The organism is Rhizobium sp. OAE497, assembly GCF_040546565.1.
In the GTDB taxonomy this organism is placed as follows: Bacteria; Pseudomonadota; Alphaproteobacteria; order Rhizobiales; family Rhizobiaceae; genus Rhizobium.
This window is the reverse complement of the sequence record NZ_JBEPOA010000001.1, coordinates 3,025,001-3,139,036: the sequence shown is the minus strand read 5'-3', so window position 1 is coordinate 3,139,036 and position 114,036 is coordinate 3,025,001. Positions and strand designations below refer to the sequence as shown.

Sequence of the window (114,036 nt, the reverse complement as noted above, 5' to 3'; positions counted from 1 at the left end):
CATCCTGGTGCTCTATGGTCTAGCGATCGCGGCCGGCAATATTGTCGGCGGCCGGATTGCCAATCGCGATCCGGTGGCGGCGCTGACCTGGCTGTTCGTGGCGCAGGCTGCCGTGCTCCTGCTCTTCAGCTTCACGGCTGTGTCGCCCTGGCTGACGATCCCGACGCTTGCTGCCCTCGGCTTCCTGTCCTTCGCCAATGTTCCCGGCCTGCAGCTCTATGTCGTCCAGCTCGCCAAGCAGGTTCGCCCGGCCGCCGTCGACGTCGCTTCGGCCATGAACATCGCGGCCTTCAATCTCGGTATCGCCCTTGGTGCCTGGATCGGCGGTCTGGTCGTCGAGTCTCGCCTTGGCCTGCAGGCAACGCCGTGGGTCGGCGCGATCCTGGTTGCCGGTGCGTTGCTCCTGACGCTGCGGAGCGCCGCTCTCGATCGCCGCGAGGCGCAACCGGTTGCGGAGCCGCTGCGGAAGGCAGCGTGATCTGCGAGAAATGGAATGATGAGACGGGCGCTTCGGCGCCCGTTTTCGTTAGTCCTCGAGATCGGTCCTGAGGCGATCGATGATCGAGAGCGAGTGGCCAGCATAGGCGCTGATCCAGCGGTCGTAGATCTGCTTGATCGGCAGGCTATTGAGATGGTTCCAGCGCTCGCGGCCTTCTTTCTTGGCCATAACCAGATCGGCCTCTTCCAGAACCTTCAGGTGCTGCATCACGGTGCAGCGGTCCATTTCCGGAAAGCTCTCGCAGAGCATGCCCGTCGTACGCGGGCCATCCTTCAGCAGATCCAGGATCTCGCGGCGGCGATGATGGGCAAGGGCCTTGAAAACCGGGTCGTTTTGCGATTCGCTTGACATGTTATATTTTTATAACATAATGACTCCATTGGCAATGAGAGAGGAGTAAGTGTCATGTCCCTCGCAATTCGTGTCGGTGGCCGCGTTGGCCGCCCTGCGGCTGAGGTGTTCGATGCCGTCGTCAATCCCAAGAAGCTTTCGAGCTACTTCACGACGGTTGGTGGAGCGAGCGCGCCGCTGGTGAAGGGTACGACGGTGACCTGGTGGAAGGATGCGCCCGTCGAGGTCATCGATCTCGTGCAGGACGAGCTGATCGTGTTGCGCTGGGACGGCGGCACCGATGCCGACAATGTCCGCTACAAGACGACCGTCGAAATGAAGTTCGATGCGCTCGACGATGGCGGCACGATGGTGACGATTTCCGAGAACGGCTGGCGGGAGGACGATCCAGGCCGGCGCGGCACCTATCTCAACTGTGAAGGCTGGAGCAACATGCTCTGCTGCATGAAGGCCTTCGTCGAATACGGTATCAACCTGCGCGACGGCATGTTCCTCAGCGAGATGCGAGGCGTGCCGGCCGAAGCCCCGGATTATGAGAAGCTGTCATGAGCGAGCTTTTGTATGGAGGCGTGGATGTCGCCATGAAGGTACCGACGCATCAATATGCCGAGGTGCTGGATTTCTACCGCGATGTCGTGAAGCTGAAGGAGATCGGCAATGACGGCACGCGCGGCTTCGAGCTCGGGCCGATCCGGCTCTGGATCGACGAGGCGCCTGGAATGAGCCAGGCCGAAGTCTGGCTGGAGCTTTTCACGCCGGATTTCGACAAGGCTGCCGATCACCTGCAGCGGTCCGGCATCCGGCGGTGCGACGCGATCGAGCCGCTCGGCGAGAGCTTCCGTGGCGGCTGGATCCTCAACCCCGCGAACATCGTTCACATGGTTCGCGAGGAGAGCACCTGGGAGCCGCCGGCTGCCTGACGGGCGACTATTCGGCGGCCGGTGGCATGAGCCCGCGGGCGGGTGCAGGCAGCGCCTTCGCGCCGCCGGCAATCACGCCGCCCGGTGACGGTCTCCAGCGCGAACGGCGAACGGCAACCGTATTGGCTGCCGTTCGCGTCTTTCCGGCATAGGCCGATGGCTTCTGGAACATCCGGTTGAACAGGGCGCCCATGGCGGCCAGCGGATAGGCGCGGCCGGGCATCGCCTCCGGCATCTCGCTATAGAGCCGCTGGATCATCTTGCGCCGCACGATCGCCGGATGCGCGTGGATTTCCTCGCTCTCGCGCCGTTCCTTCACCGCAACGATCGAGACGGTAAAGACCGAGCGGTTCTGATCGACGCGCTCGATGCGGCCTGCGACATCGAAGCCCGGGAAGGGCGAGAACAGCAGCAGGTCGCCGATGCGGCTGCCGGCGGTCATCCGCTTCTGCTGCAGGCTGATCTCGGCCTGCGTCAGCGACAGCGTATCGACGGTGCAGGGGAACGCCTGGCCGTTGCAGGTCATCGCCGTCTTGCGGCCGAGCGGGAAGCGGATGGCATCCAGCGGCTCGCGCGGCAGCTCGATGCAGACGAGCATCGAGACGAAGGCATAGACCATGACCACCATGCCCCACGCGACGCTGAAGCTGTCCAGGCCGCTGTAATTGCTGAGCAGCGGGCCGTTCAGCATACCGGTGAAGGTCAGGATGATGATCAGCGCGAAGGTGGTGGCGATCGGATAGAGGATATCGACACGGGTACGGTCCTCGCCCTTGGCGGTCACCTTGAAAGGCCGCCCGAAGGGATGGGCGATCGCGTGGCATATGGCGATGGTGATCGGGATCGCTGAGACCATCTGCGAGACCTCGGTGAACAGCGGCAGGCTGCGCCAGCCGGAGACCCAGGCGTGGAAGGTCCACATGGCGCCGACCATCGGCAGCGCGTAAAGGAAGAAGGCTTCGGGTTCCATCAGGATGGCGGGCAGGCCGAGGAAGTAGAAGAGGATCGGCGCCGCCATCAAGAGCAGCATGAATGGCCGGCAGAACCAGAAGAGCAGGCCGTGGAAATAATGCAGCCGTTGCATCGCCGTGTAGCCGCGGCCGAAGAACGGGCCGTCGCGCAGCAGCGCCACTTGAATGGTGCCGAGGCACCAGCGGCAGCGCTGGGTGATGTAGCCGGAAAGGCTTTCCGCCGAGAGCCCGACGCTGAGGCGCTCGTTCAGCCAGCGGGTTCGCAGGCCCTTCTGCATCAGGCGGTAGGTGAGGTGGATGTCCTCGGTCACCGTCTCCTCCGGCATGCCGCCGATCAGCTCCAGCGCATCGCGGCGCACGACGCAGGAGGTGCCGACGCAGAAGGCCGCACCCCAGCCGTCCTTCGACGGCTGCATGACGTCGAAGAAGATACGCTGGTCATCGACCCAGGCCTTGGATGCCAGGAGGTTATGCTGCACCGGATCGGCATTGTAATAGAATTGCGGAGTCTGGATCAGGCCGATTTCGGGATCGACGAACTGGCCGATGATGCGTTTCAGGATGGCGCGCTGTGGCGCAAAGTCGGCATCGAGGATCAGGATGAAGGGGGCGTCGGTGATCTGCTTCGACCAGCGGATGGCATTGTTGATATTGCCGCCCTTGGCGCCCTTGTTGTCGTCGCGCGTCAGATAGCGGACACCGAGCTCGGCGCAGTAATCGCGCAGCCACTGGCGGCGGCCGTCGTCGAGAATCCAGATGGTGAAGTTGCCGTAGTCGATCGCCTTGGCGGCGAGGATCGTGCGCTCCAGAATGGTGACGTCCTCATTATAAGTGCAGATGAAGATATCGACGGCCGGCGGCTTTTCCATTGCCGAGATCATCGCCTCGCTGGCGTCGGCAGCACCGGTATGATCGGTGCGGCGGAAGAAGAAGACGATCGACAGCAGCGTATAGAGGATGACGACCGCCTCGAAGGCGAGGTAGATGCGTGGCCAGAGCGCATAGGCGCTCCAGTCGAAATCCGGCAGCGTCGTCGTCACGCGGAAATAGACGTAGTTTGCCAGCATCAGGATCAGGATGGTGCCGAAGAGCACGCGGTCCTTGCCCTTGCGGCTGTCGAGCAGCAGGGCACAGCAGAGGATCAGCGCCAGCGTGATCAGTGAGAACAGGATGGCATCCGAAAGCGTGACTACTTCTGGGGACATGGCTTTTCCTCGTTCTTTGCCGCAAAGGAATCTGCACTGAAGGGATTGATGCCGAGCGCCGCGAGCACGGCCCATCCTGTCGCCCCGACATGGGGCAGTCGGTAGTATTTGAAGTCGCCGGGCTCGGAATTCGGCCCGACCTGCAGCCCGGTCGTCAGCTGTTCGTCCACGGTGGCGTAGATCAGTTTCTCCGGCGAGATCTGCGTCGATATCGTCTGGAACAGCGGTTCGGCCTTCTGCGGTTCGCCGACCACCTGATAGACGAGGGCGGCCTGCGCCGTTCCCTCGAGCCAGATGCCGTCGCGGTCGTTGTTGAAGTCGAAGCCGCCGGGGACGCCGTGATTGGCTTCTGTCCACTCGAGCACCTGCGGCGCCTTGGCTTTGAAGTCCTCGACGGCGATCAGCGGCCAGAGTTCGGCGTCGAGACCGGACATGTTGACGTTGGGTGCATTGCTGTCAGGAACGCTGCCGATATAAAAGCGGCCCTCCGCCTTGTTCCACATGGCGTCGAGGAAGTCCTTGGCGCTCTCGCCGTCATGTTCCCAGTCGCCGGCCTCGTCGATCGTCGCCAGCCAGTGGTCGGCGGCATAGATGTCGAGATTGTGCTCCGTCGATTTCCAGGTCATGCGGTCGGGCGTCGGCTCGTGGCCGAAGAAGCCGCCGAAATAGCCGGGGTTCTTGGGGTCGGCGGTCGAGCGGTGGATGAAGTCCATGATCTTGCGGGCACCGTCGAGATAGGCGGTCTGGCCGGTCTCTGAATAGGCGGCGAGCAGGCCGAGCGCGCCCCAGGCGATGCTGCCGGTGGCGCTGCCGACCTGATAGCCGTCCTCGATCCAGGAATTGCTGGCCGTGCTCCAGTAGCCGGGAAGCAGCATGCCTTCCTTGCCGGGGATCACCGGTCCGGAGCGGTAGGCGTTGCGCAGCCGTCCGTCATGGTAGTGGCGGTCGGTCTCCAGCGCCAGAACCAGCGCATCGGCGACGCGCTTGGCTTCCCTGGCGCGGCCGCAGCCATAAAGCGCCATCATCGCCAGTGCGTTGTCATAGGTGAAGCCGGTATTGTCGAGCGCCGGGTGCAGTTTCGATCCGCCATTGGCGGGTTCGAAGCTGCGGAACACGAAGGCCTGTTCGGGTTCGCCGGTCATCAGCGCGGCAAGGCCATCGCAGAGGGTGCAGGCGAGTTCGGCGCGTTTGGCGTCTGCCATGGCCGCAGTGCTGAAGGCAGGTGCCGCGATAGCGAGCACCGCCGCAATCATGAGTGTACGCAAAACCATATCCAGGTCTTCCCTGTTATCGCGGTCGATAAAGTGAAGCGAAAGTGCTCAGTTATTGCTGGAGGCTCGCCAATCTGTGGCCCTTGTCAAAAAGCGCCGACGCGGAGAGCAGGCCGTCCGCCGCTGCCAATTTGTCGACGGCCATTTTCGAGTAGCGGGTAAGGCGCGCGACGACGGTCTCTCCAAGCGAGACAATCACGTCCTCACCGACATGGCATCCAAAGAACTTGTCGTTGTTGGGCTGTCCGGCAGCGGTCAGTTCGACGGGATCGTCGTCGACCTTGACGAGGACATAGACCTCGTCGCCTTCGGCCTTCGGGAACTTGGCGAAGTAGCGGTTCTGCTGGCCGCTGTCGAAATAGCGGACGATCTTGTAGACATGCCCGCTTTTCTTGACGCCGAGCGAGCGGAAATTGACCATGGCGGGCGTGCCGATATCCAGCGAGGAGACATCCCGGCTGCGATAGACGGCAGCGGCAAATGCCTCGTTGCAATCGAGAGACTTGGCGACCGCCTGGCCCTGCATGACGAAATCGCCGAAGGAGGCGTCGACGCTGACGACCTGGCCGTGATGATCGGCGACGACTTCGGCCGCACCCGACTTGCCGAGCCGGCCTTCCTCGCGGTTGATCAGCTTTTCGACCTGCGCCTTGCGCTCGGTCATCTGGTTGATCTCGATATTGTCCTCGGCGATATCGCCGGCGAGCTTGGTGCGCTGCATCTCCAGCGTCAGCAGGTTGGCGGCGACCGTGCCCCCAGTGTAGATGTCACGGCTGACGAGCGACTGGACGATCTCGTTGCGCTTCAGCTCGCCACGGGCGGCATCGAGCTCCCCCTGGGCGGCATTGCGCTTCTGGCGCTGTGGCTCGACGCTGGCCTCGGAGGTCAGCCCCTTCTTCAGCATTGTGGTGGCGCGCTGCAGCAGCGCATCCTGCTCGGCGAGCCGCGCTTCGTAAATCTCGACATTCGACTGGGCGTTGCCGATCACGGCGCCGAGCTCGCTCAGGACGCCGTCCTTCACGTCGGCGATCTGCGCCTTGACCTTGCTCAGCTGGTCGTTGCGCTCGGCGACGACATTGATCGTGTTGTTGAGCTTCTCCGTCAGGTCGAGCTTCTCGAGCCGGAGGCCGGTCAGCGATGTCTGGTCCTGGTTCGGATTGGAAACGGTGGCGGTGACATCGCCGAGATTGACCACCTGGCCGACCTGCAGGTCGATCTTGTCGACGCGGCCATAGATCGGTGAGGCGATCATCTGCACAGGGGCGTTGATCACAGCTTTCGGCGAGACGACGAAGAACTGGTTTGGCACCATCGACATGCCGATGGTGAAGAGCAGCAAGAACGCGAACAAATACCCTGCAATCCGCGAAGCGGACAGTATTCGTACGTCTTTTGGATGAATGTTTATTGGTGTGGCCTTCATATTCTTCAATCCTGAACTGACAAATCATAGATCGAAATTGAAGGGCACTTCCCCCGTCGTTTTTTTATTTAGTTGTTAATGAAAAAGTACCATCCGACCTCCAGCAAGGCAACTGCTTCTCAAGTGCAAAATTTTGCAGGACAGTGTTGTGACAAAGATGGTCTCCAAGTTAAGAATATGAAAAGAAACGAATTAATCGGCTTTATTTCCGGCATAGAAAATTTTCGTGACTGTAGGAATTGACCGTTTGAAAGCATCCGGCGGTAACTGCCAGACCTCCAGATGCAACTGCCGAATGCCTTCTGCGGCCCGCCGGGGCAGCGGCTTTTACTGAGTTTTTCACTCCGATTTTAGCACCGGCTACATCTCCTGAGCGAAATGCGGGCCATGCCCCGCGACCGAACGAAGCATTTGCATCTCCTGAATGTGACAGAGACTTCGCTTGCCTGCTGCGGCGTGAGTGCTAGTTTCCGGAATCATATCGATTAGATTCCAGGAGAATGTGTGATGCAGCTTGGCATGGTTGGTTTGGGCCGTATGGGCAGCTACATGGTCCAGCGCTTGATGCGGGATGGCCATGAATGCGTGGTCTATGATGCGAAAGCGGAAAGCGTTGCCGACCTTACGGGCAAGGGCGCCGTCGGCAGCAGCTCGCTCGAAGAATTCGTTTCGAAGCTGTCGCGGCCGCGTGCCATCTGGCTGATGCTGCCTGCCGCTATCACCGACAAGGTGATCGCCCAGCTCGTGCCGCTGCTGCACGACGACGACATCATCATCGACGGCGGCAATTCCTATTACCACGACGATATCCGCCGCGGCGCCGAGCTGATCACCAAGGGTATCCATTATGTCGATGTCGGCACCAGCGGTGGGGTGTTCGGCCTCGAGCGCGGCTATTGCCTGATGATCGGTGGCGAGAAGGGTATCGTCCAGTCGCTGTCGCCGATCTTCGCTTCGCTGGCACCTGGGGTTGGCGACGTGAAGCCGTCGGAAAACCGTACCGCAGCCGAGCACAGCACGGCCGAGCAGGGCTACCTGCATTGCGGCCCGCATGGCGCCGGCCACTTCGTCAAGATGGTCCATAACGGCATCGAATACGGCCTGATGGCCGCCTATGCCGAAGGCTTCAACATCCTGAAGAACGCCAATATCGGCGCTGCCACCCATGAGGCGGATGCCGAAACCGCGCCGCTCGCCCATCCGGAATATTACCGCTACGACTTCAATCTGCAGGACGTCGCGGAAGTCTGGCGCCGCGGCAGCGTCATCACCTCCTGGCTGCTCGATCTGACGTCGGATGCGCTGCATGCCGATCCGGCGCTCGCCAAATATGCCGGCCGCGTCTCGGATTCCGGCGAAGGCCGCTGGACGATCATGGCGGCGATCGACGAAAGCGTGCCGACGCCGGTGCTGAGCGCCGCGCTTTACGGCCGCTTCTCCTCGCGCGATCAGGACGAGTTCGCCAACAAGGTGCTCTCGGCGATGCGCGCCGGCTTCGGCGGTCACGTCGAAAAGCCGAAGGGCTGATAGGCCCATACTCTCGTTTAAGAGCCCGCGCTTTCCAGGCGCGGGCTTTTTCGTGCCCATTGCCTAAAGCATTGCACACGATATGGTTGACATCAGTCATACCGGAGGGCGTCGGGTGTTTGGTTCAAGGTTCGTCAGACTGCTGTTTTGGCTCGCGCTTCTGACGCTCGGGCCAATCGCCACTCAGGCCCAAAGCCCCGCGCAGCCGCCAGCCGCCACCACCCCTATGCCGCCGGACAAGGTGCGGCAGATGATGGAGCTGATGCAGGCGCCCGAAGTGCAGAACTGGATGGCGTCACAGATGAAGACGGCACCGGCGGGCACGGCTGCGGCAGACGACGGGCAGATGTCGGTTCTCTCGGGCCTGCTCGGCCATGCGCGCCGCCATGTCGAGATGGTCTCGCATGCGGCGATGGAGCTGCCGGCGGAAATCGAAACGGCCGATGGCATCGTCGATCGCGAGGTCGAGCCGGCCGGCGCCGGTTGGGTCGTCGTCGAGGTGCTCACGCTGCTTCTCGCCGGTACGCTTGCCGAACTGCTGTTCCGGGCGGTGACGCCGCGGCCGCGGGTGCGCCGGGCCGATACGGAAGAACCGGCGGCGCTGCATCATGCGGGCGCCAATATTTTCTACCGGGTCATTCCGGCGATCGTCTTTGCCATCGCAACGATGATCCCGCTGCTCGCCTTCAACTGGCCGCCGGTCAGCCAGTCGATGGCGATCGCCGTTGCCGTCGCGCTGATCGCGGCGCGGTTCACCATCTCGATCGGCCGTATGCTGGTCGTCTTGGTGACGCTGGCGCGGGCCGATGGCGAGCGGGATGTCTCGCGGGCGAAGGCGCTGTTCTGGTTCCGCCGCGCTGCCGTGTTCGGCATCTATTTCGCCTTCGGCTGGGCCGTCATTCAGGTGATGGAGCCGCTCGGCTTCTCGCCGGGCTCGCGCTATTTCGTCGCCTATATCCTCGGCATCGGCCTGTTCCTGATCGCGGTCGAAGCGGTCTGGTCGCGCCCGTCCGATGGATCCCGCCACAGCACGGCGGTGGCATGGGCTCTGACGATCTATTTCCTGGCGCTCTGGGTTCTCTGGGTAACCGGGTTCAATTGGCTGCTCTGGCTCGGCATCTACGCGTTGCTGCTGCCGAAGGTGCTTTCAGTTGCGACCGCTGCCGTGCGCGCGCTGCACCAGGCCGAGGCCGGGTTCCTTGCCAATCGCCGCATCGCCACCGTGCTGCTCGATCGCGGCGTGCGTGCGTTGATCATTGCCGCGGCGGCGATCTGGATCGGCAAGGTCATGGGCGTCGGCGCCGATACGATGGCGGCCGGCGAAACGATGACCGATCGCATCGCCCGCGGCGTCATCGGCGGCATCGTCGTGCTGCTCGCTGCCGATCTGCTTTGGCATTTGGTCAAGGCGTATATCGACGGCAAACTTCTCGATCAGCCGCTGGACGGCGCTGCATCGGATGAGGAGAAGGCCAGACGCGCACGTCTGCAGACGCTACTGCCGATCTTCCGCAACATCATCGCGGTCGTCATTGCCGTCATCGCCATCCTGATGGTGCTGTCGGGGCTTGGTATCGAGATCGCGCCGTTGATTGCCGGTGCCGGTGTCGTCGGCGTCGCCGTCGGCTTCGGGGCGCAGACGATCGTCAAGGATGTCATCAGCGGCATGTTCTATCTGTGGGACGATGCCTTCCGCGTCGGCGAATATATCGAGAGCGGCAGCCACAAGGGCGTCGTCGAGGCCTTCAGCCTGCGCTCGGTGAAGCTGCGCCATCATCGCGGGCCGCTGACCACCGTGCCCTTCGGCGAACTCGGCGCCGTCAAGAACCTCAACCGCGATTGGACGATCGACAAGATCAGCCTGAACGTCACCTATGACACCGACCTGGTGAAGGCCAAGAAGGTGATCAAGCAAATCGGCCAGTCGCTGCTCGAAAACCCGGAATTCGGGCCGCATATCATCGAGACCCTGAAGATGAAGGGCGTCGAGCAGTTCGGCGAGTTCGCGATCGAAATCCGGCTTTCGATGATGACGAAGCCCGGCGAACAGTTCGTCATCCGCCGCAATGCGCTGGCGATGATCCGCAACGCCTTCAAGGAAAACGGCATCGAATTCGCCGTTCCGACCGTGCAGGTGGCGGGCGAGGGGCGCGATCCGGAAGCGATGGCCGCCGCCGCACGCTATGCGGCGCAGGCCCGCGCCGGAGGCGAGCCGGCTGCCTGAGCGGCCGCCGGGGTGCGACGGAATGTTACAAAAACGCAATGCCGCCTTGCGTTTGGCGGCGCTAATTTTGCCCCAATTCAAGCCGATGAGGCGCGCTCGGCGGCGGTTGGGTAGAGCTTGCGGGGGCTGATAGAGCTTGCCTGCAGCATATGCTAGTGCTTTGCCGAACGATTCACGCCACGCTGGCGATCGGCAGGGGTAACATGGCGAGTCAGAACAGTCTGGAAGAGATGGAAAGCGAAGAGGCCGGTGGGTTTCGCGGCTTTCTCCGGCGATATCGCACGCAGCTCGTGGCAGCCGCGACGCTGATCCTGTTCTGCATGGTCGGCTATGCCATCATGCAGCTTACGGATGAAGTTCGCTATGACGACGTCGTCGAAGCGCTTGCCGATACCCGTGTCAGCTCGATCCTTCTCGCGCTTCTCTTCACCGGTCTCAGCTTCTTCGCGCTGATCTTCTATGATTTGAACGCCATCGACTATATCGGCAAGAAGCTGCCCTTTCCGCATGTGGCGCTAACGGCCTTCAGCGCCTATGCGGTCGGTAATACTGCCGGTTTCGGCGCGCTCAGCGGCGGCGCGATCCGTTATCGCGCCTATTCGCGCCTCGGCCTGACGCCCGAAGATATCGGCCGCGTCATCGCCTTCGTGACGCTCTCCTTCGGTCTCGGTCTTGCCAGCGTCGCGGCAATCGCGCTGATGATCATCGCCGATGAAATCGGACCGCTGATCAATACCAATGCGCTGCTCTTGCGGATTATCGCCGGTGCGATCCTGGCGGGGCTTGGTTTCGTCGTCTATCTCGGCCGCGATGGCCGGGCCGTCAATCTTGGCCCGATCGCTGTCCGCCTGCCGGATTCGCGCACCTGGTCGCGCCAGTTCCTCGTCACCGCATTCGATATCGCGGCGTCGGCGACCGTTCTCTACGTTCTCCTGCCGCAGACGGCGATCAGCTGGCCGGTGTTTCTGGCGGTCTATGCGATCGCCGTCGGTCTCGGCGTTCTCAGCCACGTTCCGGCCGGTCTCGGCGTTTTCGAAACCGTCATTATTGCCTCGCTCGGCAGCGCGGTGAATATCGATGCGGTTCTCGGTTCGCTGGTTCTCTACCGCCTGATCTATCATGTGCTGCCGCTGCTGATCGCGGTGCTTGCGGTATCGCTGACCGAGCTTCGCCGCTTCGTCGATCATCCGGCCGCATCGAGCATCCGTCGCATCGGCGGACGCCTGACGCCGCAGCTGTTGTCGGCCTTTGCGCTGATCCTCGGCGTCATGTTGATCTTCTCGAGCGTCACGCCGACGCCAGACGAAAACCTCGAATTCCTGGCCAACTACCTGCCGCTGCCGATCGTCGAAGGCGCGCATTTCCTGTCGAGCCTGTTCGGCCTGGCGCTCGTTGTCGCCGCCCGCGGTCTTGGCCAGCGTCTCGACGGCGCCTGGCTGGTCTCGGTGGTCTCGGCCGTGCTGGCGCTGGCGCTGTCGCTCCTGAAGGCGATCGCGCTGGTCGAGGCGATCTTCCTGGCGATCCTGATCTTCAGCCTGTTCGTCAGCCGCCGGCTCTTCACCCGCCATGCCTCGCTTCTCAACCAGACGCTGACGGCGGCCTGGCTGATGGCGATTGCCGTCATCTGTGTCGGCGCGGTCGTCATCCTGCTGTTCGTCTATCGCGACGTCGAGTACAGCAACGAGCTCTGGTGGCAATTCGAATTCGCCGCCGAAGCGCCGCGCGGCCTGCGCGCCGTGCTCGGCATCACCATCATCTCCTCGGCGATCGCGATCTTCAGCCTGCTGCGCCCGGCGACCTTCCGCCCGGAACCGGCAACCGAGGAGGCGCTGCAGCGCGCCGTCGATATCGTCAAGGCGCAGGATTACGCCGACGCCAATCTCGTTCGCATGGCCGACAAGAGCATCATGTTCTCCGAGAAGGGCGATGCTTTCATCATGTATGGCCGCCAGGGCCGCTCCTGGATCGCGCTGTTCGGACCGATTGGCAATCAGGAGGCCGCTCCCGAACTCGTCTGGAGCTTTGTGGAGGCAGCGCGCGTCGCAGGTTGCCGCGCGGTGTTCTACCAGATCTCTCCGGGGCTGCTCTCGCACTGCGCCGATGCGGGCCTGCGCGCCTTCAAGCTCGGCGAGCTCGCCGTTGCCGATCTCGGCGCCTTCGAGATGAAAGGCGGCAAGTGGGCGAACCTTCGCCAGACGGCAAGCCGCGCCCAGCGCGATGGCCTGAGCTTCGAGGTCGTTCCCGCCGACGGCGTACCGGCCATTCTCGGTGATCTCTCGGTGGTCTCCAGCTCCTGGCTCGAAGACCACAATGCCAAGGAGAAGGGCTTCTCTCTCGGCGCTTTCGAGCCCGACTATGTCAATTCGCAGCCGGTCGGCGTGTTGAAGAAGGACGGCAAGATCGTTGCCTTCGCCAATATCCTCGTTACCGAAACCAAGTCCGAGGGCACGATCGACCTGATGCGCTTCTCGCCGGAAGCGCCGAAGGGCTCGATGGACTTCCTCTTCGTACAGATCATGGAATATCTCAGAGCCGAGGGCTACAAGCACTTCAACCTCGGCATGGCACCGCTTTCGGGCATGTCGAAGCGCGAAACGGCCCCGGTCTGGGACCGTATTGGCAGCACCGTCTTCGAGCACGGCGAGCGCTTCTACAATTTCAAAGGCCTTCGGGCATTCAAATCAAAGTTTCATCCGCACTGGCAACCGCGCTATCTTGCGGTTTCAGGAGGGGGCAATCCGATGATCGCGTTGATGGACGCGACCTTTCTCATCGGGGGCGGATTGAAGGGAGTCGTCAGGAAATGATCAGAAAATATCTCCTCGCAGCTGCTTGCGCCACGGCGCTGGCATTCCCGGCATTTGCCGCGGATGAAACCAACCAGGATTTCGAGACCGGCCTCATTCCGTCGCCGCACATCTTCCTGCCGAAGGGCGATGTGAAGGGTGCCGTGATGCTGATTTCGGACGGCGCAGGCTGGGGCGACAACGAAAAGGCCGAGGCGGACAAGCTGGTGGATGCCGGCGCTGTCGTGATCGGCGTCGATTTCACCGCCTATATCGATGCGCTGCGCAAATACGATGTCAGCGACAACGATGGCTGCATCTATCTCGTCTCGGATATCGAGTCGCTCAGCCAGCAAGTTCAACGCGCTGCCGGCAACAGCGCCTATCATCTGCCTATCATTGCCGGTATCGGCGAGGGCGGAGCATTGGCGCTGGCGATTGCCGCGCAGACCCCGGATGCGACGATCGGCCAGACGCTGGCGATCGATCCGGTTGCCGGTATCCCGCTGACCCAGCAGCTTTGCACCCCGGCCAGCAAGAAGACGGTCGGCGACCGGATGATCTATGGTCTCTCCGACGGCAGTCTGCCGGATCCGATCATCGCCGCCTTCACATCGGCAGCGCCGAAGGACGGCCGCGAGCATGTGGAGGAGCTGAAGAAGATTCATCCGAAGATCGATATCCGCGATGCGGACGACGATGCGCAGACGACGCTCTCGGATACGCTGGACCAGCTGATGGACGAAGCCGGAAGCTCCGACAATCCGCTCGGCCTGCCGCTTTCGGTTCTCGACGCCAAGCCGGCGATGGACACGATGGCGGTCATCTATTCCGGTGACGGCGGCTGGCGCGATATCGACAAGGAAGTCGGCAGCAAGCTGCAGAAGGAAGGCATCCCGGTCGTCGGTATCGACTCGCTGCATTACTTCTGGTCGGAGCGGAAGCCGCAGGAGACGGCCGACGATCTCGGCAAGATCATCGACCTCTACCGCAAGCAGTGGAACGTCAAGCATGTGCTGCTGATCGGCTATTCCTTCGGCGCCGACGTGGTGCCTGCCACCTACAAGCTGCTGAAGCCGGCCGAGAAATCCTCGATCGTGCAGATCTCGCTGCTGTCGCTTTCGCATGAGGTCGATTACGTGATCTCGGTCATGGGCTGGCTCGGCCAGAAGACCGAGGGCGCCGGTGGCGACCCCGTTGCCGATCTCAAGGATGTCGATCCGAAGCTCGTGCAGTGCATCTACGGCAATGATGATGACGACGAGGTGGCCTGCCCCGATCTGAAGGACAGCGGTGCCTCCGTGGTCGAGCTGCCGGGCGACCATCACTTCGATGAGAACTACGACCTGCTGACCAAGACGATCGTCGATGCGCTGAAGTCGCGTCTCAACGATTAACGCATCAGCTTCTCTTCACTCCAGCCGAGGGCGGCGATCTCGCCGCCCCGGAAGCGGGCATCGTCATCGACGATGAATTCATCGAGCTGCGGTGGCTTGACGCTGGAGCCCGCCAGCATGGCGTGGACCTGGCCCCTGTGATGGGTCTGGTGCTGGAAGAGATGGCTCAGCACATCGTCTGCCCGCTCCTCCTGAATGCGCCCTGTCCGGTGGAGCTGCACAGTGGCGGCCAAGGCGTCCTGCGTCAGTTTTTCGCAGAGGATGACGAGGCGCCCGTCGACCTTGCGCTGTTCCGCAATCAGCGCTTCCAGCGCCGTGAACGGCTCTTCCACTTCCCAGGCCTTCGGCCCGAGCGTTCCGCCTTCCAGCGCATCGACATAGAACCAGTCGACCGTGAGGATATGGTTCATGGTCATCCGGATCGACGGGAAGAAGCTGGTGCGATGCGCCTCGAATTCACCAGGCTGCAGCAGCAGGCAGGCATTGCTCAGCCGCAGATTGGCGAGCGCATTGTTATAGGCAAGCTTGCGGAACACCCTGCAGGGGTCGAAACCGGTCATGGCATGTCCTCCTCTTCTGGCTGGATCATGCGCCGCGCCGCCGTCAGCCGTGTCTATGCAGCTCGGAATGGCTCTTCAGCACCCGGCCGCCATCCTCCTGTTCGATCAGGTAGGCCGGCTCCTCCGGGCTCGCCTTCCTCTTGATGACGGCGCCTTCGATCGTGCGCTCGACGTCATCGGTAAAGCTCTGCCTGATCTTTCCTGTTCCCGTGCCCTTGCCCCATTTCCATTCGACGCTCGCGCCGGTCCGGTATTTCTGCATGGCGATCTCCTTTCGGAGTGGCAATGCGCAAGGCGGTGCGGGGTTCCCTCAGATGTCGCGATCGAGATCGCCGTCGCGCCAGACAACGTGTCGTGTCGTTGCCGGCAGATGCTCGATCTCATCCGCGATGAAATAGGGAGGAATGTCGAGAGCCTTCAGCGCTTCCTTGGTCGCAGGCACCCACTTGAATTCGAGAATGTTTTTGCCGTCTTCCAGCTGATGGATGATGTCATGGGGACGGAACGGGAAGCTTTCGGGGACCTCCATCAGGTAATAGAAGCCCAGCTCGTGCCAGTCGCGCTTTTCATAATGGAAGAAGTTTTCGACGATCCAGAGAAGGCGCCCAACCTCGACCGAGACGCCGAGCTCCTCGACCATCTCGCGCTTCAAGGTCTCCTCGGACGTCTCGCCGATCTCGGCGCGGCCGCCTGGAAAGGTCCAAAACGGCTCGTGGACGGCACGATGAACCAGCACATGTCCCTCGCGAAAGGCGAGCCCGGCAATGCGATAGTTGAAACGCCCGGCAGGTCCATTCAGCCGGATCATCGTTCTCTTGGGCATGGTGCTCTCACTCGTCGCCCTGGAAGAGGCGGAATTGCGCCGCTTCGAGATCCTTCGGCGGCTGCATGCCAAGGTGCTTCCAGGCCGTCGCGGTCAGGACGCGGCCGCGCGGGGTGCGCTGGATGAAGCCCTGCTGGATCATGTAGGGCTCGATAATGTCCTCGATCGCATCGCGCGGCTCGGAGAGACCGGCGGCGATGGTTTCGATGCCGACCGGGCCACCGCCGAAATTGACGGCGATCATGTTCAGATAGCGCTTGTCGAGCTGGTCGAGGCCGACATTGTCGACGAGCAGGCGGGTGAGCGCCTCATCGGCGATCTCGCGGGTCACAGCTTCGGCTTTGGCGACTTCGGCGAAATCGCGCACGCGGCGCAGCAGGCGGCCGGCGATGCGCGGCGTACCGCGGGCGCGGCGGGCGATTTCGCGGGCGCCCTCATCGGTCATCGGCAGGTTCATCAGCCGCGCGCCGCGGCGCACGATCAGTTCCAGTTCCTCGACCGTATAAAAGGAGAGGCGGACCGGAATGCCGAAGCGATCGCGCAGCGGCGTCGTCAACAGGCCGAGACGGGTTGTGGCGGCAACCAGCGTGAATTTCGACAGGTCGATCTTTACCGAGCGGGCGGCGGGGCCTTCGCCGATGATCAGGTCGAGCTGGAAGTCCTCCATCGCCGGATACAGGATTTCCTCGACGGCCGGGTTGAGGCGGTGGATTTCGTCGATGAAGAGCACGTCACGCTCTTCGAGATTGGTGAGCAGCGCCGCAAGATCGCCGGCCTTGGCGATTACCGGGCCGGAGGTCGAGCGGAAGTTGACGCCGAGCTCCTTCGCCATGATCTGCGCCAGCGTCGTCTTGCCGAGGCCGGGCGGGCCGACGAAGAGCACGTGATCCAGCGCCTCGCCACGGTTCTTGGCGGCCTCGATGAAGATCTTCAGATTGGCGCGTGCTTCCGCCTGGCCGGTAAACTCGTCCAGCGACTGCGGGCGCAGCGTCACATCCAGGTCTTCGCCCCGCTTCTCCGGCGATATCAGGCGGGTTTCTTCACTCATGCAAGTAGTTCCATTCCGGGGACGCGCGATGCGGCCTTTTTATCGAAGGTCTTGATCGATTCACAGCCCGCTGCGAGAGAGCGGGCGGCAATGAGGGCATCGGCAAGGTCGGCATTCTCGCTCGCAACCAGCCGGAGCGCCTTGACGACGAGTTCATGGTGCTCGACGACGAGGCCGCGGGTCTGCAGCAGCTTGCGAATGGCAAGGACCGCATCCTGCTTCTGAAAGCCAAGTCTGGCGCGGAGCGCCCAATCCAATTCGAGCACCGCGACCAGCGGCAGGAAGCCTTCGAAATCCCGGCCCATGCCTTCGGCGAAGCGCAGGGCGGCGCGCCTCTGTTGCTCGTCGTCATTGGTTAAAAGCCGGATGACGATATTGGTGTCGAGGCCGATCTTCTTCATGCGGCGACGTCGGAGCTGTCGGTGTCTTTGGTGTCGGCCGCGTTGGTTCCCGCGGCCTCCAGGACGGAAGCGTCGATCTCGTCCAGCGTGGCCGCACCATTCGGGGGCGATCCCAGCAGGCCTGCGAGATCCTTGAAATCGACGTTCTTCGGCGTGATAATCACTTCACCGTCGACGACGCTGTAGATGAGCTGGTCGCCGGGCCGCAGATCAAGCGCTTCCCGCATCTCCTTCGGGATCGTCACTTGCCCTTTCGCCGATATCGTCGCTTCCCAAACGGTCATCGTCCACTCCCATTCAAGTCGTCAGACAATACTCGAATTTTCCGCCAATATCAAAATCGTCGGAATTCATCGTGACAATTCCTTCAACCCCAACCGGATCAGCTTGGCGCTATCGGCGCCTTCCCCCGCGGTCTTCATCGCAGCGGCAACGGCATTTGCCGCCTGATCGCGCGAGTAGCCGAGATTGGTGAGCGCCGAGACGGCGTCTGCAACCGGGGCGGAGGCGACGCCTTCGCCGATTTCCTGCTTGAGGCCCATGTTGATCGCCTCGCCGGCATAGGCGGGTGCCTTGTTCTTGAGCTCGGTGACGATGCGGACGGCCACCTTGGGCCCGACGCCCTGGGCGCGGGAGACGGCGGTCTTGTCCTGCAAGGCAATAGCGTTCGCGAGCTCGGCCGGCGTCAGGGTCGAAAGCACGGCCAGCGCGACCTTGGCGCCGACGCCCTGGACGCTCTGCAGCAGGTTGAACCACTCGCGCTCGAGCACGCTCATGAAGCCGAAGAGCTTCAGCTGGTCCTCGCGCACATAGGTCTCGATGAAGAGCACGCAGGCCTCGCCGACCGAGCCCAACTTCGAGAGCGTGCGGCCGGAGCAATAGGCGACGTAGCAGACGCCGTGCACATCGACGAGCACATAGTCGTCGCCGATTTCCTCAACAGTGCCTTTCAGCTTTCCGATCATGATACGTCCGTCAGGGGTGGGTTTCGGGAGAGATGAGGTCGAGCGCCGGGAAGTAAGAGCGATAGCGCGCACCGTCACGCGTCAGCAGCCGGTGGCGGCCCCATTCCGCATGGGCTCCGACCAGAAAATCAGGAAGGGTTCGATCCCGCTGCCCTCCGGCATCGCGATAGCGCCGATGCGCCTTGCCCGCGCGAAACGCCGCCTCGAAGGGCAGTTCCTGCCGCACGAGGCCCAGCCAGGACAGCGCCCTCAACAGCTTCTCTTCCGCTGCGGACGTCGCGGCTAGCTCGGCCCATACGACAGGGGTCAGTATCAGCGGGCCTTCACCGGCGCATTGCTTGAGCGCTTTGATCGACCAGGGTCTGAGGGCGGTCTGCGGTCCGAGAACATCGATCAGGACGTTGGTGTCAATGACGGTCGAGATCGTCACGCGGCCCCCTGATCCATTCCATATACTCGTCGGTGGTCATGCCTTCGAGATCAAGAGTGCCTTCGACATCGGCGGCCCACTCATCGAAGCCGCGCGCATCCGGCTCACTTCCCTTGACCTTGACGAGCGTGGCGGCATTGTCGCCGGCGATGAATTCGACCTCCGAGCCTGGGCTGATGCCCAGGTGGTCGCGAATGTCTTTCGGGATGGTCACCTGACCTTTTTCCGTCACGCGCATGGTAATACCTCTCAGGTAATACCTAGAGGCGGATGCGGAACAAGTCAAGAACAAATCATCCCGCCAGCGCCGCCATGCGCATCCGGGTGCCGCCGCGGTTGTGGGCGTGGCAGATGGCGATGGCGAGTGCGTCGGCGGCGTCGTTGCCCTTGAATTCCACCTTCGGCATCAGGATCTTCAGCATCATGTGGATCTGCTGCTTCTCGCCGTGGCCGACGCCGATGACGGCTTTCTTCACCGCGTTCGGGGCGTATTCGGCGACGGGCAGGCCGGCGCGGGCGGGGACCAGCATGGCGATGCCGCGGGCCTGGCCGAGCTTCAGCGTGGCGACGGCGTCCTTGTTGACGAAGGTCTGTTCGACGGCGGCTTCGTCCGGCTTGTAGCTGTGGACGATTTCGGCGAGCCCGTCATGCAGCTGGCAGAGGCGCGACGCGAGGTCCATGTCGCCATCAGAGGTCACAGTGCCGGAGGCGACGAAGCGCAGCGAATTGCCCAGCGTGTCGATAACACCCCATCCCGTGCGGCGCAGGCCGGGATCGATGCCGATGATGCGAATCGTGTTTTGCATGGCTCACCATATTGCAGTTGCAAAATATCTGCCATCGATATGTGAACAAAACAAAAACATCTGAGGTTTTGCGTGGCGCTGTTTACTGCGAATTAAATCAGTTGTCTGAAATCTAATCCATCAAATGTGAGAGGGGCCGCTTTTTCGGAAGGTCAAGGCCCCCGATGTTCTGTTTTCGGTCAAGCCAGCTGCGAAAAGCCAGGCAAACCGCTCCGGAAGGGTTCTAGTTCATGGCGCAGAGATTTCAGTCTCTTTCCTTTAAAGTTATCGCGACATTCATTCTGCTCACGGCGCTTGCCGTCAGCACCATCAGCGTGCTCGGCTATTTTGCCAGCAGCCGCATTTCCGACGATCAGGCGCTGAAGGCGAAGGAGAGCGTGCTCATCTTCCGCGGCGACATGCTGCAGGATCAGTTGGAGCAGCTCGAAAATCAGGCGAATTCGATTGCGCGCATCGAGGCGCTGCAGATGTCGATCACCAGCCTGAAGAGCGGCTGGAAGACAATCGAGAAGTCCTCGGGCGATGCCCGCGCCGAGCTGAAGAAGGTCTTCATCACCAACAACCCGAACCCGGCCGACCAGCGCGAGAAGCTGCTGAAGCCGGAAGGGCCGAGCGGGTTCTACTATTCGAACCATGAGAAGACGCAGGGCGAAGTGGCCCGCGACCTCGAAAACACCGCCTTCAGCGATCTACTGATCACCGACATGGATGGCTCCGTTCTTTATTCCTACAAGAAGGACGATAATTTCGCCGAAAACCTGAAGGCTGACGCCTGGAAGGCAACCGGCGCAGGTCTCGCCTATGCGAAGGCCGTTGAGAATACCGCCAAGGCAACCGACGATTCCGCGCCGACGGCTTTCTCCGGCCTGCGGGTCGATGGTGGCAAGTCGGCGATCTTCTATGCCGTGCCGATCGTCAAGCTCGGCCAGGCCAAGGGCATCATCCTCTTCAAAGTGCGGGACGATGTCGTCTCCAGTATCCTGTCGAAGGGCATCGTTTCCGGCAGCACCGCGCAGGCCGCGATCATCTCGTCGGATGGTTCCGCGATCGGTCTCAATGCCGAGGGTAAGCTCGCGACACTTGATACCGCCGCCTTCACCTTCATTCCGGATGCGCTTGCCAACAGCCAGGGCATGACGGTCGATGATTTCGCCCGCAGCGACGGCACGGCACGCGCCTATGTCCGCGGTATCGATTATCACGGCGATCGGTTCCTGGTGGTCGAGAGCGTCCGCCTCAGCGAGCTGAATGCCGGCTCGATCGAGATTGCCACGCTGCTGACGATGATCGGCCTCGGCGCGCTCGTCGTCATGGCGATCGCTACCGGTTTGATCACCAAGCTGCTGTTCTCGCCGCTCGCCCGTCTCGCCGGCAATACCCGCGACGTCGCCGACGGCAAGCTCGATACCGAAATCGGCAGCCAGAACCGTCATGACGAGATAGGCACGATGGCCAAGGCGCTGGCGCGCTTCAAGCAGTCGCTGCTCGACAGCCGCGAGCTCGAAGCCGCAAGTGCGGAGACCCGTACGCGCGCCGAACGCGAGCGTCAGGAAAACCTGGCGCTGCGCGAGGCCGAAGCAAAGACGCTGCAGGATGTCGTCCAGGCGCTCGACGAAGGCCTTCACAATCTCGCCAGCGGCAATCTCGCCTACCAGATCGACACGCGCTTCCCGGGCGAACTCGAAGGCCTGCGCGTGAATTTCAACGAGGCGCTCGCGACGCTCAGCGAAACGATGACGGCGATCGGCGGAAACTCGATGGCCGTCCGCTCCGGCTCGGAAGAGATGCGCAACGGCGCCGACGATCTTGCCGGCCGCACCGAGCGTCAGGCTGCCTCGATCACCGAGACCGCCAATGCGATCGACGCGATCACCCAATCGGTCCGCATCCAGATCGAGCGTGCCGAACAGGCCGAGCGGATCGCCCGCGACGCCAAGAAGGAAACCTCGGGCTCCAGCGACATCATGCGCGAGACGATCGCGGCGATGGAAGCCATCCAGGCCTCATCGCGCCAGATCAACTCGATCATCTCTGTGATCGACGAGATCGCCTTCCAGACCAACCTCTTGGCGCTGAACGCCGGTGTCGAGGCTGCGCGCGCGGGTGAATCCGGCAAGGGCTTTGCCGTCGTCGCCATGGAAGTGCGCGAACTGGCCCAGCGCTCGTCGAGCGCCGCCAAGGAAATCGCCAGCCTGTTGCAGAAGTCGACGCATGAGGTCGAAAGCGGCGTGTCGCTGGTCGAGCGGGCGGGCGTCGCGCTCACCGGCATCGGCAGCCATGTCGAGGCGATCAACGGCCAGATCCACGAGATCATGGAATCGACCCGCGAAGAGGCCGATACGCTGCGCCAGATCAACAGCGCGGTGGCCGAACTGGATTCAATGACGCAGCAGAATGCGGCGATGGTCGAGGAAAGCACGGCGGCGATCCATCGCCTCGCCAGCGAAGCGCTGGAGATGGACCGTCAGCTCGGCAACTTCACGCTGCCGCAGGGCCATCACCACCAGAGCGCGGAAGTGCATGTGCTCCGGCATCGCCGGGCTTCGTAACGCTCTCGAAGGGTAAGGCGACTCCAGCCATCAAGTTCGGTCTGGAGTCGCTTGAAACAGCGGCCTCATCAGAGGCTCAGGTCCAGACCGAGCTTCCTGCTCAGCAGGAAGGCAGCGAGCCCCACGCCCAATACCGCTACCGCGAAGAGTGCAGCCATCATGCCGCCCGATCGCAGCAGCGCTCGCCTGTCGCCCTTCTCCGCTCGGTCATAATGCCATTTGATGGCGAAGAACATCGCTATTCCCAGGGCAAGAACCTTGAATGTAACGAAGACTACCGGAACCCAATCCATACTAAAAACTCTTATGTGTATCAGTTGCGCTCCTTATGATCCCATATCGGGCAAGCGCCTATTTCCGATTATGCAAAGCAGATATGTAATAGTAGGTGGTGCTTACTTGGGCTGATCCGCGTTTCACGGAGTGACCGCTTGGGGCCGATAGCAGACCCATCGCCCCATCATCGAACGGCAATGCGCGGTGCTGCCTAATAGCTCTTCGGCGGGCGGTTGACAAGAAATCAGCTGATGCGCAACCTCTGTGCGTTCCTCTCTTCGAGATTCTTATGCGATCGATTATCGTCAAATGTCTTGTTTTCACCGTAGCGATTCTTGCAACAGACCTCCCAGCCCAAGCTTTCGATTCCGATTACGATAGCGATGATCTTCGCTTCGTACACCGTTTCGTTCCCTCCGAGGATTTTCATCTTGGTATGACGAAGTTTGAAGTGGAGAGCCTAATCGCGAAGAACTTCAAGGAATGGAAGCGCGACGCCGTCCGTATCCCGTTGGACCCCGCTCAACCCGTAGACAAAGTTCCAGATGACCAAGCACAAAGCTTCGAAGGAGCTGTTTTCTTGGACAGATCTTACGCAGCGGGTGGATACGACAATTCCGAAAGTTACAGCCTGTATTTCACATCACCGGCAACTGGAGGAAAACTCTATGCCCTCCGAAGATCGACGCAATTTAAAGGCGACCTTATTCCGAACATCCGGAAGTGGAAGCGCACTATCCTCAAATACTGGGGAGAGCCGGAGGTTCTGGGAAAGGAAACCAGAAATATTCGCCTGATGCGCTATCACTTCGACGCCTCCGGCTCACTGGGATGGAATGCGACCGAGCAATGTGAGCGCGACGTAGTGGCTTACTCAAAAATGAAAGAGAACAACGTTAGAGAGCTCAGACGCCTCTCCGAGAGATTGGCGGCAGATCAATGTCAGGGTTATGCAGAGGCGGAGGCGAAGCCAGTCGACGAGGACCGCCTCAATAGATCTTCTGTGATGTATCTACGCGTGGACTATCAAATCGAAGATTTGATTCATCGGGCTGGGGGCGGCGTCAGCTCACGATCGACCGACTTCGACAACGATGCTTTCGGCGTGGTTCAGTAAATCCTGGATAGCAGATCGCCAATCGAGGCAGGCGACGCTCTGAACGCCGCTGATCGCGACTATACACCGATCCATCATCCGCAGGAGGAACCGGGTTGCCAATCGTTTATTCCGCAGAAGCAGATGCAATTCTCTCGGCAGGCGCGTGGCTGGGACCCGAGCACCACAACTGGGCCCTGACCAAGGAGCAGGCTATCACTGCTGTTGGCCAGCTTCGTGACGCAAACTACATCATTCTAGGCGGTGACGTCCTAAATGGGCCAGAAAAGTATTACAGCCACGCCTACGCCAACTGGTCCTATGATCCTTCGTCTCCGCCGTCCGCCGCCGATCTGTCATCCAGTGCATGCAAGGCATCTTCTTACATAAGCGACTATCCAGTCGAGGACGCCTATTTCGTGCTTGTGCCAACGAGCACGAACTCCTTGGCTCGATAGCGATGCCCCACCGTCCCATCATCGACTGCAATGGGCCGCCAGCAGACATGTGGGACCCTGATCTTGCTGACACCTCAGCGTCCTTGCTGACCAAGCAACCAATCCTTTTTCTTTGCCGCGGGGTTTGGATGCGGCGGCTTTACCACCTACATAGCCGGTAACCCCACATTCCCGACCGGCAGGTTTTCATGATTCCCTTTTCCATCCTCGACCTCTCGCCCGTTCCAGAAGGCACGACCGTCAGCCAATCTCTCGCCGGTTCTGCGCGGATGGCGCAGAAGGCGGAGGAATATGGCTACAAGCGCTTCTGGCTTGCCGAGCATCACGGCATGCCCGGTATCGCCAGCGCTGCGACGGCGGTGGTGATCGGCCATGTCGGCGCGGCGACGAAGACGATCCGCATCGGTTCGGGTGGCATCATGCTGCCGAACCATTCGCCGCTCGTCATTGCCGAGCAGTTTGGCACGCTGGCAGCGCTTTTCCCCGGCCGCGTCGATCTCGGCCTTGGCCGCGCGCCGGGCACGGATATGCGCACCGCGCAGGCGCTGCGGCGCAATCTCGATGCCGGTGCCCAGAACTTCCCGCATGATGTCGTCGAGCTGCAGCAGCTGCTCGGCGAGCCGGTCGAGAACCAGGCAATCCTCGCCGTTCCGGGCAACCGGAGCCATGTGCCGATCTGGCTGCTCGGTTCCAGCCTCTACAGCGCGCAGCTCGCCGCCATGCTCGGTCTGCCCTATGCCTTCGCATCGCATTTCGCGCCGGATTCGCTCCTCGATGCGATCGATATCTATCGCAGCAAGTTCCAGCCGTCGGCCGTGCTCGATCAGCCTTATGTGATGGCGGGCGTCATGGGCTCGGTGGCCCCGACAGACGAAGAGGCGGAGTATCACTTCACTTCGGCGCAGCAGCAGTTCGTCAATCTCCGGCGCAATGTGCGCGGCCAATTCCCGAAGCCGGTGAAGGATATGGAGAGCTTCTGGTCGCCGATGGAGAAGCTCAATGTCGAGCACACGCTGCGCTACGCCGTCGTCGGCTCGCCGCAGACGGCGGAGGCGAAGCTCAAGGAATTCCTGAAGGAAACCGAGGCCGACGAGCTGATCATCTCCATGCCGATCCACGATATCGAGGCCAGGCTGAAATCGGTCGAGCTCTTCGCCGGCCTCGGCAGCTTCATGAGCGCGGCCGCCTAGTCGCCAATCGACTCGCCGGGATAGACGCCCCAGAGGGATGTCTGCTCGAGGAAGCCGGAAAGATCCTGGTGCGGCAGATCGATGGTGCACCAGCTTCCGTCGCAGCTCTTGATATGAACGAGGACGCGGGCCATCAGCTCGGCGGAGACCGCCGCGTTTTCGCGCGCCGCCTTGTGCAGGCTGGCCGGCTGTTTCAGCCACGGACCGATGACGGCGGTCCGGCGTGACGACAGCAGCGCGCGGTGCATCCAGCCGGAGATGCCGTCGCCATCGCGCACTTGGCGCCAGTTGTCGTATTCGGCGGTGATCTCCAGCGGCAGCCCCGATTTCACGTAGATCCACTTGGTGCCGTAATCGAGCGATGGGCCGATGCGCATGCGCGCGTTGCCGGTCTTGAGGGAGACGAAGCGGGGAACCGGCAGGCCGGTCTCCCGGCCTTTCGCTGCGGTGTCGGGGATGGCGGATGCTTCGCTGGCCATCAGCGGCGCAAAGAGGCCGAAGGCGAGGGCTAGAAGCCGGCTTGTGCGGCCGAGACGCAAGGGGATGCCCACGTCAGTTGCACTTGCTGACCTGCTTCAGCGCGGCGGTGATGCCGTCGAGGGAGTAGGTGTAGCTGGTATCCGTGCCGCGGCTGGACGTCGCCTCGAGAACCATTTCGCTGCCGCCGCGCATGGCGCGGATCATCTCGGGCTCACGGTCCTCATGCTGCATCCAGGCGGCGTTCTCGCGGGTGAACATCCAGAAGGTATGGTCGCCGATGCGGACCTTGACGCGGGAACTGTCCTTCAGCTCGTAGCCCATGCGGGCCTGCGGCTCGAACTGGCCCGAAGCGCCGGGGCCGACCATGAAGAAGTTGTTGCCATGATTGACGTTTGCGGGTGTCTGCCCGGTCGGCACCGTCAGGAGGTAACAGACGGTCTGGCCGTTGGCCTTGTAGGAATAGACGCCCCAATCGTTGAAGCGCTTGACCATCGAAGGCTGCGCTTGCGCGGCGAAGGCGCCGAGCAACGAAAAGGAGAGAACGAGAGCAAGTTTCTTCATGGCATTTCCCCGCCGATGGTGTGAAGGACGCTGGCCTGAGACAGACCGGCTGGAGGCAGGGGCATTGAAGGGTGGCAGCGTTACCGCTTCCTTAAAAACAGGCGGCGGTTCACGGAGCTGTGAACCGCTTTGATCCAGATGGCGCCAGTCATCAGAGCAGCGCGGCAATCGGCGCCGCGCAGTTTCGCTTCAGCACGGCGTCGATCGACAGCGCTCCGGCGCCCGATATCGCCAGCACGAACATGCCGCCGGCGATGGCGAAGTCCTTCTCGAAATGCAGGAGTTCGTTCTGGCTGGCGAAATCCGTGTGGAAGAGCAGGGCCGTCAGCAGGCAGAAGATGCCGAGCGCTGCGGCACCCAGCCGCGTCGCCAGCCCGGCTGCGACCGAGAAGCCGGCCGCAAGCTGCAGCAGGATGACGCCGATGGCGACGGGCAGTTCGAGACCGAGCCTGGCGAAGGCCTGGGCGGTGGCGTTGAAATTCAGCGCCAGTGTCGCGCCCTCGTGCAGAAAGATCGCGGAGAGCAGCAGGCGTCCGGCAAGCAGTACCGTATTGGCGCCACCGGATCGGGTGAGGGAGTGTTCCATGATCATCTCCTTGGTTGAGCAGGGCGAGCGGCAGTGCCGCCCGCCCCGGGACAATCGCCGTCAGTTGCCGCCCCGTGCGGCGATCGCCTCTTGTAGGTCTTCGAGCTCCTCGCAGCCGGCCGGGCAAAGCTGCTTCAGCGATGCGAGCTGTTCGTTCGCCTTGTCCGGTTTGCCGGTCTGCAGGTAGAGCTCGCCGAGATATTCGTGTGCCGCCTTGTGATCCGGCTGCAGTTCGAGCGCCTTGGTATAGTAGGTCAGCGAAGTGTCGTAATCGCCGGTCATGCGCAGCGTGTAGCCGAGCAGATTGTAGACGTCGGCCTGCTGGTTATCCTCGGCGAGGCCGCGTAGTTCGGTGAGTGCCGCCTGATAGTCCTTGGCGGCGATCTTGGCGCGGACGGAAGTGAGATCCGGGCCATCGCCGGTCTCCATGTTGTCGACCGCATAGGCGGGCATTGCCGTCAGCGCCGACATGGCGGAACCGGCTGCGGAGAGGGCGCAGAAGCCCATGACGCCGAGAACGGCGTAGCTGGTGAACGAGCGTTTCATGAGTGTAATCTCCTCAGGCGTCAGGCCTGGCTTGTCGGTGTGAAGGCATAGGCGTTTCCGTCCTTGACGAAGCTGCCGGAGCCGGGGAAGGGGAAGTGCGAGCCGCAGATGGCGATCTTGTCGGCGATGACGCGATCGATCAGCTTGCGGCGGCTGGTGATGGCAAGCGGCCCGTCCTGATCGTAGCTGCCCTGCCATTCCGGATGCGGGGCGAGCAGTGCAGGGACGTACATGATGTCGGCCGAGACCAGCAGCTGGCTGTTTCCCGAATTGACCAGATAGGTCGAATGTCCGGGCGTATGGCCAGGCGCCGAAACCAGCTCGATGCCGGGAGCGACCTGTGCGCCGTCCTCGACCAGTTTCCAGTTCTTCCATTTCGGGAAGACTTCGGCGATCCGCTTTCCGGCGCCCTTGCGTCCCTCGGGAAGCTTGTCGACCCGGCCGGGATCGGTCCACCAGTTGTATTCGGCGGAATGAACCACGAGCTCGGCATTCGGGAAAACAGGTGCGTTCGATCCCTTTTCCATCAGGCCCCAGACGTGGTCAGGATGGAAATGCGAGATCATCACGGTGTCGATCTTGCGGTAGTCGATGCCTGCGGCCGCCATGTTGCCGGGCAGGTGGGTGGCGTTTGCCTGCCACTGGCCGACGCCGGAACCGGCATCCATCATGATCAGCCGTCCGCCGACCTTCAGCACCACCACTGTCAGCGGGATCGGCATGAAATCGGTCGGTAGATGGGCGGCGGCCAGCGCCTGTTTGGTCTCGTCGATCGAGACGTCCTTGATGAAGGCGGGATCGTGCGGCTTGCGCCAGATGCCGTCATAGATGGCGGTCACTTCGATATCGCCGACCTTATAGCGATAGAAGCCGGTAGCCGGTTCGTCCGCCGATGCGGCGAAGGCCGGGGGTACGAATTCGAGCTTGGATGCGAGGCCGAATGCGGCTGCCGCGGCGGCCGAACCGAGCAGCGTACGGCGTGACATTTCGAACATGGGATGCCTCCTCTGGCTTGTCCGTTGTCTCAGCGGGATCGGGATAGGTTCGACGTCCCCGCTGCAGAACTAGACCGGAGTGGCCATGGGCTTATTCCCTGAGGTCAGGAATTTTATCATCAAGCCATTGAAAGAAATCAGCTATTTTTATCGCGGCGGAAATTGCGCGAAAAAATGCGGGCGGGAAGGAATAAAACGGGGCCTTCATCGATCTAGTCGATAAAGGGTCGCGTTGCCTGCAGGGCGGCCTGAGGATTAGAGTCGGCTGGGCTGCAGCCGCAGGGGACGTGATGACCCAAGTCAGTATTGCCTATCCCATGCCATTGGATGACCAGTTGGCCGAAGCCGTTCTGCGGTGGCGGCGCCGGTCGCGCTCGCTGGCCGGGCTTGCCGGCCGGCTGTTTGTCGAGGCTGCCTCTGTCCTCGTCGGCTATATGGAGATGGCCCGCGATCAGGTGCGCGCCCGGGCTGCCCAGCCGCTGCAGGCCGACCAGACGCTGCGCTTCCAGCAGAGCATCCTGCCGCATATGGACGCCGCCTATAATTTCGCCCGTTTCCTCAGCCGCGATCAGGATGCGGCACAGGATATCGTTCAGGATGCGTTCCTGCGGGCCTATCGCAGTTTTGAGACATATCGGGGCGGCGATCCCAGGGCCTGGGTGTTTTCGATCGTCCGCAACTGCCATCTCGCCTGGCAGCAGCAGGGTCGGCGCAAGGCGCGTTTCGAGACGCCGCTCGATGGCGATGCCGGAAGCGAAGGCCCGGCACATGAAATCGCTGCCGATGACGATACGGCGGAGACGGCGATGATCCGCGAGAGCGAGTCATCGCGCGTGCGCCACGTGATCGCCATGCTGCCGGAAGCGATGCGCGAGATCCTGGTGCTGCGGGAGCTGGAAGAGCTTTCCTACAAGCAGATCGCAGAGGTTATTGATGTGCCGATCGGCACCGTCATGTCGCGCATCGCCCGCGCGCGGGGCGAATTCGGCGAAGCCTGGGATGCGTTCGAAAATGGCGGGGCAGGGGCATGAGCGATACGCCGAAACAGGGCTGCGACCAGTGGGGACCGGTGCTGCATGCCTTCATCGATGGCGAGCTTGATCTGGTGCGCGCAGCGGAACTGGAGGCTCATCTTGCGGGGTGCCCGGATTGCCGGGCGGAGATGGAAAGGGTGCGTGGGGTGCGGCAACTGATCGGGCGGGATGGCGTGCGCTTCAAGATGCCGGAAGAGGTGCGCGCGCAGGTGCTGACGGCGCTTTCGCGGGAGCAGGCCGCTGTCCTTCCGGCGCGATGGCGCGTCGAGACGGCATCGCCCTGGGGCCGTTTCTTCCGCTTCGTGCGCGACTGGAGCTTCGTGCCGTCGCTGGCGGCATTGGCCGCGAGCGCCATGCTGTTCGTCAACGCACCGGCGCCAGAACTCGGCATTCAGGACCAGCTGCTCGCCAGCCATGTCCAGTCGATGCTGGCGGATCACCTCGTTGATGTGCAGACCTCGAACCAGCATACAGTCAAGCCCTGGTTTAATGGCCGCATCGATTTCTCGCCGCCGGTCAATGATCTCGCCAAGGATGGTTTCCCGCTGGTCGGCGGGCGTGTCGATTATATCGGCGGCCGGGTGGTAGCGGCGCTCGTCTACCGGCGCAATGGCCATGTCATCAACCTGTTCATCTGGCCGCAGACATCAGGGCGCGAGGCGGCGAGCGAACACGACGGCTACAACATGGCCGAATGGGCGGCCAACGGGCTGGTCTTCTGGGCGGTGTCGGATGTCGCCGCTGGTGATCTTGCCGCTTTCCGCGAAAGCTTCATCCGGGCAGCAGCCGGGACATAACCCACAACGAAAAAGGCGGGCAAAAGCCCGCCTTTGAAAGGCGTTCCGGAAGATGCGGTCAAGCCGAAAGCTTGGCCAGCACTTCTTCGGAGACTTCGAAGTTCGAGTAGACGTTCTGGACGTCGTCGTCGTCTTCGAGATTGTCGATCATCTTGATCAGCGACTGCGCCTTTTCCTCATCAACAGGCACGTTGTTCTGGGCGCGCCAGACGGCCTTGACGGTTTCGGCTTCGCCGAGCGTCGCTTCGAGCGCCTTGGCGACTTCGCCGAGGCTTTCGAAACCGGTCGTGATGTAGTGGCCCTCTTCGTCGGTCTCGACGTCGTCGGCACCGGCTTCGATCGCTGCTTCCATCACCTTGTCGGCATCGCCTGCCGAGAGCTTGTAGGTGATTTCGCCGACGTGATCGAAGGAGAAGGACACCGAGCCGGTTTCGCCGAGTGCGCCGCCGGCCTTGGTGAAGATCGAGCGGACATTCGAGGCGGTGCGGTTGCGGTTGTCGGTCAGCGCTTCGACGATGACGGCGGTGCCGCCCGGGCCGTAGCCTTCGTAGCGGATCTGCTCGTAGTTCTCGCCGTCGCTGCCGGCTGCCTTCTTGATGGCACGGTCGATATTGTCTTTCGGCATCGACTGGGCCTTGGCGTTCTGGATTGCCAGGCGCAGGCTCGCGTTCATCGCCGGGTCGGGCAGACCGGCCTTGGCGGCAACGGTGATTTCGCGCGCCAGCTTGGAGAACATTTTCGACCGCACGGCGTCCTGACGGCCCTTGCGATGCATGATGTTTTTAAACTGTGAATGGCCAGCCATGGCACCCCTGTTCACGTCTCATTGTTCGGAATGGGCCGCCTTATAAGAGCGAAACGGGCCGTATTCAAGCGGAAAGCAGCTTTCGGGCCTGCTGCACAGGCTGTGCAAATCATCGGAACAAAGCCGGTGGACCTGACGTTTTGAGCGGGAAACGCAAACGGAAAGGAATGGCCATGGCAAGCTTCAGCGAAGCCCGCGAACATCCGGCACAGCAGCTCTGGGAGCAGGTGAACGGCATTCACGCCGGGATGCTCGGCGTCGACGGTGCCGACATGCATATGCAGCCGATGGCGCCGCATGCCGATCCGAAGACCAACACGATCTGGTTCTACACCAAATCCGATGCCGACATCGCCCGCGCCATCAAGTCCGGCGCCCGCGCGCATTTCTGCGTGGTCGGCAAGGATCACGACTACCATGCGTGCCTTGCGGGCAAGATCGAGGTCAAGGCCGATCCCGGCAAGGTGGAGGAATACTGGAATTCCATCGTCGCCGCCTGGTACGAGAACGGCAAGAAGGACCCGAAGCTGACGATGCTCGCCATGCATGTCGACGACGCGGAAATCTGGGTCTCCACCGGCAGCAAGCTGAAATTCGGCTGGGAGATCGCCAAGGCCAATCTGGACGATGACAAGATGCCGGATGTGGGGATCAAGCGGCATTTGCAGTTCGCTTGACGTCTCGTAAGCGTTCTACCGTGCGGCCCCCTCATCCCCGGCACAACAAGTTGCGCCTGAAACCTTCGGGCACCTTCTCCCCGCTGGGGAGAAGGGAGGTCGCATTGGTTGCCTCAAACTCGAGCTTCCCCTCTCCCCTCGGGGAGAGGGCAGGGTGAGGGGGATCCGGGCTCAAACTGCGCCTAGGTGCGAACCCACCCACCTCTACTGCACATCCTTCATCACATAAATCTGCGGCTTCCGCGGCAGCGTCCTGAGCGACACCGTCAGCGTATCGTTCTGCGCATAGACGATCTCGAATTCCTTGCCGATCATCGACAGGAAGCGCTCGACCGGCGGCCCGCGGCGGTGCATCGGGAGCACGATCGAGGAGCGCAGCCGCTTGATCACCCGGCTCATGCTGTCAGGGCCCATCGTCAGTCCGCCATCAACAGGCACCATGACGATGTCGAGGCGGCCGATCTCGGTGTAATGGGCGTCCGTCAGTTCGTAATGCAGGTGGCCGAGATGGCCGATGCAGAGGCCGGCGATCTCGAAGATGAAGATCGAATTGCCGTCCTGCTGCGATCCGCCGAGGCCGTAGCTGAAGCGGATATCGGTGGTGACGTTGCGGATATAGGCGTCGCCGACGACCAGATCGACCTTGGCCTTTTCGCCGGGCACATCGCTCCAGCCGTGCAGCACATGCTTGATCGCCGGATCCGGCGTCAGCGTGTAATGCGTCTGGTGCGCCTTGTTCATGGTGACGACATCAGGGGTCACCGAGGGCTGGTAGATGCCGTTGTAATCGGTGGCGATGACGATGCCGCCGGGCGTGTCGATCTCGAAGGTGGAGTGGCCGAGGAAGGTGAAGGTGACGTCTTCGCCTTCGGAGACGGCCGGGACGATGGGCGCGCCAGGTGAGAAGCTTGCGAACTGCGCCTTCGGAATTCCCTGCGCGATCGCCTGGCACTGGCTGACATTCTTACGCTGTTCCTGGGAGCTTGCTGTCTGCGGCAAAGCGAGCGAGGCAAGGCATGCGATCGCGAGGACAAGACATTGCGGCTTCATGCCACCCCTCCGGCGCTTTCACGGGTAGCCGGAAGGATGCGGCAAGGCGCCGCAGGGGTCCAGATGTGGGGTGCTCACGTTTGCGTGTTGGGGTGGTCGCCGAAGCCTACCGCCAAAACTCCGGAATCGTCTCCGCCAGCCGCGGTCCCAGCCGCAGCGGCGCAATCTTTTCCGCCAGCCCGGTGCTGTCCGAAATCTCCACACCAACCCCACAGATCGTTGCCGGCCCTGTCGCCGCCTCCATCCGGCCCTTCGGCATCTTGGAAATGAACCGGTTGAGCGGCTCTTCCTTGTCCATGCCGAGCGAGGAGTCGTAGTCGCCGCACATTCCGGCATCCGACATGTAGGCGGTGCCGCCGTTCAGGATTTGGTGGTCGGCGGTGGGCACGTGTGTGTGCGTGCCGACGACGAAGCTGGCGCGGCCATCGACGAAATGGCCGAAGCACTGTTTTTCGCTGGTCGCCTCGGCATGGAAATCGAAGATGATCGCGTCGGCCTGTTCCTTCAGCGGGCATGCGGAAAGGATTGCCTCGGCCGACTTGAAGGGGTCGTCAAGCTCGGGATGCATGAAGACGCGGCCCATGATGTTGGCGACGAGCACGCGGGCGCCGTTGCGGGCGTAGAAGAGGCCGGAGCCGCGGCCCGGCGTTCCCTGCGGATAGTTGGCCGGGCGCAGGAACTGATCGTGGCGGCCGGCGAAGGCGACCGCATCCTTCTGGTCCCAGACGTGGTTGCCGGTGGTAACGACATCGGCGCCGGCATTGATCGTCTCGAGGAAGATGTCTTCGGTGATGCCGAAGCCGCCGGCGGCGTTTTCGCCGTTGACGACGACGAAGTCGAGTTTCAGGTCGGAAACCAGCCCCGGCAGGCGGTCCCAAACCGCCGTGCGTCCCGTCTTGCCGACCATGTCACCCAGAAAAAGAAGCCGCATTTCTATCCGATCCAAGAAGCAAAAAAGCGAAGGCCGCTTTCTGTCAGGATGGCATCCAGGCTTATGTCATGCGGCTCGTCGGGCACATGTGCCACTTCCTGGCAGTCGAATGCAATGCCGATCAGCCTTGGTTTGCGGCCTTTTTGCCGCAAAAGGCTAATGGCTCGGTCATAATAACCGGCGCCATAGCCGATCCGGTGGCCGCGGGCATCGAAAGCCGAGAGCGGCACGAGCAGGATATCGGGGTCGAGAACCGGTGCATCCGGGCCGGGACCCGAGGTGCCGAAGCCGGTGGCAATCAGTGGCGCATCGCGCAGCAATTCGCGGAAGACGATGGTCTGCTTGTCGAGGATGGCCGGCACGCAGAGCCGGGCGCCGCGCGCCTGAAAGCGTGCCATCAGCGGGCGGATATCGGCTTCCGAGCGGATCGGCAGGAAGCCGGAAATGATCGTGCCGGGATCGAAGGCGACGGCCTCGCCGGCGTGATCGGCCATGGCGAGCGCCTTTTCGATGCGCATTTCCGGCGGGATGGCGTCGCGAAGCGAAAGCCGCTCGGCCCGCATGTCGGCCTTCAGCTGTTTGGACATGGTTTGCATGCGCCGACCATAGACCGGCTGCGGATCAATGCAAATGCGCGAAAGCGGCGTCGGCTGTGCCGATCGGGCTAGATGACGATGCTTGAGGGGATGGCGGAGGCTGCCGTCGGCATCGGCATTGCCTGTGTTGCGTCCGCGCCGGTCTTGCCGTTGCGCAGCTCGTCCATCGCCTTGTTGAGGATCTGGCGGACTTCGCGCAGAAGCGACTGCAGCTTTTCCAGCGTCGAACGGTCTTCGTCAGACAGGCCGGTGGCCTGCTGCTCGCCATCGGCGGCAGTGTCCTGATAGGCCTTGCGGGCCTGCGCGGTGTCGACGGGCTCGGTCTCGGCGGTCGCCGGATCGGCCTCCGCAGACGCAGCATCCGCCGATGACGGCGTGGCGGCTGTTCCTGCCGTGCTTGCTTCGGTGGAGGCAGCGGTGACTGCGCCGGGTGTGACGCCCGCACCGGCGACGGCGGAGGCGAATTGCGCTGCGGCGGATGCGATCTTCTGCGACAGCTGCGCGGCAAGCCGGGCGGTCGCCTCAGGCGAGAGGCCGCCGCTCTTCAGCATTTCCACCTGCTGCTGGAGTTCCGCGAGCTTGCGGGCGGCGCGTTCCTTGGCGAGGTCGGCGGAGGATTTCTTGTCCTGCTGCAGGGCGTTGAGCGCCTCGTCGGCGCGCTGAAGCATTCTGAGCTGCGGATCGCTGCTCGATGTTCCCGATGCCGCAAGCGATTGCGGCGTGCTGCGCAGAATGTTCAGCGCATTCGACTGTGCGATCTGCATCATATCCCCCGATACTATGAGGGGATTTCTGCAACTTCAGGCTTGCGCGGGCCTTGGCACTAATCGCCGGGCGAGCGTCTTTACGGTTTCGGCAAAAAGCGGAAGGCCTCCCGGCTTCCAGCCGAGGCCTTCGAGCTTGGCGGTCTCCATGCGGTTGAGGCATGCCTTGTCTGCCGCCGGTGGCAGTGCGTGGGGACAGCCGGTTTCTGCCTGTATCCGGGCAAGGATGTCGCGCGTATCGACGGTGATGTCGGAGACATTGAAGACCGCGCCCGATATCCGCGATGCCTCGATCTCGAGCATCAGCCGCACGGCAGCGCCGAGATCGCGGCCGTGGACCTCGGTTCCCGCCCGCGCCGGAAGCGACCTGCCGTCGAGATAGTCGTCGATCAGTCCGCTCCACTTGTTGGGCAGGAGATCGCCATAGACGCCGGTTGCCCTCAGACTCACCGCGGCAAAGCCGGGGCCGGCGAGATGGGCAAGTGCGCGTTCGCAATCGAGCTTGACCTCGCCATAGAGCGTATCGGGTTTCGGCAGCAGGTCTTCGGTCTGCAGGGAAGAGGTGGCGGCATCGCCATAGACCGCCCGGCTGGAAATGAAGATGCAGCGGCGGGTGCCGGCGCGCCTGGCGGCCTCGAAGAGTTTTACCGTGCCGTCGAGATTGAGGCGCTTGAAACCTTTGGGGTCATCGCCTTCGCCGCCGCGATATTTGCCGGGCACATGGCTGAAAGCGGCGTGGACGAAGAAATAGGCGTCGTCGAAGGCTTCGATATGGTCCGTATCAGGATCGAGCGAGAGCGGCGCGAAATCGACGGGGCGGGAAAACAGCCGCGGCAGCGGCGCGTGGCGTCCGCCGATGATGACATGGTATCCGGCATTGAGCAGTTCCTCGACGATATAGCGTCCGACGAGACCCGTGCCGCCCGATACCAATACCTTCATGCCACCTCCGGGTTGTTCATGGCCGCCAGATCCGGCAGCGCCTTGCCGGCATGGAGTTCGTGCCAGAGATCGATCAGCGGCTGCAATTGCGCTGCCTTTGGATGATCGGCCTCCCACGGTTTCTCATATTGGTAATGCAGCACCGAAATGCTGTTCCAGTCCCAAAGCGCGGGCATGGTGAACCATACATATTGTAGCATGTTGAAATAGACGGGCAGGCCGTGCCAATCCGGGAAGAACTGCTGCAGGAAGGTCTGGTCGGTGCGCGGCCAGAAGGCATCGGGTGCGTCGAGCGCCTGCAGCATACGGGCGAAGGTCTCCTTCGAAGGGGTGGCGACGAAGACGCCGGAGTTCATCCGGTGAAAATCGGCAAGCGATTCATAGACATTGGGGGCGGCGGAGAATTCGGGATAGGAGAAGAGGCGATCGATATTGCGCAGCACGACGGCGTCGGCGTCGATGAAGACTACGCGGTCGTACTCGGTGAGCTCCCATAGGCGCAACTTGCAGAAATTGTCGAGCGGCGTGTGGAAATCGGGCTTGCGGCCCTTGGTGAAGGGGGCGGTGGTGTGGACGTTGCCGCGGGCGTGGCGCTGGTTGAAAGCGTTCGAGAGAGGGAGGTGCGCGACTTCGATCAGGCGGCAGCCCTTGTCCAGGAATGGGGCGAGATCGGCGCGGGGGACGGCGCCGGTATGGAGGATGGCGAGGTCGGCTTTCGTCCCGGTTTGGCGCAGCGAGTTGATGAGGGCAGTGGCGCCCTTGGCGTAGTCGGGGTTGGTGACGAGGGTGATGTAGGCGTGACGCGCGGGTTGGGTCATGAGGTCGACGCCTTGCGAGGATGCTCGACTGCTACTGTGGCTGCAGGGCAAACGAAAGAGACGGTGTGCCGTGTGGCCCCCTCAACCGGCCCTTCGGGCCACCTTCTCCCCGCGGGGGAGAAGGGAACACCGCAGCTTGCGCCGACGCCCCCTCTCCCCCGCGGGGAGAGGGCAGGGTGAGGGGGCTCCGGGCCCCGCCGGGCGTTCTGTAGGTGTAGGGTGAGGCCGCGCAGCACAAGCGTCTCCGTCACGACACTGACTTCAACCGTTTGCCCTCGGGATCATGATTGATCGTCGCGGCAATATCCTTCGTCCAGGCCGACACCGCGGGTACCCGGGAGCGGTCGACGCGGTAGGCGAATTTCCTGGCGACGTCGACGATCTCGGTCAGCAATCCGGCCTCGAGCGTGATCGGGTCGAGGCCGAGCGCGCGGAATTTCTCGTTTTTCACGATCAGCTCGTTCTCCGGCGCTTCCTTGCGCGGGTTCGGCAGCCGGATGATTTCGGAGCCGCTCATCCTGGCGATCATCTCGGCGAGGTCGCGTACGCGATGGGTTTCGGTCATCTGGTTGAAGATCTCGACGCGGGAGCCGCGGGCCGGCGGGTTCTTCAGGGCGAGCTCGATGCAGCGGACGGAATCCTGGATGTGGATGAAGGCGCGGGTCTGGCCGCCGGTGCCGTGGACGGTGAGGGGATAGCCGATTGCCGCCTGGATCAGGAAGCGGTTCAGCACCGTGCCGTAGTCGCCGTCATAGTCGAAGCGGTTGATCAGCTGCGGGTGGCGGCGGGTCTGTTCGGTGTGGGTTCCCCAGACGATGCCCTGGTGCAGGTCGGTGATCCGCAGTGCATCGTTCTTGGCGTAGAACTGGAAGAGCAGCTGATCCAGGCACTTGGTCATGTGATAGATCGAGCCGGGATTGGACGGGTAGAGGATTTCCTGGCTCGCCGTCTCGCCCGCCGCGGTCTCGATGCCCACCGTGAGATATCCCTCGGGAATTGCCGCACCGACCGTCGAATAGCCGTAGACACCCATCGTGCCCAGATGGACCAGATGCGCGTCGAGCTGCAGCTCGACGAGGGCATTCAACAGGTTATGGGTGGCGCTGACATTGTTGTTGACGGTGTAGTTCTTGTGGCGATCGCTCTTCATCGAATAGGGCGCGGCGCGCTGTTCGGCGAAATGGATGATGGCGTCAGGGCGGTTTTCGCCGAGCCATTTCTTCAGGAGCTCATAGTCTTTCGAGAGGTCGATGAGATTGAAATGGATGCGCCGGCCGGTCTCGGCATGCCAGATGCGGGTGCGTTCCTGAATGGAGTCCATCGGCGTCAGCGATTGCACGCCGAGTTCGGTGTCGATCCATCGCCGCGAGAGGTTGTCGAGGATGTGGATGTCGTGGCCTGCGTCGGAGAGATGCAGCGAGGTGGGCCAGCCAATGAATCCGTCTCCGCCCATCACTGCAATTTTCATCGCATTGCCTCCTGCGTGCTCATCCACTATCGGGAATACTTAGAGATTATGACGATTGTTCAATGCCTCCGGCCGCTGCTGCGGCCGCGGCAAAGAGGCATGACCATTTGGAGACGATGATGGCGGAAGACGGTTTTCTGATTGCCGGGGCGCTGACGGAGGAGGGCCATCGGCTCACCCAGCGCGTCTATTACGAGGACACCGATTTCTCCGGCCTCGTCTATCACGCCCGCTACCTGCATTTCCTCGAGCGTGGCCGTACCGACTACCTGCGCTGCCTCGGCGTCGAGCAGCGCGAGCTGATCACTGCGGATGAGGAAGGGCTGGTCTTCGTCGTCCACCGCATGGAAATCGACTTCAAGACGCCGGCGCGGATGGACGATATCCTGACCATCGTGACGCGGACCGAAAAGGCCGGCGGCGCGAAGATGGTTCTGTCGCAGGAAATCCGCCGCGGCGAAACGCCGCTGATCGCCGCCAAGGTCATCATCGCCGTCATCAACGCCAAGGGCCGCCCGCGCCGTCTGCCGGAGGCATTGGCGAAGCAGATGCTGATCGAGACGGAATAGCCGTAAAGCAGGGCATTCCGGCAGCTCAAAAGCCGGAATTGCGCCCTTGCAAAAACATGAGTTTCATGTGAAGGAATTGCCGCGCTGCAGGAAATGCGCGGTGCTCCGCCGCCGGAACCGTTGAATCAGGTTAAAACCGGCTAGAAAAACATCAGCTTCAATAAGCTTGCCGCCGCACTCTGACACTAACGAACTATTAACCATAATAGTGTCTTACTCTGAAAGTCAGAGTTTGTGCGGTGCACGCCTTCCTTTGACCAAATTTGACGGCAAGGAAGGCGGAAGAAAAGCTTCGAGCTTGACCAGGGCTTAAGGCGGCGGTCGCCAGACATTTCTTGCGAGATCACTTTTTGTGCCGCCCGGTCAAGCGCCGGGCGTTTGGATTCGGGGATTTTGGATCAATGGAACAAGCAGGATTGGCAGCAGCAACGGCCGACGTCAGCCTCTGGTCGCTGTTCATGCAGGCAGGCATCGTCGTAAAACTGGTCATGCTCGGGCTGCTGGCAGCCTCGGTCTGGACCTGGGCGATCGTCATCGACAAATATCTGGCTTATGGCCGCGCCCGTCGCCAGTTCGACAAGTTCGAACAGGTGTTCTGGTCGGGCCAGTCGCTGGAAGAGCTCTACAGGACGCTGTCCGAGCGCAACAATACCGGTCTTGCAGCGATCTTCGTTGCGGCCATGCGCGAGTGGAAGAAGTCCTTCGAGCGCGGCGCCCGGTCGCCGATCGGTCTGCAGATGCGTATCGACCGCGCCATGGACGTGACGCTGTCGCGTGAATCCGAAGGCCTCTCGGCCCGTCTCGGTTCGCTGGCGACGATCGGCTCGGCCGGTCCGTTCATCGGTCTGTTCGGTACCGTCGTCGGTATCATGACCTCGTTCCAGGCTATCGCCGGTTCGAAGTCCACCAACCTCGCGGTCGTCGCTCCGGGTATCGCCGAAGCGCTTCTCGCGACCGCCATCGGCCTTGTTGCCGCTATTCCGGCGGTTATCGCCTACAACAAGTTCTCCGCGGATGCCGGCAAGCTCTCGGCGCGCATGGAAGGCTTTGCGGACGAATTCTCCGCCATCCTTTCGCGCCAGATCGACGAGAAGCTGCAGCCGCGCCAGGCCGCGCAGTAACGGAACGGCGGGGTAACGACCATGGGTATGGCTGTTGGAGGCAATTCCGGAAGCGGTGGCGGACGCCGCCGCCGCGGTGGCCGGAACAAGAACGTAATTTCCGAAATCAACGTGACGCCGCTTGTCGACGTCATGCTTGTGTTGCTGATCATCTTCATGGTCGCAGCACCGATGATGACGGTCGGCGTGCCGATCGACCTGCCGGAAACGCAGGCGAAGGCACTGAACTCGGAAACGCAGCCGATCACGATTTCGGTCAAGAACAGCGGCGAAGTCTATCTTCAGGAAACGCCGATCCCGGTCGACGAGGTCGCTGCGAAACTCGAAGCGATCGCCACGACTGGCTACAACGAGCGCATCTTCGTGCGCGGTGATGCAACTGCGCCCTACGGCGTGATCGCCGACGTGATGGCACGCATCCAGGGTGCGGGCTTCAAGAATATCGGCCTCGTCACGCAGCAGAAGAAGGACCAGTAGAAAGCAAGATGAAGACCAGCGTCGTCACATCTGCTGTTCTGCATGGACTGGTGCTCGCTGCGGCACTGGTCAGCATCGGCTCGCCCGAGCATTTCAAGGTCGATGACTTCGAAGCGATGCCGGTCGATCTGGTGCCGGTCGAATCGATCACCCAGATGCAGCAGGGCGACAAGAAGGCGCCGATGAAGGAAACGTCGGCGCCGAAGCCGACGACGCGTCCGCCGACGCCCGACCAGGGTGAGAATGTCGGCGACAACAAGGTCGACCTCAAGACAACGCCGGTTCCGAACGCCAAGCCGAGCAATACGGATGCGGCTGCCGCCAATTCCAGCGAGAAGCCGGCGCAGAAGATCGATCCGATCCCGAACGAGGTGAAGGAAGTCAACAAGGAAGAGACCGAGGTCGAACAGCCGAAGGAAGTCGCTTCCATTCCGCAGACCAAGCCTGACGTCGCGCCGACGCCGCCGAAGCCGGAGGAAAAGCCGGTCGAGGAGGCAAAGCCGGAGGAAGCGCCGAAGCCCGACGCCGAAGCGCTGCCCGACAAGGTGCCGACCCCGGTTGCCAAGCCGCAGGTGAAGCCGCCTGAGGAAAAGCAGGCCGAGAAGCCGCCGGAAAAGCCTCAGGACCAGCCGAAGACGGCTGAAAAGCCGACCGACAAGAAGAAGGACGATCAGAAGCGCGAAGTGGCCAAGTCCGCTTCGTCGATGAAGAGCGACTTCAATGCCGACGATATCGCCGCCCTCCTGAACAAGACCGATCCTTCCGCCGGCGGTACCAAGCGCTCGACGCAGGAAGCTTCGCTCGGTGCCAAGAAGGCGACCCAGGGTGCTTCGAAGCTGTCGATGAGCGAAATGGATGCGCTGAAGAGCGCGATCGCCGGCAACTGGAATGTCATTCCGGGCATGGAAGGCATGAACGAAGTGCGCATCAAGGTGCACATGAAGCTTGATGAAGACGGCAACATCATCGGTCAGCCCGAAGTCGAGGCGACCGGTGGCGACAACGATGCGACCCGCCGCGCTCTCGAAGGCGGTGCCTATCGCGCGATCATGAAGTCCGCGCCGTTCTCCACTCTTCCAAAAGATAAATACGATGCCTGGAACGAAGTCGTCGTGAACTTCGATCCCAGCGATCTAGGGATTTAAATGCTGAAAGGCCTCTGTCATATGAGAAAGTCTTCCCTTCTCCGCGCCTTGATGATGGTGGCGGGTCTCGTCACCGCGGGTGCGTTTACGACGCCTGCGAACGCGCTCGTCGAAATCAACATCAACAAGGGCAACGTTCAGCCGCTGCCGATCGCCGTCACCGACTTCCTGCAGGGCGACATGGGCGCCCAGGTCTCTCAGGTGATTGCCGCCGACCTGCAGCGCTCGGGCCTTTTCGCGCCCGTCAACAAGAACGCCTTCATCGAGAAGATTTCGAACCCCGATGCCGCTCCGCGCTTCGAGGACTGGAAGGTCATCAATGCGCAGGCGCTGGTCACCGGCCGCGTCACGCAGGAGGCCGACGGCCGCCTTCGCGCCGAGTTCCGCCTCTGGGACACCTTTGCCGGCCAGCAGATGACCGGTCAGCAGTTCTATACGCAGCCGGAAAACTGGCGCCGCGTCGCCCACATCATCGCTGACGCGATCTACAAGCAGATCACCGGCGAAGAGGGCTATTTCGACACCCGCGTCGTCTTCGTCTCGGAATCCGGCACGAAGCAGCAGCGCAAGCGCCAGCTCGCCATCATGGACCAGGACGGCTTCAACGTCCGCACCCTGACCGATGGCAGCGACCTCGTTCTGACGCCGCGCTTCTCGCCGAACCGCCAGGAAGTGACCTACATGTCCTTCGCCAACCAGCAGCCGCGCGTTTACCTGCTGCAGCTGGAGACCGGACAGCGCGAAGTGGTCGGCAACTTCCCGGGCATGACCTTCTCCCCGCGCTTCTCTCCCGATGGCCAGAAGGTCGTCATGAGCCTCCAGCAGGAAGGCAACGCCAACATCTATACGATGGACCTGCGTTCGCGCACGACGACGCGCCTGACCTCGACGGCGGCGATCGATACGTCCCCGTCCTATTCGCCTGACGGCAACCGGATCGTCTTCGAAAGCGACCGCGGCGGCCATCAGCAGATCTACGTGATGAATGCCGACGGCTCCGGCCAGACGCGCATCTCCTTCGGCGACGGCAACTACTCGACGCCGGTCTGGTCTCCGCGTGGCGATCTCATCGCCTTCACCAAGCAGTCGGGCGGCAAGTTCTCGATCGGCGTGATGAAGCCGGACGGTTCGGGCGAGCGTATCCTGACGACGGGCTTCCACAACGAAGGCCCGACCTGGGCACCGAACGGCCGCGTCATCATGTTCTTCCGCCAGGCGGCGGGTGCCGGTGGTCCGCAGCTCTACTCGATCGACCTGACGGGCTACAACGAGCAGCTCATCAAGACTCCGACCTACGCTTCCGACCCGGCATGGTCGCCGCTGCTCGAGTAGTGGAGAGCCTGGAATACGCCTTCATGTCGCCGCAAAGTCCTGAAAATGGGCAATGTAGGGACAAATCAGTAAATCGTTAACCATACTTATTGAGCGGCGGTTAACCGAGTACGGTTACAGTCCGGCAACCCTGATGAAGTCGCAAGGAGACCCGGCCATGAGCCGCATTCATACCCCGGCTATGAGCCGCATGCAGAATCTCGCCCGCAATCCCGTCATGATCGCTCTCGTCGCTGGTCTGGCTCTTGCTGGCTGCGCCAACAAGAAGAACATGGCCAACAGCGCCGGCGATCTCGGCCTCGGCGCTGGTGCGGCGACCCCGGGTTCGGCTCAGGACTTCACCGTGAATGTCGGCGACCGTATCTTCTTCGATACCGACTCCACCTCGATCCGTGCAGACGCCGCCCAGACGCTCGACCGTCAGGCTCAGTGGCTCGCCCGCTACCCGAACTACGCGATCACCGTCGAAGGCCATGCCGACGAACGCGGTACCCGCGAATATAACCTTGCTCTCGGCGCGCGCCGTGCGGCGGCCACCAAGGACTACCTCGCTTCGCGCGGCGTCCCGGCTCAGCGCATGAAGACGATCTCCTACGGCAAGGAACGTCCGGTTGCCGTCTGCGACGACATTTCCTGCTGGTCGCAGAACCGCCGCGCCGTTACCGTTCTCGGCGGCGCTGGCATGTAATCTGCGGATATCGCATTACATTTTGGAAAGGCGGTCCGTTCGCGGGCCGCCTTTTCTTTTTGAACACACTTTGGCCAGACTCCGTTGCTTTTTGAAAGCAATTGGCAAAATCTCCTGTTCGTGCCATCGGGGCGCGAAGAATCACTGGGACAGGACGATACCTATGAAGAAATATGTCGTGGCAGGGGTGCTCTGCCTCGCGGCTGTGACGGGAACCGAGCGAGCGGCTTACTCCGCATCGTTTCTCGGTCTGAATCTTGGCGGCAAGCCCGCGCAGACCCAGGCGCAGATGCCGCCTGTCGTCAACGTCCAGAGCAGCGGCACGGAAATGCGTGTGCAGCAGCTCGAAGACCAGCTGCGTCAGCTGAACGGCCGCATCGAAGAGATGAGCTACCAGATCCTGCAGATGCAGGAATCGCTCCGCAAGACGCAGGAAGACAACGAATTCCGCTTCCAGCAGCTCGAAAAGGGCGGTGGTGGCGGTGGTGGCGGCGGCTCGATGGGCGGCAGCACCAAGGGCACCAAGAAGAGCGAGGCAGACGTTCCTCCCGCATCGACGAACCAGGCGCAGGCCGGTTCGCAGGGGCAGGGCGGCGATGATGTCGCGACGATCATCCAAGCACCGCAGGGAGCCGAAACGGCTCCCTCCAACGACGTGCCTTCGAACAGCGGTCTCGGCCAGCCGCCGCAGCAGCTAGGCTCGATGGATTTCGACCAGAACGGCAACCCGGTCGGCGGAACGGTCAATCCGGGCGCTGAAGTCGGCTCCGCGCCGCTCCCGCCTCCTGGCGCCGGCACCTCGCAGCAGCAGACGGCATCGCTCGGCAGCGAGAACGACCAGTACAAGGCCGCTTACGGCCATGTTCTCTCCGGCGACTATGCGACGGCCGAACAGGAATTCACGCAGTATATCGCCCAGTACCCAGGCAGCGCCCGCGCTGCCGACGCCAACTTCTGGCTTGGCGAAGCGCTCTATTCGCAGGGCAAGTTCAACGAGGCCGCCAAGACCTTCCTGAACGCGCATCAGAAATACGGCTCTTCCGAGAAGGCGCCGGAAATGCTGCTGAAGCTCGGCATGTCGCTTGCCGCTCTGGATAATACCGACACGGCCTGCGCAACGCTCAAGGAAGTGACCCGCCGTTATCCGAAGGCTTCGCGCGCTGTCATAAGCAAGGTCGCGAGCGAACAGAAGCGTCTCGCCTGCTAAGGGTTTCCGGCTTGTCTCCGGAAATCCCCCTGTCGCCCGAGGCAGCGGTCAGCCGCTTTCTCCAATCGCTTGCCGAACCCGCGCGCATTCTCGTCGCGATTTCAGGGGGCAGCGATTCCACCGGGCTTCTCGTCGCGCTTGCCGAAGCCGTCAAAGCCGATCCCCATTCGAAATTTTCCCTCTGCGCTGCAACGGTCGATCACGATCTGCGCGCCGGATCTGCGGATGAGGCGCGCGATGTCGCTGCTCTCTGCCAATCGCTTTCCATCCCCCACCGGATCGCTGTCTGGCACGGCGCCAAGCCGAAATCCGGCATCATGGCTGCCGCCCGCGAGGCGCGGTATGCGCTGCTCGCCGCAACCGCTGCCGGGTTCGGCGCCGATCTCATCGTCACCGCCCATACGCTCGACGATCAGCGGGAAACCCTGATCATGCGCGGTAAGCGCGGTTCCGCCGGCGACCTAGATACGGGCATTGCTGATGCGGTGCTGTTCGACCGCTCCATCTGGATCGCCCGGCCGCTGCTTGCGAGCACGCGGGGCGATATCCGACGTTTTCTCACGTCTCGCGGTGTCGGCTGGTCGGATGATCCCAGCAATCACGACATGAAGTATGAGCGGGTCCAGACGCGTGCGGCGATGCCTGCCGATGCTGTGGCTCGCGAATTGCCGCAGCCGGAAGGCCGCGCAGCGCTCGCAGATGCAGCGGCGGATTGGCTGACGGAGCATTTCACTCTTTGCGCCCCAGGTCTCGGGCGTATCGCAATCGAAGGCATCTCGGCCGGCAATCCTGCATTCGCCTATGCACTCGGCCGTCTCGGTGCGGTCTTCGGCGGGCAGTCTTTCGTGATGGGCGCGCAATCGCTGCAGCGGCTTCTGACTTTCCTTGGGACCGGCGAGCCGGGGAGGGTGACGGCAGGCCGCGTCGTCTTCGACAAGCGCCGTGATGGCCTTTATTTCAGCCGCGAAGACCGCGGCATCTTGCCACTCTCTCTGTCTCCCGGCACGAGCGGCATCTGGGATGGGCGGTTCCGCGTCTTCAACGGCGCGAGCTTCCCGATCAGGATCGAAAAAAGCGGCGGTATCGCTGCCGAAACGCCGTCCGAAAGCCGCCTGCCGAAATCGGCGTTGAAGCGTGCCCTTGCCGCCCAGCCGGCGATCTTTCCAGCGGATGACGCAAATGTGTCCGGAGCATTTTTGGGCGCCGTGGCGCTTGAACCGTATTTTGCGCCGTTCGACCGCTTTTTGACACGATTCGACTTCATTTTCGCCGGGCGCCTGACGGCGGCATTTGGAACACGCCCCTATCCAACGCTGCCTTTAGGACTTATTGACGGAAAAACCACCTGACGCAGGGGATCGCCTTGGCAACGGCACAGCGCAACCCTATGTTAGAGTTCAAATAAGACGGCCGCCAAACGGCGGCTGTTCCAGTGCTGGGGAGTTCAATGAACCCTAACTTACGTAATTTCGCCTTGTGGGCGATCATAGCGCTTCTGCTGATCGCCCTTTTCAGCATGTTCCAGACGACGCCGGCACAGACCAGCTCGCGCGAAATCCCTTATTCGCAGTTCCTGCGTGAGGTTGATGCGGGCCGCGTGAAGGAAGTCGTGGTCACGGGCAACCGTGTCTCCGGAAGCTATGTTGAAAATGGCACCACCTTCCAGACCTATTCGCCTGTGATCGACGACAGCCTGCTGGACCGCCTGCAGACCAAGAACGTCCTGGTTTCGGCGCGTCCGGAAACCGACGGCTCTTCCGGCTTCCTGAGCTATCTCGGCACGCTGCTGCCGATGCTCTTGATCCTCGGCGTCTGGTTGTTCTTCATGCGTCAGATGCAGGGTGGCTCGCGCGGCGCGATGGGCTTCGGCAAGTCCAAGGCCAAGCTTCTGACCGAAGCGCATGGCCGCGTGACTTTCGAAGACGTCGCTGGCGTCGACGAAGCCAAGCAGGACCTTGAAGAAATCGTCGAATTCCTGCGTGACCCGCAGAAGTTCCAGCGTCTCGGCGGCAAGATCCCGCGCGGCGTTCTGCTCGTCGGCCCCCCCGGTACCGGTAAGACGCTGCTGGCGCGTTCCGTTGCGGGCGAAGCCAATGTGCCGTTCTTCACGATCTCGGGTTCCGACTTCGTCGAAATGTTCGTCGGCGTCGGTGCAAGCCGCGTCCGCGACATGTTCGAGCAGGCCAAGAAGAATGCGCCCTGCATCATCTTCATCGACGAAATCGACGCCGTCGGCCGCCATCGTGGCGCCGGTCTCGGCGGCGGTAACGACGAACGCGAACAGACGCTCAACCAGCTCCTCGTCGAGATGGACGGCTTCGAAGCCAATGAAGGCATCATCCTGATCGCTGCGACCAACCGTCCTGACGTTCTCGATCCCGCGCTGCTGCGTCCGGGCCGTTTCGACCGCCAGGTCGTGGTTCCGAACCCCGATATCGTCGGCCGCGAACGTATCCTGAAGGTTCATGCCCGCAACGTTCCGCTGGCTCCGAATGTCGATCTGAAGACGCTGGCGCGCGGTACGCCCGGTTTCTCGGGTGCCGACCTGATGAACCTCGTCAACGAAGCTGCCCTGATGGCCGCACGCCGCAACAAGCGCGTCGTCACCATGCAGGAATTCGAAGACGCCAAGGACAAGATCATGATGGGCGCCGAGCGCCGCTCTTCGGCGATGACCGAGGCGGAAAAGAAGCTCACGGCCTATCACGAAGCCGGTCACGCGATCACGGCCCTCAAGGTCGCCGTCGCCGATCCGCTGCACAAGGCAACGATCATCCCGCGCGGCCGTGCTCTCGGCATGGTCATGCAGCTTCCCGAGGGCGACCGCTACTCGATGAGCTATAAGTGGATGGTCTCGCGTCTCGTCATCATGATGGGCGGCCGTATCGCTGAGGAACTGACCTTTGGCAAGGAGAACATCACCTCGGGTGCGTCCTCCGATATCGAGCAGGCCACCAAGCTTGCCCGCGCCATGGTCACCCAGTGGGGCTTCTCCGACGTGCTCGGCCAGGTCGCCTATGGTGAAAACCAGCAGGAAGTCTTCCTCGGCCATTCGGTTTCGCAGTCGAAGAACGTCTCCGAAGCGACGGCCCAGAAGATCGACAGCGAAGTGCGCCGCCTGATCGAAGACGCCTATACCGAGGCCCGCCAGATCCTGACCGACAATCACGATGAGTTCGTCGCGATTGCCGAGGGCCTGCTGGAATACGAAACGCTGACCGGCGAAGAGATCAAGGCGCTTATCCGCGGCGAAAAGCCGGCGCGCGATCTTGGCGACGATACGCCGCCGAGCCGTGGTTCGGCCGTTCCGAAGGCTGGCGCCCGTCCGGCGTCGAAGGGCGATGAGGCCGAAGGTGGCCTCGAGCCGCAGCCGCATTGACCGAAAGTACAACGGACTAAGCTTAAGAGAGGCCGGGTTTCCCCAGGAAATCCGGCCTTTTCTGTGCAGTAACGCGATATAATCGGTTTTCGTCGTAATTGACGTGATGGCGCCTGCGTTTTGTGGCATGCCGCTATCATGAGCAGGCTGCATCAGTGGATTTCGAGCGATTTGATTCGCTCCCGCAGCCGGGAATTGCTTGGCACATGGCGCCGTCTTCTTGGCGCGCCGGAAGCATAGGGGTACATATGAAAAGACGTTACTTCGGCACGGACGGCATTCGCGGCCAGTCGAACATCTTCCCGATGACGCCGGATCTGGCGATGCGGGTCGGCATCGCAGTCGGCACCATCTTCCGCCGCGGCAGCCACCGCCACCGCGTGGTCATCGGCAAGGACACCCGCCTTTCCGGTTACATGCTGGAGAATGCGATGGTCGCGGGCTTCACCGCCGCCGGCATCGACGCCTTCGTTCTCGGCCCGATCCCGACGCCGGCCGTCGCCATGCTGACGCGCTCGCTGCGCGCCGATATCGGCGTGATGATCTCGGCCTCGCACAACCCCTACGAAGACAACGGCATCAAGCTTTTCGGCCCTGACGGCTACAAGCTCTCCGACGACATCGAGCAGCAGATCGAAGAGCTGCTCGAGAAGGATCTCTCCGGCCAGCTCGCCAAGTCTGACGACATCGGCCGCGCCAAGCGCATCGACGGCGTTCACGACCGCTATATCGAGCATGCCAAGCGCACGCTGCCGCGCGACGTGACGCTACAGGGCCTGAGGATCGCCATCGACTGCGCCAATGGCGCTGCCTACAAGGTCGCTCCGGCTGCGCTCTGGGAACTCGGCGCTGATGTCGTGACGATCGGCAACGAGCCGAATGGCACCAACATCAATCTCAATTGCGGCTCGACGAGCCCTGTCGCCCTGCAGAAGAAGGTCGATGAAGTGCGCGCCGATATCGGCATCGCGCTCGATGGCGATGCGGACCGAGTGATCATCGTCGATGAAAACGGCGCAATCGTCGACGGCGACCAGCTGATGGCCGTCATCGCCGAAAGCTGGGCCGACAGCCAGCAGCTGCGCGGCAACGGCATCGTCGCCACCGTGATGTCCAATCTCGGCCTGGAGCGTTTCCTGGAAGACAAGGGCATGAACCTTGCCCGCACCAAGGTCGGCGACCGCTATGTCGTCGAGCATATGCGCCAGCACAATTACAATGTCGGCGGCGAACAGTCCGGCCATATCGTCATGTCCGACTACGGCACGACGGGCGACGGCCTCGTGGCTGCCCTGCAGATCCTGGCTGCGGTCAAGCGCACCGGCAAGACGGTCAGCGAGATCTGCCGCCGGTTCGAGCCGGTGCCGCAGCTGCTGCGCAACGTCCGCATCTCCGGTGGCAAGCCGCTCGAGGATATCCAGGTGCAGAAGGCGATCGCCGATGCCGAAGCCGAGCTCGCCAAGAACGGCCGCCTCGTCATCCGCCCCTCCGGCACCGAGCCGCTGATCCGCGTGATGGCGGAAGGCGACGACCGCGCTCAGATCGAGCGCATCGTCAACGACCTGATCGGGACGATCTCGAACGTGCGCAGCGCGGCTTAAGACTAACGCGCCAGCCAATCATGAAGCCGGTGCTTTCAGCGCCGGCTTTTTCTTTGCGCCACTGACTATGGTGAGCGATCCCTGAAGAAACACGGTAAATATTCGTAGTTAAGCGGGTTTTAACGTTTCCCGTTCATTATCCATGCAAAGCGTATCAGATTGGCAGGCGCGTGCCGGGCCAATGTAACTTCTTTGGAGTGGATCATGAAAAGAAGCTTGGCCGGCATCTTCGCCGCACTGCTGATGACATCGAATGCACTGGCGGCCGATCTCGCTCCTGTCGAGCCGGTCCCGGAAATGCCGCCGGAAGTCACGGTGACCGAGGCGACCGGTTGGTATCTGCGCGGTGATGTTGGTTACGGCTTCAACGATCTGCGCGGCGCCCGCTATTTCCAGGGCAGCAACGGCAACGAAGTTGATTTCGCCAGCTCGGACCTGCGTGACAGCTTTACCGTCGGCGGCGGTGTCGGTTACCAGGTCAACAATTACCTGCGTACCGATCTCACGCTGGACTACCTCTCCGAGGCTGATTTCCACGGCTCGACGCGCGGTTCTTGCGGTGTCGCAGCAGACTGCGTATCGAGCGATCGCTCGTCGCGTACTGCTTGGAACCTCATGGCCAATGCCTATGTGGACCTTGGTACCTACGGGGTCTTCACTCCTTATGTCGGCGGCGGTATCGGTGGTACCTACGTCAACTGGAAGAACCTGAGGAACACCTCGTGCGACGTGACCGACCCGACGAACTGCGATCCGACCGTCACGCATGATGGCAAGGGCAACTGGCGCTTCAGCTACGCTTTGATGGCCGGTGCTGCGATCGATGTCACCTGCAACGTCAAGGCCGATGTTGGCTATCGCTTCCTGCATGTCGATGGCGGCAGCATGTTCGGCTATGCCGACAACGGCGGCCCGGGTCGCGACAAGGGCTTCAACGTCCACGAAGTTCGCGCTGGTGCACGCTATCTCTTCGGCGGTTGCGAGCAGCCCGTTGCCTACGAACCCGCTCCGGCGATCCCGCTGCAGCAGCCGGTTTACAAGTAGTCGGATCGAGGCTGATCTGCGAAAGCCGCCTTCCGGCGGCTTTCTGCGTTTGTGGCCATCCGTCGCGCCTGCGTCAAAAAATCCTCAGGCTGCGACACTTCTCCGTTGACCATGACGGGCGACGTCTGTATCTACGGCGGCGGGACACCTCTCCCCAACGAGAGGCTAATTACCTGGAAGGGTATACATATGGCCACTGCCACCGCAAAGCCGGACGTACGTCCGAATAACACCCATTTTTCTTCTGGCCCTTGCTCGAAGCGCCCCGGTTGGTCGCTCGATGCTCTCTCCGACGCGCCTCTCGGCCGCTCGCACCGCGCGAAAGTCGGCAAGACGAAGCTGAAGCAGGCCATCGATCTTACCCGTGAAATTCTGGAAGTGCCCGCGGATTACCGCATCGGCATCGTTCCCGCCTCCGATACCGGCGCCGTCGAAATGGCGCTCTGGTCGCTGCTCGGCGAGCGCGGCGTCGACATGGTCGCCTGGGAAAGCTTCGGCGCCGGCTGGGTCACCGACGTCGTCAAGCAGCTGAAGCTGAAGGACGTCCGCAAGATCGAAGCCGGTTACGGCGAGCTGCCCGATCTCTCGACCATCGATTTCGACCGCGACGTCGTCTTCACCTGGAACGGCACCACTTCGGGTGTCCGCGTTCCGAACGCCGATTTCATCCCTGCCGACCGCAAGGGCCTGACGATCTGCGACGCGACCTCCTCGGCATTTGCCCAGGACATGGACTTCGCCAAGCTCGATGTCGTCACCTTCTCCTGGCAAAAGGTTCTTGGCGGCGAGGGCGCTCATGGCGTCATCATCCTGTCGCCGCGCGCCGTCGAGCGCCTGACGACCTATGCGCCGGCCTGGCCGCTGCCGAAGATCTTCCGCATGACCTCGGGCGGCAAGCTGATCGAGGGCATCTTCACCGGCGAGACGATCAACACGCCGTCGATGCTCTGCGTCGAAGACTATATCGATGCGCTGCTCTGGGCCCAGAAGCTCGGTGGCCTGAAGGCGCTGATGGCGCGTGCCGATGCCAATACCAAGGTCATCGCCGATTTCATCGCCGCCAATGACTGGATCGCCAACCTGGCGGTCAAGGCCGAGACGGCTTCCAACACCTCCATCTGCCTGAAGATCGTCGACAAGGATGTCGTCGCTCTCGACGCCGATGGCCAGGCGAATTTCGCCAAGGGTCTCGTCGCTCTCCTCGAAAAGGAAGGCGTCGCCTATGACATCGGCGCTTACCGCGATGCCCCGTCGGGCCTGCGCATCTGGGCCGGTGCGACGATCGAGGCATCCGACATGCAGAAGCTGATGCCGTGGCTCTCCTGGGCCTTCGAAACGCAGAAAGCTACGCTTTCCCAGGCTGCTGCCTGAGTTGATCGCATAAGGCTCCGTCTCGATGGCGGAGCCCAGCATCCCTGATTTCATCCATCGCTGAAGTTTTTGAAGGAAGCCCCCAATGGCACCTCGCGTTCTCGTATCCGACGAACTGTCGGAAACCGCCGTCCAGATTTTCCGTGACCGCGGCGTCGAAGTCGATTTCCAGCCGCAGCTCGGCAAGGACAAGGACAAGCTCGCCGAAATCATCGGCAACTATGATGGTCTTGCCATCCGTTCGGCCACCAAGGCGACCGAAAAGCTGATCGCTTCGGCGACCAACCTGAAGGTCATCGGCCGCGCCGGCATCGGCGTTGACAATGTCGATATCCCGGCCGCATCGCGCCGCGGTATCATCGTCATGAACACGCCTTTCGGCAACTCGATCACCACGGCCGAACACGCCATCGCGCTGATGTTTGCCGTTGCCCGCCAGCTGCCGCAGGCCGATGCCTCGACGCAGGCCGGCAAGTGGGAAAAGTCGAAGTTCATGGGTGTCGAAATCACCGGCAAGACGCTCGGCGTCATCGGCGCCGGCAATATCGGCGGAATCGTCTGCAAGAAGGCGATCGGCCTCGGCATGCATGTCCTCGCCTATGACCCCTTCCTCTCGGCCGAACGCGCCCAGGAAATGGGCGTCACCAAGGTCGAGCTCGACGAGCTGCTTGCCCAGGCTGATTTCATCACCCTGCACGTTCCGATGACCGACAAGACCCGCGGCATTCTCGGCAAGGAAAACCTCGCCAAGACCAAGCCCGGCGTGCGCATCATCAACTGCGCCCGTGGTGGCCTCGTCGACGAAGCTGCACTCGCTGAGGCCATCAAGTCCGGTCACGTTGCCGGTGCCGGTTTCGACGTCTTCGAAGTCGAGCCCGCCAAGGAAAGCCCGCTCTTCGGTCTGCCGAACGTCGTCTGCACGCCGCATTTGGGCGCCTCGACCACGGAAGCCCAGGAAAACGTCGCTCTTCAGGTTGCCGAGCAGATGTCGGATTACCTCGTCAAGGGTGCGGTTTCGAACGCCATCAACATGCCGTCGATCACCGCTGAAGAAGCACCGATCCTCAAGCCGTTCATCAAGCTCGCCGACGTTCTCGGCGCCTTTGTCGGCCAGGTCACCGACGAGCCGATCAAGGAAATCGAGATCCTCTATGACGGCGTCACCGCCGGCATGAACACGCGGGCACTCACCTCCGCGACGCTGGCCGGCCTGATCCGCAGCCAGGTTGCCGATGTCAACATGGTTTCGGCTCCCGTCATGATCAAGGAAAAGGGCATCGTCCTTTCCGAAGTGAAGCGGGACAAGACCGGCGTTTATGACGGCTATATCAAGCTGACGGTGAAGACCGACACGATGACGCGCTCGATTGCCGGTACCGTCTTCTCGGATGGCAAGCCACGCTTCATCCAGATCAAGGGCATCAACCTCGACGCCGATGTCGGTTCGCACATGGTCTACATCACCAATACCGACGTCCCTGGTATGATCGGCTTCATCGGCACGACGCTCGGCTCCGCCGGCGTCAATATCGCCAACTTCCAGCTCGGCCGTGACAAGCAGGGCGGTGATGCGATTGCGCTGCTCTATGTCGATGGTCCGCTGAGCGATGAAGTTCTGGCGAAGCTGACGGCCAATGCGGCAATCCGCCAGGCCAAGCCGCTGGTCTTCGCGGTCGACTGATTTTCCTCCCAGGAAGACAAAGGAAAGCCCGGCGCGGGAGACTGCGCCGGGCTTTTTCGTGCGATCGGGATCAGGCGCTGATGCTGCCCGCGTCAGGCACGCGGCCCTGCGGCGTCAGACTGTCGACGGCCTGCGGCAATGTCTTCGAAAGCCGGGCGAGGAGGTCGTCCTTGTTCAGGCCGGTCGCCTTGGCGAGCTCGTCCAGAATGTCGGGGCCGAGCGCCTGGGAGAGCTGGCCGTTGTCGATCGGCTTGTTCTCTCCCGAGGAAACCCAGGAGTTTGCCGTATCGCCGAAGCCGTTCTGCTGGAAGTGATCGAGCAGCCCGCCAAGGCCGCCGCTCAGGATGCCGCCGGCTGAATTGCCCTTGAGCAGATCGCCAAGGCCGGTGCTGGCGAGGCCGCCGAGCAGGCCACCCAATCCGCCAAGGCCGCCGGACTGTGTGGCACCGCCACTATCCCCGCCGCCGAGAATGCCGCCGAGCAGGCCACCGAGACCGCCATCGGCCTGTGGAGCCGCGCCGCCGGGTTGCGCTCCGGAGCCCTGCGGCTGCCCGCCGCTGGTCATCTCGCGCAGCGTCGCCGTGATGTTGTCGCGGTTCTGGTAGCCCGCAACGGCCAGAATGCCCAGCAATGCCATAAGACTTTTGCGATCCATGGTGTCCTCCCGCTGAAATCGCCAGGGCGCAGTCCGCCCGCGAGCGTGAATGCGCGACAGGGCAAAATGTTCCGCGGGTTCGGGTTTTTAACGCGCCGGGCGCAACAGACGCAGCGCGTTGATTGTTACCAGAACCGTCGCGCCGGTGTCGGCAAGGATCGCGGGCCAGAGGCCGGTGATGCCGCTGATCGTGGTGACCAGGAACACGGCCTTTAGACCGAGCGCGATGGTGATGTTCTGGAAGATGTTGCGCATCGTCCGCTGCGAGAGCGCGATCATCGAGGCGACATCACCGACGCGGCCGTGGAGGATCGCGGCATCGGCGGTTTCCAGCGCCACATCGGTGCCGCCGCCCATGGCGATGCCGATATCGGCAGCCGCAAGAGCAGGGGCGTCGTTGATGCCGTCGCCGACCTTGGCGACGGTGAAGCCTTCGCGCTTCAGTTCGCTGACGATCCGCTGCTTGTCTTCAGGCATCAGCTCGGCGCGTACCTCGATGCCGAGCTGCTCGCCGATGGCCTTTGCGGTGCGGACGTTGTCGCCGGTCAGCATCACCACCTTGACGCCACGCGCCGTCAGCGCCTTCAGCCCGGCTGCCGCATCGTCGCGCGGTTCGTCGCGCATGGCGATGACGCCGGCGATCGCGCCGTTGACGAGCAGGATCGAGACCGTCTTGCCTTGATCGTTCAGCGCCTGGATCGCGCTGTCCTGTTCCGGGCTCAGTTGTTCGCGAACCGCGGCGGGAGAGAAGAGATCGAGCTGCTCGCCGCCGACGCGGCCAGTCATGCCCTTGCCGGCAATGGCGGCGACTTCGAAGGCCGGGGGCACCGGCACCTTGTCTGCCGCCGCGCGGTTGAGGATCGCCAGCGCCAGTGGGTGGCTGGAGCTGCGCTCCAGCACTGCGGCGCGCGAGAGGACCTGCGCCTCGGTGAAGCTGCCGAAGGCGACGATGTCGGTGACCTTCGGCTTTCCCTCGGTCAAGGTACCAGTCTTGTCGAGCGCCACGGCGGTGATCTTGCCGAGACCTTCCAGAACCGCACCACCCTTCAGCAGCAGGCCGCGGCGGGCGCCAGAGGAGAGCGAGGCGGCGATGGCGGCGGGGGTGGAGATAACGAGCGCGCAGGGGCAGCCGATCAGCAGGATGGCGAGGCCCTTGTAGACCCATTCGCTCCAGGAACCACCGGCAATGAGCGGCGGCAGGATGGCGACGAGGGCGGCGACCGCGACGACGCCCGGCGTGTAATAACGCGAGAAGCGGTCGATGAAGCGCTCCGTGGGCGCCTTGGATTCCTGGGCTTCCTCGACGAGCTTGACGACGCGGGCGATGGTATTGTCGGCCGCTGCAGCGGTGACGCGGATGCGGAGCGCCGTATCGCCATTCACGGTGCCGGCGAAGACCGTATCGTCGGGGCTCTTGCGAACCGGAACGCTTTCACCCGTCACCGGCGATTCATCGATGGCGCTTTCGCCGGAGACGATGGTGCCATCGGCGGAGATGCGGTCGCCGGGGCGCACGAGGATGATCGAGCCGATTGCGAGGGCTTCGGCGGGAACCTCGCGTGTCGTGCCATTTTCCTCCAGCAATGCGCTCTTCGGGACCAGCGTCGTCAGCGACTGGATGCTGGCGCGGGCGCGGCCTGCCGCAACGCCTTCGAGCAATTCGCCGACAAGGAAGAGGAAGACGACGGCCGCGGCTTCTTCGGCGGCATTGATGATGACAGCGCCGACGGCGGCGATGGTCATCAGCATCTCGATCGAGAAGGGCGTGCCGGCAAGCGCTGCCATGACCGCGCGCCGCGCGATCGGGATAAGGCCGATCAGCATGGCGACGGTGAAGGCATAGGCAGAAATCTGCGGCAGGAGATGGCCGGCCGCATAGGCGACTGCGAAAGCGATGCCGGACAGGATGGTGAGCTGGCCCTTGCGGCTTTTCCACCATGGACCGTCCATCGGCGCATGGTCGTGGCCGTGCAGCCCTTCGATTTCCGCGTGGTCGTGGTCATGGTCGGAATGATCGTGCCCGGCGTGGTCATGGTCGTGATGTGCGTGAGATGACGGGGCAGGGGCGCTCTGCTTGCCGAGCGGCATGGGAACGACGGAATAGCCAAGCCCCGTTACCCTCTTTTCGATGGCGCCGAGATCGCTGCTGCCGTCGTGGCTGACGGTCATCGTGCCCGCGGTGACCGAGACGGCGACATCCTCGACGCCGGGAAGGCGGCGAACGGCCGTGTCGATCTTCGATGCGCAGGAGGCGCAATCCATGCCGCCGACGCGGTATTTTGCCTGGGATGTTTCAGCCATGATCCGGTTCCTTGTCATCTACCGGTATTCTTCCTACATCCTCTAGCGACTAGAGGTGCAAGAGGCGATCATGAGAAAAATCACTATCGGAGATGCTGCGCGCCAGAGCGGCGTCAAGGTGCCGACCATCCGGTACTACGAGGGCATCGGGTTACTTGCCGCGCCAGTTCGCAGCGAAGGCAACCAGCGCTCCTATGAGCCCGAGGACGTCAGGCGCCTCGCCTTCATCCGCCATGCGCGCGAGCTCGGCTTCGAGGTCGATGCGATCAGGACGCTGCTGACCCTGCAGGACGATCCGCATCAATCCTGCGCCTCGGCCGATGCGATTGCCAAGGCACGGCTGGCGGAGGTCGAGCAGCGCATCCGCAGCCTGACGGCCCTGAAGGCTGAGCTCGAGGTGATGGTCGAGGGCTGCGGGCACGGCCGCGTCGATCAGTGCCGGGTGATCGAGATCCTTGCCGATCATGGCCAGTGCACGCATCACCAGCATTGACCGGGCGCCAAGCGGCGCAAAGTAGAGATCGAACTTCCTCTATGCATCTTTTGCGCGATCCGGCGGCATAAATCTATCCGAGGCTGCTTATTAAATAAGCGATCGCACAAAGTTTATGCATCCTATCATTTTGAATTTATTCAGCTTTTTGCGTTATAACATCGCGGTCCGCTGTTTGTATCCGAAAAGACTTCATGGCCCCCACCACGACGAAGACCGATGAATTTCAAGTTCCGAACGACGACTTCCGGTCGTTGTTCGAAACCCATCCGTCACCGATGTGGGTCTATGATCCCCGGACGCTACGCTTCCTCATCGTCAACAATGCCGCCCATGATCTCTACGGCTATTCGGCCGAGCAGTTCCGGGAAATGACCGTGCTCGACATCCGCCCGCCGGCCGAGCGCGAGCGGATGATGACTGCCGTTCAGGGGCGTACCGATATCGAGCGCGCCGAGCGCTGGACGCATCTGAAGGCGACCGGCGAGGCATTCGAGGTTCTGACATATGGCCGCGAGGTGCGGTTCGACGGCGGCGATGCCATTCTCGCCATTGTACAGGACCGCAGCGAGGTGAATGCTGCAAGGCGTCAGGTCACCGATACCCGCTCGCTGCTCGACAGCATCGTCGACAACCTGCCGGTCGGGGTCTTCGTCAAGGATATGGAAGACGACGGGCGCTACGTGCTGTTCAACCGGCAGAGCGCGGCGATTGCCGAAATGCCGGGCCGCGAGATCGTCGGCAAGACCGATCGGATGGTGTTCCGCGACAAGACCGGCTTCTTCCGCGAGCAGGACCGGCAGGTGCTGGATGAAGATATCACCGTGACCTTCGAAGAAACGGTGCCGAAGCGCGGCGGCGGGCACCGCCTGCTGAAGACGGTGAAGCGGGCGCTGCCGGCGGCGGAGGGCAGGGCGCGGCGTTATCTGCTTGGCATCTCGCAGGACGTGACCGAGGAGCGCGCTTTCGAGGCGAAGCTCGCGCATCTCGCCATGCATGACGCGCTGACCGGGCTGCCGAACCGCGCTGCCTTCGCGGATTTCATCGAGAGCCACGCGGTTGCGGCCACTGCCGAGGCGCCAGTGGCGCTGCTTTATCTCGATGTCGATCATTTCAAGCTCATCAACGACAGCAAGGGGCATGCGGCCGGCGATGCTCTGCTCTGCCAGGTGGCGAAACGGCTGCAGATGCTGGTCGAGGATGGCGATCTCGTCGCCCGGCTCGGCGGTGATGAATTTGCCGTTGTACTCAAGGGCGGCGATTGCGGCCGCACCAAGCGGTTTGCCGAGCAGCTGCTTGCCGTTCTCAGCGCCCCCTTCGATCTCGATGGCAGCAACGAGCATGTGACCTGCTCGATCGGCGTGGCGCTCGCGCCGCAGCAGGCGGGCGATGCCGATGTGCTGATGCGCCATGCCGACCTGGCGCTTTACGCCGCCAAGGAAAGCGGCCGCTCGACCTATCGCTTCTACGAGGCCGAGATGCGGCTGGAGGCGGAACGGCGCCACCAGCTGACGGCGGAGCTGCGCGACGCGCTGGAGAAGGATCAGTTCGAGCTGTACTACCAGCCGATCGTCCAGGCCGCGACCGGGCGTCTTGCCGGGTTCGAGGCGCTGATCCGCTGGCGCCATCCGGTCCGCGGGCTCGTGGCGCCGATGGAATTCATCCCGATTGCCGAGGATACCAGGCTGATCGTGCCGATCGGGGAGTGGGTACTGCGCGAGGCCTGCCGGGCCGCTGCGTCCTGGCCGGAGCATCTGAAGATCGCCGTCAATCTCTCGGTCTGTCAGTTCCGCCACAACACGCTGTTGGCAACCGTCGTCTCGGCGCTCAGCGACAGCGGCCTGCAGCCGCAGCGGCTGGAAATCGAGATCACCGAATCCGTCTTCCTGGCCGATGTCGAGCAGAGCCTGCCGCTGCTCAGGGCGCTGAAGGAGCTGGGCATCCGCATCGCCATCGACGATTTCGGCACCGGCTATTCCTCGTTCAGCTATCTGCGCGCCTTCGCCTTCGACAAGATCAAGCTCGACCGCAGCTTCGTCGCCGGCATGGAGAGCGATCCGGGCAATCTCGCGATCATCCGCGCCGTCGCGGGTATCGGCTCCGGCTTCAACGCGGTGACGCTGGCCGAGGGCATCGAGACCGAAGAGCAGCTGGACCGGTTGCGCCAGGAAGGTTTTGCCGAGGTGCAGGGCTATCTGCTCGGCAAGCCGATGCCGCAGCGCGAGGCCGAGCGGCTGATCGATGCCGAAACGCCGCTAAAGCGCGCCGCCCACGGTTGAGATCATCGCATCGAAGGCATCCGCCGCCTTGCTGCGATAGCGCTCCTCGTGCCGCAGCAGGAAGAATGGGCGCGGCAGCGGCGTTACCGCCACTTCGGCGATCGATCCGCTCTTCAGAAACGGCGCGGCGATGCTGCGCGACATCAGCGTCGCGCCCAATCCCGCCTCGACGGCGCCGATGATCGGCTCGTTGGCGGGCATCATCAGCGCCACGTCGAGCGCCGCAAGCGTCATGCCCTTCGCCTCGATCATGCTCTCGAAGGCGTGGCGCGTGCCGGATCCTGCCTCGCGCACCACCCAGGACGTCTGTTTGAAATCCTCCACACGGCGCGGCTTGCCATCTGCCCAGGGGTGATTGCGGCCGACGATGACGATCATCTCGTCGATCGCCACCTGCCGGGCCGAAACGCCGCGCCTCTCCTCCCGCCACTCGATCAGCCCGATTTCCGCCTTGCCGTTCATCACCGCGTCGGCGGTGTCCGCCGTATTGCCGATGCCGACATTGAGCTTGATGCCGGGATAGCGGCTGCGATAGGCGGCAAGCTTCGGGCCCAGCCAGTGGGCGGCGACCGTCTGGCTGGTGGCGATCGACAGCTCGCCATGCATCAGGCCCGAGAGATCCATCAGCGCCGCTTCCGCCGCCCGGGCGCTCGCCAATACCTGCTGCGCCTCTTTCAGGAACAGCTGGCCGGTCTGGTTGAGAACGATCGAGCGGCCGACGCGATCGAACAGCGTCACGCCATGGCGCGTTTCCAGCGCCGTGATCGCGGCGCTGACGGCCGATTGCGTCATGTTCAGATGTTCCGCGGCCCGCGTCACATGCTGGCGGGCGGCGACTTCGACAAAGATGCGGAGCTGTTCCAAGGTCATATGTTCGATTTTATCGAATGAAATGACAATTACAATTCGTTGGAAGCGATTAATTGAGACGTTTATTCGTGATGCCAGAAAGACGAGGCAAGCGGCATGACCATTCTCATGAAAATCGAAACCGACGGTATCTCCAGCGAGGGCCTGCGGATCATCCGCCATTTCACGCCCAACTGGTTCGCGGCGACGATGGGCACCGGGATCCTCGGTGTCTGTCTGGCGCAGTTTCCGTCAGTCCCCGCGCTCTACAGCGTGGGCGAGGCGCTCTGGTTCCTGAACATCCTGCTCTTTGCGGCGCTGACCGCGATCTATGCCGCGAAATGGGTTCTCTACCCCGCGGATGCCCGGCGCATCCTTAATCATCCGGTGCTGTCGATGTTCTTCGGCTGCATTCCGATGGGGCTTGCGACCATCATCAACGGCTTCGTGATCTTCGGCGTGCCGCTGATGGGCGATACGGCGATCGAGATCGCGCAAGCGCTCTGGTGGCTCGATGCCGTGCTGGCGGTACTCGCTGGTCTCTCCATCCCCTTTGCGATGTTCACGCGCCAGCAGCACGCGATCCATGAGATGACCGGCGTCTGGCTGCTGCCGGTCGTTGCCTCGGAGGTCACCGCAGGCAGCGGCGCGCTGCTGATCCCGCATCTTGCGGGGGATGGAGCGCAGTTCACCATGCTGTTCACCAGCTACGTGCTCTGGGCATGCTCGGTGCCGCTGGCGCTCGGTATCCTCGTCATCCTCTTCCTGCGCATGGCGCTGCACAAGCTGCCGCCGGTCAGCATGGGCGCGACCGGGTTTCTCGCTCTCGGCCCGATCGGCACCGGCGCCTTCGGCCTCGCGCTTTTTGCCGCCAATAGCGGCGGCGTGCTGGCGGCAAGAGGGCTTGGCGACCTGGCCTCCGCCATGGCCGGTGCAAGCCTGCTCGGTGCCGTGCTTCTCTGGGGCTACGGGCTCTGGTGGCTGGCGATCGCCATTGCGACGACCGCAAGCCATGCCCGCGGCGGCCAGCTGCCTTTCAATCTCGGCTGGTGGGCCTTCACCTTTCCGATCGGGGTCTATGCGGTCGCTACTCTGCGCCTTGGCCAGCTTCTCGCATTTCCGCTGCTGACCTGGCTTGGCGCAGCGCTCGTTGCAGCGCTTGCGATGATCTGGATCGTCGTCAGCCTGAAGACGCTGTCAGGCGCGCTGAAGGGCTTCCTGTTCGCCGATCCCTGCCTCGACAACTGAATGGCCGGACGGAGCCGGAGCAGTCTTTTTGATCTCCGGCTCTTTTCTATGCTGCGCTGCACCCTAGCTCCCGGGGCATGACCGACCTTGTGAACGAAATTCGCGCCCAAGGCTTCTGGCTTCCGGACTGGCTGGCAAGCACCGTCATCTTCGCCGTCGTCGTGGCGCTGGCGCTCTTCATCCACCGGCTCGCCTTCCGCCTGCTGACACGCATCGTTGCCGAGCGGGATCTCTTCTGGCGCTCCCTTGTGTCGCGGCTGGAGCGGGTGGCGCGGCTGGCGATCCTGACCGCGGCGCTGTCCTTCGCGGCCACCGTCTCGCCACTGACGGAATACCAGGCCTCGACGCTGCGCCACATCCTGCTGATCGCCTTCATCATTCTCGTTGCGGCGATGGCGCGGACCGCCAAGCATATCTGGATGACCGTCTACCTCCGGCGCTTCAAGCTGGATGCCGAGGACAATCTTCTCGCCCGCAAGCATGTGACGCAGTCACGCATCATCGAGCGGATCGCCGATCTCCTGATCGTCATGGTGGCGATCGCCTCCTGCCTGATGACCTTCGATGCCGTCAAGCAGTATGGCGTCAGCCTGCTGGCGTCGGCCGGGGTCGCCGGTATCGTCGTTGGTCTGGCGCTGCAGCCGGTGCTGAAGAACCTGTTTGCCGGTATCCAGCTGGCGATCACCCAGCCGATCCGCATTGACGATGCGCTGCTGGTCGAGGGCGAGTGGGGCAATGTCGAGGAGATCACCTCCACCTATGTCGTCGTGAAGATCTGGGACTGGCGGCGGCTGATCCTGCCGCTCAGCTACTTCATCGAGAACCCGTTCCCAGAACTGGACCCGCGAGAGCGCCTCGCTGATCGGCAATGTCATGCTCTATCTCGATTACAGCGTACCGGTGCCGGTCATCCGCAGGAAGGTGGAGGAAATCCTGGCCGCCTCGAAGCTCTGGGACAAGCGGGTGGTCAATGTCGCCGTCACCGATTTCAAGGAGAGCGTCATGGAGATCCGCATCCTCGCGTCGGCGTCCAATTCCGGCCGCACCTTCGACCTGCGCTGCGAAATCCGCGAAAAGCTGATCGATTTCATCCAGCAGGACTATCCGCATGCGCTGCCGCAGGTGAGGGCGGTGATGGCTGGCGGCAACGGTGTGCCGCGCAGGCAGGCAGCGGAGTGAGGCCGTTCTACGCGCCCCTTGCGTGACGGGGCGTTCCTTTCTATATCCAGCGCCAATGAAAGACCGGCGGCCGACCCCGCCGGCGGCAGCACAATCCGGGGCATTTGCAGGGCAAGGCACGGATCGCTACAATCGAATTTCCTGAGCGCAGAGTTGGCAGTACCTCGTGAACACACTGGATTTTGACAAGAAGCCCGAAGACACCCGTGTCGTCGTCGCCATGTCCGGCGGCGTGGACAGTTCCGTCGTGGCCGGGATTTTGAAACACCAGGGCTACGATGTGCTCGGCATCACCCTGCAGCTCTACGATCACGGCGCCGCCGTCCACCGTGCCGGTTCCTGCTGCGCCGGTCAGGATATCGACGATGCCCGCCGCGTCTGCGAGACGCTCGGCATTCCGCATTACGTGCTCGATTACGAAAAGCGCTTCCGCGACACGGTCATCAATCCGTTCATGGAAAGCTATGTCGCGGGCGAGACGCCGATCCCCTGCGTCTCCTGCAACCAGACGGTCAAGTTCGCCGATCTGCTCGAGACCGCCAAGGAACTCGGCGCCGATGCGCTGGCGACCGGCCACTATATCCGCTCGCGGCCCAACCCGGCGCCCGGCAATCCCGGCCGCCGCGCGCTCTACCGCCCGGCCGATGCCGACCGCGACCAGAGCTACTTCCTGTTTGCGACAACGCAGGAGCAGATCGACTATCTGCGCTTCCCGCTCGGCGGCCTGCCGAAGGCCGAGACCCGCAAGCTCGCCGAAGAGATGGGCCTCGTCGTCGCCAAGAAGGCCGACAGCCAGGACATCTGTTTCGTGCCGCAGGGCAAGTATTCCGACGTCATCAACAAGCTGAAGCCGAATGCGGCACTTGCCGGCGAGATCGTCCATCTCGACGGCCGCGTGCTCGGCCAGCATGACGGCATCCTGCATTACACGATCGGCCAGCGCCGCGGCATCGGCGTTGCCACCGGCGAGCCGCTCTATGTGGTCTATCTCGACGCCCGCTCGCGCCGCGTCATCGTCGGTCCCAAGGAAGCGCTGGAAACGCATCGCGTCTATCTGCGCGACGTCAACTGGCTGGGCGACGAAGACCTGATCCATGCGGCCTCCGGTGAAGGCTTTGCCTGCTATGCCAAGGTGCGCTCAACCCGCATACCGGAGCCCGCCGTTCTGCGCGCCGACGCATCGGGCATCTATGTCGATCTGACCGTCGGCGAAGCCGGCATCGCGCCCGGCCAGGCCTGCGCGCTCTATTCCGCGCCCGGCGACGACGCCCGCGTTTTCGGCGGCGGCTTCATCGAGCGCTCCGAACGTGAGCCCGCCGCCGAGGCCTCGCTGAAGGCACTTCTGAGCCAGCCGGTGGCTGCATAAATTTCTTGGGAAAGGCGATGCTGCGGTGCAGCCTTTTTCTCCTTCATGTGCTTGACACAAAGCCGAGACGCTCTTAATAACCCGCTCACCGACGGGCCGAGCGCTTTGCGAATGGCTTGTTCGAGTTGTGGCTGGGTAGCTCAGTTGGTGAGAGCGCAGGATTCATAACCCTGAGGTCGGCGGTTCAATTCCGCCCCCCGCTACCAATCTTCTCCAATCAAAGACGCTATCGGCATTGACGGCTGGCACCGGCCGATTTCGCTATGTCTACCTATCGGCCTCTCCGCATAAAGCCTCCGGCCGCCGCGCCAAGCGCAATGCCGACGGCGATGCCGATTGCGGTATCTTCGAAGATCAAGGGGCCGACAGCTGCGCCTAGCGCAGTGCCGATTGCTATTCCGAGCGCCATGCCAGTCGAGATAGGCCCGAGCGCGAGCGGTTCAACCCGCCGCCGACAGCGTCTGCATCCGCTCGTCGATAAACGCCGCAGCCTCATCCGCCGGCATTGCCTTGCCGAAGAGGTAGCCCTGGCCGATGTCGCAGCCGAGGCGGGTCAGGTAGCCGAGTTGGCTGTGTTCCTCGATGCCTTCTGCGGTCGTCTTGATATTCAGGCTGTGGCCGAGACCGAGCATGGCGCGGACGATCTTTTCCTGGCGTTCGTCTTCCTGGTAGGTGGCGACGAAGCTCTTGTCGATCTTGATCTTGTCGAAGCGGTAGCGGGCAAGCTGGGCGAGGCTGGAATAGCCGGTGCCAAAGTCGTCGAGGGCGATCTGGACGCCTGCCGCATGCAGCTCGTCGAGGATGACGGCGGCGATCGCCGGATCCTGGATGAGGGCATTCTCGGTGATCTCGATCTCGAGCCTTTCCGGCGGCAGGCCGGAGGCCGCGAGCACTTTCAGGATGCGCGAGGCGAGCAGCCGGTCTTCCATCTGCACCGGAGAGATATTGAAGGAGAGGACGATATGGGCGTGCCAGCCGAGCGCGTCGCGGCAGGCCTGCGACAGCAGGTTCTCAAAGAGCTCGGTGATCATCCCGGTTTCCTCGGCAATGCCGATGAAGACGGGGGGAGGGATGTTGACGCCGGTATCGTCGCTCCAGCGGGCCAGCGCCTCGAAGCCACAGATATCGCCGGTCTTCAGATCGATCAGTGGCTGGTAGAAGGGACGGATCGCCTTCTGCTGGATGGCGGTGCGCAGCTTCGTCTCCAGAGAGGCGCGCTCGGCGACCTTGTCCTGCATCGATGCCTCGAAGGCGAGCGCATGGTTCGGCCCGCGTGACTTCGCCTCATACATCGCCAGATCGGCGCGGTGGGCGGCATTTTCCAGCGGCTCGCTGCCTTCGGTCCAGCGCTCGTAGCCGACACTCGCGCCGACTTCGACGGCAAAGCCTTCGATGCTGATCGGTCTTGTGACGGCCTGGATCAGCACGCGGGCGAAATGCTTCTCGCGCTCTTCGGTCATGCCGGCACCGATGATGACGAATTCGTCGCCGCCGAAGCGATAGACGCAATCGGCATTGCCGAGCGAACAGATGCGTCGCGCCACCTCGATCAGCAGGATATCGCCGCCCTTATGGCCGACGAGATCGTTGACCTTCTTGAAGCCGTCGAGATCGACCGAGAAGACGGTGACGTTGCGGGCCGCCGCGTTATGCTCCTCGTCGGAAGCGTCCGGGCGGGCGAGCTTCTTGCGCTCGAAGGCATAGCGGTTCGGCAGCTTGGTCAGATGGTCGTGGGTGGCGGTCCAGTCGGCCTTGAACTGCGCGGCGGCGCGCAGCTCCATCTCGCGGCGCAGATCGGCAATGCGCAGGATCGAATAGATGAAGCTCATGGCGCCGGCGATGACGAAGGCAAGCACAAGCTTTTCGGCGCCGTAATCATCGAACATCTGCACAAAGGCCGAGAGGCCATCGCCGAATTCCAACAGGATTCCGAGCAGCCAGAGGACGCCCCCAAGCATCATGACCGATAGACACTGCCGTCCGGCACGGCTGCGAAAGAACCCCGGCATTCACATTTCCTCACCCCTGATAAGACATAGCAATATCATCGAAGTCTGAAATGTTCGTTGAAAACGGGTAGTGATTGTTTGCTGCAATCTCCGTACGGTTTGGCACGCTCTGCGGGTTTTAAAGCGCCTTTAACTCAATTTGTAGATAGGTTCGATCCGTAACTTGTAGGTGCTGGTCAATAATATTACAGCCTTATGGTACGGAAAACACAGCTGTGGCTTTTTTGGGGGTACGGTTGCAATTGGCTTGTTGAAGCGGACTTAGTGTGCTTTGCAAGTCTAAAGGGAATCTGGCAGTCGTCGATCGCGCAACTCACGGGGGTGCGTTGTCGATGTTGAGGGGATGCAATTGGTTCGGTCGAGTGCTGTATTGATCTGTCTGGCTTTGGCCGGTTGCCAGGCCGTGCCTGCGCAGGGTCCCCTCGCGGACGCGATCAACGAAGATGCGGGCCGTTCAGCATCTGAGGTTGGGCGGCGCAATACCGCCGTGTTCGACATCGTTGATGTCGATAGCCGTTCGGCCACCCTTGTTTCGAAATACGTTGCCACCGCGCTCAACCGCCGTTTCGGTATCGGCGGCGGCGTAGGGCGGGTGGTGATCGGCGTTGGTGACCATCTGAAGGTGTCGATCTTCGAGGCGGGCAGCGACGGCTTGTTCTCGACGACGGAATCGAAGCAGACCAATCTCGATATCGTTGTTCAGCCGGATGGCATGGCGGCTATCCCTTATGCTGGCTCCGTCAAGTTTGCCGGAAAGACGCTTGAGGAGGCCAGAAAGGCCATTCTCGCCTCGCTGGCGAATAAAGCGGTCGAGCCCGATGTGATCGTCACCAGCATGAGTACGGCATCGCGAAACGTCACAGTCTCAGGCGCTGTCGGCAAGCCGTCTCAGGTGCCGCTCAGCCTTGTCAGCGAGAAAATTACCGAAGTCCTTGCAAAGGCAGGCGGATCGCGCGCGCAGCCCTATGAAGCCTATGTGACGCTCGTGCGCGGCAAGAAGACCGGCACGGCGCTTCTGCAGTCGATCATCGAGAACCCATCTGAAGACATCTATGTTCAGCCGGGCGACCAGATCTTTGTCTCCCAGGATCCGCGGACATTCACGATCCTCGGTTCAGCGAATGCCAATGCCCGCATCAATTTTGGCGCCAACGACCTCAACCTGCTGGAAGCTGTCGCTCTTGGCCGTGGCGGCAACGATCTGACGACCGACGCGAAGGGCTACTTCGTGTTCCGCTACGAAGAGCCGGACGTTGTCATGAGCCTGCTTGGCACCGAGCGCTTCCATGAACTTCTCGGCAAGGGCATGGTGCCGGATAGCGTCGGGCGGTATCCTGTTGTCTACAGGTTTGATATGAGCCATCCCGACAGTCTGATCGTGGGTCAGACCTTCCCTGTGAAGAACCGCGACGTCATCTACATCTCGCGGCATCCGTCCGTGGACATCAAGATGTTCCTCGGGATCGTCGGACAGCCCGTGGCTATCGCCGCTCAGAGCGCCTCGATTTACAACAACTTCAACGATTAGAATATTTTAAGTTGTTTTCTGCTGCCTCGGCGGCAGGGGCGGGTCAGGGTTGATTGCAATCAATCCGTGCCTTGCTTTTGGGTGGCGATTTTTTCGTCTCGCTTAATTTCGGATTTCTAAAATACAACCTGAAATGATATTTTTGAATGACAGCGGCAGCCCTTTGTGGTGTCTGCCTGTGACGCTTTTTGGGGTCATCCTGCGTGGTGCCGTGACATGAAGACATTTAATGGCCATGACGACTGAAATTATCGGACGCGCGATCATTGCTCCGGGTGCTCCTTCCGTAGATGCGCTACGGCAGGTTCTCGAAGATGCAAGATGCACCGTCAGCGAGATTCCGGCCGGACGTTGGGAGCTTGGTCGCTTTTGGCATCCGACGCAGGGCCTTCCCGGCAAGACATACTCGTTCGCTGCCGGTGTGCTCGACGATATCTATCATTTCGATCCTGCGGTTTTCGGCCTCTCACAGCGCGAAGCCATACAGATGGATCCGCAGCAGCGTATTCTGCTCAATCTGGTCTGGCGCGCGCTTGAGGACGCCAATCTTCCGGCGGCGGCCTTGGTGGGAGAGCGCGTGGGTGTCTATGTCGGCGCATCGAGCCTCGACAACGGGAATCTGGCAGCAGAGGATCCGGCTTCCGGCAGCCCGTACTTCATGACGGGAAATACGCTGTCGATCGTGTCCAACCGGATATCGCATATCTTCGGCCTGCGCGGTCCCAGCATGACGATCGACACGGCTTGTTCGTCGTCCCTGGTCGCGCTTGATCAGGCTATGCGGGCGCTGGACCGCGAGGAAATCGATACTGCGATCGTCGGCGGCATCAATCTTCTCGCTCATCCGCTTTCCTTCGTCGGTTTTGCGCAAGCGCGCATGCTTTCGCCGGAAGGCCTCTGTCGTGCCTATGACACCAATGGCCATGGCTATGTCAGGGCGGAAGGTGGCGTCGCGATCGTTCTGCGCCGCACCGACAGGGCATTGCGGGAGCGGGACAGAAGCCACGCCCGTTTGCATGCCGCCGGCGTCAATTCGTCCGGCCGTACGAACGGCATTTCGCTGCCATCGCGCGATGCCCAGGCGGCATTGCTTCGGTCGATCTACGAAGACAGCAATATCGATGTGAACCGGATCGCCTTCATCGAGGGCCACGGCACGGGCACCCGCGTTGGCGATCCTGCCGAAGTCTGGGCGATCGGCGATGTCATCGGCAAGAAGCGGCGGGCACCGGTGCCGATTGGTTCGATCAAGTCGAATATCGGGCATACGGAGCCGGCCTCCGGCCTGTTCGGCCTCGTCAAGGCGGTCCTGGCGCTGGAAGACAATTTCCTGCCGGCGACGCTTCATATCGAACAGACCAACGAAGATATCGATTTCGAGACATTGAATGTCCGGGTGAACACGTCAGGCATCGAGTTGATGCCGGCAAAGACGCCTCGCTATGCCGGGGTGAATTCCTTCGGTTTCGGCGGCACCAATGCCCACGTGGTGATAAGCGATCCCGATCCCATCGCGCCGCCCGAGCCGCAGCCGAAGGGCGACAACATCATCTTTATGGCAAGCGCTCACACGGAGACGGCACTACAGAGCCTGCTGCAGGATTACCGCGATCAACTGGCCCAGGCAGAGACGAAGAAAGCGCGGCAGATCATCGCCGCCGCCGCGGCCAATCGGGAGGCAATGCGCCATCGCTTTGCCGTAAAGGTGAAGGACGGAGAGGCCGTTCTCGCGGCACTCGAGGCTCATCTGGCGGGGGATCAAACGCAGGGCGAGCAAGGCGAAGCCCCCGGCCAATCGGTCAAGGTGGCCTTCGTTTTCTCCGGCAACGGATCACAATGGCCCGGAATGGGGGCGGATGCCTATCGGAACAATGCGCATTTCCGCCAGTGTTTCCAGTCGTTCAGCGCCCTGTTCGAATATTATATCAGCGAAAAGCTCACGGATCTGTTGTTTGCCGAGGACCTGCCGCAGCGTCTCGCGGACACGAAGATCGCGCAGCCGATGCTGTTTGCGGTGCAGGCAGCGCTCTCCGATTGCCTGTTTTCTCAGGGCGTCAAGCCTGCTGCCGTTTTCGGCCACTCCGTCGGCGAGATCGCGGCCGCTTATGCGGCAAAGGCGCTGGCGGCTGCCGAGGCCGTGGCGATCGTCGCCAAGCGCTCTCAGCACCAGGATCTGCTGGCCGGTGAAGGCAAGATGGCCGCCGTCGTGCTCAGCGCCGAGGCAGCTGCGGCTTTCGCCAAGGCAAACCATCTCGACAATATTTGCATCGCCGCGATCAACGCAGCGAATTCAGTCACGATATCCGGCCCGTCCGAGGAGGTGCTTGCGTTCCGCGACGCTGCGCGCAAGGCGCAGATCGTCGCCCACGTACTCGATATCAATTACCCGTTTCACCACCCGATCATCGATCGTGCGAAAGACGCCTTCCTTGATGACTTGCCGGATATCGAACCGGATCAGGGCAATGGAACGTTTTTCTCTACGGTTACCGGCCGGCGCGAAGACGGCGCGGTGCTGGATGCTGGCTATTGGTGGCGCAACGTGCGCGATCCCGTCTTGTTCAAGGATGCCTGCGAGGCGGCGATGGATGCCGGCTGCAACCTGTTCATCGAGATTTCACCGCGGCCTATCCTGTCGAATTATGTCGCGGATGTTGCGAAGGGCATCTCCTACAAGGCGGCCGTCATCCCAACACTCCTGCGCGAGAGCGGCATCGGCCGCGATCCGGTCTCGCAGTCGTTTGCGCGGGCGTTTGCCCATGGTGTGTCGCCGCTGAAGTCGCGGAGTGCCGGTGCGCGCAACGCCTTTGTCCGATTGCCGTCTCTGCCGTTTGAAAATACCGAGCTGCGTCCGCAGACGACAACGGATGAGATCGATGTTTTCGGCCGGGACCAGAAGGTTCCCTATACCCTGCTCGGCTGGCGCACGGATCCAAACGGTTCGAGCTGGAAGAACCATCTCGATGCCCATCTGGTGCCTGATCTGGCCGAACATGTCGTTGACTCGAAGGCGATCATGCCGGGAAGCGGTTTCATCGAAATCGCGGTCACTGCGGCCCAGCAATATTATGGGGTTGATGCCGTAGAGCTTAGCAATCTTGAAATCGTGCGCCCGCTCGAACTGCGCACCGATCGCATCGCCGAGCTTTCGACGGTGCTTTCGCCGGAGACCGGCAATATCGAGATCCGCTCCCGCGAACGGTTGAGCAATGACGACTGGACGGTCCATGCGGTTGCCAGGGTTCGCAAGACCATTGAAGCGCAGGCCGAAGAGCCCGCCGCGCGGGTTGCCGGTGAAGTCACGACGGTCCTGAGTGCGGCCAAGACCTACGAGACAGCAGAGCGGTTCGGCCTGCAATATGGCCCGCGCTTCCAGCTACTGTCGAAGGCCGTGGCTTTCGGGCACGGAACGATCGAGGTCGATCTCAAGAAGGCGACCCCGGCTGCGCATCGCTACATGCGCTACGGACTCAATCCGATGTCTGTCGATGCGGCGTTCCACGGTCTGGTGGCGCTGTTCGATCAGCTTTCCGGCGACCAGGCAGGTGCACCTTACATTCCCGTTCGGTTCGGAACGGTACGGGTGACGCGCTCCGAGCAGCCGATCGTCAAGGCGATCATCTCGATCGAGCGCTTCAGCCAGAACTCGATCAAGGTGCATTTCCGGATGTTCGATGCCGCAGGCCTGCAGGTCGCGGCATTCGACGACTGCCGTTTCCGCAGGACCTATCTGCGCCGCCACCACACGCTGGATTCGGTCGCCTTCCATTACGAAAGCGTTCCGTCTTCCTTGTTCGCGTATGCAGCTGGCACACGCGGGCTTGCGGAGTTTGCGGCGGCAGGCGAGGGCGAGCTCAACAACGCGACGCTGCTGCTGGATGCCGCAGTCTATCGTGCATGTCACGAGATCGCCTTGTCGATTGCCGGGAGTGGTGGCTCCATCGCCAAGATGCCCGGCGATGCGGCGTTCCGCTCGTTCCTAACGAGCTGCCTGTTCAGCCTCGAAGATGCCGGGCTTGCTTCGTCGGAAGACGGACAATGGCGCGTGGTGCCGGAGTTCACGTTGCCGCCGGTCGCGGAAGTGCTGCGGGAGCTCTACGGTGAGGATTCCGGCCGTATTGCCGAGGCGGTGCTGATCAACAATACGCACCGCGATGCACTGGAGCGGATTGCGGTTCTGAAAGCCGGTGGCGATGCGCTCGGGTTTGCGTCATCGAGCGACGCGACGCTCGATCATATTCTCGTTCATGCGCCTTTGAGCGTGCGCCGGCAGGCTACTTCCGAACAGATGGTGACGCAGCTTCTGCCGGATGGCGGCGCCCGCTACATCCTGGAGGCCGGTTCGCTTTCGGCCGCCTTCAGCCGCAAGCTTGCGCAGCTCGCTGCACAGAGAGGCGCGTCGCTGATCATCGCCGAGCCGCGCGAAAACACCCGCCGCGCCCTGCAGATCGCGTTCGAGGCCGATGCCAATGTGCTGATCGCCGATCCGGAGCGGCTCGCGGATCATCCAGCCGCCGATCTCATCGTGTGCGCTGGCGATGAAAGCCAGCAGTTCCTGATGGGCAACGAAGCCATGCAGGCGCTTGTGCGGCGTGCGGCCTCTCATGGCGCATCGCTGGTTTTCGCCGATCGCGCGCCGTCCGCCTTCAACGATTTCGTCTTCGGCCTCGCCGAAGACTGGTTCGCCGGCAGCCAGTCGCCGGAATTCCCGATCGGCAGGCTTTCCACGGTCAATCAGATCGAGGAAACAATCCGCTCGCTCGGCTTCTCGCAGGTCGCGGCGGAGGAGACGGGCTATCCCGAGGGGCGCCTGATTTCGCTTCTGGCGCAATCGAAAGCTGTTGCGAAGACGCCTGCTTCGGTCAGCGCAGTCGCATCCCCGGTACTCGTCTTCGGCGATGCCGAGAGATTGATATCTCTGGACGGCATGGTGACGCTTCCTGTGCCGGGCGGTGCGTCCGATCTCGTCTATGCGGACGCCCTGGCGGCGTTCGAAGGGCACACGGTTCGCGCAATCTATTTTGCTGCTCGCGCAGCAGGCGAAACGGCGTCCAGCGCCTCGCAGGAGCGTCTCGAAACGTTCCGCGTCTTTGCCGAAGCGCTGGCAGCGCGGGTTGCGGGTTCGGCCCGCGTCCAGCTGATCGTCGTGGCGCCCGGTGGTTCGCCGTTGACGGATGAAAGGGCCGATGCGGCCAATGCCGGTCTCTGGACCTTCGCGCGTGTCCTGCAGAACGAGTATGAATTCCTCGATGTGCACCTGATCGATGCCGAGACGGATGACACCCTGCTTTCGGGCGTTGTGACCTCTCTGTTGATGTCGCCCACGGAAAACCGGGAATGGCTGCTCGACCCCGCAAGCGGCGAGGTGCGTGAGCTGCGTGCGGCGACGGGTCCGGCGGCTTCGGTTGCCCGGAATACCGCTGATTATGCCGCGGCGACGATCCGTCAGCACTCCGCTGGCCGCCTGGATAGCGTGGCATGGGAGGCGTGCGACGTTCCTGTTGCCGCTGCCGGTGAGATCGTTGTTTCTGTCGAGGCGACCGGTCTCAATTTCCGGGACGTGATGTGGGCGATGGGCGTCCTGCCCGAAGAGGCGCTCGAGGACGGCTTTGCCGGTGCGACCATCGGCATGGAATTCGCCGGCCGTGTGGTGGCATTGGGCGCCGGCGTCAGCGGGCTCTCGGTGGGTGACAAGGTCATGGGCATCGGCCCGGCGGCGTTCTCGACACATGTCCGCGTCCGCCAGGACGGCGTGATCAGATTGCCGGAGCGCATGAACACCGTGGCGGCCGCCACGGTTCCCGTCGCGTTCCTGACCGCCTATTACGCCATGGTGGAGCTTGGCCGCATCCAGCCCGGTGAGACCATTCTCATTCACGGCGCTGCCGGCGGTGTCGGTCTCGCAGCGGTTCAGATCGCCAAGCTGAAGGGTGCGAAGATCATCGCGACGGCTGGCACAGTCGAGAAGCGGCGTTTCCTGGAAACGCTGGGCGCCGATCATGTCTTCGACTCGCGCTCGCTCGATTTCGTATCGGCGATCCGCGATGTCACGGATGGTGCGGGCGTGGACCTCGTCCTGAACTCGCTGTTCTCCGAAGCGATGGAACGCAGTCTCGAGTTGGTGAAGCCCTTCGGGCGCTTCCTCGAACTCGGCAAGCGCGATTACTATTCCGACCGCAAGATCGGCCTGCGCCCCTTCCGGCGCAACATCAGCTATTTCGGCATCGATGCCGACCAGCTGCTGGTGAATGTGCCGGAGCTGACGAAACGCATCTTCACAGAGATCGGCGAATTGTTCTCCGCGGGCGAGCTTGTTCCGATCCCTTATCGGGCCTTTGCCTATGACGAAATCGGCAATGCCTTCCGCCTGATGCAGAATGCCGGGCATATCGGCAAGATCGTCGTCCAGCCCCCTGTTATCGGCACCGACAGCGTTCTCTTGCCACCCGGAAAACCGGTCGCATTCGATGCGGATGGTGTCTATCTCGTGGCCGGCGGTATCGGTGGCTTCGGCCTTGCGACGGCAGCCTGGCTTGTCTCGAAGGGGGCGAGAAAGATCGCGCTCTGCACCCGCAAGGGCATCGCCGACGACGAGACCCGCAAGGCGATCGGCGACTGGGCGAAAAAGGGTGTGACGGCAAGCGTCCATGCCTGCGACATTACCGATGAGGACGCGGTTCGTGCTTTGCTCGGCGAGTTGCGCGCCAAGGGCCCGTTGAAGGGCGTGGTTCACGCGGCGATGGTCCTCGACGATGCGCTGCTGTCGAACCTGTCTGCGGAACGCAACCGTCCGGTCGTCGACGTAAAGGTCCGCGGCGCGGAGATCCTGAGCCGCTTGACCGCAGCTGACGATCTCGATCTCTTCCTGCTCTTCTCATCGGCAACGACCATGCTCGGCAATCCGGGCCAGGCGAATTATGTCATCGCCAACGGCTATCTCGAAGGCCTGGCCCGCGAGCGCCGCCTTGCCGGCCGCAAGGGCCTGGCTATCGGCTTCGGCGCGATCGCGGACAAGGGCTATCTAGCGCGTAACGCCGAGGTCAACGACGTGCTCTCGAAGCGCATCGGCAAATCGGCCCTCAAGGCGGGCGACGCGCTGGAGCAGGTCGAGCGCTACATGATGGCCGATCAGGGCAGCATTGCCGAGGCTGCCGTGATGATCGCGGAAGTCGACTGGACGGCAGCCCGAATGCTGCCGATCGCCAGCAAGTCGCTGTTCGAGACGATCATGCGTCAGGCGGGCAGCAACCAGGCCGCAAGCGATAGCGAAACCATCGATCTCGAAGCGATGATCGCCGGCAAGTCGGCGGACGAGTCCCAGGCTCTTCTGCACAAGCTCGTCGCGGCCGAGATTGCCGCGATCCTGCGCGTGACGGAAGACGGGATTACCCCGGACAAGGTGCTCAAGGATATCGGCCTCGACAGCCTGATGGCGATGGAGCTCGGGATGAGCTTTCAACAGAAGACCGGCTTCGATATTCCGCTGAGCGGCATAAGCGATGGAACCACGGTCGGAGACGTCGTCGCGCGCCTTCGAGAGCGTGTTGCGAGCCGCGCCGGTGGCGGCGATGGCGAAGCCGATGCGGGCGGCGACAAAATTCTCACTCAGCTGATCCAGACACACTCTGGAGCGGCTCAGAGATCAGCAGGCTGACATGACAGAGAGCTCGAACGGCAACGGACAGGATAGCGGCCGCAGGGCGGGTCTGCTGGATCAGATGCGCCATGCCAACGAATCCTCCGGGCGGAACCGCATGGCGCGCATGAACCGGCAGCCGGCGCAGGCGATCCGCCAGGCCGTGAAGTTCGACGAGCTTCCTGAATACAAGCGGGTGGTGGCGCAGAAGATCGGTGCGCAGATGGTCGGCATCGACAATCCGTTCTACCGTTCGCATGATCGGGCGGCCGGTGCGACCACGGTGATGTCCGGCAAGGAATTCGCCAATTTCGCCTCCTACGACTATCTCGCGACCAACACCGATCCGCTGGTCAACGAGCGGGCCAAGGAAGCGATCGACCGGTTCGGTATCTCGGCATCCGCAAGCCGCCTTGTCGCCGGGGAGCGCGCGGTCCATGTGGAACTGGAACAGGCACTTGCGAAGGTCTATGGCGTCGACGCGGCTGTCTGTTTCGTCAGCGGATATCTGACCAATGTCGCGGCGATCAGCTGCCTGATGGGGCCGCAGGATCTCGTCATCCACGACGAGTTCATCCACAACAGCGCGCTTGCCGGCATCAAGCAGTCCGGCGCTGCCCGGCGCCTCTTCAAGCATAACGATGTCGCCAGTCTCGAAGCCGTATTGAAGACCTTGTCCTCCGACTTCCGGCGTATCCTCGTCATTGTCGAAGGCGTTTACTCGATGGATGGCGACATTGCCGATCTGCCGGCTTTTGTCGAGCTTCGGTCGCGCTACGGTTTCTGGCTGATGGTCGATGAGGCGCATTCGCTCGGCGTTCTCGGCGCGAGCGGCCGCGGATCCTTCGAACATTACGGCATCGATCCGCGCGAGATCGATATCTGGATGGGTACGCTCTCGAAAACGACTTCGAGCTGCGGCGGTTATATTGCCGGCAGCCAGGCGCTGATCGACGTGCTGAAGGCGGATGCGGGCGGTTTCGTCTATAGCGTAGGGCTGGCGCCGGTTCTGGCGGCGGCTGCGCTGACCGGCCTCGAAATCCTCGAACGGGAGCCGCAGCGCACGGCCGATCTCAGGAAGAACGGCAGCTTGTTCCTGCAGCTTGCCAAGGACGCCGGGCTCGATACGGGTCTGGCGACCGGGTACTCGGTCGTACCTGTCATCGTCGGGGATTCGGCGCGCGCGGTGCAGCTTTCGAACGAGCTTCTGGAAGACGGTGTCAACGCGCTGCCGATCATCCACCCGGCGGTTCCCGAAGGCTTGGCCCGGCTACGCTTCTTCATCACCTGCAATCATAGCGAGGCGCAGATTGCGCATGCGGTGCAGGCAACGGCGAAGCGCCTGAAAGCCCTTGAGGAGCGCAACTTCGGGCTGGGTTCGATCGACATGGAAAAGATGATGCAACTGCTGCCGGATATTCAAACGGCGGGAAAGTCTTAGGCGGGACGATGCAATGCATGTCATCGTAACCGGAGGTTCCAGCGGTATCGGCCTGGCAGTCGCCAGGGCCTATGCCTTGCAAGGTGCTGCGGTTTCGCTTGTCGCGCGGGATGAGGGGCGCCTCGAGGCGGCGCGAGAAGATCTCGGTGCAAATGTCTTTTCGGTGTCGGCTGATACCACGGCGAATGCGGCACTCAGCAGCGCTATCGCTGCTTGTGAAGCCGCCAATGGCCCGTGCGATGTCCTCGTGGCGTCGGCCGGAATTGTCGATCCTGCCGCTTTCGAGACGCTGCCGCCTGACCTTTTCGATCGCCAGATTTCCATCAATCTGCTGGGAACCGTCAACGCCGTACGCGCCGTCTATACCGGCATGAAGAGCCGCGGGCGCGGGACGATCATGATCGTTTCGTCCGGCGCGGCGCTGATCGGCATCCATGGCTATGCGGCCTATTGCGCCTCGAAGTCCGCTCTCGATGGCTTTGTCGAAGCTCTGCAGATGGAAGCGCTCGGCAGCGGCGTGAGGGTCTCCATCTGCTACCCGCCGGATACTTTGACACCCCAATATCAGCAGGAACTCCCCGCGCGGCCGTGGCAGGCCGAACTGCTGATGGGAAAGGTGAAGCCCTGGTCCGCCGATTCGGTTGCGCTGCGGATTGTCTCGGCGATCGGGCGGCGGCAGGCGAGCGTCTATTTCACGCCGTCGCTTGCGGCACTCGCGCTCTTCGGCCCCGTCATAAAGCCCGCGTTGCGGCTCTGGTATCGATGGCGATTGCGCCAAAAGGAGCGAATGCGGCCGATTGCATTCGAGACGCGGCACGAGCCACGCCCGGAGCCCCGGGCCGATACGAACAGCACTTAGTCTGACTGCGACGGCATAATAGAATGCATATTCATGACGCCCCCATCCTGCTGACCATATTGTGTTTCGGTCTTGTCTGCATCGCGGTCTATGCCACCGATTGGCTGGCCTTGCCCTTTGCTGTCTACCGCAAGAATGCCGTCCGGCGGCCGATGGCGCGCACGCTTATCGATCTTGCCGCCCGCCTTCCGGTGATTGCGCTCGTCTTCGCCGGCTTCTTTGCCGTGACCTGGCGGCCGATCTATTGCGTTCAGGCGACCATCAGCTTCTTCGTGATATTCACCGGCATTTCGCGCGCCAAGTTCCAGTTCATCCGTGAACCGCTGGTCTTCTCGGACATCGCGCTGGTCGTCGATGTCTTCAAATACAAAGAGATCTTCTATGCGACGTCGCTGAACGTCTTCTTCTGGATCTTCTCTTTCCTCTACGTCTTCGGGGTGACCGGCCTCTATTTCTATTTCGAGCCGCATATCCTGCCCGACACCGCGCGGTTCCTCTGGATATTGCTGGGTCTGCTCGTTGCGTTCGGGCCGTGGTTCGCGCTCTTCTATGGTCCGGTCAACGGCCCCGTCTCGCGTCTCACGCAATGGGTTGTCGGCCCGATCGACATCAAGAAGAACACGGTTCGCTTCGGCACCTTCACATCCGTCGTCCTGCATTTCGTCATCTGGCTCGGGCGCCGCCGTGAGAAGATCGTCCGCGAGCTTTCGACGCTGATCAAATTGGCCCTGCATGACCTCTGGGATGGCGATGACGACGAGGCGCCGCCGCTGATCGTCATCTGGCAATCGGAATCCTTCATCGATCTCCGGCATTTCGGCGTGAAGGGCCTGAAGCTTCCCAATCTCGACCGGCTGCGCAAGCAATCGGCCCAGTGGGGGCGGATGACGAGCGTCTTCGAAGGCGGATACACGCTGCGCACCGAATTTGCGGTTCTGAGTGGCCTTCAGCCCGAAGACGTCGATATCGACGCCAGCTATCCCTATCTGCGCGCGGGACACTATGCCGACATCGTCTGGCCGAACAAGCTGAAGAATGCCGGCTGGAAGACACAGTTCGTGCATCCCTACGACCGGACGTTCTTCCTGCGCCACAAGGCGATGCCGCAGCTCGGCTTCGATCATATGATGATGCTCGATGAGTTCGACCACAAGCCGGTGCGCGACGGGCCATATGTCAGCGATCTGGCGCTGACGAAGAGCGTCATCAGGGAGATCGACAAGGATCCCGACCTCAAGAATTTCGTGTTCGTCGCCTCGATGGCCAATCACGGCCCCTGGGAAGCCGGACGCGTCAAGGACGAGACGGATCCGGTGGCGATCTATACGGAACTCCTGAGGCGCGCCGATCACGCGCTTGGAAATCTCGCTCATTATCTCGATACGCTGGACCGGCCGGTATGGCTGCTATTCTACGGTGACCACGCGCCGCTGCTGAAGGCGTTTGCCGATCCGTTCCCCGATCCGCGCACGGACTATGTGATCGTGCCGCTCGGCCGCGCACGGGCGCATTCGCAGAGGCCTGTTCCGGCGCAGGAGGAGGCACCCTGGAATCTGCTCGGCACGTTGCTGCGCTATGCGGGTCTCAGCAAGGAGTTGCCGTCTTGACGCTTGAGCCGGCCATTGTTGGCGCAGACCGGCGCGTCTTCCTGTTCCTGCAGGGGCCGTCGTCGAGCCTCTATGTCCGGATGGCCCGCAAGCTGGAAGCCGCGGGCAGCGAATGCCTTCGCGTCAATCTCAATGCCGGCGATGCGATCTTCTGGCGACGGGGCGGCGCCATCAACTATCGCGGTTCGTTCGCTGCCTGGCAGGGCTATGTCGGGCGGCTGATCGCCGAACGCGGCATCACCGATCTGGTCGTTCACGGTGAAGAGCGCCCCTATCATAAGGTGGCGATCGCTGCCGCGAGGCAGGCGGGCGTCGCGGTCTATGTCGTCGAAATGGGACATCTGCGGCCCGATTGGGTTACCATCGAGCGTGAAGGATTGTCGTCGAACTCCCGCTTTCCCACCGACCCGGACCATATCCTGACGGCGGGCGAGGGGCTGGGCGAACCGGATTGGCAGAGACGCTACAGCCATAGCTTCCTGTCGGAAGCGGCGGCCGACATGCTCTATTATCTGCCGACCGTGTTCCTGAGTTTCCTCTATCCCCATTACCGGCGGCATGGCCTGTTTCATCCTCTTGCTGAGTATACAGGCTGGGCAGTCCGTCTCGCGAAGTCGCGGTTCACTGCCAGCAGGGCCGTGCGGTCCGTGCAGGCCGTTGCCTCCGCCAGCCATCCCTATTTTGTCTATCCGCTCCAATTGCAGACCGACTATCAGCTGCGGTCGCACTCGCCGTTTCATAGCCAGCAGGATGCGATCCGGCATATCCTCCGATCCTTCGCAGAACATGCCGCGGCCGATGCCCGGCTGGTGATCAAGGTTCACCCGCTGGACAACGGCTTGATCGACTGGCGCTCCTACGTGGAGCAAATGGCGGCCGCATCGGGCGTTTCGGATCGTACGGTCTTCATCGATGGCGGCAATCTCGATTTGCTCATCCGTGGCTGCAGCGGGCTGGTGACCGTCAATTCCACGGCGGCGCTGAACGCGCTGCAGGCGGGTAGGCCGGTCAAGGTGCTGGGCTCGACCGTCTATGACATCGATGGCCTGACGGATCGCCAGCCGCTTGATACGTTCTGGAGCCGGCCGGTGGCGCCGTCGCCGCTCCTGCTCACCGCCTTCATGCGGCTGCTTGCCGCCTCGATCCAGGTGCGCGGCAATTTCTACAGCCGCGAAGGGGCGGAGGCCGCGGCAGGCGGGCTTGTCCGTAAACTGCTCGACCGCTCGGTCAACGAGCCAGGTGCCTATGTCGATCCGGCTCCGCGTTCGCATCCCGAAAAGATCGCCGTCGCCTGACCTCCCTCCCAAGTTTTTCCGTGTGCATTGAAACCATTAGTGCACTTCCCGCTTTATGCATCAAAAGGCGAGTGGGAACTGATGTCCGCTTTTTATTTCAAGACGCAAGACAATGACGGCACGGCCGCGGCCGATCTGCCGTTTGAATTTCCGGATCTGTTTTCGGCAATCGAGGAGGCCAAGCATGTGCTGGCGGAGATGGCGCTCGATGGGTTGCCGTCGGCGCCGGAGCGGCGGTTGTCGATCGAGGTTCAGAATTCCGAGCGGCTGCCGATCGTCAGTCTGCAGCTGGAACTGAAGATTTCCTATCTGCCGCAGGCGCGCAACTGAGCGGGAACCAAGCGGCGGCAGCCCCGTTTCAAATCATGAAGAGATGAAAACGGAGGAAGGCTGATGCAGGTCGTTGGCACGCAGATCATTGCCGCGAGAGGCGGCAAGGACGGGTTTACCGTGGAATTCGTCAGCGATGACGGCGCCGTCGTTTCGGTACAGATGCGCGGCGAAGAAGGGCTAAACCGGCAGAACGCCATCATGAAGGCGCAGTCGCTGATGAGCGCCATGGCCTCAGCCGACGCGAGCGAAGGCGGCGATATGAGCGTGCATCGCAGTGCGCGTGCTTCCGGTGATCGTGCGGCGCTCGAAGAGCAGCTCGACCAGGGGCTGGAGGACAGCTTTCCGGCCAGCGATCCGGTGTCGGTGACGCGAAGCTCGGTTCCCGGCGAGCCGACCAAGCATTGACGCAAATCCCATTTATAGTCGTGGGATCGTGTGGTTCCCCGCGGTGATTGGGTTGATCGCAGGGATCTTTTCCGTCACTTGTATTTAAGAAAATCCTTTTCAGAGAATCCTCATGTCCTCTTCCAACGCCGTCTTTGTCCGCTCGACGCTTTTCATGCTCGGGCTCGGCGTGCTGCTTCTGGCCGGTATCGTCGGAACGTCGCTCTGGCTGACGAGCGCGAACCGCATCTATTCCGATACGGTTGCCGAGATGCGCCGCATCCGCACCGGTTCGGTCGATCTGCTGACCGCGCTCCAGGATGCCGAAACCGGGCAGCGCGGCTTTCTGCTGACCAATGACGAGAGCTATCTGGCACCCTACTTTCAAGCGGTGAAGAACTTGCCCGAGCGGCGCAAGCGGCTGGCAGACGTGCTGCAGAACTATCCTGACTATGCCGAGCGGCTGCCGGTGCTGGATCAGGCGGTCGACGGCAAGATGGCGGAGATCGACAATACGGTCGCGCTTGCCAAGGCCGGCCGGATGCAGGAAGCGCTGGCGATCGTCCGCAACGACAGCGGCAAGGCGCTGATGGACGACGCCCGCGGCGTTCTCGTCGGCTTCATCAGCCAGACCGATGACCGCCTTCGGGTGATCGTCGGCGAACAGCTCAAAGCGGCAAGCAACCTGCAATGGGTGACGATCGGCGGCGCATTGGCGATTGCCATCGTCGTCGGCGGGGCAATCCTCATTATCGTCCAGCACGTGCGCGACCTGTCGCGGGCGCGCGAGGAGCTGCAATCGCTGAATTTCGGCCTGGAGGAGCGCGTGAACGAGCGCACCGAAGACCTGATGCAGGCCAACCAGGAAATCCAGCGCTTCGCCTATATCGTCACCCACGATCTGAGGGCACCGCTCGTCAATATCATGGGCTTCCTCAGCGAGCTCGAGGCCAGCCTGACGGCGGTCACGGCCTATGTGATGGCTGACGAAAAGAAGCCGAGCGAGGACGAGATCAAGGAAGCGCGCCTCGCAGTCGAGGAAGACCTGCCGGAGGCGATGGGCTTCATCCGCTCGTCGACCCGCAAGATGGATTCGCTGATCAACGCCATCCTGAAGATTTCCCGCGACGGACGCCGCAAGCTGGTGCCGGAGAGGATCGACCTCAAGGCCATGCTCGAGACGGCTGCGGCGAACGTGCATCACCAGGTCGCCGAGGCCGACGGGGAAGTGGAGATGGATATCCGCGTTCCCGGACTGATCACCGACCGCTTCTCGCTGGACCAGATCTTCGGCAACCTTTTCGACAACGCGGTCAAATACCGCTATCTTGGCCGTCCTGTCAGGATCGCCGTGCGGGCCATGCCGGCCGGCAAGGGCCGGATCAGGATCGATGTCGAGGACAATGGCCGCGGCATCGCAGTTGCCGATCGCGAGCGCGTTTTCGAACTCTTCCGCCGCGCCGGCGAACAGGATCAGCCGGGTGAAGGCATTGGCCTCGCATATGTGCGATCGTTAATACGAAATTTGGGAGGTGACATTACTGTCGCTTCGACAGAGGGCACCGGCAGCACCTTCACGCTGCTTCTGCCGTCGGATCTCACCACCATCGTAAAGGGTACAGAGTCATGAAAGCCACAGGCCAGGAAGTCACGATCGTCATGATCGAGGACGACGAGGGGCATGCCCGCCTCATCGAGAAGAACGTGCGCCGGGCCGGCGTCAACAACGAGATCGTGCCCTTCACCAACGGCAAGAGCGCACTCGACTTCATCCTCGGCCCCGACCGCAGCGGCACCGTCAGCAAGGACCGCTATCTGCTGATGCTGCTCGATCTCAATCTGCCGGATACGTCGGGCATCGATATTCTCGAGCAGATCAAGAACAACGAGCACACCAAGCGCATGCCTGTCGTCATCCTGACGACCACCGATGACGAGCGCGAAATCCAGCGCTGCTACGATCTCGGCGCCAATGTCTATATCACCAAGCCCGTCGATTACGACGGCTTCGCCCATGCGATCCGCCAGCTTGGCCTGTTCTTCGCGGTGATCCAGATTCCGCAGCAGTAACGAGAAAAGGCGAGCAGTCATCCTGCTCGCCCTTCGTTCAGCGCATCAGCAGCGGAATGCCGATGACGATAGCTATGAGAACAATGGCGGTTGCGACCTTCAGAAGGCGCACACGCCGCGTCCGCTCCCCACTCCAATCATACGTCATGGTTGGTCTCCACGGGGCATGCACTTAGAGCCCGGCATGCCGGGTTCAATAGGTATGGCGCAACTTGCTTGCGTAAGGCTTATCTAAATTATGCGGTGAAAACAGAGGTTTGCTGCAATCAGCGGCTGAAGCGCAGCGCCCAGCGGCGGCCGTCGAAACTCATCCGCAGCAGGGCAAGCGGCTCGATATCCGCCAGCCAGAAAGAACTCGGCGGGGCCCTCATCACATGCAGGATCGCGGCGCGGATGACAGTGGCGTTGGTGATGGCGATGATATGGCCGTCGAATGCCTGTTGATCTTCCATCCAGCCGGCAATGCGGGCCTGAAGTCTCGACAGGCTCTCGCCGCCATGCGGGGCGGCGTCCGGATCGGTCATCCACTGGATCAGAGCATCCGGCTCCTTGGCCTGCAGATCGGCAAGCGGGCGGCCCTTCCAGCGGCCGTAATCCATATCGGCGAGCTTCGGATCGGCCGCGGCCGTCAGGTTCAGGACTTCGGCGGTCTGCAGCGCGGCGATCGCCGGGCTGCTTTTGACGTGATCGGCACGCTGAAGCCTCTCCGCGAGAGCTGCGGTATCAGCGACGGCGCTCTGTTCGAGTGGCTCGTTCAGTGGGAAGCGGCCCTCACGGTTGGCGCTTGTCGGGCCGTGGCAGATCCAGGTCAGCCGGGTATGCACAGGAGAGCCTCCGGGCTGCCTCTTCGGCAGATGAAGTTTCGTTGACAGTTCGAAGCCTAGAGATATAACGGGCATGTTGCGGGTTTGGAAGCCGGTGTAAATCCGGCGCGGTCGCGCCACTGTGACCAGGATGCGAAAGCGAACTGGAAGTCAGACCTTGCCGTAACACTCTTTCGACTGAACGCGTCATTCCCGGAGGAATACATGTCTGATATCACTTTCAAGCCCATCGCAGCACCGCAGCCGATTCCGGTTGGCGAGATCCTGCCCTGGGCGATCTTCGGCGGCCTGCTGATGATCATCGCCATCTATTTCGTCGGCACGGAAGAGGGCGCCATGGCGCTGTTCTCCGGCGGCTACGTCCACGAATTCGTGCATGACGCTCGCCACCTTCTCGGCTTCCCCTGCCACTAAAGGACGACTGACATGGTTGGAAACCTTCTACTTCGCGGCATGATCGCGGGGGCGATTGCTGGCATCCTGGTGTTTGTCTTCGCCCATTTCTTCGGTGAGCCACTCGTCGACCAGGCGATCGCTTTCGAGGAAGCCGCGGCACAGGCAGCCGGCGAGGCCGCAGAGCCCGAGATCGTCAGCCGCGCCACACAGGCCGGCATCGGTCTCTTCACCGGCGCAATGGCCTATGGCATCGCCGTCGGCGGTCTCTTCGCGCTGACCTTTGCCTTCGTGCATGGCCGGTTCAGCACGCTCAGCGCCCGCGGCACCGCTGCGGTCATCGCTCTTGCCGCTTTCGTCGCCATCATCCTCGTTCCCGGCATCAAGTATCCGGCCAATCCGCCGGCTGTCGGCAATGGCGATACGATCGGCGTTCGCACCGAGCTGTTCTTCCTGATGATCGTCGTCTCCGTCGCGGCGCTGATCGCGGCGATCGCCTTTGCGCGCAGCCTCGCTCACCGCTTCGGCATCTGGAACGGCGCGATCATCGCCGGCATCGCCTATATCGTCTTCATCGGCCTCGTGCAGTATCTGCTGCCGCCGATCAACGAGGTGCCGGAAAACTATTCGGCCATCGTCCTCTGGCGCTTTCGCATCACCTCGCTCGGCATGCATGTCGTGCTCTGGTCGGTGCTGGCTGTGGTCTTCGGGATGCTGGCCGAGAAGCGGCTGGCCTCGCAGGGTGCTGTCGGGCGTCCGGCGTTTCGGTGAGTATTGGGTGAGGGGAGCCAAACGCTCCCCTCATTCCTGTGCTTGTCACAGGAATCCAGCCACCGCGCGTCGGCGCGGTGAATGACTCTACAGTTTCCCGCGTCCATGGACATGGACGCACTGGATTCCTGTGACAAGCACAGGAATGAGGGATTGGTGAAGGCTGCGATGAACAGGCCTCTGTTCCATTTGATGACCGGCATGGCTGCGCTCGCGCTGACGAGCGGCGGTGCCATGGCCCACAGCCGCACATCCGCTGCCAATCACACCGGCATCCCCGTCCCAGAAATCTCCCACGGCGAAATGGCCGTGATGGCCGATTATCGTGACCGGATCATCGCGCTTGCATCCGGAGCCACGGATACCGACGAGCCGTTCCGCCGGGTGCTGAACTATGCGCAGATCCAGTATTCCTACTGTCTCTGGGGCCGCATGCCCGGCAGCGTGACGGATGAGGAAAGTCCGTTCAACGAATGCGCCCACGCCTATCTGGCGGCGACCAAGGCGGTGCTGATGTCCCTGCGGGAGATGCCGCGGGAGGCCGCGGCAGCGAGTGCGATCGTCTCCGAGGCCGATGCCGATATGATCAGGCGAGGGCTGTCGCTGATCACCTGCCGCTTCAGCGGCGAGGCGTTCAATACGGCCGATATCATCCGGCCGCGCTGGAGCGAGATACCGCTCCATACCGCAAGCATGGCGTCGCTGACCGGGTTCTTCGCCGTAATCTTCGGCGTCTTCCTTGCAGGGCGCCGGTGGCTGAAGGTTCAGTCTTCGGAGTAGCGCTGTTCCCGCCAGGGATCGCCAAACATGTGATAGCCGTTCATTTCCCAGAAACCCGCCCGGTCGGCGGGCATCAGATCGATGCGGCGCAGCCATTTGGCGCTTTTCCAGAAATAGAGATGCGGAACGATGAGGCGCATCGGGCCGCCGTGCTCTGCTGTGAGCGGCTGGCCTTCCCAGGCGGTCGCCAGGATCGCGTCCTCCGCGGCGAAATCGGCGAGCGGCAGGTTGGTCGTGTAGCCGTCATAGCTCGTCAGCATGACGTAATTCGCTTCTGCCTTCGGCATGGCGCGGTCGAGCAGGTCGCGGGTCGCGACGCCCTTCCATTTGTTGTCATAGCGCGACCATGTCGTGACGCAGTGGATGTCGGAGACGAAGGTGCTCTGCTCCAGCGCATGGAAGTCGCGCCAGGAGAGCGTCAGCGGCGTTTCCACCAGGCCACGGACCTCCAGCTTCCATGTGTCGAGCGCAATCGACGGCTGCTGGCCGAGATCGAGCACCGGCCAGTTCTTCACCAGATGCTGGCCGGGCGGCAGGCGGTCGGTTTCCGGGCGGGCGACGCGGCCGGTCAGGAACTTTCCTTCGGCGGCCCAGCGGCGCTTGGAGGCGGTCAGTTTGCTGTCGTCGGGAGTCTGCTCGTCGGTCATCACATTCGTCCTCTCGCAGTGCAGCGATAGGACAATCTGGAGCCTCAGCTGTCAAGGCAGCCGCGCCTCTTGGAATCCTCCTCCGTGCTCATTACAATCAGGCCGTCGGGGATGCCTTCCTGGGGAGGGAGGCAGAATGGGAGGAGCCGCCGCTGTCTCAGAGGCACAGGCTTATATTCGCGCTGTTTTCAGTGCCTTTCGTCGTATTCGCCTTTTTCTACTACGGCGGATCGGTGGCGACGCGCGCCTATATGGGCGAGGCTTCGGCCCAGGCGGGAACGGCGCTGCGTCTTGCCGTCTCGGCGCTCAGCGGCCATCTCAACCGCTACGAGGCGCTGCCGGCGCTGATTGCCGATCACGACGATATCAAGGAACTGGTGGCCCACCCCGAAGACAAGGCGTTGCGGGATGCCGCCAACCTCTATCTCAAGGAGATCAACCATCTCCTGAAATCCTCAGACATCTACGTGATCACCCCCGACGGCGAGACGATCGCGGCCAGCAATTTCGATCTGCCCGACAGCTTCGTCGGCGAGAATTTCAGCTACCGTCCCTATTTCCAGGAGGCGATCGCCGGCAAGCAGTCGCGCTTCTACGCGCTCGGCACGACATCGCTGAAGCGCGGCTATTATTTCGGTTCGCCGATCAGGGTGGGCGATGACATTCGCGGGGTCATCGTCTTCAAGGTCGATATCGACATGATCGAATCCTCCTGGACGGGCGGGGAATACCGCATCTTCGTCTCCGACCCCGAGGGCATCATCTTCATGTCCGGCAAGCCGGAATGGCTCTATAACAGCATCCTGCCGCTGACCACCGACCGCCTGCAGCGCACCGAGGCGTCGCGGCGCTACGCCAATGCGACGCTCGCGGCATTGCCGCTGAACCGCAGCCGCTTCGAGGATCACAATCTGATGGGGCTGGTCGAGGAGGGCGTCGAGAAAGAATATCTGGTGCTCTCCAGCTACATGACGGCCGAGGACTGGACGGTCAACGTGTTGCTCGACACCGGCTCCGTCCGGGCGCAGGCGCGCACGGCGCTTGCCGCGGTCTTCCTGTTCCTCTGCATTGCCGGGCTCGCCTTCGCGGTGCTGCGCCAGCGGCGCATGCGGCTGAACGAACGCATGCATCTGCAGGCCGAAGCGCGCAACGAGCTGGAGCGGCGGGTCGAGGAGCGCACCGCGGATCTCGCCCGCGTCAACAGCCGCATCGAGGAGGAAATCGCCGAGCGCCGGCTGACGGAAAAGCAGCTGCGCCAGACACAGGCCGATCTCATTCAGGCGGGCAAGCTTGCAGGTCTCGGCCAGATGTCGGCCGCGCTCTCCCACGAGTTCAACCAGCCGCTGGCGGCCGCCAAGACCTATACCGATAGCGCCACCGTTCTGCTCGATCGCGGGCGCACGGACGAGGCGCAGGACAATATCCGCCGGATCGGCGGTCTGATCGATCGGATGGCGTCGATCAGCAAGCATCTGCGCAACTTTGCCCGCAAGCCCAACGAGAAGCTCGGCCCGGTGCCGCTCGACGAGGCGATCCGCGATACGCTGGAAATCATCGCCTGGAGGCTGAAAGCGGCGGACGCCGATCTCAGGCTTGATCTCGGCCTGCATCCGCCTGTCGTTCGGGCAGGCTCCGTCCGTCTGCAACAGGTGCTCGTCAATGTCATCTCCAATGCGGCCGATGCCGTCGAGGGGCTGGACGACCGGCGCATCGAGGTGCGGGCCTCGGAGGAGGCGGGCAGGGTGGTGCTGACGGTTCGCGACTTCGGCCCCGGCGTGCCGGCGGCGATTGCCGAGCGCATCTTCGATCCGTTCTTCACGACGAAGGGCGTCGGCAAGGGACTCGGCCTCGGGCTTTCGATCTCCTACAACATCATCAAGGACTTCGGCGGCAGCCTGACCGTTGCCAATCACCCGGATGGCGGGGCGGAGTTCCGCATCGAGCTGCAATCGGCCGCAGGCGCCATGCCGGAGGCGGCGGAATGAGCGAACAGAAGATCCTGCTCGTTGATGACGAGGAGGAACTGCGCCGCTCGACGGCGCAGGCGCTGGAGCTCTCGGGCTTCAGCGTCGAGACCTTCTCCAATGCCGATCATGTGCTGGAGCTGATCGGCTACAGCTTTCCGGGCGTCGTCGTCAGCGATATCCGCATGCCCGGCACCGACGGCATGACGCTGATGAGCCGGATCCGTGAGATCGACGCCGAAGTGCCCGTCATCCTCGTCACCGGCCATGGCGACGTGCAGCTGGCGGTGAAGGCGATGCGCGAGGGTGCCTATGATTTCATCGAGAAGCCGTTCACGCCGCAGATGCTGGCAGGCGTCATCAAGCGCGCCTTCGAGCGGCGCAGCCTCGTGCTCGAAAACCGGCTGCTGAAGGCGGTTGCCGGCAAGCGGGACGATATCGAGGCGCGGCTGCCGGGACGCACGCAGGTGATGGTCGACCTGCGCTATCGCATCCGGGCGATCGGGGCGAGCGATGCCGATACGCTGATCGTCGGCGAGACCGGCGCCGGCAAGGAAGTGGTGGCGCGGGCGCTGCATGACATTAGCGCCCGGGCAAGCCGCCCGTTCATCGCCATCAATTGCGCCGCGCTTCCGGCAAACCTGATCGAGAGCGAGCTTTTCGGCCATGAGGCAGGCGCCTTTCCAGGTGCCGTGCGTCCACGCTACGGCAAGTTCGAACATGGCCGCGGCGGGACGATCCTGCTCGACGAGATCGGCTCGATGCCCTTCGATCTGCAGGCGAAGTTTCTGCGCGTGCTGCAGGAGCGGGTGATCTCGCGCCTCGGCTCCAACGAGGTCGTGCCGCTCGACGTGCGCTTCATCGCCACCAGCAAGGTGGACTTGGAGGAGGAGGTCGCCGCGGGACGGTTCCGCGCCGATCTCTTCTACCGGCTGAATGTCGCGACGCTGCATGTGCCGGCGCTGGCGCAGCGGCGGCCGGATATTCCGCTGCTCTTTCTCCAGCTGGTGCGCGAGGCGGCCGCGCGATACGGGCGGGACGACATGCCGGTTTCGCCGGATCTGATCTCCGATATCGCCCAGCGCGACTGGCCGGGCAATGTGCGCGAGTTGCGCAATGCGGCCGACCGTTTCGTGCTTGGTCTCGATGGCGGCGAGCGGCCGAATGGCGAGGCGACGGGGCTCGCCGATCGTGTCGCCGAATTCGAGCGCGGCGTCATCGCCAGCGCGCTGGTTGCCCATGGCGGCAGTCTCAAGCCGGTCTACGAGTCGCTGCAGATCTCGCGCAAGACGCTGTACGAGAAGATGCAGAAATACGGGCTCGACAAGAAGCTGCTGGTTTCTGAATAGCCAGATGGGTGGATTTCCACCCATCGCTATCCGCCTTTGTTTCCAAATCGACCCATGCTGCATCGCACGCAGGCGAAATCTCTGCCCGATGGCATGCCCGGCCGATTGCCGCCCGCGCGTTTACCACCTGTTAATGGCCTCATCTCACCGGCGCATGGGAAGCGCCGGCGGAGCCTGTTTTCATCAGGGAGGAAAACGATGAAACTCTTCAAGGCCATGCTTGGCATGACGGCGGCTGCTGCCGTCTCTCTTTTCGCTGCCGGTGCATCCGCACAGGGCTATCCCGAACGCACCATCACCATGGTCGTGCCGTTCGCGGCCGGTGGCCCGACGGATACCGTCGCGCGCCTCGTCGCCGAGTCCATGTCGAAGGATCTCGGGCAGCAGATCGTGGTCGAAAACGTCGGCGGCGCCGGTGGCACGCTCGGCGCCGGCCGCGTTGCCGCTGCCGATCCCGATGGCTACACCATCCTGCTGCATCACATCGGTATGGCGACATCCGCCACGCTCTACCGCAAGCTCGCCTACGATACGCTGAACGCCTTCGAATATGTCGGCCTCGTCACCGACGTTCCGATGACGATCGTTGCCCGCAAGGATTTCGAACCGGCCGATCTCAAGAGCCTCGTCGAATACGTCAAGGCGAACAAGGACAAGGTCACCTACGCCAATGCCGGTATCGGCGCTGCCTCGCATCTCTGCGGCATGATGTTCATGAGCGCCATCCAGACGCCGCTGACGACCGTTCCCTACAAGGGCACCGGTCCGGCGATGACCGATCTGCTCGGCGGCCAGGTCGATATCATGTGCGACCAGACCACCAACACCACGAAGCAGATCCAGGGTGGCACGATCAAGGCCTATGCCGTGACCTCTCCGAAGCGCCTCGACGTTCTGAAGGACGTTCCGACGGCCGTCGAAGGTGGCCTGCCGGGCTTTGAAGTCGGCATCTGGCACGGTGTCTACACGCCGAAGGGCACGCCTGCCGAAATCAACGAGCGCCTGTCGAAGTCGCTGCAGGTGGCGCTGAAGGACGAGAACGTCGTCAAGCGCTTCGCCGAACTCGGCACCGCGCCGTCGCCGGATGCCGATGCGACGCCGGCTGCGCTGAAGACCAAGCTCGAGACCGAAATCGCCCGCTGGAAGCCGGTGATCGAGGCTGCCGGCGAATACGCCGACTGATTGGCCGCCAACGTCGAGTGCGGAGCCCCCTCACCCTAACCCTCTCCCCGCTGGGGAGAGGGGACGCGGCTTCCCTTCTCCCCTTGGGGAGAAGGTGCCCGTCAGGGCGGATGAGGGGGCTACCCGCTTCGACGCCAACTCTCTCCAACCCCACGGAGACACCATGAAATCTGTCACATTCGACACGACAAATGCGATCTGCGGCGCGCTTCTGGTCGCGACCGGCGCATTCTTCGCCTATCAGTCCTTCACGCTCGAACTCGGCACAGCGCTGCGCATGGGGCCGGGCTATTTCCCGCTGGTGCTTTCGGTGGTGCTGGTCATCCTCGGCGCCATCGTCTTCATCCAGGCGCTGCGCGTCGAGGGCGAGCCGATCGATCCCTTTGCCTGGCGCGGGATGCTCTTCATTCTTCCGGCACCCATCCTGTTTGGGCTGACGGTTCGCGGCCTCGGCTTTGCGCCGTCGCTGTTCCTCGCGGCCTTCGTCGCCTGTTTCGCGTCGCAGAAGATGAACGTCTTCTACGCGCTGATCCTGTCGCTTGGGCTCACGGTGTTCTCGGTTGCAGTGTTCAGCTACGGCCTCGGCCTGCCGTTCGAGCGCTTCGGCCCGTGGACCCGGTTCTAAGGAGACCGCGATGGAACTTTTCAGCAATCTCGCGCTCGGTTTTGCAACGGCGGCCACGCCGGCAAACCTGCTCTTCTGCCTTATCGGCGTCCTGCTCGGCACGCTGATCGGCGTTCTCCCCGGCATCGGTGCCACGGCGACGATTGCCATGCTGCTGCCGATCACCTTCCAGCTGGAGCCGGTCTCCTCGCTGATCATGCTCGCCGGCATCTATTACGGCGCCCAATATGGCGGCTCGACCACTGCGATCCTGATCAACATGCCGGGTGAGTCCTCCTCTGCGGTGACGGCGATCGACGGATACCAGATGGCCCGCAAGGGCAGGGCGGGGGCCGCACTTGCGATCGCCGCACTCGGCTCGTTCTTCGCGGGAACGGTCTCGACCTTCCTCGTCGCCATCTTCGCGCCCCCGCTGACCGAGATCGCGCTGAAATTCGGCGCGCCCGAATATTTCTCGCTGATGATCGTCGGTCTCGTCTCGTCGATCGCGCTGGCGCATGGCTCGGTCATCAAGGCGCTGGCGATGGTGGCGCTCGGCCTGCTGCTCGGCCTCGTCGGCACCGATATCTATACCGGCACGCCGCGCTTCACGCTCGGCATCCGCGAATATGCCGACGGGCTGAACTTCGTGGCGCTCGCCGTCGGTGTCTTCGGCGTCGCCGAAATCCTGCGCAATCTCGAAGGCGAGTCGACGCGCACGGTGCTGATGAACAAGGTGACCGGTCTTCTGCCTTCGAAGCAGGAATTCAAGGAGATGATCGCGCCGGTCCTTCGCGGCACGGCGATTGGCTCGGCGCTCGGTATCCTGCCGGGTGGCGGCGCCATCCTGGCATCCTTCGCCTCCTACACGGTGGAAAAGCGCTCGTCGAAGAAGCCGGAGGAATTCGGGCATGGTGCGGTTGCGGGTGTTGCCGGTCCTGAATCGGCCAACAATGCAGGCGCGCAGACCTCGTTCATTCCGCTCCTGACGCTCGGTATTCCGGCCAATCCGGTCATGGCGCTGATGGTCGGTGCGATGATCATCCAGGGCATCGTGCCCGGTCCGAATGTCGCGACCGAACAGCCGGCGCTGTTCTGGGGCATCATCGCCTCGATGTGGATCGGCAACCTGATGCTCGTCATCCTGAACCTGCCGCTGATCGGCCTCTGGGTGAAGCTGCTGACTGTGCCCTATTACGTGCTCTTCCCCGTGATCATGGCCTTCTGCTCGATCGGGGTCTACAGCGTCAATTCCAATGTCTACGATCTCTATGCCGTCGCCTTCTTCGGCCTGATCGGCTACGTGCTGGCGAAGCTGCGCTGCGAGCCGGCGCCGTTGCTGCTTGGCTTCGTGCTCGGGCCGCTGCTGGAAGAGAACCTGCGGCGTGCGATGATCCTGTCGCGCGGCGATCCGACGACCTTCCTGACCCGGCCGATCAGCGCCACGCTGCTCGCCATCGCGCTCGCCGTTCTCATCATCGTCTTCCTGCCGAGCGTGAAGAAGAAGCGCGAGGAGGTCTTCGTCGAGGAAACGTGAGGGGTTGAACTCACTGCCTCTTTGTAGAACAAAGGGATACCTGAGACGGGCGCCGTTCTGGCGCCCGTTTTCGCATGCACAGGACATCCCGGCTCATGACCATTCCCGCCCGGATCAAGGACGATCTACCCTTCCTCACCTCGCTTCGCCGTGATCTTCACGCGCATCCCGAGCTCGGCTTCGAAGAGGAGCGCACCAGCGGCATCGTCGCCAAGCTGCTGGAGGAGGCCGGTATCAAGGTTCATCGCGGGCTTGGCACCACCGGCGTCGTCGGCACGCTGCAGGTCGGCAACGGCACGCGCAGCATCGGCCTCAGGGCGGATATGGATGCACTGGCGATGCCCGAGATTGCCGAGCGGCCGTACAAGTCAACGGTTCAGGGAAAGATGCATGCGTGCGGTCATGACGGGCACACGACGATGCTGCTCGGTGCCGCGCGCTATCTGGCTGAAACCAAGGGCTTTTCCGGCACGGTGCATTTCATCTTCCAGCCGGCCGAAGAGGGACGCGGTGGGGCGCGCCGGATGGTCGAGGAGGGGCTGTTCAAGCTCTTCCCCTGCGATGCCGTCTATGGTCTGCACAACATGCCGGGGCTTGAGGTCGATGAGATCGCCGTCGTCGAGGGGCCGCAGCTTGCCTCATCCGACAGCTGGCGCGTCACCTTCCGCGGTACCGGCACGCATGGCGCCAAGCCGCATCTCGGCCGCGACCCGATCACAGCGGCAGGCACCTTCCTCGCCTCGCTGCAGACCATCGTCGGCCGCGTCGTCGATCCGCTGCAGCCGGCCGTCGTCAGCGCCTGCTCGCTGCAGGCGGGCGATCCAAAGGCGCTGAACGTCATCCCCGATACCGTCGAGATCGGCGGTACGGCGCGGGCCTATTCGCCCGAAGTGCGCGACCAGCTGGAAGCAGAGATCGGCCGTCTGGCGCAGGGCACGGCGCAGATGTTCGGGATATCAGCCGACTACGGCTTCGAGCGGCGTATTCCGCCTGTGGTCAACGATGCCGATGCGACGGCGCGGGCGCTGGGCGCTGCGGGCGAGGTGTTCGGCGCGAAGGTCCGCACCAGCTTTCCGCCATCGACGGCGGGGGATGACTTCGCCTTCTTCGGGCAGAATGCGCCGGGGTGCTATGTGTGGCTCGGCAACGGGCCGGCTGTGGATGGGGCGCTGCACCACAATACGGCTTATGACTTCAATGACGGGGCGCTTGGGTTCGGGGCGGCTTATTGGGTGAAGTTGGTGGAGCGGGAGTTGGCGGCTTAGGCCTCGCCCGGGGGCCCCTCATCCGCCCTTCGGGCACCTTCTCCCCCAGGGGAGAAGGGACGTGCGGCCCGCTCCGCGTTTCCCTTCTCCCCAGCGGGGAGAAGGTGGCCCGAAGGTTTCAGGTGCAACTCGTTGCACCGGGGATGAGGGGGCTACACCCTCCAAGCGATCCTTACGACACTATCTCCAGCACCGGCGTTTCCAGCACCTTCCCCGTCAGCACATCGGCAATCCCCATATCCGTCTGATGCGGGCCGATATTACAGGCGAGCGTGGCGCCGAAGCAGGCCTTGAAGACGAGGTAGGGCGGCTGCCAGGTGACGATCTTTTCCATCGCCTGGCGGATATCGCGGAAACCCTTTGCCGTCTCGGCAAGCGAGGCCTCGGTCACCAATCCAGAAAGCGGCAGCGGCAGCAGCACAAGGATGACGCCGTCCCTGGCGACTGCCATGCCGCCGCCTGCTGCAATCACCGCATTCGCGGCGGCTGCCATGTCGGCGGTGTTGCCGCCGAAGACGGTGAGGTTGTGGCTGTCATGCGAGACGGTGGTGCAGAAGGCGCCGTGCCATTCGCCCCAGCCGGTGAGGAACCCGGTGCGCGGGCGAGGGGCGGCGAGGCCGTGCCGGTGGGCGACGGAGATCATCGTGCTGCTCTCAGGCGGCACGACGAAGCCGTGCTCCACGCCGGTTTCCGCTTCGCCCCATTGCGTGAAGCGCGGGCGGTCGATGGTCGCGACGCGGACACGGTTGCCCTCGGAGCGGACCTTGAAATCGTCTGCGCCGAGTGCCGGAAGCTTGACCGAGTTCATCAGCGGCGCGGTGTCGAGCGGCTTCAGCGGCACGGTCATTGCGCCGTCCTGCGCGATGGTGCGGCCGTTAGCGATCACCAGCCGTGCCCTGAAATCGGTGAGGTCGTCGAAGAGCACGATATCGGCGCGCCGTCCTGCGGCGATGAGGCCGAGATCGCTGCGTTTCAGGCGCTGGGCGGCGTTGAAGGTGGCGGCGCGCAGAGCCCATTCCGGCCTCATGCCGTAGCGCACAAGGCGGCGGATCACGTCATCGAGGCCGCCGCCATCGAGCAGTTCGTCGGGGAAGACATCGTCGGTGCAGAGCGTCACGGTCGGCGGCAGGTGGCCGATGCCATCCAGCGCTTCGACGAATTCGCGCAGCAGGTGATCGTGCGAACCGCGGAGCTCGATGGTCATTCCGGCGGCAAGCTTCTGCAGGAGGTCGGCGCCGGAGGTCAGCTCGTGGTCGGAGGTGATGCCGGAGGCCATGAAGGCGTTGAGATCGGCGCCTTCGAGGCCGCGGGCATGGCCGCAGACGAGCTTGCCGGATGCGAGCCCGGCATTGACGATCGCCGTCATCCGCGGATCGCCCTCGATGACGCCGCGCATGTTCATGACTTCGGCAACGCCGCCAACGGCGGGCGAGCGCAGCATTTCGGTGATCACGGATGCATCGAAATCCGCACCGGCGCGTTCGAGGCCGGGTGCGGAGGGCACGCAGGAGGGCGCCAGCAGGATCATCCGGAGCGGCAGGCCTGACGATGCCTCGATCGCCCAGCGAACGCCATCAAGGCCGTGGACATTGCCGAATTCATGCGGATCCCAGAGGATCGTCGTCACGCCGCGCGGCAGCACTGCCCGGGCATATTCGGCAGGCGTCACCATCGAGCTCTCGACATGCATATGCGTATCGATCAGGCCCGGGGTGATGACGGCGCCCGTGGCGTCGATCATCTCCAGCGCATCGGCGCGGCTTCCCGGCGCGTGGACGCTTGCGATCAACGGTCCCGTGAGGCCGATGTCGGCTTCGCGGATCAGGCCGGTGACCGCGTCGAGGAGCTTTCCGCCCGATATCAGCACGTCGAAGGGCAGGTCGCCGCGGGCGGCGGCCACGGCGCGGGCGCGCAGCTGGGGATCGTTGAGGTCGGCGGGTTCCGGTCGCAATGGAGAGCTCATCTGCCGGCCTCGCTTGCGAGCGCGCCGAGGATCATTACGCGGGCGGCTTCGACATCGATATCGACAGCGAATTCGGCATTGGGCGCGGCATGGGTGGCGCGGGTCTCGACGACGGTGCGGCCGCGGGTGAACTGGCCGGCGAGCTCGACATCGATGCGCGCGGCGCGGAAGGTGACGAGCTCGGGTGCCGCGAAGGCGACGGCGGCCGAGGGATCGTAGATCGCCATGGCGGCGCGGCCGCGGCTGATGCCGATATCAATATAGCCGGCCAGCATGTCGGCGATCAGTTCGGCGTTGGCGCCGCCTGCCTGGCGGATCGGCGTGACGTCATCCGGCCGCGCCAGGACTTTGCGGCAGAGATCGAGGTCGATTATCTTCAGCGGCAGGCCGTGGCTGATGACGATTGCCAGCGCTTCGGGATCTGCAAGGGCGTTGAACTCGGCGGAGGCCGTGTGGTTGCCGATGGTGACGCCGCCGCCCATCCAGGTGAGTTCGGTGATGCGGGCGGCGAGATCGGGGCGGGCCAGCGCGAGGGCGGCGATATTGGTCAGCGGTCCGAGCGCCAGAATGCGGTGCGGGCCATCCGTTTCGAGCCAGCGGCAGAGGGCGAGGAAAGCGTCGCTATCGGGCAGCGCCGCTCCTTGCGGCAGCGTGCGGCCTGCCGTCGGGATGCCGGTATCGCCTAGGATCGCCTGGGCCGTCTCGATCTTGCCGATCACGGGATTGGCGCGGCCGCTATGGATGGGGAAGGTCCAGCCGAACGCGTCTGCGGCGCCTGCCGCATTGACCTTCACCTGCGGCAGCGGCGTGTTGCCGAAAACCAGCGAAATGCCGTCTATGTCAAGCTTCGACTGCGCCACCACCAGAATGGCGGCGATATCGTCGAAGCCCATGTCGGTATCGATCCAGACACCCATCATATCACCCGAAACGCGAGAGGCTGGCTGCCGCGGCAAGCGGCAGGTCGAAGGAAAGTGCTGTGCCGATCGCATGGGCCGCGAGGCCTGCGTCGACCTCCGCCTTGATCGGCCCGAGCGGCGTATCGAGCAGGTATTCCCGCGTGTTGCCGGCATAGGAGGTGCCGCGCACAGTTCCCTGGAAAGGACCGGAACCAAGGATGACCGTGCGCGGCCGCCAGGCCAGTCCTGCCGCCTGTGGCGCAGGAGCCGGCAAATCGACTGGACCGTTTGGTGTAACGAGCTTGCCGCCTTCGAGCTTGAAGACGTTCTCGAAACCGACGAAATCGGCGACGAAGGCGGAGACGGGGCGGTTGTAGATATCTTCAGGCGTGCCGATCTGCTCGATGCCGCCGTTCAGCATCACGACGATCCGGTCGGCAAGCGCCAGCGCCTCCACCTGATCATGGGTGACGAAGATCATCGTCACGCCGGTCTCCTTCTGGACACGCTGCAGCTCGGCGCGCATTTCCAGGCGCAGGCGGGCGTCAAGGTTTGACAGCGGCTCGTCGAGCAGCAGCACCTTCGGCTCCATGACCATAGAGCGGGCGAGCGCCACGCGCTGCTGCTGGCCGCCGGATAGTTCGGCGGGCTTGCGGCTGGCGAAGCTCGAAAGGCCGACCGATTTCAGGCCGGAGGTGACGCGCTTGTCGAGATTCTGGCCGGAAACGCCCTTGAGGCGCAGGCCGAAGGCGACGTTTTCGTAGACGGTCAGATGCGGGAAGAGGGCGTAGGACTGGAAGACCAGGCCGACATTGCGCTTGTTGGCGGAAACGCGGGTGATGTCGTCGCCGTCGAGATTGATGCGGCCGGAGGCGGGCGTCAGCAGGCCGGCGATCGAGCGCATCGTCGTCGTCTTGCCGCAGCCGGAGGGACCGAGCAGGGCGACGAGCTCACCCTTTTCGATCGTGAGGTCGAGGTCCTTCACCGCGACCGTATCGCCGTAAGCCAGCGTCAGCTTGTCGAGTTGAAGATAGGCATCAGACATAACGCGAGAATCCCAGGAAGCGTTCGGCAAGGAAGACGATGCCGATGGACAGGAAGGCGAGCAGCGAGGAGAGCGCTGAGATCGACGGATCGTAGGTGGTTTCCATGTAGCCCAGCATGTCGATCGGCAGGGTGCGCACGCCGGGGCCGGAGAGGAACAGCGAGACCGGCACCTGATTGAAGCTGGTGACGAAACCGAGGATGAAGGCGGCGAGAATGCCGCCGCGGATATTCGGCATGACGACACGGAAGAAGGCGCCGGTGCGCGAGGAGCCGAGCAGCACGGCCGCTTCCTCGATATCCGAGCGCAGGTTGTTGAGGCTCGCCGAGACGACGCGCACGGCATAGGGCAGCACCAGCGCCGTGTGCGCAAAGAACAGCGCCAGCGTGATGTTGAAGCCGAAGGGCACCACGAGATAGCGCAGCAGCGCCAGGCCGACGATGATGCCGGGCACGATGATCGGCAGGGAAACGATGGTGCGCACGGTCTCGCCGAAAGGAAGCTTGTAGCGCGACAGGGCGTAGGCGGCGGGAATGCCGAGGATGAGCGCCGACAGCGTGCCGAAGACGGCGAGGAACATCGACATGGCGAAGCTCTCGCGGAAGCTGTCGATGGTGAAGACCTTGGCGACCCATTTCAGCGACAGGCCCTGCGGCGGGAAGGCCAGCGTATCGCCGGCCGAAAGCGAGGCGGCGATGATGATCAGGAACGGACCGATCAGGAAAGTCAACAGTAGGCCGAGGACGATGGGCGGGAAGAGGCGGGATGTCATCGCTTGTTCCTCGCGGTCGCCAGGCGTTTCAAGAGGATGTTGGCGGCAAAGCTCATGACGATCAGCATGAAGGCGATGACGCTGGCCGAGACGAAGTTGTTGGAGACGGAAACCTGCTGGTAGAGCAGGGTTTCCAGCATCAACACCTTGGAGCCGCCGAGGACGGCGGGGGTGATATAGGCGGTCAGCGAGCCGGTGAACACGAGCGTGCCGCCAACGACGAGACCTTCCTTGGTCAACGGCAGGATCACCTTCCAGAACACCTGGAACCAGTTGGCGCCGAGCACGCGGGCCGCCGGGATCGCATCCTTCGGCATGTTCTCGAGCGCGCTGATCAGCGACAGGATCATCAACGGCAGGAAGAGCTGCAGGAGGCCGATGAAGACGGCGGTCTCGGTGAAGAGCAGGCGCAGCGGCTCGGCGCTGAGGCCGAGGCCGGTGATCGCCTGATTGACGATGCCGGTGCGGCCGAGGATGACGATCCAGGCATAGGTGCGGGCGACCGGCGAGATCATCAGCGGCAGCGTGACGAGGCCGATCATCCGGCCCTTGCCCTTCGGCGGCAGGTTGACGATCGCAAAGGCCGCGGCATAGCCGATGATGGCGGAGACGGCGGTGACTTCGAGCCCGAGCTTGAAGGTGCGGATGAAGACCGTGCGGTTCAGCTGCTCGGAGAAGAAGCCGGTATAGGCCGATAGCGTCCAGGCGCCATCGGCATGAAAGCCTTCGGAGAGAAGAATGGCGACGGGCAGCAGGAAGACCACGGCGGCGAAGATCGCCGCCGGCAGCGCAAGCGCCAAAGCTTCTGCTCGGTTCTGAAACATCGGGAGCCTTTTCTCAGGCGGGAAGGAAACGGTCCCGGCAGGCCGGGACCGGCGATGGATGGCTTACTGGCCGACGGTGTTGTTCCATTCCTTCAGCCAGGTGTCGCGGTTGTCGAGCGCCACGGCCGAGGGAATGAGCTTCAGGCTCTTGGCCGTTTCTTCGCCATAGGTGAGATTGTTGGCGGCGGCTTCCGACAGCTTCACTTCCTTGTTGGCGGGGCTGTCGACGAGCTTTTCGGCAAGCTTGGTCTGGATGTCGGTCGAGAGCCAGAAATCCATGAACTGCAGCGCCAGATCCTGGTTCTTGGAACCCTTCGCGAGGATCATGACGTTCATGCCGCCGGTCTGGCCTTCCTTCGGGGTTGCCCAGGCAACGGGAACGTCGAGCTTGGTGAAGCCCGCCCAGGAGAAGCGGCCGATCGGGGCGGCCCAGATCTCTTCCTGCTGCATCAACTGCACGAGCTGCGAAGACTTTTCGTAGAAGGTGACGATGTCGTCCTTCTTCTCGCCGACGGCTTCGATGGCGCCCTTCAGGTCGGGCGTATCCTTGCCGAGCGCTTGGCCAAGCATGAAGAGCGCCGGCGGGCCCTGGTTGGTCGTGACGTTCGGGAAGGCGACGTGGCCGACATATTCAGGCTTCAGGAGATCGGCCCAGGACTCGATCTTCATCTTGTCGGAACGGTAGGCGATCGAGGTGGCATAGAAGGTGTAGCCGACGCTCATGCCGTCGCCGTTCGGATCCTTGGCGATGTCGTAGAGCTTGCCGAAATTGGTGAGCTTGGAGGTGTCGATCTTCTCGATCAGGTCCTTGCGGGTGGCGGAGAGCGCGTCGGCCATCGAAACGACGGCCATGTCGACGACCGGGTTTGCCTTGTTGGCTTCCATCTTGGCGAGGCGCTCGACGCTGTTGCCGGTCTCGACGACGAGCTTGCAGCCGCACTGCTTCTCAAAGGGATCGTAGACGATCGTCTTGAAGTCGTCCTGAGCGAAGGCATAGACGGAGATCGTCAGCGTACGCTCCTGCGCCGAGGCGGCGAGCGGGGAGAGCGCCAGCAGCGCTACAGATGCGATGAGGGTCTTCATGTCAGGAGTTCTCCATCTGTCAGGTTTTGTTTTGCCGGGCTCACAGGCCCGGAGGATTGGCGGACGATCAGTTGCATGGGCACGCGATCGGTCTCGGCGCTCACGATGATCCCCTCGCGGGTGCCGTTCTCCATGATCACCTTCAGCAGCGCTGAAATGGCGATCTCGGCGATCCGGTCCATGTCCATGCGCGCAGTGGTCAACGCCGGGGTGACAACCGGCGACCAGATGAGGTCGTCGAAGCCGGTGACGCTGACATCGGTCGGCACATTGATGCCGTCCTGCTGCAGCTCGGTGAGCGCGCGGAGCGCCTGAAGGTCGGAGAGGGCGGCGAAGGCGGTGAAGCCCTCGGCGGCCTTCCTGGCGAGGCCGAGCCGGCAGCCGCTTCCCGAGGTCTGCTCAAGCTTTTCGATCCACAGCGTTTCCGAGCTCATGCCTGCGGTCAGACCCGATCGGATGCCGCCGGCGCGGTCGTTCTGGACGTTTGATTCCGGATTGTTGCCGATGATGAGCACGCGTTTGTGGCCGAGGCTTGCGAGATGGGCGGCGATCTGCTGGCCGCCCTGCCAGTGGTCGGCGGCGACGGTATTGCCGGGGGTCGATGCCGTATCGATGACGGCGACCGGGCAGCTGGAGGCGGAGATGCGCGTGGCGCGGCGCGGCACCACGACCATGCCGTCGACGCCGCGCTCGATCAGCCGGTTGATCGCTTCGGTCTGCGCCGTCACGTCGCCGCGGGAGTCGGCGATCAGGACACCGTAATCGGCGGACTTTGCCGCAAATTCGATGGCCTGGGCGATCTTCGGAAAGAGCGGATTGGCAATGTCAGGGAGAACGAGGCCGAGGACGCCGCTGCGGCCGGTGCGCAGGGCGCGGCCTGCCTGGCTCGGGATATAGCCGAGCTCGGCGGCATGTTCGCGGATCTTTTCCGCCAGCTGTTCGGAAACGCGGCCCTTGCCCGACAAGGCATTCGAAACGGTCGCTACGGAGACGCCGAGCGCCGTCGCGATCCTGCTCAAATTCGGTCCCGGGCGTGACGAAGCCATGGTTTGCCGTGCGGTTTGATTAATCGTTTAATCAGCGTGTACAGGAAGCATGTGGCGTTGTCGAATCGAATCTTAGCGCAATGCGGGTTTTCCGCACTGGATTAGAGGTTGCGAACATAAAAAAAGCCCCGCGAAAGCGGGGCTTTTCTCGGATCGTTTGGAGCGACCGTTACTTCTTCTTGACCGAAACGGTCTCAACCTTTGCTACAGCAGCCGGCTTTGCACCATCAGGCGCATAGCCACCGCCGATGGCGACGTTGAGCGAGACATAGTCCTTGGCCATCTGCTGGACGGCAGCGGCCAGGCTTGCCTGGGCGGTCGAGACGTTGCGCTGCGAGTCGAGAACGTCGAGCAGCGAGGAGGCGCCGTCCTTGTAGCTGGCGGTCGAGAGCTCCAGCGATTCCTGGGTCGTCTTGACCTGGGCACGCAGGGCTTCCACCGTCTGGGCATCGCGGCGAACGGCAGACAGCGCATTCTCGACCTGCTCGACGGCGCTCAGAACAGCCGACTTCCAGGCGAGATAGGCAGCCTTGGCATCCGACTTGGTGATGTCGACATTGGCGCGCAGACGGCCGCCGTCGAAGATCGGCAGGTTCAGCGTCGGGCCGAAGGACCAGGTGGTCAGGCCGCCATTGCCGCCAACCGGGCGGACGTAGGACGGCGAGATCGAACCCGACAGCGAGATCGACGGATAGAGCTGTGCTTCGGCAACGCCGATATTGGCGGTGGCAGCAGCGAGATCGCGTTCGGCCTTGCGGATGTCGGGACGGTTGCGGATCAGGTCAGCCGGAATACCGGCCTGCAGACCGCCGCGGAACACCGGCTGGCGCGAACCCTTCTGCAGTTCGGCCATCAGCGACGATGCCGGCAGGCCGAGCAGGGTGGCGATGTGGTGAGCAGAAACGCGGAAGCTGGTTTCGAGACCGGGGATTTCGGCCTGGGTCGCCTGGACCAGACCTTCGGCCTGGACGACGTCGAGGCGCGAGGCGGCACCGGCTTCGAGCTGGAACTTGGTGAGATCGAAGGTCTCGCGGCGAGACTTCAGATCGCCCTTGGAGAGTTCGATGCGCTCCTGGTAGTAGCGGGCGTCGATGTAGCTGTTGACCAGATCCTGGAGGAAGGTGAGCTTGGCGACATCTGCGGTGGCGTAAGCCGAATCCAGCGATGCCAGCGCGCTTTCCTTCGAGCGGCGGTATTCGCCGAAGAGGTCGAGGAGCCAGGAGACATTGGCTTCGCCGGCGGTGGTGTTGGTAGCGCCGCGCTGGTTGCGCAGGTTGCCCATCTGGCCGCTGACGGTCTGCGATGCACCGACGACGAGGCTCGGCAGGGCGCCGGCACCGGCGACGGTGACCTGGGCTTCAGCCGAATTGATGCGCTCGAGGGCCTGCAGCACGTCGAGGTTCTGGCCGATACCCTGGGAGACCAGCGAGTTCAGCTGCTGGTCGCGGTAGGCCGTCCACCACTGGGCGGTCGCAACATCACCATTGCTCTTGACCCCGCCTTCGCCAAACTTCGCAGGAAGCGGCATTTCCGGCGGTACATGATCCGGGCCGCTTACGCAGCCCGCCAACAAAAGCATCAACGCCGGTGTGGCATAACGAAGAGATACCATGCAATGTTCTTCCTGTAACTCGACCAAGTCCTAAATTTCTTGTCCGAAGCATCATGCTTCGCAATCGGCCGCGCTCCGTGCCAACGAGATACACCATGCCGAAGCAGTCGGCCGCAATGTAGCAATGAGTCTGGCGTTCGGGCAGTGTATTTTTATCACACTCCCGCCTCATTTTTGCGCCGCGAAAACACCCGGCGGATGACCACGAAGAAGGACGGAACGAAGAAGATCCCGAGTGCGGTTGCCGCCAGCATGCCACCGAGAACGCCGATACCGATGGCATTCTGCGCCGCCGAGCCTGCGCCGGTCGCGATCGCCAGCGGCACGACGCCGAGGATGAAGGCGAGCGAGGTCATGATGATCGGGCGCAGACGCAGCCTTGCCGCTTCGAGAGTCGCCTCTAAAAGGCCCATCCCCGTTTCCATTCGGTCCTTGGCAAACTCGACGATGAGAATCGCGTTCTTCGCCGCCAATCCTATCGTCGTGAGCAGGCCGACCTTGAAGTAGACGTCGTTCGCCTGGCCGAAGAGCGTTGCCGCCGCAAGCGCGCCGAGCACGCCGACCGGCACGGCCATGATGACCGAGAACGGGATCGACCAGCTTTCATAGAGCGCTGCAAGGCAGAGGAAGACGACGAGGACCGAGATCGCGTAGAGCATCGGCGCCTGCGAGCCGGAGAGCCGCTCCTGATAGGAGATGCCCTGCCATGCCACTGTATAGCCGCCACCGAGCTGCGCTGTCAGCGCTTCCATCTCGTTCATCGCGTCACCGGAGCTGACGCCCGGCGCCGAGGCGCCGTCGAGCGGGATGGCGCTTGTGGCGTTGAAGCGGGCGAGCGACGGCGCGCCCTGCGCCCATTCCGTCTTGGTGAAGGCGGAGAAGGGGACCATTTCGCCGGCCGTATTGCGGGCATACCAGTGATCGAGATCGCTTGGCTGCATGCGGAAGGGCGCGTCGCCCTGCACGTAGACAGGCTTGATCTCGCCGTTCAGCGTGAAGTCGTTGACGTCGCGGCCGGTGAAGATGATCGACAGCATCGAATTGACCGAGGCGATATCGACGCCCATTGCACCGATCTTTTCCTGATCGATGATGATCTTCATCTGCGGCTCGACTTCCTTGTTGTTGGAGCGCAGAGCGACGACCTTGCCGCTGCTGTTGCCCATCTGGATCAGCCGCTTGGAGGCGGCGTCGAGCGCCTGCGTGCCGTGGCCGCCGGTATCGACGAGATACATCGAGAAGCCGCTCGAGACGCCGAGGCCCTGGATGGCCGGCGGCAGGAGGGCGAAGACCTGGGCTTCGCGGATCGCGAAGAAGTTCTTCAGCGCGCGGTTGACGACAGCCTGCGCATGCAAGTTCGGGTCGGTACGCAGCGAGAAGTCCTTGAGCTTGGTAAAGACGATCGCGCTGTTCTGGCCGGAGCCGTTGAAGCCGAAGCCGAGGGCGCCGAAGACGGAATCGACCGCGTCCTTCTCGTTCTCACGATAATAGTTCTCGACCTTCTCGACGACGGCCTGGGTCTGCTGGGTCGTCGAGCCCGGCGGCGTCGTGACGATGGTCAGCAGCACGCCCTGGTCTTCCTGTGGCAGGAAGGAGCTCGGCAGGCGCGCGAAAAGATAGGCGCAGCCGGCACCGATCAGCAGGAAGACGAGCATGACGCGGATCGGCCGCTTCAGAAGATAGCCGATGCTGCGGACATAGCCGTTGGTCGAGCGGGTGAAGTTGCGGTTGAACCAGTCGCCGATGCGGTTCTTCTTATGACCGTCGACGGGCTTCAGCATCGTGGCGCAGAGCGCCGGCGTCAGCACGATGGCGACGAGCGCCGAGAGCAGCATCGCCGAGACGATGGTGATCGAGAACTGACGGTAGATGATGCCGGTCGAGCCGCCGAAGAAGGCCATCGGAATGAAGACGGCGGTCAGGACGAGCGCGATACCGACGATGGCGCCGGTGATTTCGCCCATCGACTTCTCGGTCGCTTCGAGCGGCGAGAGCTTCTCTTCGGACATGATGCGCTCGACATTTTCGACGACGACGATGGCGTCGTCGACGAGCAGGCCGATCGCCAGAACCATGGCGAACATCGTCAGCGTGTTGATCGAATAGCCGGCCGCCGCGAGGATACCGAACGTTCCGAGCAGCACGACGGGCACGGCGATCGTCGGGATCAGCGTGGCGCGCAGGTTCTGCAGGAAGATCAGGAGAACGACGAAGACCAGCACGATCGCTTCAATCAGCGTGTGGATGACCTTCTCGATCGACAGCTCGACGAAGGGCGTGGTGTCGTAGGGATAGGTGATCTCGACGCCTTCAGGCAGCGAGCGGCCGATCGTATCCAGCGAGGCGCGGACGCGCTCGGCGGTATCGATGGCGTTTGCGCCGATCGCCAGATTGACGGCGAAGCCGGAAGAGGGCTGGCCGTTATAGCGCGAGGCGCCGCCATAGCTTTCCTGGCCGATCTCGATGCGGGCGACGTCGCTGAGGCGCACCGTCGAACCGTCCTTCTCGACCTTCAGGATGATGTGCTCGAAGTCGTCGACCGTGGTCAGCTGGCTCTGGGCGGTGATCGTCACGTTCAGCTGCTGGCCCTGCGTCGTCGGCTGAGCGCCGAGCGAACCGACGGAGACCTGGGTGTTCTGCGCCTCGATCGCCGAAGTGACGTCGCTTGGGGTGAGCTGGAACTTCTGCAGCTTGTAGGGATCGAGCCAGACGCGCATGGCGTAGCCCGAGCCGAAGATGTTGATGCTGCCGACGCCTTCGAGGCGCTGCACCTGATCTTCGATCGAGTTCGAGATGATGTTGCCGAGGTCGACGGAGGAGCGCTTGCCGTCGGTCGAGACCAGCGATCCCACGAGCAGGATGCTCGACGTCGAGCGGGTGACGCTGATGCCGGCGTCGATGACGTCTCCCGGCAGCTGCGACTGCACGAGCTGCAGCTTGTTCTGCACCTGAACCTGGGCGATGTCGGCATCGACGCTGTTGCCGAAGGTCAGCGAGATGCTGGCCGAACCGGTCGACGAGGTCGAGGTCATGTAGGTCAGGTCGTCGAGACCGGTCATGCCCTTTTCGATGATCGTCGTCACCGATTTCTCGACGGTTTCGGCGCTGGCGCCGCGATAGGTGGCGTTGATGCGCACCGTGGTCGGAGCGATATCCGGATATTGCGAAATCGACAGCGTGTAGATGCCGAGCAGACCCGCGAGCATGATGGTGATCGCGATGACCCACGCAAAGATCGGGCGTCGGATGAAGAACTTGGCCATCAGTTTTATTCCTGTGCGGCTTGGATCACTGTGAGAGGCGTCGCGACTTACTTCGCGGCGGGCTTCTGAGCGTCACCGGCCGCAGGCTGTTCGGCAGCCACGACCACACCGTTTTCATTGATTTTCATGGGAACCGGCTTCACCGGCATGCCGGGCGCGATCGACTGCAGACCGCTGACGATCAGTTGGTCGCCGTCCTTGACGCCCTGGTTTACGAGCCACGAATTGTTCGAGGGCGTCGCATTTTCGAAGACGCGGGTCTCGACCTTGCCGTCGCCGGAAATGAACTGCGCCGTCAGGCGGCCGTTGGCGTCGCGGCTGGTCGCCAGCTGCGGCAGCGCGTAGGCGTCCTCGGAGCCGAGCTCGACCGTGGCGCGGACATACATGCCGGGCAGGATGACGCGATCGGGGTTCGGGAACAGCACGCGGATGATGAAGGTGCCGGTCGTCTCGCTGACGATCTGCTTCGACATGTCGAGCTTGCCCTGCTGATTGTATTCCTTGCCGTTCTCGAGGATCAGCCGGAAGGCAACATTCGCCTTGTCCTTGATGTCGCCTGCGGCCATGGCATCGCGAATTCGCAGCAGGTTGGTGCTCGATTCCGTCAGCGAGATGTAGATCGGGTCGAGCTGGCGTACCGTCGTCAGCGCCGTCGTCTGGTTGGCGGCGACGACGTTGCCAATATTGTAGGCGGTCTGGTCGATGATGCCGTCGAAGGGGGCGAGGATCTTGGTGTGATCGAGATCGATCTGCGCCGAGGCCAGAGCCGCGCGGGCGGATTCGACTTCCGCCTGAGCCTGCAGCAGCGTCGTCTTGGCGGTTTCGTATTCGATCTGCGTCGCGCCGCTGCCGACGAGGCGCTGGTAGCGGTCGAAGTTGCTCTGGGCGCTCGGCACGCTCGCCTCAGCCTTGGCGATCGCGGCCTTGGCCTGTTCGACCGCGGCGGCATAAGGCGCGTCCTCGATCTGATAGAGCACGTCGCCCTTCTTTACTTCGCCGCCTTCGCGGAAGGTGATCTCGCGGATGATGCCGCTGACCTGCGGGCGGATATCGGCCGTCTGATAGGCTTCGGCGCGGCCCGGAAGGATCGTCGTAACAGGATAATTGTCCTTGGTCAGAGCGACGACGCCGACGGGTGCGGCCTGCTGGGCAGCACCGGCACCAGCGCCTGCTGCGCCCGCCTGCTTGTTGCCGCTGTCGCTGCAGGCGACCAGAAAGCCGCCGAAGACCAGAGCCGTGGAGAGGAGGAGAGCACGCCGTATCATTCTGAATTCCCTGGTGCGGTTGGCATATGAAGGATCAGCCGGAAACAGCCGGACGCGCCATGGAAGACGCTACGCGATCCGGATCAAACGCCATCATCCGAATTTAAGAAAAGCTTTCTGAAGTGACGTAATTCAGCAATCGTCACTTATCAAGCGCTATTTTGCAGTGCGGCATCAACAAAGCTGACGATGTCGTGTGCTTTGTGAACGAGCGTGTCCCTGTCGTCGCGGGCAATCAGCACGGGATGAAGCACGCAGGCCAGCACGTCGGCGACGGTCACCGCCGCATGGCCGGTATCGGTGCATTTGTAGCTTCCGGCGGCGACACCCTGCCGGATGATCTGCTCCAGACGATGTTCGATCCGCTCCCGGTAGCGGGTGCCGGCATCGAGCTTGGCCTGGATCGTCGTCAGCACCATTTCGAAGATATAGGGGTTATCCTGGATGTCCTGCAGATGGGAATCGAGCAGGCGCAGGACGAAGCGCTGCAGCTGCTCCTTGGCCGGCAGATCGCCATCGACGGCGCCGAAGCGCTCGGTCGCCGCGCCAAGGTGAATTTCGGCGATGGCATCGACCAGCGCCGTCTTGGAATGAAAATGCTTGAAGATATTGGCGGGGGACATGCCGAGCGCGGTCGCGATATCGGCGATCGACACGGCCACATAGCCGCGTTGACGAAACAAGATCTCCGCCATCGACAGGATGTCGGCTCTCGTTTCCTCGGCCTTCCGTCTCGGCCTCCGTGCCATTCAGCCCTCTGCCGGTCTTTGCCGGCATCCCCTTATTTCCCGAAATGCTAACGCGACTGCGGCCGCGCCCGCAAGCGTGCAAAACGCAATGCGGGTACGGCCGGGCGATCGTCAGGCGAAATAGGGCGCAAGATTCTGGCGCACGCGGGCAAGAGGCGTTTCGCCGCTGTCATCGGCAATGAAGGCCTGGCCGGTGATGGCCTCGAACGCCTTGATATAGACGGCGGAGGTCTGCTCGATCAGGTCGGCCGGGATTTCCGGGATCTCGTCCTTATAGGGATCGCAGCGATCGGCGACCCAGGCGCGGACGAAATCCTTGTCGAAGCTGACGGGGCGTCCTCCGCTTTCGAAGGCGGCCTGATAGCTGTCGGCCAGCCAGTAGCGGCTGCTGTCTGGCGTATGGATCTCGTCGGCGAGAATGATGTTGCCGTCGGCGTCGGTGCCGAACTCATATTTGGTGTCGACGAGGATGAGGCCGCGCTTGGCCGCCATTTCCTGGCCGCGGGCAAAAAGCGCCAGCGCGTATTTCGAGAGCGTGTCCCACTGCTCCTGCGTCAGCAGTCCGCGGCCAGTGATCTCGGCAGGCGTCAGCGGCGCGTCGTGACCGCCGTCGAATTCCTTGCTGGTCGGGGTGATGATCGGCGTCGGCAAGATCTGGTTGTCGCGCATGCCGTCGGGCAGCGTGATGCCGTACATCTGGCGCTCGCCCTTCTTGTAAAGAGTGAGGATCGAAGTGCCGGTCGTTCCCGCGAGATAGCCGCGCACGACGACCTCGACAGGCAGGATGTCGAGGCGCTTGCCGACGACGACATTCGGATCGGGATAGGCGATGACGTGGTTCGGGCAGATATCCTTGGTCGCCTCGAACCAGTAGCGGGCGGTCTGCGTCAGTACCTGGCCCTTGTAGGGAATGCAGGTGAGGATACGGTCGAAAGCGCTGAGGCGGTCGGTGCTGATGATGATGCGGCTGCCATCCGGAAGATCGTAATTCTCGCGTACCTTGCCGCGGTAGTAGTTCGGCAATTCGGGGAAATGGGCTTCGGATAGGATTCGCACGGGCTCAGCATTCCTTTGTGGGAGAGGTTTATCCCTGCTCTAGTTTCATTGCGGGCGATGTCAAGCAAATGGCGTTCAAAGCCAGACGGCCGCGACAATCAGCACTGTCATTATATATCCAAGCAGCGCCAGCGGGCCACCGGCGCGCAGGAAATCCGAAACCCTGTAGCTGCCGATGCTCATGGCGAGCGTATTGTTGTGGTGGCCGAAGGGCGTCAGGAAATCGAGCGAGGCGCCGGCCGCGACGACGATCAGGTAGGCTGCGGGCGGATGATGCGCGGCTTCTGCGAATTCGATGGCGATCGGGCTGAGCACGATCGCCACCGTCGCATTGTTGACGAAGGGCGTCAGCGCCATGGCGACGAAGAGCAGCACCGCCATTCCGGCGAGCGGCATCGAGATCGGCACCACGAGGCTCAGCCATCGCGCCACGACTTCGGCGGTTCCCGTCGTCTGAACGGCGGTGCCGATCGGGATCATCGCCGCAAGCATGATGACGATCGGCCAGTTGATGTCGGCCATCGCCTGGCGGATGTTGAGAAAGCGGGTGACGGCGAGCGCAAAGACGACGATGGCGAAGGCGATCTCGGGTCTCAGGACGCCGAAGGCCGGGAGAAGCACACCGGCCGCGAAGATCGCGAAAGGATACCATGAGCCTTTCGAGCTGCCCGCCGATGGCTGGGTCGCAAGCGGCAGGCATTCGCATTCGTCCAGCGCCTCGGCGATCGCATCGCGCGTGCCTTCGAGCACGAGGATATCGCCGATCGACAGCTGCAGATCCTCGAAGCGGCCTTCGATGCGCGGCGAGCGCATGGAGATCGCGGTGACGGTAATGCCCCGGTTGCGGAAGACTTCGAGCGAGCGGATGCGCGAGCCGATCAGCGTGCTCTCCGGCATGACGACGGCCTCGATGCGGGCGAAATCGGTCTGCAACCCGTTCGGATGCGCGGGCGCCAGCAGAGCGCCGCCGGCTTCGAGATCGGAAAAGACGCTGTCGGCGCCTTCGGCGAGCAGGGTGTCGCCGGGTTCGATCACCGATTTGGCGAGACTGCCGAACACGAAGCTGCCGTCGCGGGTCAGCGCATGCGGCTGCAGCCCGAAACTGTCAGCACAGTCCGACAGGCGTGTCCCGACCAGCGGCGAGGAAAACGGGATCTCGCGCTCGGCGACGATGCGGCGGGCGGCGGGCGCCGGGCCGGAAATTTCCTCGTCTGCTTCAGGGAACAGGCGGGTGACGAGGAAGGAAATGAGCAGGATGCCGGCTGCCGCGACTGGCAGGCCGGCATAGGCGAAGTCGAAGAAGCGGAAGCCTTGACCTGTCGCCTTTGTCAGCGCGTCGGAGACGAGCAGGTTGGCCGGCGTGCCGATCAGCGACACCAGCCCGCCGAGCAGGGCGGCGAATGAGATCGGGATCACCAGCTGGCGGCGCGGGATCTGCAGCACGGTGCCGACCCTCAGCGTTGCCGGCAGCATGATGGCGAAGGCGCCGATATTGTTCATGAAGACGGAGATGAAGCCGGTGATCGATGCCAGCGAGGCGATGACGGCAAGGTTTGACCATTTCGCCGATTGAAACCGCTGCGCCAGTCCATCGAAGAACTTCGCCTGCGCCAGCACCTGCACGATCAGCAGGATTTCGACGACGGTGATGACGACGGGGCTGGCGAAGCCGGAAAAGACCGCATCGGCGGGATAGAGCTTCAGCAGGAAACCGGCGAGAAGGCCGCCGATCGCCACGACCTCGATCCGGAAGCGATCGAGGGAAAACAGAATGAGCATCGCCGCGAGGAGAACCAGCAGGGAGGCTTGCTCGACATTCATGGGCAGGCTCGCGTTGCAACCGTCAGCCGAATGTAGCGGCGTCTCGGCGGCTGTATAGAGAGAGGCGGAAGAAAGATCGCACAATCCTCAGCTTAGGGCCGAGCGGTCAGCGCTCATGGCGCCGGTGCGCGCCAACGGCCATCCGCGGTCTTTTCGAGGATCGGGGTGGCGAAAACGCCGGTGGTGCGGTCCAGCCACTGGCCACCGGCGGCGGCGAGCTTGCCGCGCCAGCGCCCGGATTGCAGCATGGCGGCGCCGATCGCAACCGGTTCGATGCCGCACTGATCGAGCAGGCCGAGGCCTGAGACGATCGACGTGCCGCTGGAAATGACGTCGTCGACAAGTGCGACACGGCGTCCTTCGAGCAGCGGCAGCATGCGCGGGTCTATATAGAGACGCTTCTGCTGGTCCGGCGTGGTGATCGAGGAAAGCGCGACCGAGAGGTCGTCGCGGTACCAGAATTTTCTGGAGGTGCCGAGCGGCACATATCTGATATGGCCGAGCTTCTGGGCAACGGCGGCGGCAAGCGTCAGGCCGAGCGTCGGCAGACCGGCGATCACGTCCGGCTTGAACTGCTGCAGCCTGGCGGCAAGCGCTGTCGCCAGCGCATCGAGAACGGCAAAGCTCGCCTGGTTGACGATCAGCGATGCCAAAGCGTGTTCGCCATCGGCGAGAACGCGGATCGGCAGGCGCAGCTGGCGGCCGTCATCCAGTTCGGCGACAAAGAAATGCGTCAAATCGCCAGCGGTCTCGAAGGTGCCGGGCGGGTGGAGTTCCTGCCAGAAGTCGTGGGGAGCGATCTCCATATGCCGTTCAATCCCGTCTTGTCTTTTCCATGCCGGTGCGCCGCTTGAGATCACGGAGCTCCGTCTCTGTGAGCGCGCGGACGGCGCCCTTCGGCAGTTCGCCGAGTTCCAGGCCGCCGATCGCCACGCGCACCAGCCGCAGGCATTCGGTATCGAGGGCTTCGAGCATGCGGCGGATCTGCCGGTTGCGGCCCTCGTCTAGTTCGACCTCGATCCAGGAGTTGCGGTCGCCGTTGCGCAGCAGCCGCGCCGAGGTCGCCTTCAGGAGCTCGCCGTCGTGGCGCACGCCGTAAGTCATTTCGGCCAGCAGCTCTGCATCCATGATCCTGTTGACCTGCACATGATAGGTCTTGGCGACATGGGTGATCGGATCGAGCAGGGTCTGGGCGAACTTGGTGTCATTGGTAAAAAGCAGCAGGCCCTCGCTCGCCTTGTCGAGGCGGCCGACCGGCGACAGGTGCGGAACGTCGAAATCCTTCAGGCAGTCATAGACTGTCGGGCGCCCCTCGGGGTCGTGACGGGTGGTCACCAGGCCGCGCGGCTTGTTCAGCATCAGATAGATCTTGTCCTCGGCGGCGATCGCCGTGCCATCGACCGAGATCTTCGCGGTGGCGATATCCACCCAGGCGCTGGTATCGGTGATCTTGCGGCCATCAACGAGGACGCGGCCCTCGGCGATCAGCCGCTCGGCCTGGGTTCGCGAGCAGAAGCCGAGCTTGGAGAGCGCGCGGGGCAGGGTCACCCGCTTGCCGCCATTGTCGGCGGCGGGCTTGGCGCGGTCTCGCAACTTCTGCGGGGGGCGCCGATCCCTCACTGCGCTATCCTTGAAGCGTTCATGGAGCAGGTTCTTGGCACGAACGGAAGGATGGCGCCAGCGTGGGCCGGAGAAATCCAGAGAATTTCAGAGAATGAGGATATGCGGGCGCGCACGAATAGGTATCGGCGCGAAGGGCGCCGTGACGAAGGATTAGAGGGTCAAAAACCCATGATCTGCGATGCCAGTATCAATGATCGGCCGCAATCAATGATAGGCCAGGAAACCTGCAAGCTCCTGACGGCTGACAGTGATGCCGGCCGCCGCTTTGACCGGATCGGGATGCGTGTAGGACAGGCTTGCCATGTCGGGCAGGTCGAGTGCCTGCT

Annotated in this window: 101 protein-coding genes, 1 tRNA gene and 2 pseudogenes (2 of these 104 only partly in view); 52 read left to right on the top strand and 52 right to left on the bottom strand. The window is 62.7% G+C overall.

The features are described from left to right. Window positions 1–478: the end of an MFS transporter gene (locus tag ABIE40_RS15830; RefSeq protein WP_130282015.1), read on the top strand. It extends 719 nt beyond the left edge of the window; 478 of the gene's 1,197 nt are visible here — the last part of the coding sequence; the start codon falls outside the window, past its left edge; its stop codon occupies window positions 476–478. 48 nt (window positions 479–526) lie between these two features. Here ABIE40_RS15830 and ABIE40_RS15825 read toward each other — a convergent pair whose 3' ends face one another. Then, window positions 527–850, bottom strand: coding sequence for an ArsR/SmtB family transcription factor (locus ABIE40_RS15825; protein ID WP_130282013.1), 324 nt, complete (start codon window positions 848–850; stop codon window positions 527–529). A gap of 54 nt (window positions 851–904) precedes the next feature. Here ABIE40_RS15825 and ABIE40_RS15820 point away from each other — a divergent pair, with 54 nt between their 5' ends. After that, window positions 905–1,399 (top strand): SRPBCC domain-containing protein, encoded by a 495-nt coding sequence (locus ABIE40_RS15820; RefSeq protein WP_199629053.1) that lies wholly within the window; start codon window positions 905–907, stop codon window positions 1,397–1,399. After that, entirely contained in the window at window positions 1,396–1,770 is a 375-nt protein-coding gene (locus tag ABIE40_RS15815; RefSeq protein ID WP_112719861.1) for a VOC family protein, read from the top strand. Before ABIE40_RS15820 ends, ABIE40_RS15815 begins: the two co-directional genes overlap by 4 nt. A gap of 7 nt (window positions 1,771–1,777) precedes the next feature. Here ABIE40_RS15815 and ABIE40_RS15810 read toward each other — a convergent pair whose 3' ends face one another. Genes ABIE40_RS15810 through ABIE40_RS15800 form a run of 3 tightly spaced genes read right to left on the bottom strand, consistent with a single transcriptional unit; the run spans window position 1,778 to window position 6,568 of the window. Then, window positions 1,778–3,946: a glycosyltransferase family 2 protein gene (locus ABIE40_RS15810; RefSeq protein ID WP_199629054.1), complete on the bottom strand. Its 2,169-nt coding sequence runs from the start codon at window positions 3,944–3,946 to the stop codon at window positions 1,778–1,780. Next, a complete protein-coding gene (locus ABIE40_RS15805) occupies window positions 3,931–5,217 on the bottom strand; it encodes a hypothetical protein (protein ID WP_199629055.1) in 1,287 nt (428 codons plus the stop codon). Before ABIE40_RS15805 ends, ABIE40_RS15810 begins: the two co-directional genes overlap by 16 nt. A gap of 52 nt (window positions 5,218–5,269) precedes the next feature. After that, on the bottom strand, window positions 5,270–6,568 hold the full coding sequence (locus tag ABIE40_RS15800) for an HlyD family secretion protein (protein ID WP_246777439.1): 1,299 nt from the start codon (window positions 6,566–6,568) through the stop codon (window positions 5,270–5,272). 579 nt (window positions 6,569–7,147) lie between these two features. On the opposite strand from ABIE40_RS15800, the gene gnd reads away from it, so the two are divergent. From gnd to ABIE40_RS15780, 4 genes are all read left to right on the top strand, one after another. Next, window positions 7,148–8,167, top strand: coding sequence for a phosphogluconate dehydrogenase (NAD(+)-dependent, decarboxylating) (gnd, locus tag ABIE40_RS15795; protein ID WP_199629056.1), 1,020 nt, complete (start codon window positions 7,148–7,150; stop codon window positions 8,165–8,167). Between the two features lie 82 nt (window positions 8,168–8,249). Then, on the top strand, window positions 8,250–10,391 hold the full coding sequence (locus tag ABIE40_RS15790) for a mechanosensitive ion channel family protein (protein ID WP_199629057.1): 2,142 nt from the start codon (window positions 8,250–8,252) through the stop codon (window positions 10,389–10,391). A 203-nt stretch (window positions 10,392–10,594) separates the two neighbouring features. After that, complete coding sequence (gene mprF, locus ABIE40_RS15785; protein WP_354541041.1) at window positions 10,595–13,198, top strand: bifunctional lysylphosphatidylglycerol flippase/synthetase MprF; 2,604 nt, start codon at window positions 10,595–10,597, stop codon at window positions 13,196–13,198. After that, complete coding sequence (locus ABIE40_RS15780) at window positions 13,195–14,574, top strand: virulence factor family protein (RefSeq protein ID WP_199629909.1); 1,380 nt, start codon at window positions 13,195–13,197, stop codon at window positions 14,572–14,574. Before mprF ends, ABIE40_RS15780 begins: the two co-directional genes overlap by 4 nt. Here ABIE40_RS15780 and ABIE40_RS15775 read toward each other — a convergent pair. The 10 genes from ABIE40_RS15775 to ruvC form a co-directional block, all read right to left on the bottom strand. Further along, complete coding sequence (locus ABIE40_RS15775; RefSeq protein WP_199629910.1) at window positions 14,571–15,134, bottom strand: DinB family protein; 564 nt, start codon at window positions 15,132–15,134, stop codon at window positions 14,571–14,573. The genes ABIE40_RS15780 and ABIE40_RS15775 overlap by 4 nt on opposite strands. Before the next feature lie 43 nt (window positions 15,135–15,177). Next, the gene (locus tag ABIE40_RS15770) at window positions 15,178–15,396 is read right to left on the bottom strand and encodes a hypervirulence associated TUDOR domain-containing protein (protein WP_112718836.1); all 219 of its coding nucleotides are present in this window, start codon (window positions 15,394–15,396) and stop codon (window positions 15,178–15,180) included. A 48-nt stretch (window positions 15,397–15,444) separates the two neighbouring features. Beyond that, window positions 15,445–15,957 (bottom strand): NUDIX hydrolase, encoded by a 513-nt coding sequence (locus ABIE40_RS15765; protein ID WP_199629911.1) that lies wholly within the window; start codon window positions 15,955–15,957, stop codon window positions 15,445–15,447. Window positions 15,958–15,964: 7 nt separating this feature from the next. Beyond that, the gene (gene ruvB / locus ABIE40_RS15760) at window positions 15,965–17,005 is read right to left on the bottom strand and encodes a Holliday junction branch migration DNA helicase RuvB (protein WP_130281989.1); all 1,041 of its coding nucleotides are present in this window, start codon (window positions 17,003–17,005) and stop codon (window positions 15,965–15,967) included. Beyond that, window positions 17,002–17,406 (bottom strand): type II toxin-antitoxin system VapC family toxin, encoded by a 405-nt coding sequence (locus ABIE40_RS15755; RefSeq protein ID WP_199629912.1) that lies wholly within the window; start codon window positions 17,404–17,406, stop codon window positions 17,002–17,004. Before ABIE40_RS15755 ends, ruvB begins: the two co-directional genes overlap by 4 nt. Then, window positions 17,403–17,690, bottom strand: coding sequence for an AbrB/MazE/SpoVT family DNA-binding domain-containing protein (locus ABIE40_RS15750; RefSeq protein ID WP_199629913.1), 288 nt, complete (start codon window positions 17,688–17,690; stop codon window positions 17,403–17,405). The genes ABIE40_RS15755 and ABIE40_RS15750 overlap by 4 nt, the downstream gene beginning before the upstream one ends. Window positions 17,691–17,756: 66 nt before the next feature. Beyond that, the gene (ruvA, locus tag ABIE40_RS15745) at window positions 17,757–18,371 is read right to left on the bottom strand and encodes a Holliday junction branch migration protein RuvA (RefSeq protein WP_199629914.1); all 615 of its coding nucleotides are present in this window, start codon (window positions 18,369–18,371) and stop codon (window positions 17,757–17,759) included. A 10-nt stretch (window positions 18,372–18,381) separates the two neighbouring features. Continuing rightward, window positions 18,382–18,801 carry a type II toxin-antitoxin system VapC family toxin gene (locus ABIE40_RS15740; protein WP_199629915.1) on the bottom strand — a complete coding sequence of 140 codons (420 nt, stop codon included), beginning with the start codon at window positions 18,799–18,801 and terminating at the stop codon, window positions 18,382–18,384. Then, window positions 18,779–19,039 (bottom strand): AbrB/MazE/SpoVT family DNA-binding domain-containing protein, encoded by a 261-nt coding sequence (locus ABIE40_RS15735; RefSeq protein WP_025555430.1) that lies wholly within the window; start codon window positions 19,037–19,039, stop codon window positions 18,779–18,781. Before ABIE40_RS15735 ends, ABIE40_RS15740 begins: the two co-directional genes overlap by 23 nt. Window positions 19,040–19,094: 55 nt before the next feature. After that, window positions 19,095–19,607: a crossover junction endodeoxyribonuclease RuvC gene (gene ruvC / locus ABIE40_RS15730; RefSeq protein ID WP_025555429.1), complete on the bottom strand. Its 513-nt coding sequence runs from the start codon at window positions 19,605–19,607 to the stop codon at window positions 19,095–19,097. A gap of 230 nt (window positions 19,608–19,837) precedes the next feature. On the opposite strand from ruvC, the gene ABIE40_RS15725 reads away from it, so the two are divergent. Continuing rightward, window positions 19,838–22,156, top strand: coding sequence for a methyl-accepting chemotaxis protein (locus ABIE40_RS15725; protein ID WP_199629916.1), 2,319 nt, complete (start codon window positions 19,838–19,840; stop codon window positions 22,154–22,156). Window positions 22,157–22,224: 68 nt separating this feature from the next. Here ABIE40_RS15725 and ABIE40_RS15720 read toward each other — a convergent pair whose 3' ends face one another. Beyond that, complete coding sequence (locus tag ABIE40_RS15720; RefSeq protein WP_246777440.1) at window positions 22,225–22,392, bottom strand: hypothetical protein; 168 nt, start codon at window positions 22,390–22,392, stop codon at window positions 22,225–22,227. Window positions 22,393–22,721: 329 nt separating this feature from the next. Here ABIE40_RS15720 and ABIE40_RS15715 point away from each other — a divergent pair, with 329 nt between their 5' ends. From ABIE40_RS15715 to ABIE40_RS15705, 3 genes are all read left to right on the top strand, one after another. Continuing rightward, the gene (locus tag ABIE40_RS15715) at window positions 22,722–23,549 is read left to right on the top strand and encodes a hypothetical protein (protein WP_199629918.1); all 828 of its coding nucleotides are present in this window, start codon (window positions 22,722–22,724) and stop codon (window positions 23,547–23,549) included. A gap of 95 nt (window positions 23,550–23,644) precedes the next feature. Next, window positions 23,645–23,986, top strand: coding sequence for an Imm40 family immunity protein (gene imm40, locus ABIE40_RS15710; protein ID WP_199629919.1), 342 nt, complete (start codon window positions 23,645–23,647; stop codon window positions 23,984–23,986). A gap of 188 nt (window positions 23,987–24,174) precedes the next feature. Continuing rightward, entirely contained in the window at window positions 24,175–25,176 is a 1,002-nt protein-coding gene (locus ABIE40_RS15705) for an LLM class flavin-dependent oxidoreductase (protein WP_199629920.1), read from the top strand. On the opposite strand, the gene ABIE40_RS15700 is transcribed toward ABIE40_RS15705, so the two are convergent. From ABIE40_RS15700 to ABIE40_RS15680, 5 genes are all read right to left on the bottom strand, one after another. Beyond that, window positions 25,173–25,727: an SH3 domain-containing protein gene (locus tag ABIE40_RS15700; protein WP_354541040.1), complete on the bottom strand. Its 555-nt coding sequence runs from the start codon at window positions 25,725–25,727 to the stop codon at window positions 25,173–25,175. The two genes, ABIE40_RS15705 and ABIE40_RS15700, sit on opposite strands and share 4 nt — an antisense overlap. 1 nt (window position 25,728) lies before the next feature. Beyond that, on the bottom strand, window positions 25,729–26,217 hold the full coding sequence (locus ABIE40_RS15695) for an invasion associated locus B family protein (RefSeq protein ID WP_199629921.1): 489 nt from the start codon (window positions 26,215–26,217) through the stop codon (window positions 25,729–25,731). Between the two features lie 151 nt (window positions 26,218–26,368). Beyond that, window positions 26,369–26,803, bottom strand: a complete 435-nt coding sequence (locus ABIE40_RS15690) for a DoxX family protein (RefSeq protein ID WP_210341268.1) — start codon at window positions 26,801–26,803, stop codon at window positions 26,369–26,371. A gap of 60 nt (window positions 26,804–26,863) precedes the next feature. Continuing rightward, window positions 26,864–27,349 (bottom strand): tetratricopeptide repeat protein, encoded by a 486-nt coding sequence (locus tag ABIE40_RS15685; RefSeq protein WP_199629922.1) that lies wholly within the window; start codon window positions 27,347–27,349, stop codon window positions 26,864–26,866. 20 nt (window positions 27,350–27,369) lie between these two features. After that, window positions 27,370–28,344, bottom strand: coding sequence for an MBL fold metallo-hydrolase (locus tag ABIE40_RS15680; RefSeq protein WP_199629923.1), 975 nt, complete (start codon window positions 28,342–28,344; stop codon window positions 27,370–27,372). A 287-nt stretch (window positions 28,345–28,631) separates the two neighbouring features. On the opposite strand from ABIE40_RS15680, the gene ABIE40_RS15675 reads away from it, so the two are divergent. Both ABIE40_RS15675 and ABIE40_RS15670 read left to right on the top strand, forming a co-directional pair. Beyond that, a complete protein-coding gene (locus ABIE40_RS15675; RefSeq protein ID WP_502944792.1) occupies window positions 28,632–29,375 on the top strand; it encodes a sigma-70 family RNA polymerase sigma factor in 744 nt (247 codons plus the stop codon). Next, window positions 29,372–30,175 (top strand): anti-sigma factor family protein, encoded by an 804-nt coding sequence (locus ABIE40_RS15670; protein ID WP_199629925.1) that lies wholly within the window; start codon window positions 29,372–29,374, stop codon window positions 30,173–30,175. Before ABIE40_RS15675 ends, ABIE40_RS15670 begins: the two co-directional genes overlap by 4 nt. 58 nt (window positions 30,176–30,233) lie before the next feature. Here ABIE40_RS15670 and ABIE40_RS15665 read toward each other — a convergent pair whose 3' ends face one another. After that, window positions 30,234–30,980, bottom strand: a complete 747-nt coding sequence (locus tag ABIE40_RS15665; protein ID WP_112718853.1) for a YebC/PmpR family DNA-binding transcriptional regulator — start codon at window positions 30,978–30,980, stop codon at window positions 30,234–30,236. Between the two features lie 173 nt (window positions 30,981–31,153). Here ABIE40_RS15665 and ABIE40_RS15660 point away from each other — a divergent pair, with 173 nt between their 5' ends. Further along, the gene (locus ABIE40_RS15660; RefSeq protein ID WP_199629926.1) at window positions 31,154–31,657 is read left to right on the top strand and encodes a pyridoxamine 5'-phosphate oxidase family protein; all 504 of its coding nucleotides are present in this window, start codon (window positions 31,154–31,156) and stop codon (window positions 31,655–31,657) included. 204 nt (window positions 31,658–31,861) lie between these two features. Here the strand turns inward: ABIE40_RS15660 and ABIE40_RS15655 are convergent, their stop codons facing one another. The 7 genes from ABIE40_RS15655 to ABIE40_RS15625 all read right to left on the bottom strand — a co-directional run bounded on the left by ABIE40_RS15655 (window position 31,862) and on the right by ABIE40_RS15625 (window position 38,226). Next, window positions 31,862–32,707 (bottom strand): MBL fold metallo-hydrolase, encoded by an 846-nt coding sequence (locus tag ABIE40_RS15655; protein ID WP_199629927.1) that lies wholly within the window; start codon window positions 32,705–32,707, stop codon window positions 31,862–31,864. Window positions 32,708–32,813: 106 nt separating this feature from the next. Beyond that, the gene (locus tag ABIE40_RS15650) at window positions 32,814–33,638 is read right to left on the bottom strand and encodes a TIGR00282 family metallophosphoesterase (protein ID WP_130281958.1); all 825 of its coding nucleotides are present in this window, start codon (window positions 33,636–33,638) and stop codon (window positions 32,814–32,816) included. Between the two features lie 2 nt (window positions 33,639–33,640). Further along, window positions 33,641–34,225 carry a 5-formyltetrahydrofolate cyclo-ligase gene (locus tag ABIE40_RS15645; RefSeq protein WP_199629928.1) on the bottom strand — a complete coding sequence of 195 codons (585 nt, stop codon included), beginning with the start codon at window positions 34,223–34,225 and terminating at the stop codon, window positions 33,641–33,643. A 77-nt stretch (window positions 34,226–34,302) separates the two neighbouring features. Then, window positions 34,303–34,998 (bottom strand): hypothetical protein, encoded by a 696-nt coding sequence (locus tag ABIE40_RS15640; protein WP_199629929.1) that lies wholly within the window; start codon window positions 34,996–34,998, stop codon window positions 34,303–34,305. A 36-nt stretch (window positions 34,999–35,034) separates the two neighbouring features. Beyond that, entirely contained in the window at window positions 35,035–35,940 is a 906-nt protein-coding gene (locus ABIE40_RS15635; RefSeq protein WP_199629930.1) for an NAD-dependent epimerase/dehydratase family protein, read from the bottom strand. Further along, a complete protein-coding gene (locus ABIE40_RS15630; RefSeq protein WP_199629931.1) occupies window positions 35,937–36,758 on the bottom strand; it encodes a glycosyltransferase in 822 nt (273 codons plus the stop codon). Before ABIE40_RS15630 ends, ABIE40_RS15635 begins: the two co-directional genes overlap by 4 nt. A 247-nt stretch (window positions 36,759–37,005) precedes the next feature. Then, on the bottom strand, window positions 37,006–38,226 hold the full coding sequence (locus ABIE40_RS15625) for an NAD-dependent epimerase/dehydratase family protein (RefSeq protein ID WP_199629932.1): 1,221 nt from the start codon (window positions 38,224–38,226) through the stop codon (window positions 37,006–37,008). A 119-nt stretch (window positions 38,227–38,345) separates the two neighbouring features. Here ABIE40_RS15625 and ybgC point away from each other — a divergent pair, with 119 nt between their 5' ends. The 13 genes from ybgC (at window position 38,346) to serA (ending at window position 53,841) form a co-directional block, all read left to right on the top strand. Then, the gene (gene ybgC, locus ABIE40_RS15620; protein ID WP_199629933.1) at window positions 38,346–38,795 is read left to right on the top strand and encodes a tol-pal system-associated acyl-CoA thioesterase; all 450 of its coding nucleotides are present in this window, start codon (window positions 38,346–38,348) and stop codon (window positions 38,793–38,795) included. A gap of 401 nt (window positions 38,796–39,196) precedes the next feature. Next, the gene (gene tolQ, locus ABIE40_RS15615; protein ID WP_112718862.1) at window positions 39,197–39,916 is read left to right on the top strand and encodes a protein TolQ; all 720 of its coding nucleotides are present in this window, start codon (window positions 39,197–39,199) and stop codon (window positions 39,914–39,916) included. 21 nt (window positions 39,917–39,937) lie between these two features. Then, window positions 39,938–40,393, top strand: a complete 456-nt coding sequence (gene tolR, locus ABIE40_RS15610; RefSeq protein ID WP_112718863.1) for a protein TolR — start codon at window positions 39,938–39,940, stop codon at window positions 40,391–40,393. 8 nt (window positions 40,394–40,401) lie between these two features. Continuing rightward, window positions 40,402–41,538 carry a cell envelope integrity protein TolA gene (gene tolA, locus ABIE40_RS15605; protein WP_130281944.1) on the top strand — a complete coding sequence of 379 codons (1,137 nt, stop codon included), beginning with the start codon at window positions 40,402–40,404 and terminating at the stop codon, window positions 41,536–41,538. A 21-nt stretch (window positions 41,539–41,559) separates the two neighbouring features. Next, entirely contained in the window at window positions 41,560–42,870 is a 1,311-nt protein-coding gene (gene tolB / locus ABIE40_RS15600) for a Tol-Pal system beta propeller repeat protein TolB (protein WP_112718865.1), read from the top strand. Between the two features lie 157 nt (window positions 42,871–43,027). Beyond that, the gene (gene pal / locus ABIE40_RS15595; RefSeq protein WP_112718866.1) at window positions 43,028–43,558 is read left to right on the top strand and encodes a peptidoglycan-associated lipoprotein Pal; all 531 of its coding nucleotides are present in this window, start codon (window positions 43,028–43,030) and stop codon (window positions 43,556–43,558) included. A gap of 163 nt (window positions 43,559–43,721) precedes the next feature. Continuing rightward, the gene (gene ybgF, locus ABIE40_RS15590) at window positions 43,722–44,765 is read left to right on the top strand and encodes a tol-pal system protein YbgF (RefSeq protein WP_199629934.1); all 1,044 of its coding nucleotides are present in this window, start codon (window positions 43,722–43,724) and stop codon (window positions 44,763–44,765) included. 11 nt (window positions 44,766–44,776) lie between these two features. Next, the gene (gene tilS / locus ABIE40_RS15585; protein WP_199629935.1) at window positions 44,777–46,114 is read left to right on the top strand and encodes a tRNA lysidine(34) synthetase TilS; all 1,338 of its coding nucleotides are present in this window, start codon (window positions 44,777–44,779) and stop codon (window positions 46,112–46,114) included. Between the two features lie 98 nt (window positions 46,115–46,212). Continuing rightward, the gene (gene ftsH, locus ABIE40_RS15580) at window positions 46,213–48,144 is read left to right on the top strand and encodes an ATP-dependent zinc metalloprotease FtsH (RefSeq protein ID WP_112718869.1); all 1,932 of its coding nucleotides are present in this window, start codon (window positions 46,213–46,215) and stop codon (window positions 48,142–48,144) included. 248 nt (window positions 48,145–48,392) lie between these two features. After that, window positions 48,393–49,745, top strand: a complete 1,353-nt coding sequence (gene glmM, locus ABIE40_RS15575) for a phosphoglucosamine mutase (RefSeq protein WP_112718870.1) — start codon at window positions 48,393–48,395, stop codon at window positions 49,743–49,745. A 204-nt stretch (window positions 49,746–49,949) separates the two neighbouring features. After that, on the top strand, window positions 49,950–50,789 hold the full coding sequence (locus ABIE40_RS15570) for an outer membrane protein (RefSeq protein WP_199629936.1): 840 nt from the start codon (window positions 49,950–49,952) through the stop codon (window positions 50,787–50,789). A 189-nt stretch (window positions 50,790–50,978) separates the two neighbouring features. Next, on the top strand, window positions 50,979–52,160 hold the full coding sequence (locus ABIE40_RS15565) for a phosphoserine transaminase (protein WP_130281936.1): 1,182 nt from the start codon (window positions 50,979–50,981) through the stop codon (window positions 52,158–52,160). Between the two features lie 85 nt (window positions 52,161–52,245). Then, window positions 52,246–53,841, top strand: coding sequence for a phosphoglycerate dehydrogenase (serA, locus tag ABIE40_RS15560; RefSeq protein ID WP_112718873.1), 1,596 nt, complete (start codon window positions 52,246–52,248; stop codon window positions 53,839–53,841). A gap of 70 nt (window positions 53,842–53,911) precedes the next feature. Here the strand turns inward: serA and ABIE40_RS15555 are convergent, their stop codons facing one another. Next, a complete protein-coding gene (locus ABIE40_RS15555; protein ID WP_199629937.1) occupies window positions 53,912–54,496 on the bottom strand; it encodes a YidB family protein in 585 nt (194 codons plus the stop codon). A gap of 87 nt (window positions 54,497–54,583) precedes the next feature. Beyond that, entirely contained in the window at window positions 54,584–56,797 is a 2,214-nt protein-coding gene (locus ABIE40_RS15550) for a heavy metal translocating P-type ATPase (RefSeq protein WP_199629938.1), read from the bottom strand. A 70-nt stretch (window positions 56,798–56,867) separates the two neighbouring features. On the opposite strand from ABIE40_RS15550, the gene ABIE40_RS15545 reads away from it, so the two are divergent. Next, window positions 56,868–57,290, top strand: coding sequence for a MerR family transcriptional regulator (locus tag ABIE40_RS15545; RefSeq protein ID WP_199629939.1), 423 nt, complete (start codon window positions 56,868–56,870; stop codon window positions 57,288–57,290). 194 nt (window positions 57,291–57,484) lie between these two features. Continuing rightward, window positions 57,485–59,569 (top strand): putative bifunctional diguanylate cyclase/phosphodiesterase, encoded by a 2,085-nt coding sequence (locus ABIE40_RS15540; protein ID WP_199629940.1) that lies wholly within the window; start codon window positions 57,485–57,487, stop codon window positions 59,567–59,569. Here ABIE40_RS15540 and ABIE40_RS15535 read toward each other — a convergent pair. Next, window positions 59,546–60,439, bottom strand: a complete 894-nt coding sequence (locus ABIE40_RS15535) for a LysR family transcriptional regulator (RefSeq protein ID WP_199629941.1) — start codon at window positions 60,437–60,439, stop codon at window positions 59,546–59,548. The two genes, ABIE40_RS15540 and ABIE40_RS15535, sit on opposite strands and share 24 nt — an antisense overlap. A 96-nt stretch (window positions 60,440–60,535) precedes the next feature. On the opposite strand from ABIE40_RS15535, the gene ABIE40_RS15530 reads away from it, so the two are divergent. The 4 genes from ABIE40_RS15530 (at window position 60,536) to ABIE40_RS15515 (ending at window position 64,417) form a co-directional block, all read left to right on the top strand. Then, complete coding sequence (locus ABIE40_RS15530) at window positions 60,536–61,666, top strand: TDT family transporter (protein WP_354541039.1); 1,131 nt, start codon at window positions 60,536–60,538, stop codon at window positions 61,664–61,666. 77 nt (window positions 61,667–61,743) lie between these two features. Next, the gene (locus ABIE40_RS15525; RefSeq protein ID WP_354541038.1) at window positions 61,744–62,871 is read left to right on the top strand and encodes a mechanosensitive ion channel family protein; all 1,128 of its coding nucleotides are present in this window, start codon (window positions 61,744–61,746) and stop codon (window positions 62,869–62,871) included. Between the two features lie 140 nt (window positions 62,872–63,011). Continuing rightward, window positions 63,012–64,211, top strand: a complete 1,200-nt coding sequence (mnmA, locus tag ABIE40_RS15520) for a tRNA 2-thiouridine(34) synthase MnmA (RefSeq protein ID WP_199629942.1) — start codon at window positions 63,012–63,014, stop codon at window positions 64,209–64,211. Window positions 64,212–64,340: 129 nt separating this feature from the next. Further along, a tRNA-Met gene (locus tag ABIE40_RS15515) sits at window positions 64,341–64,417 on the top strand. Between the two features lie 65 nt (window positions 64,418–64,482). Here the strand turns inward: ABIE40_RS15515 and ABIE40_RS31035 are convergent. Both ABIE40_RS31035 and ABIE40_RS15510 read right to left on the bottom strand, forming a co-directional pair. Next, complete coding sequence (locus tag ABIE40_RS31035; protein ID WP_502944791.1) at window positions 64,483–64,620, bottom strand: glycine zipper domain-containing protein; 138 nt, start codon at window positions 64,618–64,620, stop codon at window positions 64,483–64,485. A 31-nt stretch (window positions 64,621–64,651) separates the two neighbouring features. Then, on the bottom strand, window positions 64,652–66,220 hold the full coding sequence (locus ABIE40_RS15510) for a putative bifunctional diguanylate cyclase/phosphodiesterase (protein WP_199629943.1): 1,569 nt from the start codon (window positions 66,218–66,220) through the stop codon (window positions 64,652–64,654). A 349-nt stretch (window positions 66,221–66,569) separates the two neighbouring features. Between ABIE40_RS15510 and ABIE40_RS15505 the strand changes: the two genes are divergently transcribed. The 10 genes from ABIE40_RS15505 (at window position 66,570) to ABIE40_RS15460 (ending at window position 83,373) form a co-directional block, all read left to right on the top strand. Continuing rightward, window positions 66,570–67,748, top strand: coding sequence for a polysaccharide biosynthesis/export family protein (locus ABIE40_RS15505; protein WP_199629944.1), 1,179 nt, complete (start codon window positions 66,570–66,572; stop codon window positions 67,746–67,748). Window positions 67,749–67,983: 235 nt separating this feature from the next. Further along, entirely contained in the window at window positions 67,984–75,402 is a 7,419-nt protein-coding gene (locus tag ABIE40_RS15500) for a type I polyketide synthase (RefSeq protein WP_199629945.1), read from the top strand. 1 nt (window position 75,403) lies between these two features. Beyond that, entirely contained in the window at window positions 75,404–76,825 is a 1,422-nt protein-coding gene (locus tag ABIE40_RS15495) for an aminotransferase class I/II-fold pyridoxal phosphate-dependent enzyme (protein WP_199629946.1), read from the top strand. Between the two features lie 13 nt (window positions 76,826–76,838). Beyond that, the gene (locus ABIE40_RS15490; RefSeq protein WP_199629947.1) at window positions 76,839–77,684 is read left to right on the top strand and encodes an SDR family oxidoreductase; all 846 of its coding nucleotides are present in this window, start codon (window positions 76,839–76,841) and stop codon (window positions 77,682–77,684) included. A 23-nt stretch (window positions 77,685–77,707) separates the two neighbouring features. After that, on the top strand, window positions 77,708–79,291 hold the full coding sequence (locus tag ABIE40_RS15485) for an LTA synthase family protein (protein WP_199629948.1): 1,584 nt from the start codon (window positions 77,708–77,710) through the stop codon (window positions 79,289–79,291). Next, a complete protein-coding gene (locus tag ABIE40_RS15480; protein WP_354541037.1) occupies window positions 79,288–80,586 on the top strand; it encodes a capsule polysaccharide biogenesis protein in 1,299 nt (432 codons plus the stop codon). Before ABIE40_RS15485 ends, ABIE40_RS15480 begins: the two co-directional genes overlap by 4 nt. Window positions 80,587–80,667: 81 nt before the next feature. Beyond that, window positions 80,668–80,916, top strand: coding sequence for a DUF6894 family protein (locus ABIE40_RS15475; protein ID WP_112718888.1), 249 nt, complete (start codon window positions 80,668–80,670; stop codon window positions 80,914–80,916). A 63-nt stretch (window positions 80,917–80,979) separates the two neighbouring features. Then, complete coding sequence (locus tag ABIE40_RS15470; protein WP_199629949.1) at window positions 80,980–81,324, top strand: hypothetical protein; 345 nt, start codon at window positions 80,980–80,982, stop codon at window positions 81,322–81,324. A 112-nt stretch (window positions 81,325–81,436) separates the two neighbouring features. Then, window positions 81,437–82,933, top strand: coding sequence for a sensor histidine kinase (locus ABIE40_RS15465; RefSeq protein ID WP_354541036.1), 1,497 nt, complete (start codon window positions 81,437–81,439; stop codon window positions 82,931–82,933). Beyond that, complete coding sequence (locus ABIE40_RS15460) at window positions 82,930–83,373, top strand: response regulator (protein ID WP_112718890.1); 444 nt, start codon at window positions 82,930–82,932, stop codon at window positions 83,371–83,373. Before ABIE40_RS15465 ends, ABIE40_RS15460 begins: the two co-directional genes overlap by 4 nt. 266 nt (window positions 83,374–83,639) lie before the next feature. Here the strand turns inward: ABIE40_RS15460 and ABIE40_RS15455 are convergent, their stop codons facing one another. Then, on the bottom strand, window positions 83,640–84,197 hold the full coding sequence (locus ABIE40_RS15455) for a histidine phosphatase family protein (protein WP_199629950.1): 558 nt from the start codon (window positions 84,195–84,197) through the stop codon (window positions 83,640–83,642). Between the two features lie 204 nt (window positions 84,198–84,401). On the opposite strand from ABIE40_RS15455, the gene ABIE40_RS15450 reads away from it, so the two are divergent. The 3 genes from ABIE40_RS15450 (at window position 84,402) to ABIE40_RS15440 (ending at window position 86,141) form a co-directional block, all read left to right on the top strand. After that, the gene (locus ABIE40_RS15450) at window positions 84,402–84,611 is read left to right on the top strand and encodes a CbtB domain-containing protein (RefSeq protein ID WP_112718892.1); all 210 of its coding nucleotides are present in this window, start codon (window positions 84,402–84,404) and stop codon (window positions 84,609–84,611) included. A gap of 12 nt (window positions 84,612–84,623) precedes the next feature. Then, window positions 84,624–85,361, top strand: coding sequence for a CbtA family protein (locus ABIE40_RS15445; RefSeq protein WP_199629951.1), 738 nt, complete (start codon window positions 84,624–84,626; stop codon window positions 85,359–85,361). A gap of 156 nt (window positions 85,362–85,517) precedes the next feature. Then, window positions 85,518–86,141 (top strand): hypothetical protein, encoded by a 624-nt coding sequence (locus tag ABIE40_RS15440; protein WP_502944807.1) that lies wholly within the window; start codon window positions 85,518–85,520, stop codon window positions 86,139–86,141. Here the strand turns inward: ABIE40_RS15440 and ABIE40_RS15435 are convergent. Continuing rightward, complete coding sequence (locus tag ABIE40_RS15435) at window positions 86,126–86,788, bottom strand: sulfite oxidase-like oxidoreductase (protein WP_199629953.1); 663 nt, start codon at window positions 86,786–86,788, stop codon at window positions 86,126–86,128. The two genes, ABIE40_RS15440 and ABIE40_RS15435, sit on opposite strands and share 16 nt — an antisense overlap. 111 nt (window positions 86,789–86,899) lie before the next feature. On the opposite strand from ABIE40_RS15435, the pseudogene ABIE40_RS15430 reads away from it, so the two are divergent. The 6 genes and pseudogenes from ABIE40_RS15430 to ABIE40_RS15405 all read left to right on the top strand — a co-directional run bounded on the left by ABIE40_RS15430 (window position 86,900) and on the right by ABIE40_RS15405 (window position 94,689). Then, window positions 86,900–88,773, top strand: a pseudogene (locus ABIE40_RS15430) (sensor histidine kinase). Next, window positions 88,770–90,101, top strand: a complete 1,332-nt coding sequence (locus ABIE40_RS15425; protein ID WP_199629954.1) for a sigma-54-dependent transcriptional regulator — start codon at window positions 88,770–88,772, stop codon at window positions 90,099–90,101. Before ABIE40_RS15430 ends, ABIE40_RS15425 begins: the two are co-directional and overlap by 4 nt. A 198-nt stretch (window positions 90,102–90,299) precedes the next feature. Continuing rightward, a complete protein-coding gene (locus ABIE40_RS15420; protein ID WP_112718897.1) occupies window positions 90,300–91,283 on the top strand; it encodes a tripartite tricarboxylate transporter substrate binding protein BugD in 984 nt (327 codons plus the stop codon). A 163-nt stretch (window positions 91,284–91,446) separates the two neighbouring features. Further along, entirely contained in the window at window positions 91,447–91,908 is a 462-nt protein-coding gene (locus ABIE40_RS15415) for a tripartite tricarboxylate transporter TctB family protein (RefSeq protein WP_199629955.1), read from the top strand. Window positions 91,909–91,918: 10 nt separating this feature from the next. Further along, window positions 91,919–93,424, top strand: coding sequence for a tripartite tricarboxylate transporter permease (locus tag ABIE40_RS15410; RefSeq protein WP_112718899.1), 1,506 nt, complete (start codon window positions 91,919–91,921; stop codon window positions 93,422–93,424). 95 nt (window positions 93,425–93,519) lie between these two features. After that, on the top strand, window positions 93,520–94,689 hold the full coding sequence (locus tag ABIE40_RS15405) for a M20 aminoacylase family protein (RefSeq protein ID WP_199629956.1): 1,170 nt from the start codon (window positions 93,520–93,522) through the stop codon (window positions 94,687–94,689). Between the two features lie 5 nt (window positions 94,690–94,694). On the opposite strand, the pseudogene ABIE40_RS31030 reads toward ABIE40_RS15405, so the two are convergent. The 17 genes and pseudogenes from ABIE40_RS31030 to ABIE40_RS15325 all read right to left on the bottom strand — a co-directional run. Continuing rightward, a pseudogene (locus ABIE40_RS31030) lies at window positions 94,695–94,817 on the bottom strand (endonuclease domain-containing protein); the annotation flags it as partial. A 44-nt stretch (window positions 94,818–94,861) separates the two neighbouring features. Next, the gene (locus tag ABIE40_RS15400; RefSeq protein ID WP_199629957.1) at window positions 94,862–96,652 is read right to left on the bottom strand and encodes an adenine deaminase; all 1,791 of its coding nucleotides are present in this window, start codon (window positions 96,650–96,652) and stop codon (window positions 94,862–94,864) included. Beyond that, window positions 96,649–97,569 carry a nucleoside hydrolase gene (locus ABIE40_RS15395; protein WP_199629971.1) on the bottom strand — a complete coding sequence of 307 codons (921 nt, stop codon included), beginning with the start codon at window positions 97,567–97,569 and terminating at the stop codon, window positions 96,649–96,651. Before ABIE40_RS15395 ends, ABIE40_RS15400 begins: the two co-directional genes overlap by 4 nt. 4 nt (window positions 97,570–97,573) lie before the next feature. Next, window positions 97,574–98,596 (bottom strand): ABC transporter ATP-binding protein, encoded by a 1,023-nt coding sequence (locus ABIE40_RS15390; RefSeq protein ID WP_199629958.1) that lies wholly within the window; start codon window positions 98,594–98,596, stop codon window positions 97,574–97,576. Beyond that, complete coding sequence (locus ABIE40_RS15385; protein ID WP_199629959.1) at window positions 98,589–99,368, bottom strand: ABC transporter permease; 780 nt, start codon at window positions 99,366–99,368, stop codon at window positions 98,589–98,591. The genes ABIE40_RS15390 and ABIE40_RS15385 overlap by 8 nt, the downstream gene beginning before the upstream one ends. Further along, window positions 99,365–100,192, bottom strand: coding sequence for an ABC transporter permease (locus tag ABIE40_RS15380; protein ID WP_199629960.1), 828 nt, complete (start codon window positions 100,190–100,192; stop codon window positions 99,365–99,367). The genes ABIE40_RS15385 and ABIE40_RS15380 overlap by 4 nt, the downstream gene beginning before the upstream one ends. A gap of 63 nt (window positions 100,193–100,255) precedes the next feature. Next, complete coding sequence (locus tag ABIE40_RS15375) at window positions 100,256–101,275, bottom strand: ABC transporter substrate-binding protein (RefSeq protein WP_199629961.1); 1,020 nt, start codon at window positions 101,273–101,275, stop codon at window positions 100,256–100,258. Then, the gene (locus ABIE40_RS15370) at window positions 101,272–102,321 is read right to left on the bottom strand and encodes a LacI family DNA-binding transcriptional regulator (protein WP_199629962.1); all 1,050 of its coding nucleotides are present in this window, start codon (window positions 102,319–102,321) and stop codon (window positions 101,272–101,274) included. Before ABIE40_RS15370 ends, ABIE40_RS15375 begins: the two co-directional genes overlap by 4 nt. A gap of 169 nt (window positions 102,322–102,490) precedes the next feature. Then, on the bottom strand, window positions 102,491–103,933 hold the full coding sequence (locus ABIE40_RS15365; protein WP_199629963.1) for an efflux transporter outer membrane subunit: 1,443 nt from the start codon (window positions 103,931–103,933) through the stop codon (window positions 102,491–102,493). 155 nt (window positions 103,934–104,088) lie between these two features. Next, a complete protein-coding gene (locus ABIE40_RS15360) occupies window positions 104,089–107,196 on the bottom strand; it encodes an efflux RND transporter permease subunit (protein WP_130284650.1) in 3,108 nt (1,035 codons plus the stop codon). A gap of 47 nt (window positions 107,197–107,243) precedes the next feature. Continuing rightward, a complete protein-coding gene (locus ABIE40_RS15355) occupies window positions 107,244–108,461 on the bottom strand; it encodes an efflux RND transporter periplasmic adaptor subunit (protein WP_112720543.1) in 1,218 nt (405 codons plus the stop codon). A gap of 149 nt (window positions 108,462–108,610) precedes the next feature. Further along, a complete protein-coding gene (locus ABIE40_RS15350; RefSeq protein WP_112720542.1) occupies window positions 108,611–109,210 on the bottom strand; it encodes a TetR family transcriptional regulator in 600 nt (199 codons plus the stop codon). 111 nt (window positions 109,211–109,321) lie between these two features. Then, window positions 109,322–110,266, bottom strand: a complete 945-nt coding sequence (locus tag ABIE40_RS15345) for a phosphoribosylaminoimidazolesuccinocarboxamide synthase (protein ID WP_130284644.1) — start codon at window positions 110,264–110,266, stop codon at window positions 109,322–109,324. Window positions 110,267–110,341: 75 nt separating this feature from the next. Next, on the bottom strand, window positions 110,342–112,087 hold the full coding sequence (locus ABIE40_RS15340) for an SLC13 family permease (protein ID WP_199629964.1): 1,746 nt from the start codon (window positions 112,085–112,087) through the stop codon (window positions 110,342–110,344). Window positions 112,088–112,200: 113 nt separating this feature from the next. Next, complete coding sequence (locus tag ABIE40_RS15335; RefSeq protein WP_199629972.1) at window positions 112,201–112,887, bottom strand: phosphoribosyltransferase; 687 nt, start codon at window positions 112,885–112,887, stop codon at window positions 112,201–112,203. A 13-nt stretch (window positions 112,888–112,900) separates the two neighbouring features. After that, window positions 112,901–113,707, bottom strand: coding sequence for a pseudouridine synthase (locus tag ABIE40_RS15330; protein ID WP_112720540.1), 807 nt, complete (start codon window positions 113,705–113,707; stop codon window positions 112,901–112,903). A 207-nt stretch (window positions 113,708–113,914) separates the two neighbouring features. Further along, window positions 113,915–114,036, bottom strand: partial view of a hypothetical protein gene (locus ABIE40_RS15325; RefSeq protein ID WP_112720539.1) — the 3' portion only. Its footprint extends 85 nt past the window's final position; only the last 122 of its 207 coding nucleotides appear in the window; its start codon lies off the right edge, out of view; it ends in the stop codon at window positions 113,915–113,917.

Bases quoted from the DNA above. Each gene is read 5' to 3' on its own strand.
- ABIE40_RS15825 (WP_130282013.1), bottom strand. From the start codon at position 850: ATGTCAAGCGAATCGCAAAACGACCCGGTTTTCAAGGCCCTTGCCCAT.
- ABIE40_RS15820 (WP_199629053.1), top strand. From the start codon at position 905: ATGTCCCTCGCAATTCGTGTCGGTGGCCGCGTTGGCCGCCCTGCGGCT.
- ABIE40_RS15815 (WP_112719861.1), top strand. From the start codon at position 1,396: ATGAGCGAGCTTTTGTATGGAGGCGTGGATGTCGCCATGAAGGTACCG.
- ABIE40_RS15810 (WP_199629054.1), bottom strand. From the start codon at position 3,946: ATGTCCCCAGAAGTAGTCACGCTTTCGGATGCCATCCTGTTCTCACTG.
- ABIE40_RS15805 (WP_199629055.1), bottom strand. From the start codon at position 5,217: ATGGTTTTGCGTACACTCATGATTGCGGCGGTGCTCGCTATCGCGGCA.
- gnd (WP_199629056.1), top strand. From the start codon at position 7,148: ATGCAGCTTGGCATGGTTGGTTTGGGCCGTATGGGCAGCTACATGGTC.
- ABIE40_RS15790 (WP_199629057.1), top strand. From the start codon at position 8,250: ATGGTTGACATCAGTCATACCGGAGGGCGTCGGGTGTTTGGTTCAAGG.
- mprF (WP_354541041.1), top strand. From the start codon at position 10,595: ATGGCGAGTCAGAACAGTCTGGAAGAGATGGAAAGCGAAGAGGCCGGT.
- ABIE40_RS15780 (WP_199629909.1), top strand. From the start codon at position 13,195: ATGATCAGAAAATATCTCCTCGCAGCTGCTTGCGCCACGGCGCTGGCA.
- ABIE40_RS15775 (WP_199629910.1), bottom strand. From the start codon at position 15,134: ATGACCGGTTTCGACCCCTGCAGGGTGTTCCGCAAGCTTGCCTATAAC.
- ABIE40_RS15770 (WP_112718836.1), bottom strand. From the start codon at position 15,396: ATGCAGAAATACCGGACCGGCGCGAGCGTCGAATGGAAATGGGGCAAG.
- ABIE40_RS15765 (WP_199629911.1), bottom strand. From the start codon at position 15,957: ATGCCCAAGAGAACGATGATCCGGCTGAATGGACCTGCCGGGCGTTTC.
- ruvB (WP_130281989.1), bottom strand. From the start codon at position 17,005: ATGAGTGAAGAAACCCGCCTGATATCGCCGGAGAAGCGGGGCGAAGAC.
- ABIE40_RS15755 (WP_199629912.1), bottom strand. From the start codon at position 17,406: ATGAAGAAGATCGGCCTCGACACCAATATCGTCATCCGGCTTTTAACC.
- ABIE40_RS15750 (WP_199629913.1), bottom strand. From the start codon at position 17,690: ATGACCGTTTGGGAAGCGACGATATCGGCGAAAGGGCAAGTGACGATC.
- ruvA (WP_199629914.1), bottom strand. From the start codon at position 18,371: ATGATCGGAAAGCTGAAAGGCACTGTTGAGGAAATCGGCGACGACTAT.
- ABIE40_RS15735 (WP_025555430.1), bottom strand. From the start codon at position 19,039: ATGCGCGTGACGGAAAAAGGTCAGGTGACCATCCCGAAAGACATTCGC.
- ruvC (WP_025555429.1), bottom strand. From the start codon at position 19,607: ATGCAAAACACGATTCGCATCATCGGCATCGATCCCGGCCTGCGCCGC.
- ABIE40_RS15725 (WP_199629916.1), top strand. From the start codon at position 19,838: ATGGCGCAGAGATTTCAGTCTCTTTCCTTTAAAGTTATCGCGACATTC.
- ABIE40_RS15720 (WP_246777440.1), bottom strand. From the start codon at position 22,392: ATGTTCTTCGCCATCAAATGGCATTATGACCGAGCGGAGAAGGGCGAC.
- ABIE40_RS15715 (WP_199629918.1), top strand. From the start codon at position 22,722: ATGCGATCGATTATCGTCAAATGTCTTGTTTTCACCGTAGCGATTCTT.
- ABIE40_RS15705 (WP_199629920.1), top strand. From the start codon at position 24,175: ATGATTCCCTTTTCCATCCTCGACCTCTCGCCCGTTCCAGAAGGCACG.
- ABIE40_RS15695 (WP_199629921.1), bottom strand. From the start codon at position 26,217: ATGAAGAAACTTGCTCTCGTTCTCTCCTTTTCGTTGCTCGGCGCCTTC.
- ABIE40_RS15690 (WP_210341268.1), bottom strand. From the start codon at position 26,803: ATGGAACACTCCCTCACCCGATCCGGTGGCGCCAATACGGTACTGCTT.
- ABIE40_RS15685 (WP_199629922.1), bottom strand. From the start codon at position 27,349: ATGAAACGCTCGTTCACCAGCTACGCCGTTCTCGGCGTCATGGGCTTC.
- ABIE40_RS15680 (WP_199629923.1), bottom strand. From the start codon at position 28,344: ATGTTCGAAATGTCACGCCGTACGCTGCTCGGTTCGGCCGCCGCGGCA.
- ABIE40_RS15670 (WP_199629925.1), top strand. From the start codon at position 29,372: ATGAGCGATACGCCGAAACAGGGCTGCGACCAGTGGGGACCGGTGCTG.
- ABIE40_RS15665 (WP_112718853.1), bottom strand. From the start codon at position 30,980: ATGGCTGGCCATTCACAGTTTAAAAACATCATGCATCGCAAGGGCCGT.
- ABIE40_RS15660 (WP_199629926.1), top strand. From the start codon at position 31,154: ATGGCAAGCTTCAGCGAAGCCCGCGAACATCCGGCACAGCAGCTCTGG.
- ABIE40_RS15655 (WP_199629927.1), bottom strand. From the start codon at position 32,707: ATGAAGCCGCAATGTCTTGTCCTCGCGATCGCATGCCTTGCCTCGCTC.
- ABIE40_RS15650 (WP_130281958.1), bottom strand. From the start codon at position 33,638: ATGCGGCTTCTTTTTCTGGGTGACATGGTCGGCAAGACGGGACGCACG.
- ABIE40_RS15645 (WP_199629928.1), bottom strand. From the start codon at position 34,225: ATGTCCAAACAGCTGAAGGCCGACATGCGGGCCGAGCGGCTTTCGCTT.
- ABIE40_RS15640 (WP_199629929.1), bottom strand. From the start codon at position 34,998: ATGCAGATCGCACAGTCGAATGCGCTGAACATTCTGCGCAGCACGCCG.
- ABIE40_RS15635 (WP_199629930.1), bottom strand. From the start codon at position 35,940: ATGAAGGTATTGGTATCGGGCGGCACGGGTCTCGTCGGACGCTATATC.
- ABIE40_RS15630 (WP_199629931.1), bottom strand. From the start codon at position 36,758: ATGACCCAACCCGCGCGTCACGCCTACATCACCCTCGTCACCAACCCC.
- ABIE40_RS15625 (WP_199629932.1), bottom strand. From the start codon at position 38,226: ATGAAAATTGCAGTGATGGGCGGAGACGGATTCATTGGCTGGCCCACC.
- ybgC (WP_199629933.1), top strand. From the start codon at position 38,346: ATGGCGGAAGACGGTTTTCTGATTGCCGGGGCGCTGACGGAGGAGGGC.
- tolQ (WP_112718862.1), top strand. From the start codon at position 39,197: ATGGAACAAGCAGGATTGGCAGCAGCAACGGCCGACGTCAGCCTCTGG.
- tolR (WP_112718863.1), top strand. From the start codon at position 39,938: ATGGGTATGGCTGTTGGAGGCAATTCCGGAAGCGGTGGCGGACGCCGC.
- tolA (WP_130281944.1), top strand. From the start codon at position 40,402: ATGAAGACCAGCGTCGTCACATCTGCTGTTCTGCATGGACTGGTGCTC.
- tolB (WP_112718865.1), top strand. From the start codon at position 41,560: ATGAGAAAGTCTTCCCTTCTCCGCGCCTTGATGATGGTGGCGGGTCTC.
- pal (WP_112718866.1), top strand. From the start codon at position 43,028: ATGAGCCGCATTCATACCCCGGCTATGAGCCGCATGCAGAATCTCGCC.
- ybgF (WP_199629934.1), top strand. From the start codon at position 43,722: ATGAAGAAATATGTCGTGGCAGGGGTGCTCTGCCTCGCGGCTGTGACG.
- ftsH (WP_112718869.1), top strand. From the start codon at position 46,213: ATGAACCCTAACTTACGTAATTTCGCCTTGTGGGCGATCATAGCGCTT.
- glmM (WP_112718870.1), top strand. From the start codon at position 48,393: ATGAAAAGACGTTACTTCGGCACGGACGGCATTCGCGGCCAGTCGAAC.
- ABIE40_RS15570 (WP_199629936.1), top strand. From the start codon at position 49,950: ATGAAAAGAAGCTTGGCCGGCATCTTCGCCGCACTGCTGATGACATCG.
- ABIE40_RS15565 (WP_130281936.1), top strand. From the start codon at position 50,979: ATGGCCACTGCCACCGCAAAGCCGGACGTACGTCCGAATAACACCCAT.
- serA (WP_112718873.1), top strand. From the start codon at position 52,246: ATGGCACCTCGCGTTCTCGTATCCGACGAACTGTCGGAAACCGCCGTC.
- ABIE40_RS15555 (WP_199629937.1), bottom strand. From the start codon at position 54,496: ATGGATCGCAAAAGTCTTATGGCATTGCTGGGCATTCTGGCCGTTGCG.
- ABIE40_RS15550 (WP_199629938.1), bottom strand. From the start codon at position 56,797: ATGGCTGAAACATCCCAGGCAAAATACCGCGTCGGCGGCATGGATTGC.
- ABIE40_RS15545 (WP_199629939.1), top strand. From the start codon at position 56,868: ATGAGAAAAATCACTATCGGAGATGCTGCGCGCCAGAGCGGCGTCAAG.
- ABIE40_RS15540 (WP_199629940.1), top strand. From the start codon at position 57,485: ATGGCCCCCACCACGACGAAGACCGATGAATTTCAAGTTCCGAACGAC.
- ABIE40_RS15535 (WP_199629941.1), bottom strand. From the start codon at position 60,439: ATGACCTTGGAACAGCTCCGCATCTTTGTCGAAGTCGCCGCCCGCCAG.
- ABIE40_RS15530 (WP_354541039.1), top strand. From the start codon at position 60,536: ATGACCATTCTCATGAAAATCGAAACCGACGGTATCTCCAGCGAGGGC.
- ABIE40_RS15525 (WP_354541038.1), top strand. From the start codon at position 61,744: ATGACCGACCTTGTGAACGAAATTCGCGCCCAAGGCTTCTGGCTTCCG.
- ABIE40_RS31035 (WP_502944791.1), bottom strand. From the start codon at position 64,620: ATGGCGCTCGGAATAGCAATCGGCACTGCGCTAGGCGCAGCTGTCGGC.
- ABIE40_RS15510 (WP_199629943.1), bottom strand. From the start codon at position 66,220: ATGCCGGGGTTCTTTCGCAGCCGTGCCGGACGGCAGTGTCTATCGGTC.
- ABIE40_RS15500 (WP_199629945.1), top strand. From the start codon at position 67,984: ATGACGACTGAAATTATCGGACGCGCGATCATTGCTCCGGGTGCTCCT.
- ABIE40_RS15495 (WP_199629946.1), top strand. From the start codon at position 75,404: ATGACAGAGAGCTCGAACGGCAACGGACAGGATAGCGGCCGCAGGGCG.
- ABIE40_RS15490 (WP_199629947.1), top strand. From the start codon at position 76,839: ATGCATGTCATCGTAACCGGAGGTTCCAGCGGTATCGGCCTGGCAGTC.
- ABIE40_RS15485 (WP_199629948.1), top strand. From the start codon at position 77,708: ATGCATATTCATGACGCCCCCATCCTGCTGACCATATTGTGTTTCGGT.
- ABIE40_RS15475 (WP_112718888.1), top strand. From the start codon at position 80,668: ATGTCCGCTTTTTATTTCAAGACGCAAGACAATGACGGCACGGCCGCG.
- ABIE40_RS15470 (WP_199629949.1), top strand. From the start codon at position 80,980: ATGCAGGTCGTTGGCACGCAGATCATTGCCGCGAGAGGCGGCAAGGAC.
- ABIE40_RS15465 (WP_354541036.1), top strand. From the start codon at position 81,437: ATGTCCTCTTCCAACGCCGTCTTTGTCCGCTCGACGCTTTTCATGCTC.
- ABIE40_RS15460 (WP_112718890.1), top strand. From the start codon at position 82,930: ATGAAAGCCACAGGCCAGGAAGTCACGATCGTCATGATCGAGGACGAC.
- ABIE40_RS15450 (WP_112718892.1), top strand. From the start codon at position 84,402: ATGTCTGATATCACTTTCAAGCCCATCGCAGCACCGCAGCCGATTCCG.
- ABIE40_RS15445 (WP_199629951.1), top strand. From the start codon at position 84,624: ATGGTTGGAAACCTTCTACTTCGCGGCATGATCGCGGGGGCGATTGCT.
- ABIE40_RS15435 (WP_199629953.1), bottom strand. From the start codon at position 86,788: ATGACCGACGAGCAGACTCCCGACGACAGCAAACTGACCGCCTCCAAG.
- ABIE40_RS15425 (WP_199629954.1), top strand. From the start codon at position 88,770: ATGAGCGAACAGAAGATCCTGCTCGTTGATGACGAGGAGGAACTGCGC.
- ABIE40_RS15420 (WP_112718897.1), top strand. From the start codon at position 90,300: ATGAAACTCTTCAAGGCCATGCTTGGCATGACGGCGGCTGCTGCCGTC.
- ABIE40_RS15415 (WP_199629955.1), top strand. From the start codon at position 91,447: ATGAAATCTGTCACATTCGACACGACAAATGCGATCTGCGGCGCGCTT.
- ABIE40_RS15410 (WP_112718899.1), top strand. From the start codon at position 91,919: ATGGAACTTTTCAGCAATCTCGCGCTCGGTTTTGCAACGGCGGCCACG.
- ABIE40_RS15405 (WP_199629956.1), top strand. From the start codon at position 93,520: ATGACCATTCCCGCCCGGATCAAGGACGATCTACCCTTCCTCACCTCG.
- ABIE40_RS15400 (WP_199629957.1), bottom strand. From the start codon at position 96,652: ATGAGCTCTCCATTGCGACCGGAACCCGCCGACCTCAACGATCCCCAG.
- ABIE40_RS15395 (WP_199629971.1), bottom strand. From the start codon at position 97,569: ATGGGTGTCTGGATCGATACCGACATGGGCTTCGACGATATCGCCGCC.
- ABIE40_RS15390 (WP_199629958.1), bottom strand. From the start codon at position 98,596: ATGTCTGATGCCTATCTTCAACTCGACAAGCTGACGCTGGCTTACGGC.
- ABIE40_RS15385 (WP_199629959.1), bottom strand. From the start codon at position 99,368: ATGACATCCCGCCTCTTCCCGCCCATCGTCCTCGGCCTACTGTTGACT.
- ABIE40_RS15380 (WP_199629960.1), bottom strand. From the start codon at position 100,192: ATGTTTCAGAACCGAGCAGAAGCTTTGGCGCTTGCGCTGCCGGCGGCG.
- ABIE40_RS15375 (WP_199629961.1), bottom strand. From the start codon at position 101,275: ATGAAGACCCTCATCGCATCTGTAGCGCTGCTGGCGCTCTCCCCGCTC.
- ABIE40_RS15370 (WP_199629962.1), bottom strand. From the start codon at position 102,321: ATGGCTTCGTCACGCCCGGGACCGAATTTGAGCAGGATCGCGACGGCG.
- ABIE40_RS15365 (WP_199629963.1), bottom strand. From the start codon at position 103,933: ATGGTATCTCTTCGTTATGCCACACCGGCGTTGATGCTTTTGTTGGCG.
- ABIE40_RS15360 (WP_130284650.1), bottom strand. From the start codon at position 107,196: ATGGCCAAGTTCTTCATCCGACGCCCGATCTTTGCGTGGGTCATCGCG.
- ABIE40_RS15355 (WP_112720543.1), bottom strand. From the start codon at position 108,461: ATGATACGGCGTGCTCTCCTCCTCTCCACGGCTCTGGTCTTCGGCGGC.
- ABIE40_RS15350 (WP_112720542.1), bottom strand. From the start codon at position 109,210: ATGGCACGGAGGCCGAGACGGAAGGCCGAGGAAACGAGAGCCGACATC.
- ABIE40_RS15340 (WP_199629964.1), bottom strand. From the start codon at position 112,087: ATGAATGTCGAGCAAGCCTCCCTGCTGGTTCTCCTCGCGGCGATGCTC.